Raw genomic sequence first — 115,343 nt, forward strand, 5'->3', positions numbered from 1 at the left:
TTCTCCTTGAACAGCGGGCAGTGCAAGCTGATGACATCCGATTGTTTGAACAGGGTGTCGAGATCCACATACTCGGCGCCCAGCTCCAGCGCTGCTGGATTCGGGTAGGGATCATTGACCAGCAGACGCATGCCGAAGCCGTTGAGGATGCGCAGGGCGGCGATACCTATCTTGCCTGTGCCTATGATGCCCGCGGTGCGGCCATGCATGTTGAAACCGACCAGGCCCTCCAGCGAGAAGTTGGCGTCACGGGTACGCTGATAGGCCTTATGGATACGGCGGTTGAGCGCCATCATCATGCCGACGGCGTGTTCGGCGGTGGCCTCCGGCGAGTAGGCAGGGACTCGTAGCACCTTGATGCCTAGCTCCTTGGCAGCCTGCAGATCCACGTTGTTGTAACCGGCGCAGCGCATGGCGAGTAGCTTGGTACCATTGTTGGCCAAGTCGGTCAGTACGGCGCGACTGATATCGTCGTTAACGAAGGCGCAGACCACTGGATAACCATGAGCCAGACGGCTGGTCTTGCTGTCCAGGCGGACGTCAAAGTAGTCGATCTGGTAGCCATACTGGGCATTGGCCAGGTCGAAGTGATCGCTGTCGTAGCCCTTGGCGCTGAACATGGCAATTTTCATCTTATCCCTCCCGGTTGATATCACATAAGAGTTCCCTGATGGTGTCAGGTCAAGGGTGCTGATGGAGCGTACCTGCAAAGCGCTCACCGGCGTTGGCGTGACGACAAGAGGAACTGTCGTGCTGTCAGACAGCAATAAGGTGTCACTTGGCTAACCACTCTAAACCCGGATAGCGTCGTTGCAAATCCCTATTGACTCTAGGGGTCAAGAAAGCGCCTATCCAGCATGGAATCATTTGCGCCTCGACGCTCGCAGGGTATGCTCGCTGCATCCAACATGCTTGCGGCTTTGCCCGCACCAGAGCGGCATCGCATCCGCCCCTATCAGGAGAGAAACCATGACTCAGCGCGTCTACTGTATTGCCCAATTCGAGCCCAAGCCGGGCAAGCTGGAAGAGTTATTTCGCGTCTTGCAGGCACTGGAGCCGGAGACCCTGCGCGAGGAGGGCTGCATCCAGTATCGCATCACCCGTCATATCCCCAGTCCGTTTGCCGAGGGCACCAGCTTCCCGCTGGTGTTCAACGAGATCTGGGCCGATATGGCGGTGTTTGAAGCCCATTGCCAGAAACCCTATATCCAGCGCTTCTTCGACGAGCAGTGCATCAGCACCGATGGCCTGGTCGCCCAATGGAATGTCTGTGTCTACAGCGACGAGCTGCCAGCCTAAGCACGAGCGGCCCGCATAAACGCCAGGCAGACTCAGCGCCGAGCAGACGAAAAAAAACCCGCCAGCGGCGGGTTTTTTTAGGCCAGCAGCAGCGCTTAGCGCGGCAGCGTGCTGGAGCCCATCAGGAACTGGTCCACTTCGCGGGCGCACTGACGGCCTTCGCGAATGGCCCAGACCACCAGGGATTGACCGCGACGGATGTCACCGGCGGCGAATACCTTAGGCTTGGAAGTGGCATAGCAGCCCACGCCATCGGTGGTGGCCTTGGCATTGCCACGGGCATCTTTCTCTATGCCGAAGCTATCCAGCACCTTGGTCAGCGGCTGGGTAAAGCCCATGGCCAGGAATACCAGATCGGCCTTCAGTTCGAACTCGGAGCCGGCGATTTCCACCAGCTTGCCATCCACGAACTCGACCTTGACCAGCTTGAGGGCGGTCAGCTTGCCGTTTTCACCGATGAACTCCTTGGTGGAGACGGCGAACTCGCGGACACAGCCTTCGTCGTGGGAGGAAGAGGTACGCAGCTTGAGCGGCCAGTAGGGCCAGGTCAGCGCCTTGTTCTCTTGCTCCGGCGGTTGTGGCATCACTTCCAGCTGGGTGATGGAGGCCGCGCCATGACGGTTGGAGGTCCCGACGCAATCCGAGCCGGTATCACCACCACCAATCACCACCACATGCTTGCCCGCGGCGCTGATCGGGTTCTTGGTGTCGCCCGCCACTTCCTTGTTCTGGGGAATGAGGAATTCCAGAGCAAAGTGAATGCCGGAGTTCTCACGACCCGGAACCGGCAGATCCCGCGGCGTCTCGGAGCCACCGGAGAGGATCACCGCATCGAACTGGGCATCCAGCTCGGCCGGAGTCACCAGGGTGACGGCATCGTTGACCACGCCCTTGGGCAGATCTTTATCGCTGCAGACCAGGGTCTTGGTCTTGATGGTGACGCCTTCGGCAACCAGCTGGGCCACACGACGGTCGATGACCGACTTGTCGAGCTTGAAGTCCGGGATACCATAACGCAGCAGACCACCGACCCGATCGTTCTTCTCGAACAGGGTGACATCATGGCCGACACGCGCCAGCTGCTGAGCGGCCGCCAGACCCGCAGGACCGGCACCCACCACTGCCACCTTCTTGCCGGTTTTCACGGCAGCCGGTTGCGGCAGAACCCAGCCATTTTCCCAGGCGCGGTCAATGATGGCGCGTTCGATAGACTTGATGCCCACCGGCGCGGCATTGATGCCCAGGGTACAGGCCGCTTCACACGGGGCCGGACAGATCCGGCCTGTGAATTCGGGGAAGTTGTTGGTGGAGTGCAGCACCTTGATCGCCTGCTGCCAGTTGCCACGGTAGACCAGATCATTCCAGTCCGGAATGATGTTGTTCACCGGGCAGCCGTTGTTACAGAACGGGATACCACAATCCATGCAGCGGGCGCCCTGCTGCTTGGCTTCTTCTACGGTCAGGGTTGGCACGAACTCGCCATAATGTTTGACGCGCTCAGCAACCGGGGCGTAGGTCTCTTTGACTCGCTCGAATTCGAGAAAACCGGTTGGCTTACCCATTACGCAATCTCCTTCTGCTGTTGCTTGGCCGCTGCCAATTCCTTCAGGGCGCGGCGGTATTCATTCGGATAGACCTTGACGAACTTGCCACGGTAGCTGTCCCAATCGGCCAGGATGGACTTGGCACGCGGGCTACCGGTGAGCTCGGCATGCTGGGCGATGAGGCCCTTGAGCAGCAGCTCGTCGGCCTGTTCCTGATGCAGCGGTTCATCCTTGGCTTGCTCGGCAGCCGGCAACACCTTCTCCAGTGCGACTTGTGCCAGATTGCAGCGCTCGACGAAGGTTTCATCTTCATCCAGCACGTAGGCGATACCGCCGGACATGCCCGCCGCAAAGTTGCGGCCGGTTTGTCCCAGCACCACCACAGTGCCACCGGTCATGTATTCACAACCGTGATCACCGACCCCTTCAACCACAGCCGTACCACCGGAGTTACGGACGCAGAAGCGTTCACCCGCAACCCCATTGAGGAAGGCTTCACCGTCGGTGGCACCGTACATGACGGTGTTACCGCAGATGATGTTGCGGGATGGCTCCGGCGTGAAGGCATCACCCGGACGAATGATGACCCGACCACCAGACAGACCCTTGGCCACGTAGTCGTTGCCCTCGCCCACCAGCTCCAGGGTGATACCCTTGGCCAGGAAGGCGGCAAAGCTCTGACCGGCGGTGCCGTTCAGGCGCACCTGGATGGTGCCAACTGGCAGACCTTCGTTGCCGTAACGCTTGGCGACTTCACCGGAGAGCATGGAGCCGACGGTGCGGTTGATGTTCTTGATGGGCAGTTCAATCTTGACCGCTTCACCCTTTTCCAGCGCCGGTTGAGCCAAGGCCACCAGTTGCTGATCCAGGGCTTTTTCCAGCGCATGGTCCTGGGTTTCGGTATGCAGACGCGCTACCGAAGCCGGAACGTCCGGTTGGAAGAAGATCTTGGAGAAGTCCAGACCCTGAGCCTTCCAGTGTTCGATGCCTGCACGCTTGTCCAGCAGGTCGGAGCGACCGATCAGATCGTCAAACTTGCGGATGCCCATTTCGGCCATCAGCTGACGCACTTCTTCAGCGACGAAGAAGAAATAGTTGACCACATGCTCCGGCTGGCCGGTGAAGCGCTTGCGCAGCTCCGGATCCTGAGTCGCCACGCCCACCGGGCAGGTGTTCAGGTGGCACTTACGCATCATGATGCAGCCTTCAACCACCAGCGGCGCCGTGGCAAAGCCGAATTCGTCAGCACCCAACAGAGCCCCGATGACCACGTCACGGCCGGTCTTCATCTGACCATCGACCTGGACGCGGATACGGCTACGCAGTTGGTTCAGTACCAGCGTCTGCTGGGTTTCCGCCAAGCCCAGCTCCCAGGAGGAACCGGCATGCTTGATGGAGGACTGCGGCGAAGCACCGGTACCACCGTCGTGACCGGCGATCACCACGTGATCGGCCTTGGCCTTGGAGACACCGGCCGCCACTGTACCCACACCCACTTCCGACACCAGCTTCACGGAGATGGAGGCGGCAGAGTTGACGTTCTTCAGATCGTGGATCAGCTGGGCCAAGTCCTCGATGGAGTAGATGTCATGGTGCGGCGGCGGGGAGATGAGGCCCACACCCGGCACGGAGTGACGCAGGAAACCGATATATTCGGAAACCTTGTGGCCCGGCAGCTGACCACCTTCACCCGGCTTGGCGCCTTGCGCCATCTTGATCTGGATCTGGTCGGCATTGACCAGGTATTCGGCGGTGACACCGAAACGGCCGGACGCGACCTGCTTGATGGCAGAGCGCAGGCTGTCACCGGCTTGCAGTTGCAGATCCCGCTCGATGCGCGAGGCACCGATGATCTCGGACAACAGGGTCGGCTGGCTGACCGGAATGAAGCGATTGGCATCTTCGCCGCCTTCACCGGTGTTGGACTTACCGCCAATCCGGTTCATGGCCACCGCCAGGGTGGTGTGCGCTTCGGTGGAGATGGAGCCCAGCGACATGGCGCCAGTGGCGAAACGCTTGACGATCTCCTTGGCGGATTCAACTTCGTCCAGCGGAACAGGCTCCGCCGCCTTCTTGATCTCGAACAGGCCACGCAAGGTCAGGTGACGCTTGCTCTGGTCGTTGATGATCTGGGCGTATTCCTTGTAGTTGTCAAACTTGCCGCTACGGGTAGCGTGCTGCAGCTTGGCAATGGCATCCGGCGTCCACATGTGGTCTTCACCACGGATACGGAACGCATAGTCACCGCCGGCATCCAGCATCTCAGCCAGCACAGGATCCGCGGAGAAAGCGGCATCATGCAGACGGATGGCTTCTTCGGCGACTTCAAACAGGCCAATCCCTTCCACGTTGGACGGGGTGCCGGTGAAGTACTTCTCGACGAAGGCCTTCTGCAGACCGACTGCTTCGAAGATCTGCGCGCCTGTGTAGGACATGTAGGTGGAGATACCCATCTTGGACATCACCTTGCACAGGCCCTTGCCCACCGCCTTGGTGAAGTTCTTCACATACTTCTCGGCCTTCTCGGTATCGCCTTGCGCCATTTGACGCAGGGTTTCGACCGCCAGCCACGGGTGAACGGCTTCGGCACCGTAACCACCCAGCAGCGCGAAGTGGTGCACTTCACGGGCCGAGCCGGTTTCCACCACCAGACCTGTGCTGGTGCGCAGACCGCGCTTGACCAGACGCTGGTGCACGGCAGAGGTCGCCAGCAGAGCCGGGATCGCCAGTTGATCCTTGGCCACCTTGCGGTCGGAGAGGATCAGGATGTTGGAGCCATGCTTGACCGCATCTTCGGCTTCAGCAGCCAGCGAGGCCAGACGGGCTTCGATACCTTCTTTGCCCCAGGCCAGCGGATAGGTGATATCCAGCTCGTGGGAGCGGAACTTGTTACCGGTGAACTGCTCGATATCGCGGATCTTCTCCATCTGCTTGGCAGAGAGTACCGGCTGGGTCACTTCCAGACGGATCGGCGGATTGATATCGGCATTGTTCAGCAGGTTCGGCTTGGGCCCGATGAAGGAAACCAGGGACATGACCAACTCTTCGCGGATCGGGTCGATCGGCGGGTTGGTGACCTGGGCGAACAACTGACGGAAGTAGCTGTACAGCGGCTTCTCTTTCTTCGACAGCACGGTCAGCGCCGAATCGTTACCCATGGAGCCAATGGCTTCTTCGCCATTTTCCGCCATCGGCGTCATCAGCAGCTTGATATCTTCCTGGGTGTAGCCAAAGGCTTGTTGCAGTTCGAGCACTTCGGCGCCATGTTCGGCCGGAGCCACGTCACCGGCGATGTCATCCAGCTTGATACGGATCTTGTCGATCCACTCGGCATACGGCTTGGCATGGGCCAGGGAGTTTTTCAGCTCCTGGTCATCGATGATGCGGCCCTGTTCCATGTCGATGAGGAACATCTTGCCGGGCTGCAGACGCCACTTCTGGGCGATGCGGGAATCTTCGATGGGCAGGACACCGGATTCGGAGGCCATGACCACCAGATCATCCTTGGTGACCAGGTAACGGGCCGGACGCAGACCATTCCGGTCCAGAGTCGCGCCGATCTGGCGACCATCGGTGAACGCCACGGCGGCAGGGCCGTCCCAGGGTTCCATCATGGCAGCGTGATATTCATAGAAGGCACGGCGCTTGTTATCCATGGTGGTGTGCTTTTCCCAGGCTTCCGGGATCATCATCATCACCGCATGGGCCAGGGAGTAACCGCCCATCACCAGCAGCTCCAGCGCGTTATCGAAGGAGGCGGAGTCGGACTGACCCGGATAGATCAGCGGCCAGACCTTGTTCAGATCTTGTCCCAGCACCGGCGAGGTAATGGCACCTTCACGGGCTCGCATCCAGTTGACGTTGCCACGCACCGTGTTGATTTCCCCGTTGTGGGCAATCAGACGGAATGGATGGGCCAGATCCCAGGTCGGGAAGGTATTGGTGGAGAAACGCTGGTGCACCAGCGCCAGGGCCGACACGCAGCGGGCATCCGCCAGGTCGTTGTAATACAGGCCCACCTGATCGGCCAGCAGCAGCCCCTTGTAGTTGACGGTACGCGCCGAGAAAGAAGGCACGTAAAACTCGCCACAGTGCTTGAGCTTGAGGGCACGGATGGCATGGGAACAACGTTTGCGGATGATATACAGCTTACGTTCCAGCGCATCGGTGACCAGGATGTCACTGCCGCGACCAACAAAGATTTGGCGGATCACCGGCTCTTTGGCCTTGACCACGGGGGACATGGGGCACTCGGCGTTGACCGGTACATCCCGCCAGCCCAGTACGATCTGGCCTTCGGCACGGACAGCACGCTCGATCTCTTCTTCGCACGCCATGCGCGAAGCCGCTTCCTGGGGCAGGAAGATCATGCCGACGCCATACTCGCCGTCCGCCGGCAGAGTCACACCTTGCTTGGCCATTTCGGCGCGATACAGCTGATCCGGGATCTGGATCAGAATACCGGCACCATCGCCCTGCAGCGGGTCAGCACCTACTGCACCCCGGTGATCCAGATTTTTCAGGATCAACAATCCTTGTTCAACGATACTGTGGCTCTTCTGCCCTTTCATGTGGGCTACAAAGCCAACACCACAGGCGTCGTGTTCGTTCGCAGGGTCGTAAAGGCCCTGGCGCTGGGGTACCGCCGATTCCATCACGCTTGAATCCTCTCAATCTATCTCGGGTCCATCCGCAGAGAAAAAAAGCTGGCATCTACCAGCTTGGCTGTCACTCTGAGGGCTTGTAACGGGCGAATATACTGTGATTCCCGCCCCAATTCAAGGCAACCCGCTGGCGGTCAGATCAGGGCTTTTCGAGAAAAAAACCATTACAAGACAATATGTTATCGAACTTATTCCAGAATAGTGCGTCCTGCATCAATTTCGCTCAATTTCAGCCGCCGACGTATCCTCGCCTTTATGCAGCAGCAATAGCAAAAGCACAGCGCCATTGTGGTAGTTTTACATGGTAAAAGTTTAACGAATGGTTAAATTTCAGAGTTTTATTTCGTTTAAGTGCCAATTTACAGAGTCTGAATAGATGAGCCAATTGAGAGTAGATCGCATTTAAAAACTATCTTGCAGCCATTTGGCGCTAAACATGGATTATTTTTAAAGCATTCAGCGCCATTGCTGCGGTTTTACCGTCGCTTTGCCGGGTCCACCCGCCGGGTAAAAAAAAATCCAATTTGTGACTCGGCTATAGATTTAAGGCTCTGCCTGTGTCCCGATCTGCGGCCCTGAGCCGGAAGTAGCAGACTCCTGCCGTGTGGCGATTGCGTTCCCCGACTCTAGCCAAAACACGGACTCACCTTGCGATCTCGAGCTGCGGGAACCCGGGGGCTGGTGATATCATGGCGCCACTATTCCTCTACAGACCCAGAAGCGAGTACCCCATGAAAATAGGCATCATAGGTGCGATGGACCAAGAAGTTGCCCTGCTGCGCGCCCAGATGAGCAACGTCGAAGAGCTGACCCTGGCCGGTTGCGAATTCTACAGCGGCCTGCTGGCTGGCCAGCAGGTCGTGCTGACCCGCTCCGGGATCGGCAAGGTAGCCGCAGCGGTTGCCACCACCTTGTTGCTGGACCGCTTTGCCCCGGATTGCGTCATCAATACCGGCTCGGCCGGTGGTTTTGATCCCGAGCTGCATATCGGCGATGTGGTCATCTCCAGCGAAGTGCGCCACCACGATGTGGATGTCACCGGCTTTGGCTATGAAATCGGCCAGGTACCCCGCCTGCCTGCCGCCTTTGTCGCCGATGAACGCTTGAAGGCGCTGGCGCGCGACGCCGTAGCCGAGCTGCAAGAGGGGATCCGGAGTAAAGAGGGGCTGATTTGTACCGGTGACCAGTTTATGTGTGACCCGGAGCGTATCGCCAAGGCACGCGCCGACTTCCCGACCATGGCTGCCGTGGAAATGGAAGGGGCCGCCATCGCCCAGGTCTGCCATCAATTTGGCGTGCCCTTCGTGGTCACCCGCTCCCTCTCCGATATCGCCGGTAAAGAATCCCCTGATTCCTTCGAAGCCTATCTGGAAGTCGCAGCCCGTCACTCCTCGGTGATGGTCGTCGCCATGTTGAAACGGATGTAACGGGTGGAAACCTCGCTGCTGTGGACCCTGCTGGAGCAACCGGCCATCTTGCTGGCCCTGGCCTTGCTGTTGGAGTGGATATTGCCGTTGCCCTCCCAGGCTCAGCCCTCGGCCCTGGTGCCCTTACTGGAGCGGTTGAGCCAGAAGGTCAACCGGCGCGGTACGCCCCTGACCCAGCAGTGGATAGCGGGCTTGTTGACCCCCTTGACGGTGTTGATCCCCGCCCTGCTGGGACAGTGGGCCTTGCGCAACCTGTCACTCTCCGAGGCGCTGTTCGATCTGCTGCTGCTGGTGTGGTTGCTGGAGTGGCGGCCGCTGAAGAACGAGTCCCAGGCGCTGCACCATTTGCTGCGGGCCAACAAGATCAGCATGGCCCGCTTGCAGCTGGCGCGCTGGACCCGCCGCGATACCAGTCGTCTGAGTCTGATGGGCCTGTGCAAGGCCGCCAGCGAGATGACTGTGCTGCGCTGGCTCGGTCAATGGTTCGGAGTAGCGTTCTGGTTTTTGCTGGCCGGCATCGAGGGCGCCCTCACCTTCCGCCTGCTGCAACTGATGGCCCAGGCCTTCAGTCCGAAACTCCCCCGTAACCTGCAGTTCGGCGAGTTTTGCTGCCGCCTCTATAGCCTGATGTTACTGCTGCCGGGCTGGTTCGCCACCCTGTTACTGGGGGCCTTTCCCGGCGGTGGTCCAGCCCTGCTGGCCGCCTTCCGCCAGGCCCGGGGTTGGTACAGCTCCGGTAGTGGCGCCTTGCTGGCCGCTATCGCCGCCGGTTTAGGCATCAGTTTGGGCGGCCCGCGCTTCTATCTGGAGCAGAAGATCCGCTATGTGCGGCTGGGGGGTTCCCGCGAGCCGGACTTGCAGGCGCTGCAGCAGGTGCACAGTCGGCTCACGATGCTGAGCGCCTTGCTGTTAATCCTGCTGGTCGGTTTTGAAGGGATCGCATTCTATGCGCAGTATCTGCGTTAAGGCTCTTTGGCTCCTGCTGGCCTGGTTCGCTGTGGGCGCGCAGGCCGCAGCCCCCCAGCGGCTGGTCAGCCTGACGCCCCATATTACCGAGTTACTGTTTTCTATCGGTGCCGGACCCCAGGTCATCGCCACCGATGATGCCAGTGACTGGCCCGTTGCGGTCAAACAACTGCCCCATGTTGCCAATTACCAGAGTATCAATCTGGAGCGCCTGCTGGCTCTGCAGCCGGATCTGGTGCTGGTCTGGAGCGGTTACCAGCAGTTGATGGTGCATCAGCTTCAAGCGCTGGGGATTCCGGTGCTGGTGGTCGACTCCCGCCGACTGCAGGATTTGCCTCGGGATCTGCGGCTGCTCGGTAAGGCCACCGGTCATAGTGCTCAGGCCGAAGCCCTGGCATTGCAGGTGGAGGCTGACTTTCAACGGCTCAGGCAGCAATACCAGCAACGAAAACCGGTACGACTGCTGTATCAACTCTGGTCGCCGCCACTGACCACGGTCGCCGAAGGCAGCTGGATCCAGGATGCCATCGCCTGGTGCGGCGGTGACAATCCGTTTGCCAGCAGCCCGGCGCCCTATCCGCAAATCAGTGAGGAAGCCGTGCTGTTGCAGCAACCGGAGCTCATCATCAGCGCCCAGGATGCCCAGAGTCTGCAACGCTGGCAGCAATGGCCGGAACTGCCTGCAGTCGCCCACCAGCAGTTGAAACTCAGCCAGCCGGATCGCCTGCAGCGCCTGACGCTGCGGACGGTGGCAGGCATCGAGGAGCTGTGCCAGCTCATCGATCAGGCGCGCTAATCCCTCTGCGCTGAGTGCCGGTTAAATCTGGCAACACAGCAGGTCAGACCTCTGTCAGATTCGTCTATCCTCAGATCTGGGTTCGTTCATCTGGCAGGGATATCCATGAAGCTTCAATCCATCCAACTCAAGATTGCGCTGCTGGCGGGCGGGTGCCTGCTGTGCGCCATGATCCTGTTGTCGGCGCTGTCGTTTTTTTCGGCCCAACGCAGTCAGGAGATGGTGCTCCAGCAAACCGGTCAGGAAGCGAAGGATATAGCCGAGCAACTGCTGCTGGCTCGCACCGAAGCCGAGGCCGCGGCGGTGCAGAATTACCTGAATGAGGCCTTTGTCCGTACCCAAATCCTGGCCCAGGATATTTACTTTCTGCAAAATTATGCTCGGGAAAACCAGCAAGATGCGGCCGCCTTGCGCCGCACAGTGCTGATGAAGGGTAAAGATGCACTCAACATGAGTGGTGAGACCCTGGGGATTTTCGTGGTCATGGAGCCCGATGCGCTGGATGGCAATGACGCGACCTTCAAAGGCAGTGACCTGACACAAACCGGCAGCAATGCGAACGGCCGCCAGGCGTTCTATTGGTCACGGAATGAGGCCGGCAAGCCCAGGGTCGAAGCGATCGAGGAAGACGAACTCGCAGATACCACCCTCGATGCTTACGGCGTAGAGGCCAATGCCTGGGCAACCTGTGCGCTACGCAGTCAGCAGCTCTGCCTGATGGACCCCTACACGGATCAGGTCAACGGCCAACCGGTGGCGATGACCTCCATTGTCTTGCCGCTACAACCTGAGGGTCGTCTACAAGGGATCCTGGGTATGGATTTAGCCCTGGCGCCCTTGCAAACCATTGTCACCCGGATGGATCAGCAGCTCTACGCCGGTCAAGGCAGCGTACAGCTCATCAGTCAGCATGGGGCCATCGCCGCCCAGAGTGACCGACAATCCCCCCTGAACCAGGATCCGCGGGCGCAACAGCGCCAACTTGACACCTGGTTGGCACAGGGCAAGACCGGGCATCGCTGGCAAGGCGATACGCTGGAAATGGTGGTGCCGATCCCATTGGCACAGAGTGATCAGCGCTGGAATCTGCTCGTTCGCATGCCGGCAGCTGCAGTCTTCGCCTCAACCACACAACTGCAGGCCCAACTGGAACAGCAATTCGCCCGGCACCTGCAAGAACAACTGCTGTGGGGGCTGTCATTTACCCTGCTGGCCCTGCTGCTCATCACCCTTGCCGCCCACCGGATTGCCAGTCCAATCCGCATCGTCGCCGAACGCCTCAAGGAGATTGCTCACGGTGAAGGCGATCTGACCCAGCGCATCCATCTGTCCCAGCGGGATGAAGTCGGTTTACTGGCCCATCGTTTCAACGCGTTTCTCGAACGTCTGCGGAGCACCATCAGCGAAGTGGTGGAAACGGCCGCCGGAACCCGTCATGGCGTGATTGAAGCCTCGGATCTGGCCTTGCAAACCCGCTCGATCCTGCAGGCTCAATCGTTGGAAATCGATCAGGTCGCCACCGCCTGCACCCAGATGCATGCCACGGCCGCAGAAATTGCCGAAAGTGCCCAGCAGGCTCTGGCGGCCACGCAAGTCGCCGAGCAGGCGGCGCGGGAGGGTCAGCTCGTGGTGGGCCGCACCGATGGCGCCATGCAGCAGTTGATGGCCGACATGAGCCAGACCAAGCCCAAGGTGGAAAATCTGTCGCGCAACAGTACCAACATCAATCAGATCCTCGCGGTCATCACCACGATTGCCGAACAAACCAATCTGCTCGCCCTCAATGCCGCCATCGAAGCCGCCAGAGCCGGAGAGCAGGGACGAGGCTTTGCCGTGGTGGCCGATGAGGTTCGAGGTCTGGCCCACCGCACCCAGGAGTCAATTGGCGAGATCCAATCGGTGATTGAACAACTGCAACAGGGAACCCAGGAGGTCGTCGCCGCGATCCTCAATGGTCATGAGCAGGCCTATCAGACTCAACAGCAGGCACTCGCTTCGGTGGCGGTACTGGAACAAATCAGCCAGGCCATCAACACCATCCACCAGATGAACGAACAGATATCCCATGCGGTGCGCGAACAGAGTCAAGCCAGCGATGAGATCAGCCACAACATCTGCAATATCCGCGGCGTCAGCCACAGCATAATCCAGGGAGCCGACAGCTCGGCTCATCTCTCCGAGCAGCTCAGCACCCTGGCCGAGCGTCAACATGCGCTGGTGGGGCAGTTCAAGATTTGAGCGCAGACGCGGGAACCAGCACCCGCATCCCAGCCATAACTCACATGCAGCCAGCAGGGGCGCTCCTCTGCTGGCTCAACCCGTTCCATCACCATGGCGTGGACGGCCAACTACAGATGGTGCGAGCGACCGAAGCGCCCCCCAGGAAATTTCGTCGCCCCTCTAGCCGCTTGGCGCCCTGCTCCGTACAATCTCGCCACTTTATTTCCGCTGGATGTGCTTGCCCATGGATACCACCCTGATTGACCAGCTGGTTTACTATTTTGATCTCTTCGGCACCGCCGTATTTGCCTTCTCCGGGGTGCTGGTTGCCGGTCGTCTGCGGATGGATGCCATTGGCGTCATAGTGCTGGCAGCCGTCACGGCGGTAGGAGGCGGCACCATCCGCGATCTGCTGATTGGAGCTCGCCCCATCTTCTGGATCCAGGACACCACCTATCTGTGGGTCATTCTGGCGACCGCCGCGTTGGGTATGTGGCTGGCGCGCGTCCCGCGGCGTCTGCCCTGGTATGCATTACCGGTTGCCGATGCCTTCGGGCTGGCGCTGTTTGTGGTCATTGGCGCCAAAAAAGCGCTGCTGTTCGGCACCTCGGGCATGGTCGCCGTCGTGATGGGAGTCATCACCGGAGTGGCCGGGGGGCTGATCCGTGATGTGCTGGCGCGGGAAATCCCCATGGTGCTGCAAAAAGAGATCTACGCCACCGCCTGTATCTTCGGCGGAGTGCTCTATACCGTCTCGCTCTCCCTGGAGCTGGCCCACATTCCCGCCATGCTGATCAGCATGCTGGGCGCGCTGGCCGTTCGAATCACCGCCATCTTCCGCCATCTCTCCTTGCCCTCATTCGTCCTGCGTGACTGATTGACCGGGTCTGCGGTTTTCTCCGAGCCCGGACCCGGCCTATACTGGCTTCCCCTCGTCATGGAGAAGCCACTGTGTCCCGTTTTGTCCTCATCACCGGTTGTTCCAGCGGTATCGGTTATCACGCCGCTCATCGTCTACAGCAAGAAGGCTTTCACGTCATCGCTTCGGCCCGCAATCCCGAAGATGTGGCCCGTCTGCAGGCCGAAGGGCTCACCGCCATCCAGCTGGATTTGACGGATACCGCCTCCATCCAGACGGCCGTTGCGCAAACCCTGGAACTCTGTCACGGCCGCCTCTATGGACTGTTCAATAATGGCGCGTATGGCCAACCCGGGGCGCTGGAAGATCTACCGACCGATGCACTGCGTGCCCAGTTCGAGAGTAATTTTTTTGGCTGGCACGAACTGACCCGCTTGCTATTGCCAAGCATGCTGGCCGCCAACGAGGGGCGCATCATCCAGAACAGTTCGGTACTCGGCCTGGTGGCGATGAAATATCGCGGTGCCTATAACGCCAGCAAGTTTGCCCTCGAAGGCTATACCGATACCTTGCGCCTGGAATTGCGCGGTACCGGGGTGCAGATCAGTCTCATCGAGCCCGGGCCCATCGCCAGCCAATTCCGCGCCAATGCCCTGGCGGCGCTGCGTCAGCACATCGATCTGGAACACAGCCGCCATACCCCCGTTTACCAGCAGACCCTCAGTCGCCTGGAAAAAGTGGTGCCCGGCAATCGCTTCACCCTGCCGCCGGAGGCCTGCATGCCACCGCTACTCCATGCGCTCAACGCCCGCCGCGCCCGTCCGCGCTATCAGGTGACGACACCGAGTAAATGGATGAATCTGCTGCGCGGCTGGCTGCCGACCCGAGTGCTGGATGCCCTGGTCGCCAAATCGGCCTGATGTGTCGTATCAAGGAGGGAGCGTCTGGCGCGTGCCACGAACGCTACGGGCCCCGCGGGGCCCGTATATCGGCAATACGCCGCATTCAACCGTAGTGCTGGCCATTGTCGTAATAAGCGGTACGAGCCAGAGGGAGCACAACTACAGCCACATCCTGCGCATCGCCCAACTGGGCCTTGACCGCCCGGGTGATGAGTTGGGCGGCCTGATCCTGCACCTCCCGCCCGCGGTCGAACCACATCAGCTCGACGAAGGGATAGCCCGGCACCGTCTGGCCGGCGATAATAAACTCGCTGGCGACCAGCTCCAGAGTAAAGTGCGCCACCGGGGCACCGGTCAGAGTGGAGAGATCTTGCACCAGTTGGCCACTCAAGCGCGCCAGAGGCTCACGCGCGATGCCACGAAAACGTAAGTGAGGCATAATATTTCCCATGTTGGATAACCCATCTCGACCACCCGTCCAATGGACCAGCAGTCACATCAAGCTCCCCATCATAAGGCGCTCACGCAGATGAAAAAAGGCAACTCCATCAAAAGCTGGCAAGCGGGTCTCTGTTCCCTGTTGCTGCTACCGGCCATGGTCCTGGCCGAGCCCGGTTTCTGGCACGCCAGCAAAGAGGGCCGCAACCTGTGGATCCTGGGATCCATCCATGTCGGACAAGATAGCTTCTACCCCTTGCCCAAACCGATTGAAGATGCCTGGCAACAAGCCGATGTGCTGATCGTCGAGGCCGACCTGCGCGCCATCAGCGAACAGGATCAGCAGCAGATCGTCCAGCTCAGCCAACTGCCGGCCGGTGACAAGCTGGCGAACCACCTGAGTCCGACCCTGTATCAGCAGGTGGTGAAACAGGCCCAGGTCTATGGTCTACCGGAAGCCGGTATTCAGCAGCTGCGCCCCTGGGTCACCGCTATTACCTTGATGCAACAGGCTCTGGCCAGTGCCGGCTATCAACCGGAGCTTGGCGTGGATGAACACTTCTCCAGCCAGGCCGCCCGTATGGGGGTCCCCATTCGCGGTTTGGAACGGGTGCCGGAACAGTTTGGCTATCTCGCGGGCATGAACGAGCTGGAAGATGATTTCCTGCAGGCAACCATCGAGCAAATCGGCACCATGAATACCGAGATCCCCAAGCTTATCCAGGCCTGGCAGGATGGCGATGGGGCCGCACTGCAGAAGATGCTGAGTGAAGAGCAAGGCAGCCCGCAATTGCAGGAGCTGATGGAGCGCCGTCTGCTCAAAGAGCGCAACCATAACTGGATCCCGAAACTGACGGTGATGCCGGAGAAAAACCAGTTCCTGGTCGTGGGCGCCCTGCATCTGTATGGCCCGGATGGCGTATTGAACCTGCTGCGCCAGCAGGGCTATCAGCTACAGGTGGTCACCGACGCCACCGAGTAATAGTCACCGAATGAACCACACACTGTCCGGATCTCGCGAGCCTCAGCCGATGAGGCTCCGGGTAACAGACCAAGGTGTTACCCGGGTCCGGCTCTCTGCTTCCGGAGTCTCTATGTCCATGAGCCGCCTTCTTAGCCCCCAGCATTCCCTGGAGCCAGAGCCGCCGACCGGCGAGGAGCTGGCTCTGTTTCAGGCCGAAATGGCCGGTATTCAACCCCTGCATCAGGATCGGATCCTTGCGCCACGCCAGGACGAGCAGACCCTCGCCCACGCCGCCAGACGCGCGGCCGCCGAACAGGAGCTGACCGAAGACCCGGAGTTCTGGTCATTGGAAGCCGTCGAACTGCTGGATCCCAAGGACTGGATCAGTTTCAAGCGCGATGGGGTGCAGCAGGGTGTATTTCGTAAACTGCGGTTGGGGGAATATGAACTGCAGGCCAGCCTGGATCTGCACGGACACACGTTGAAACAGGCGCGCCAGGCACTGCAGGAGTTTTTACAGGAGTGCCAGCGTTGCGAGATCCGCTGTGTGCTCATCCGCCACGGCACCGGCGAACAATCAACGCCCAAGGCCCTGCTCAAGAGCTATGTCAGTCACTGGCTGCAGCAATGGCCCGACCTCCTGGCCTGCCACAGCGCCCAGAAGATGCATGGCGGGTGCGGCTCCCTCTATGTTTTGCTGCGCAAAAGCCAACGCCAGAAACTGGAAACCCGCGAACGCATTCACCGGCACCAGCCCTGAGCACCTCATACGGACACAACAGGCATGACTCGGCCCGGGGTCACCAGGACGACAACGCCGGGCAGATGACGCGGATAGCTGAAACAGGCATACTTTTTACAACCACATAACAACAGGCATCTGGCGATGCGCGACACGCACCAGCCAGCGTGATGGGCCCAGGAACACATAAGTTCTCGGTCACACCCCCTCAATCACACAAGCCCGGTCACACCAGCTTAGCTACGGAATACCACAAGGAATCGCCATGAGTTACGCCCACCTGGAACAACGCTTCACCCAACTCCATCACTTCGCCCATCTGGGGGCCATCTGTGGTTGGGATCGTGCCACCATGATGCCCGATGGCGGCAATCCGGCTCGCGCCGCCGCTCTGGCCGAACTCTCGGTGCTGATGCATCAACGCCTGACCGGTCCCGAGATGGCCGACTGGTTTGCTGCCGCCGCCGAAGAGTCGCTAAGCGCCAGCCAGCAGATCAGCCTTGGCGAGATGCGTCGCCAGTGGCAACAGGCGACCGTGCTGCCCGAGGCGCTGGTGCAGGCCAAATCCCTGGCCGGTTCCCGCTGTGAGCACGCCTGGCGTGAGCAGCGTAAACAGAATGACTGGAGCGGATTCCTCGGCAACTTCCGCGAGGTCGTGGCTCTGTCCCGGGAAGAGGCGCAGATCCGTGCCGCCGCCAGCGGCCTGCGCCCCTATGACAGCCTGCTCGACTTGTACGAGCCGGGCATGAACAGCGCCCGTCTCGACACCCTGTTCGGCGATCTCAAGAGCTGGTTGCCCAACCTCATCCAGCAGGTGACCGAGCGCCAGCAGCACGAAACCCTGATCCAGCCCCAAGGCCCCTTCCCGACCGCCAAACAGGCCGAACTAGGCAAGCAGGTGATGCAGTTGCTGGGTTTTGACTTCAATCGCGGACGTCAGGATGTCAGCGTCCATCCCTTCTGCGGCGGCGTGCCCAGCGATGTGCGCATCACCACCCGCTATGATGAGGCCGATTTTACCCAGAGCCTGATGGGTATCATCCACGAAACCGGCCATGCCCGTTATGAGCAGGGGTTACCGCTGGATCGATTGGCGCTGCCGGTCGGACAAGCGCGCTCCATGGGTATCCATGAGAGCCAGAGCCTGTTCTTCGAGATGCAGATGGCGCGCCATCCCGCCTTTATGGCCCGACTCTCGCCGCTGGTCAGCCAGACCTTTGGCACGCAAGCCGCCTTTAGCAGCGACAATCTGGCCAAGCTCTACACCCGGGTCGAGCCCGGTTATATCCGGGTCGATGCCGACGAAGTCACCTATCCGACCCACGTCATGCTGCGCTATGAAGTAGAGCAGAAGCTGATTGAAGGAGCTCTCGAGGCAGAGGATATCCCCGAGCTGTGGGATCTGCGCATGACCGAATATCTGGGACTCAGCACCCGGAATAACTACCGCAATGGCTGCATGCAGGATATCCACTGGACCGATGGCAGCTTCGGCTACTTCCCCAGTTACACACTCGGTGCCATGTATGCCGCGCAGTTTGCCGCCGCGCTACAGCGGGAGCTGGGGGACTTTACCACCCTGCTCGGCAGCGCCGAGGGGCTGGCCCAGGTCTTTGGCTGGCTGCAACGCCACATCTGGCATCCGGCCAGCAGTCTGGGCACCAATGCCCTGGTCCAGGCCGCGACCGGTGAAGCCTTGAATGCCGTCCATTTCCGCCGTCATCTGGAGCAACGGTATCTGGGCTAATCCCGGAGCGAATCGCTGAGATCCAGATAACGGAAGCTTGGATAAAAGAATCTCGGATATGATTACGGGCCACTGCGGTGGCCCCAACTTTTGGCTGGAGAATCAGATGCAGCGTTACACCCGGATCCCCACGCCCTGCGGCCCCTTGCTGCTGGTGATCAACGAGCAGGGATTATGCCATGTGGATTTTTGCCACAGCCCGCACCCCGTGGAGGTTAAGGAAAACTGGCAACTCGATGAGGCGGCGCTGGCCCCCTATGCCGAGCAATTTAACGCTTACTTCGCGGGGCGGTTACAGACATTCGAGTTACCGCTGGCGGCCCGGGGCACCGAGTTCCAGCAGCAGGTGTGGCAGGCGCTGACCCGGATCCCCTATGGCCAGACCCGTAGTTATGCCGATATCGCGGAAACCATTGGCAATCCCAAGGCGGTGCGTGCAGTCGGAGCGGCCAACGGACGCAATCCACTGGCGATTATCGTGCCCTGTCATCGGGTGATCGGTCGGGATGGCAGCCTCACCGGCTATGCCGGTGGGCTGGCTATCAAACAGTTTTTACTGAATCTGGAGCAAGCTGGCTAGCTGGCTCTATGCTCGATCAATTCCCGCAGCGCCTGGGGCAAGAGTGCGCGCAAGCGTCGAGTTAGAGCCTGCTCATGACGCTGCCAGAGAATGCCCAGATAGATGATGGCAAAACCGGCCAGGGTCATCACGAACGGGAACAGCAGGCTATCTTCGAACACGTCATAGGCCAGATGGCCGATATAGGCGCAGATGCCGAAAGCCGCAAAGACCGCAAAGGCGCGGCGCGCCAGAATAGCGCCCAGCAGCAGTAATCCCAGGTTGATGCACAGGTAGATAAACTTGTTCCACTCGCTGTCGGAGCTCATGCTGGAGAGCCCGCCCCAGAAGGCCATCAGACCGAACAGATAGAGCCAGAAGGCGTAATCCCGGGTATGACGGGTGCGGATATCCACCCAGAAGCCCAGCAGCATGATCAGCAGACCGCTATACACCGAGAGCCATTTGCGCAGCAGCCAGTCATAATCCTCCTGGCCGAACAGGAAGGGGGTCAAATCCATGCTCATGTACCAGAGGGTGACGGCAATCGGCATCACTAAGAACGGCAAACGGTAACGCCACAGCAAGACGGCCCCCGCCGCCAGTGTGGCCAGCTCCATTATGATCCAGCGCCAGTCGATGTAGCGGTGATAGTCGCGATACTCCATCTCGCCGCTCCACTGCCCACACAGTTGTTGTACGCCGTATACCAGCAAGGGCGTCAGCGCCAACACGAAGGTGGCACAGATCCCGGCCGGGATCGGCAACTGGCGTTGCAGCAGATTCTCGGTGACCGCAAGGCCGGCGACGGCATAGATGAGGCAGATGACCACCAGGCCGCCGCCGCCAAACTGCTCCCAACCCAGGGTCATAAACAGCGTCATGGCACCGATGGCCAGCAAGCCGCCGAAGTAATAGAGCAGATGGCTGGCGCGAAATCCCGGCCGATCGGCATTGGCGTGCTGCAAAAACGTCCACAGCGGTTCGATTTGTTCGGCCTGCAGCAACCCCTGTTGCTCGGCCTGATGGAGCATGTGGCGATCCAGATGCATGGCAGACTCCCGTAATGTCGTGGCGATCAGGCTACTGGCTTTCAACCACACTCCCTAGCGGCATGGCACGACTTTCCGGCGGTGGATCACAGTCCCGGCGCTGCAGTCATGCCGCTAGATAGCCACCATCGCGATGGCTTAACGCTTACCGGTCTTCAGGCTACCCAGCACATGCATCTCGCAGCGCTTGCAATCAAACCGCAGCCGGAAGGTATCTGGCCCTATGGTCAGCTGCAGCGAGTCCGGTTTAAATCCAGGTCCCTGCTCTTTCGGGCACTGGTTGAAGCTGTAACGCAGGCAGTGCTTGGTGATCATCAAGGAGACTTCATCCTCCTCCTGATTGCACTCGTAGGCAGGAGCCACCTGCTCGACACCGTGAGCGGCAAAGAAGGCTTCAGCCGCCGCATTATAGACATTGCCCAGATAGCTGAGTGCCGTGGTGCCCACCAGGGGCACCGGCAGTTGGATCTGCGCTCTGGCCGGTCGTTGGTAGCCCACCAGACGGGCGGCTTCCAGTGTCGCAATCCCCTCACGGCGCAACTGGTTGAGCATGCCGACCGGAATAAACCAGGGCTCGCTCACCTCCAGCGCCACCTGCGTGGCATAAAAATCGGTGGTGCCCAGTTTGGCCAACTGCTCGCGCAGTGTGGTGACGGCGCGCTCGGGATCCTTGGGCGGCTGTTTTTCCAGCACCAGCTCGGCCCGGGCCGTAACACCCGCTTCATCCACCAGTTGCAGGGCCACACCGCTTGGAGTGTCGAGCAAGGTCAGCGCCACACCAATCCGCCGCTCGGCCGAGGGCTTGGCCAGCAGGGTGGCAAACGCCTGATCATGATTGCGAAACAGCGCCATTCCCAGCTTGAGTCCGGCCACTGGCTCGGCCAGATAGAGGCGGTTGCCCTCAGCCCGATTGACGCGCACCCCGGTCAGGGTTCGATTCGGCGCATAAAAGGTCAAACCATCACCGTTGTGGAACTCGACGCCGGCCGGTACCTGCCCCAGGCTCAGCCAGTGACTGCCGGGCTTGCCCTGACTACCGGAATCTTGCAGCACACCCACCGGCTCACCGGCATATTTGGGGCTCAGGAACGAGGTGATCTCCGGCTGGCGGCCATGGAGGAAGTAATCGGTACTGCCGCGGTTGAAGCTCTTTTGCGGATCCGGGGTAAAGCTGAAGGTGGAGCGCCCGACCGAGGCACGCACCAGCTCCGGACGCTCCAGCAAGATGCTATCCAGCTCGCGGCGATACCAGGCGGTGATGTTCTTGACGTAGTCGAGTCCTTTCAGGCGCCCTTCAATCTTCAGCGAGCGCACTCCGGCGTCGATCAACTCCCGCAGATTGTGGGTCTGGTTCATATCCTTGAGGGAGAGCAGATGACTGCTCTGGGCCAGTACCTCACCGTCCTTCTGCTTTTCCAGCGTGCAGGGCAGCCGGCAGATCTGGGCGCACTCCCCCCGATTGGCGCTGCGTCCGGTCATGGCATGGCTGATATAGCACTGGCCGCTGTAACTGACGCACAGGGCACCATGGATGAAGAACTCCAGCACCACATCACTGCTGGCCGAGATCTCGCGGATCTGCTCCAGCGACAACTCGCGGGCCAGCACCACCTGGGAGAAACCCACCTGCTCGAGAAACCGCACCTTCTGCGGCGTACGGTTATCGGTCTGGGTACTGGCATGCAGCGCGATTGGTGGCAGATCCAGCTGCAGCAACCCCATATCCTGCACGATCAGGGCATCGGCTCCAGCGGTATAGAGCTGATGGGTCAAGCGTTCGGCGTCGGCCAGCTCCTCATCTTTCAAGATGGTATTGAAGGCGACATAGACCCGGGCGCCGAAGCGATGGGCAAACCGGCACAGCTGCTCGATATCCGCCACGCTATTGCCTGCCGCCGCTCGGGCACCAAAGGTCGGGCCGCCGATATAGAGGGCATCGGCACCGTGACGAATGGCTTCCATGCCAAATTCCAGATTTTTGGCCGGAGCCAGCAGCTCCAACGGATGGCGATTGGGGGTCATAAGCAAACCTGCAAAGCGTGAGGAGTTAAAAACGGCGCCGAGTATAGCAGCGCCGGAAGACGGCTCTTTTGATCCGGCCCCTCATCCGGCTCAAGTCACCAGATGGGCGGGGCCTGTGGTCACATCAGGGGTTCTGCTTGGCGCGCATGATATTGATGATCTCCACATCGGTATCCAGCATTCCCTGCCGCGATAAACGGCCGAGATTGGCGATGGTCTCATCCACAGTGCTGGCGACTATGCCTTCACTCTGAGTCACCCCCAGATTGTTCACGGCCATTAAAGAGGCCTTGATGGCCGCCGAGGTGGAGGTCGAGACCTTCATCGAACAGGCACTACCTGCGCCATCGCAGATGATGCCCGAGACATCACCAATCATGTTGTTGATGCAGTAGCCAATCTGCCGCTCGTCACCACCCAGCAACCAGGTGATCGCCGCCCCAGCCCCCATGGCTGCAGTACTGGCGGCACACAGCGCCGACAACTTGTTCTGATAGGTCTTGATGTAGATGGCCACCAGATGGCTCATCGCCAACGCCCGGGTCAAGGCCTCCTCGGAGCTGCCCAGGAAACGGGCTGCCGCCACCACCGGCATGGTCGCGGCTATGCCCTGATTACCGGAGCCGGAGTTGGACATGGCTGGCAACATGGCGCCATCCATCCGTGCATCGGAAGCCGCCGAGGTCAAACGCATGGCCAGCGTCATCAGATCGTCCGACAACAGTCGACGCTCCACCTGCTCGGTCAGGATCTTGCCGATCTGCAAGCCATAACCACGTAGCCCCTCATCGCTGAGCGCCTGATTCATCACAGCCGCATCGCGAATAAACGCAATCTCGGCCAGCGGCACCTGCAAGGCAAATTCGACGATGGTCTGTAGGGTCATCGCCGGCTTCCCGACGGTTTTGATCGACACCGCCGGAGCGCTCGTTTGCCGCTGCAGCTCCTGGCCATCCAGCTCCAGCAGGGTGATCCGGGTATGATCGGTACAGATCACCACCCGAGCCTCATGCCCGCCGCCCTGCGCCACCACTTCGGCGTACAGCACCTCGGGAACCTCTTTGACATCCACCCGTACCTGCGGCAGCAACTGCTTGGCGATGTCCAGCTGCTGAGGCGTCAGCTGCTTGAGCACTTCCAGGCCCGCATTCGGATCGCCGCCGATAGCGCCTACGGCGGCGGCAATCGCCAATCCGGTCATGCCAGTACCGGGCACACCGACCCCCATACCGTTTTTGAACAGATTGCCACTGACCCAGACCTGCAGCTGTGCGGGCGCGCAGCCCAGCAACTGCCGGCAATTGGCCGCGGCCAACGCCACCGACATAGGTTCGGTACACCCCAGAGCAGGCACGACATCACGACGTAGAATATGGATAAATTCAGCCCAAGCGCTGGGCAGTTTTGCTTCGGAGCCAGTAGAAGGGGATGGCATCATGATGGGCACTTCTCTTGAGAGTCGGCGGTCTGTGCCGCCTTATGATTACGAATATGCAGATAGACGGTATGGCGGGAAATGGCCAACCGCTCGGCGACACGATGGGCCGCCTCCTTGATTTCAAACAGCCCCCGATCATACAGGGTGGTAATGATGGCCTTGTTGCGCGCCGACGCCGGCAAGCGGGTGTCGCTGTCCACCTTGGCCATCACCTGCGCCACCAGATCGTCCACCGAGTTGGCAAAACTCTCGTTTTCCAGCGCCACAGGCACTGCATCGAGCGAGTTGGCGGCTCCGGGCAGCGACAAGGCGGCCAGCAGGGATGAGAGCGGCGCATCCAGACTGAAATTGACACACAACATGCCAATTGGTTGTTGCTGCCGGTTGCGAATGGTCATGGAGGCGGACTTGAGCAGTTGTCCCTGACGGTTGCGGGAAAAATAGCTACGCCAACTCACCTGCTCTTGCGGACTCTGCTCTTGCGGACCCTGCTCTTGCGGATGAGCCGTCGTCTGTTGCAGTTGCGCCAGGGCAAAGTCAGTGGCGGGCGCTCCGGCCTCACGACCGGTAATGTGGCCGTTGGCAATCTTGATCACCGAGGCATCCAACTGATCAAAGGCGTGCAATACCACCTCGCAGCCTGTGCCAAGCAGGGACGCCAAGCCATCCACCAAAGGGACGAAATTGGCGATCAGATGGCGATCCTCATCGGTAAACGCAGCCGGTAATGGCAACACTCTCACACTCCTCACACTTTGCGGGTAACCGAGGTGCAGAGTGTACCCATAGACTCAACTTATGTTGAGTCGAAATTCGTAAAACCACACTAAAAATAGTGAAAACTCACCATTCATACTCAAATGAAGTTGAGATATGACCATGTATGGCATTCGAGGGGCGGGATGTTAAAAATTGATGCGGTATGACCCGAAACCAATAGACAGGAATATCAGCGGCCTAGTGGCGGCTTAACCGGCGCGGCGGTCATCGAAATAGCGGACTTTGAGTTCCGGAATGGTGCAGGAGTCGTGAATGGTATCCAGCATGGCAGCCGGTTCAGCCTGCATGGCTTCATGGCGTAGTTGTTCGCCCTGCACATAAAGGCGGTGCTTCTCCTGCGCCAGCGGCGAGAGGTTGTTCCATACCTCGGCATCAAACTGGAATTGCTTCAGGGTCAGGGGCTCAGGCTCCAGGCACTCCAGCAGACGCACCGAGGCCATTCCGCCTTGCGTCAGCTGGGCTGCCATGGCCAGTGCCCGATCCGCACTGCGAACATGAGCCTCGACCGGTTTGGCCTGGGGCAATTCGAAACGACGGCGCCAATCGATACTTGTGCTATCGACCGGGATGGCATCCGCGACCCAGGGTTGATCTTCCACATCGGGCGACAGCATGGCCAACAGCAGCGAGAACTCGGAACGACGCCCCTGGCTTATCGCCTGGTTCAGCGTCTGTCCGAGCTGCAGCTCGTCGACTAAATAATGTTCGCGCAAGGCATGTGGGGTCATGGAGTTAAGTGTGAAAAATAGGCATCTAGTTGTTTATCGGCCAGTTTTGGTCTTGCTTTAACAAAAAGATTTAAATTCGGGGCTTCACTTCCAAAGAGAATCTGATACTATGCGCCCGCACTTGTGGAGGGGTTCCCGAGCGGCCAAAGGGATCAGACTGTAAATCTGACGGCTCTGCCTTCGAAGGTTCGAATCCTTCTCCCTCCACCATCAAGTGCACGAAATTAAGAGGTTCTCCCGTGGAGGGGTTCCCGAGCGGCCAAAGGGATCAGACTGTAAATCTGACGGCTCTGCCTTCGAAGGTTCGAATCCTTCTCCCTCCACCATTCCTCTTGAGTTCATCCAGCGTTACCAAGGTTATCCCGTGGAGGGGTTCCCGAGCGGCCAAAGGGATCAGACTGTAAATCTGACGGCTCTGCCTTCGAAGGTTCGAATCCTTCTCCCTCCACCATTCTTGCTCAGTTCACATAAGCGTTATCAAGGTTATCCCCTGGAGGGGTTCCCGAGCGGCCAAAGGGATCAGACTGTAAATCTGACGGCTCTGCCTTCGAAGGTTCGAATCCTTCTCCCTCCACCATCTTCTTACTCACTACACCGTGAAAAGCCGGCCTTCTTCTCGTCCGTATTGCAACAATTTCCGTTATAGTATGCCCACCGCCCTCCGGGCCAGCCAATGAACTTGTCGCGATGACAGATCTGCTCGTACAAGACACAACGACCACCAGCATCTCCTCACTCTTCCGGGACAAAAAAATTCTCCTGGTGGATGATCAGCGCTCGTTTCAGGTGCTGATGAAGGCGATGCTGATCAATATTGGATTCAATAAGGTCACCATTCTCGGTTCCGCCGAAGAGGCTCGTCGCCGTTGCCAGAAAGAAGAGTTCGACATCTATCTGCTCGATTACAACCTGGGCATGGGAGAGAACGGTCGCCAACTGCTGGAATATCTGCGCGAACAACATCTGCTGCCACCGGAATCCATCGTCTTCATCATCAGCGGCGACAACAGCCGCGCCATGGTACTCAGTGCCCTGGAGAGTGAACCCGATGGCTATATGATGAAGCCCTTCTCCCAAGAGCAATTGCGACAGCGCCTGCAACGCGCCTTGCAACGCAAGCAGGAGCTCAAGGGCATCTTTATCGCCCTGGAGAAGGAAGACTTTGCCGCCGTCATCGCCCAGTGCCAAACGGTCATCGACAGCGGTTCAAAATATGCGACCTTCTGTCGCTGCCTGATGGCCGAAATGCACGTCCGTCTCGACGATCCCATGGCCGCTCGGGCTGTCCTGCGCGAAGGATTGGCCAGCAGCGAATCCAGCTGGTTGCGGCTGGGTCTGGGTAAGGTCTGCCATTTACTCGGCCAATACGAGGATGCGATCGCACACCTGCACACCGCCTTACGGCTACGCCCGCTAATGGTGGATGCCTACCGCTGGCTATCGGCCGCCCAGTTAGCCAGTAATAACCCGCAGGATGCGCTGGATACCCTCAGTCGAGCCACCGAAATATCCCCACAGTCCGGCATGCTGCACCGGCAATTGGCGGAGATGGCGCTGGCACAAGGCGACTACCTGCGCGCTCGGGATTCCACCGCCACCATGCTGGACCTGAATCGCTACGACCATGGCAAGAATGCCCAGCTCCTGGGCAGCCATATTCATTGTCTGATCCTCTACGCCATGAACAGTGGCGACCCCTACCACATCGGCAATCTGCAAAAACAGGTGGGTAATGCTCTCTCGCGTTGTCGGCAAACTCTGATCGAGAGCGACTTTGACTTCGCCACCTTCGAGCAGATCTGCCAGGCTCGGGTTCAAGTCGCCCGCGGCGAGGTGGTGCGTGGCAAGAAGATGCTCTACAAGGCAATCCAGCCGTACCAGAGTGAACCCGCCACTATGGCCGCCCCGCTACTCAGCAATATGGTGCTGGGGTTAGCCCAACTGGGCGAATATGAGTACGCCGAACAACTACAACCCCTGCTGCGACAGCAGGAGAATGTCGAGCCACTGTTATTAACCTGTGTCCGTACCACCTTCGACGATAAAGCCCAGCAAGATCGGCAACAAAAATATCGGGAGCTCAACGAACAAGGGATCAAAGCCTATACCCAAGGCCGCATTGAAGAGGCTCTGGGCTGCTTCCGCGAAGCCTTACGACGGGCCCCCGCCAATACCAATGCCGCCATCAACAAGGCGCAAGCCTTGCTGCAATTAACCAAGAGTCATGGTAAACCCCAGACCGAGCTGCTGAACGAGTGCAAGGCTACTCTGGCCCTGCTCGACGGGGTCCAGCTCAATCCAACCCAGTTGGAGCGTCTGCGCAAACTACAAGAAGATCTGCAGGCACAAAAGAGTCGCCCGTGATCCGCAAGCCGAACCAAGAAGAGAGATCGCATGAAAATAGTATCGTTCAACATCAATGGCTTACGCGCCAGACTGCCGCAACTACAGGCGCTGATTGATGCTCATCAACCCGATATTATCGGCCTGCAGGAGATCAAGGTGCATGATGACACCTTCCCGCGGGCCGATGTGGAGGCCATGGGCTATCACGTCTATTTTCATGGCCAAAAAGCACATTATGGCGTGGCGTTGCTCTGCAAGCAGGAGCCGGAATCGGTGAGCCGGGGTTTTCCTGGTGATGATGGGGAAGCTCAGCGTCGTCTGATCAGTGCGCGTTTTTTACTGGCGGATGGCCGCCGCCTTACCGTCATGAATGGCTACTTCCCCCAGGGCGAAAGTCGCGACCATCCGACCAAGTTCCCGGCTAAAGAAAAATTCTATGCCGACCTGCAGAGTCTGCTGCTCGAGCAACATCAGCCGGATGAGGAGCTGGTGGTGATGGGTGACCTGAATATCTCTCCTGAGGATTGCGACATCGGGATCGGCGAAGCCAATCGCAAGCGCTGGCTGCGTGATGGTAAGTGCTCATTTTTACCCGAAGAGCGCGAATGGCTCGCTCGCCTGAAAGGTTGGGGACTCATCGATACCTTCCGCCATCTGTTTCCCGAGACCCAGGATCGCTACAGCTGGTTTGATTATCGCAGCAAGGGATTTGACGAAAATCGGGGCTTGCGGATCGATTTGATTCTAGCGACGGCTCCGCTGCTGGCTCGACTCGATGAGGCCGGGATCGATTACCCACTGCGCGGTGTCGAAAAGCCCTCCGACCACGCCCCGATTTGGGCATCGTTCCGCGAATGACCAGTCGTTGCAATCCTGGCGGAGCCAGCAATAACAAAGGGGCGAGCTCGCCCCTTTGTCTTGTCTACGACTCTGTGGCCCAAGCCACAGTATCATCGCATCGGTAACGAGAAGTTCAGACTCAGCTGCTCTTTGGCTCGGCGCACATGCTCCCGATAACGGGCCAGCTCGGCGACCGGGACGCTATCTAGCAAGCTTTCGTAACGGTAGCTGACACGCAGCAACTGCTTGTCCAGTGGCTCCACCTGTAAGCCAAAGCGGAATACCGCATTGTCTTGTGTCGACTGGTAGGGCGCTATTTGCATGGGTTTGGGCAAGTGGATCAGGAACTCTTGCTTCAAACGGATGGGGGCTGACAGCATCAACGGCTGGGTGCGGTTGCTATCCACATCCTTCAGGTAGCTATCCAGCAAATCGGCATAGATATCCAATCCCTGCTCGGCCACAAACTGCTGACCGCCGGGTGTCAGATAGGTTTCCCGCATCACCAATTGGTTCAGTTGTCGATCATCGCTGACCTGAGCGGCGCCAACTGTCACCAGATCGCCATAGATACGCGCGTAATAGTCCTCAAAGCGGCGACCAATCGCCTGCGGCGTACTGTTCAGCCACTGGCTACGCTGCTGCTCGGCTTGCTCCCCTTGATACTGGCTTTCAATCTGCAACCGGTTCTGATCTTTTTGCACCCAGATCTCATGGCGGACCGAGACCTCGGCAGGACGGTAATCACCATCCATCGGTGTCAGGCTGGTGACTCCAGCGGCAACCAGGAGCGCGTAGCGATAATAGGGCACGGCCACAGTATCCAGACGATCACCCTGATTCAGGAGGGTGCCATCCAGCCATAACCGCTGGCCATCCAGTAATAGGGTCACGATGACGTGATCGAACAGGTAGGGTGATGGCTGCTGGTTGGGAAGGCCAGCGCCTTGATCGAGGCTCACCAACGCCGCCGAGGGTTTGAAGCCCATCGCCTTGAGCAACGCCATCAACAGCACCGTCTTGTCTTTACAGTCGCCATAACGGCGATACAGGGTATCGGCGGCATGGCGGGGTCGGTGTGAGCCAATCCCATCTTCCATTCCCAGATAGCGAATTTCCTGCTGCACGAAGTGCAGGGCCGCCATGACTTTGCCCGCCGCATCCTGATGTGCGGCCAACTGATCGGCCAGCAACTGTACGGAAGGATCCACCGCTGCCGCATCATCGTAAAGGGGCATGGCCCATTGGGCGACATCGGCCCAACTAGCAAACTCGCTGACACTCAGGGTCCGATTCGGGGTGTACCAGGCTGGTGTATCCGACTGCAACTCCACGGCCGGAACGTTCTCTTGTTGCCATAAAATTTCACGCCGGCCGGAGGATTCGCTCACTTTGACCTGAACGTCACTCTCTTTGGGAGCCTGGAAAAACAAGGCGCGGCTCGGCGCCACCAGCAAGCGTAAACTATTCCGTGCAATCGGAATATCCCAATCCATGGCCAGCATTTCGCTATAACGCCCCGCCATCACCGGGTTATTGCCCTGCACCGTGTAACTGTATTCCAGAACATCCCCAACCCGGATATCCGGTAGGATCAGGTAAGCCGTTCGCGTCCCGGAGTAAAGAAAACGTTCCAGGTTGGCCTCGCGTTGAAACACGCGTAGTTCATTCGGCTCGAGACGATCCAGCGCCTTGCCGGCACGCCAGACTTGGGCCTTGTGGATGGTCAGGGTTTCGTAGCTCGGATCAAAGTCAAAAGCCAGTTGTGACGCCTTCTCCAGTCCTTCGGTGCTGGTGATCTGGATGACAAATCGACTGAATCGTTGCACCTGAGATGAATCTACATAATTTTGTCGATCCACCAGCAGGTAACGTTGGCCAGAAACCGCCGCTTGTGGCGGCGAGGTCGGGGGAGCAACAGCTTGCAACCAGGAGGGTTCAGCGGCGAAAACGACCTGCTCGGCCGCCTGGAGCGGCAAGCTCCCACACAGCAGCAGTAAAGTGAACAACACAGCGCGCAACGACAGGCTCCTTAAGAACCCCAGAAATGAAAAACGGTGACATAGTAACATGTCACCGTATCGTCAGCAGCAGAACCTAGACACTTCGCGGCCTTAAATGTACGTGCCAACGCTGTTCCAGCCGCCGGAAGACCCAGACGATGCACAGACTCAGCAACATGTACAGCACACCCGCGGTCAGAAAGGCTTCAAACGGGCTGTAATAGCGAGCATTGATGATCCGCGCAGCACCGGTCAGATCGACTATGGTAATAATCCCCGCGACCGCGGAACCATGCAACATAAAGATGACCTCATTACTGTAGGCCGGTAGCGCCCGACGCAACGCACTCGGCAACAGTATACAGCTCATGATCTGCCATGGCGTCATGCCAAAAGCTTGAGCCGCTTCAATTTCGCCCTTGGGAATGGTCCGGATCGCGCCACGCACAATTTCTGCAGTGTAAGCAGCCGTATTCAAGGTGAAAGAGAGCAAAGCGCAGAACCAGGCTTCCTGAAACCACTCCCAGGCCCAGGAGTTGCGCAAGCCATCCCACTGACCAGCCCCGTAGTAGATGATGAAGAGTTGCACCAACATCGGGGTGCCGCGGAAAAAATAGATATAAGCCCAAGCTGGTAACCGTAATAACGGGTTCACACTGTTGCGACAAATCCCCAGAGGGATGGCAATCGACAACCCCAAGAGCAATGACACTGCCACCAGCCAGACGGTATTGCCAAGCCCCTGCAGATAGGTGGGCCATTCTTGCAGAATAATGGAAAAATCAAACATGGCTTACCTCGTCTGAATCGAATAATGACGTTCGGCCCACTTCAGCAGGGTGGTCGAAAACGCGGTAAACACGAGGAAGATCAAGGCAACCGCCATGTAAAAGGTAAAGGGCAGTTGAGTAGTCCCAGCGGCTAATCCGGCCTTACGTACCATGTCATCGAGTCCGATGACGGAGACTAGCGCCGTGGTTTTGAGCAAGACCAACCAGTTGTTGCCAAATCCGGGTAAGGCATGGCGCACCATCTGCGGAAACAGCACGCGGCGAAACACCTGCCACGGCGTCATCCCATAGGCAGCAGCGGCCTCCAGTTGCCCCCGATCCACAGCCAAAATAGCCCCCCGAAAGGTCTCGGTCATGTAGGCACCAAAGATGAAACCAATGGTCAGCACACCGGCAATAAACGGACTGATATCAACATATTCCGGTACATAGGCAGTCCATTCGTGTTGGGCATTCCCTTGCAGAACCCACTCATTCAGATGTTCATTGATCTGGGTACAAAGAAAATTGACGAATACCTGACCGCCGAAAAACAGCAGCATCATCAGGATCAAATCCGGAATACCACGTACGACCGTGGTATAGAGGGTCGCAAGGCGCTTGGCCATCCGGTAGCGGGATAATTTCGACACAGCGCCTATCATGCCGAGCACTATGGCCAGCACGACCGACAGCAAGGAGACCTGCAATGTCATCCAGGCTCCCTCCAACAAGGAAGCCTCATAACCCTTTAAATCAAACATTGTCACTTCCATTGACGACGGGCCCGCAGGCCCGTCTACGACTCGGGTGATTATTCGCCGAAGGCATCAAAATCAAAGTACTTGTCGTTGATGGCCTTGTACTTGCCATTGGCACGCAGATCCTTGATGGCCTGATTAAACAGAGCCTTCAGATCCGCATCTCCTTTACGCAGGGCGACGCCGGCACCAATACCGAACCAGCGCGGGTCGGTCAGACCTGGGCCAACCAGCTCATAATCTTTGCCATCTTCCTTCTTGATCAACCCATCCAGCAAGGAGGCGTAGTCAGCCAGCACATAGTCGATACGACCCGACTTCAGATCCAGATACGCTTCTTCAGCGGTACCGTAACGCTTGATGTCCGAGCCCGGGAAGTTATCGGTAATATAGGAGTCCATGGAGGTGGCACGTTGAACCCCAACTTTCTTGCCCTTCATGAACTCGGCCGTCAACTCCAGTTTGGTGCCCTTCTTGGTGGCAAAACGAGCCGGCACATGCTGATATTTGTCAGAAAAATCAACGCGCTTGAGACGTTCTGGGGTGATATCCATCGTCGAGATGATGGCATCGAATTTACGCGCCAGCAGACTCGGGATCATGCCATCCCAATCTTGTTTGACGATGGTACACTTGACCTTCATTTCGACACACAGAGCATTGGCCATATCGACGTCAAAGCCGGTCATATCACCATTGGCTTCAGTCCGGGAAAACGGAGGATAAGCGCCCTCGATACCAATGCGCACCTCTTTCCACTCCTTGGCTTGAACACCTGCGGCCATAACCAGCGCCATAGCGGCCGTAACCCATACCTTCTTCATATCTAACTCCTTGACCTGATTAATAGATGGACGAAATAAATTGTTTGAAACGTTCTGATGTCGGGTTGGAGAAGACCAACTTCGGGTCCCCCTCCTCTTCCACCACTCCTTGATGCAAGAACATGACCCGATTTGAAACATCCCGGGCAAATGACATCTCGTGGGTGACGACCAGCATGGTCCGTCCCTCTTCAGCCAGGGTGCGCATGACCTGCAAAACCTCACCCACCAGCTCCGGATCCAGGGCTGATGTGGGCTCGTCAAACAACATCACTTCCGGATCGACGGCCAGCGCACGAGCTATGGCCGCCCGTTGTTGCTGACCACCAGATAAATGTCCTGGGTAGTAATCGCGGCGTTCATACAAGCCAACCCGATGCAATAACATCTCGGCTTTCTCGATGGCTTCGGCACGGGGAACCTTAAGAACCTGGATCGGCACTTCGATGACATTTTGCAATACGGTCAAATGAGACCAGAGATTAAAGCTTTGGAAGACCATCGCCAGCCGGGAGCGGATCCTCTCGACCTGCTGCCGACTCTCCGGATGACGCTCACCCAGCTTATTGGCTTTCATGCGAATCAACTCGCCATGCACCAGCACATCACCGGAAGACGGTGTTTCTAATAGATTGATACAACGTAAGAATGTTGATTTACCGGAGCCGGAAGAACCTATGATAGAGATAACGTCCCCTTTGTGGGCCGTTAGATTGATGCCTTTTAAAACCTCATGGGATCCGAAATATTTGTGCAGATTTCGGACCTCAAGCGTGGCTACGTCACTCATGCGTCAACAACCTTGTTTCTTGATGTGCCTTCCAGGCATCGGTTTATCAGAATGATAAAACCGCGCTCACTCGGCAGGGAAATACCAGAGTGATCACAAATTACAAGATGAACGGCAGATTGAGAAGCAGAAAGCCGAATTAAAATTCAAAAAAAACGCAATATCTGCATTAATAGCGCGCTAGTGATGCATAGGGGTGCAAACGATCAACTTTGGCGCCCCACCGAGATCCCTAATGGGATCTGCTGCAATCGACTTAAAGCGCAGGCAAAAATTTTACTGGCTTGCAATAAATCATCTAAAGCCACATGTTCGTTAGCCTGTGGTGCCGCCTCTGGATATTCGGATAAAAAGGCGCCAAACGGTACACAATTTGGCAGTGAGCGCGCATAACTGACCGCGCTAGAAACGGTTGGCATTCGTTGCTCCCCCGTCACCTCCTGATAGGCCTGACTCAACTGGATGACCGCAGGCGATGTAGCTGGGAGATACAGGGGCGGAACGTGGCCCAATTCCTGATAACGCCATCCTAATCGTGATACAGCTTGCCGCAATGTCTGTTGAAACAGCTCGAAATCAACATGCACCGGCACCCGAAGATCCAGATCGATGCGGCTCCCTTGCCTATCGATCTGCAGTTGCGCCAGATTTAGCGTCAACTTGCCACTGCACTCATCCTGAACATCTCCGAGCAAAGCCCGAACATGAGGATCCTCTCCCACGACCAGGCTACAAAATCCCAGTGCCTGGTGTTGATAACCAATGGCTTGCAAGCCACGACACAGACGGACAATCGCGTTCAGCCCTTGATGATCACAGCAAGCCGCCGATGCGGTTTGCCCCAGAACCACGGTCGAACCAGCCTCTTCCAACCAGAGATAGCCCAAAGCATCGAGTTTTTTCTGTAACAACTTTTGTTTCTTACCGGAATAACGGGCCCGATCCGGAACACAGTCCAGCGCGCCACCACATGCCAGCGTCAAATCAGTCGAGGCCGGACCATGCAGCGATACTTGTAGTAGACGTTTTTCCGCATACACCACAGGAAAGCGGGAAGTAGGAGAAAATGAGAAGCTGGGAACTGCTTCACAAGCCAAGTAACGCTCCATACAGCGCCATTGCTGATGCGCGTCGGTACCGATAATCAACCTAATGGTATGCCGAAGCGGTTGCGCGGATTCCTGCAGCGCTTTGAGGGCAAATAATGCCGCAATGAAGGGGCCTTTACTCTGCTGCGTGCCACAGCCGTACAGCAAACCATTGCGGACATTCAGCTGAAAAGGCGCACTGAACCAATGCGCACTGTCATCCGGTTTTTGAACATCCAGATGACATAGAATACCCACCACTTCAGAGCCAGAGCCCAGCTCGATATGAGCATAAAAACCAGCCGGATCCTTGTAGGTTCTGAATCCGAATTGCCGGGCCAAACCCAGAGCCTCGTCCAGGCAGTCGATAATGGACTGACCAAATGGGGCCTCGGATTTCGATTCCTGATCCATAGTTACCAACAATGAGTGACTGGGATGGGAAACCAAGCGAGCCAACGCCGCCACCATAGCCTCAGACTGTGCATTCACCCAATGGCTACATGCCCCATTGATTGAAAAGTCATGATGTAATCCATGATTGGACCAGGTCCGCACACTCTGCTGCTCGTTGACAACCATAACAACTCCTCTCATTGGTCTAACCAATCTTCATCCAATTTCATTTCCAAACATAGACCATAAACAAAAGCATAATCCTTCGATTTTGAGCGCCTGTCGCTTATGACAGGACGGCCCTTGAAAACGATATCCGCCGTCATGTAAACCTAGCCTGAACACCAGAATCCAATTTCAACTTGCCCGAACAAAACCAAACTCAGATCACAGTCTGCAGCCTTAATGCTTCAGGGTTGCTCCCTGGGCGACAAACAGGCAACATTCCCGATTCAAATCATTTCGGAATCGCTCATGTTCTTCGATATTCTGCTCATCATGTTGCCTCTGGTCCTCGGGTACACCATACGCCTTGCATCCCAAACGCTCCTGAAACGCCTGCAGTGGCTGACCAGTCAGATGGTTTATCTGATCCTGGCCTTGATGGGGATCGGACTTGCGTTTATCGACAACCTGGATCAACACATACTGCAGTTGGTACAAACCGTAGCCCTCTTCGCTGGCTGCATCTGCGGCTGCAATTTATTAGCACTCTGGTGGCAGGATCGTGGCCGCCCGCCATTACAGGAAGAAGACGGTTTGGTGGCACAGTCCAAGTGGCAGATGATGGCGGAATCGCTACGCATGGCCTTGGTCGTCCTCCTCGGCTTTGGTATCGGTTGGCTTCTGGAGCCCAACAGTATCCCGGTGCATACCTGGAGTAACTGGGCTCTGATGCTGCTGCTGTTTTTTATCGGTATCCAGATGCGTAATTCGGGGATGACGTTGCGGCAAATATTGCTCAATGCCTGGGCCTTGAAGATTGCGACTACTCTGGTTATCAGCAGTTGGATCGGCGGCTTGGTTGCCGGAGTCGTAATGGGATATCCCTGGTATCAGAGTCTGGCGCTGTCATCAGCATTTGGCTGGTATTCATTGTCTGGCATTCTGGTGGGTGGCGAGTTGGGTCCGATCCTTGGCAGTGCCGCATTTCTCAATGACTTGACTCGCGAATTACTGGCTATCGTGCTCATTCCGTTGCTGATGCGCCGCCATCCTTCCGCCGCTATCGGCCTAGGTGGCGCAACCGCACTGGACTTCACCCTGCCCATCATTCAAAAATCCGGAGGGCTGATGATGGTTCCGATTGCCGTGGTATCCGGATTTATCCTCAGTCTGCTGGGCCCCCTACTGATGTTGAGTTTCCTGGCGCTGCATTAATCGGTGTCGCGCTCAGACTGAACAAACAGCTTATTTTGCATCCCAATAAGAAGGGCCACATTCGTGGCCCTTCTTGCGTGTCATAGCTGTCTGCGCAAACTCATGCCTTGGCGAGCAGAATATTCAACATCCGGCGCAGTGGCTCGGCTGCGCCCCACAGCAGTTGATCCCCGACGGAGAACGCCGACAGGAAATCGTTGCCCATGTTCATCTTGCGCAGGCGTCCTACGGGCACATTCAGGGTTCCGGTCACCTTGGCTGGAGTCAGCTCTTTGACGGTCACCGCCCGATCATTTTCAATGACCCGAACCCAGTCGTTGTGACTGGCCAGAAGTTGATGGATCTCATCCAGCGGCACATCCTTCTTCAGTTTGATGGTGAAGGATTGGCTATGGCAACGCAGGGCGCCGATACGAACACAGTTACCATCTACGGCAATCGGGCTGCCATCACGACCGAGGATCTTGTTGGTTTCAGCCATCCCCTTCCACTCTTCCTTGCTCTGACCATTCGGCAGTGCCACATCAATCCAGGGGATCAGGCTACCGGCCAGCGGAGCACCAAACTGGGACGTTGGGAATGACTCATCTCGCATGGCCGCAGTCACCTTGCGCTCGATATCCAGAATTGCAGAGGCAGGATCTGCCAGCTCAGCGGCGACCACATCACGAAGCGAACCCATTTGAGACAGCAACTCACGCATGTGACGAGCGCCTGCCCCTGATGCCGCCTGATAGGTGGAGGAGGAAACCCATTCGACCAGATCCTGAGCAAACAGGCCACCGAGCCCCATCAGCATCAGACTGACGGTACAGTTACCACCCACATAAGTCTTGATGCCACGATCCAGAGCGTTATCAATCACCTGTCCATTGACCGGGTCCAGAATGATGACCGCATCCGATTCCATGCGCAGGGCCGACGCCGCATCGATCCAGTAACCTTGCCATCCGGTCGCCATCAGCTTCGGATAGACCTCTTTGGTGTAATCGCCACCTTGACAGGTAATGATGATATCCAGCGCCGCCAGCGCATCGATGTCATAAGCATTTTGCAGCTGACCCGCATCTTTACCAAAGTTTGGAGCCGCTTGGCCCGCTTGTGAGGTGGTAAAGAATACCGGCTGGATCTTGGCGAAGTCATTCTCTTCCACCATACGGCTCATCAACACTGAGCCCACCATGCCGCGCCAACCGATCAAACCTACTTTTTTCATCATTAATCCTGCCCTGGAGACAATATAAAAATCTGACTCACCACATTACGGATTGGCAGCAACTCTGCAAGTCGTTTTCCGCAACATCACATGCCAATCATTGCAATAGTTGCATCAAATTGCTTGATCTAGGTGGAATCAAGCCAGAGCTTGCTGGCATGCCATTCACTCAGCCAGTACACTAGCCGCTCTGTTACTGATTAACAGAACGATAACAATGTCAGCCCTATGGAATCCTGTCCCATGCAAACCTTTATTCCCGGTAAAGATGCGGCTCTTGAAGCCTCTATCGAACGCTTCCAGCACAAGCTAGTCGAACTTGGCTTCGATATCGAAGAAGCCTCCTGGCTCAACCCCGTGCCTCATGTCTGGTCGGTGCATATTCGGGACAAGGACTGCCCACTCTGTTTCACCAATGGCAAGGGGGCCAGCAAGAAAGCCGCTTTGGCGTCGGCTCTGGGCGAATACTTCGAGCGCCTGTCGACCAACTACTTCTTTGCCGATTTCTATCTGGGTGAGGAGATTGCGAACGGCGAATTTGTTCATTATCCCAACGAGCAATGGTTCCCCATCCCCGAGGATGGCGAGTTACCGGATGGTCTGCTCGATGACTACACGCTGGAGTTTTACGATCCGGAAGGCGAGCTCTCGGCCGACATGCTGATCGATCTGCAATCGGGCAATGAGGAGCGCGGCATCTGCGCCCTACCGTTCGTGCGCCAGGATAACCAGCAGACCGTGTATATCCCGATGAACATCATTGCCAACCTTTATGTATCTAACGGTATGAGTGCGGGTAATACCGCGACCGAAGCCCGTACACAAGCGTTGTCAGAAGTGTTTGAGCGCTATGTGAAAAACAAGGTGATTGCCGAAGCCATCAGCCTGCCGACCATTCCAGCGGACGTTATCGCTCGCTTCCCTGGGATCAAGGCAGCTATCGATGCCCTGGAAGCCGAAGGTTTCCCGATCCTGTGCTACGACGCCTCTTTGGGGGGCAAGTTCCCGGTCATCTGCGTGGTGTTGTTCAATCCGAACAATGGCACCTGCTTCGCTTCATTCGGGGCCCACCCTCGCTTTGAGGTAGCGCTGGAGCGAACCGTCACCGAACTGCTGCAAGGCCGCAGCCTCAAGGATCTGGATGTCTTCGCCCCACCCTCGTTCAATAATGATGAAGTCGGTGATCACCATAACCTGGAAACTCATTTCATCGACTCATCCGGTCTCATCAGCTGGGATCTGTTCCAGAGCCGCGAAGACTACCCATTTGCTGACTGGAACTTTGCTGGCAGCACAGAGCAGGAATTCAATCATCTGATCGGTATCTTCCATGAACTCGAACAGCCCGTGTACATCGCAGACTACGAGCATCTGGGCGTATATGCCTGCCGTATTCTGGTACCCGGCATGTCCGATATTTACCCGGCAGAAGATCTGGTGATTGCCAATAACAACATGGGCGCCGGGTTACGCGAGGCGGTTCTTGCACTGCCAGAGAGTCAGGGCACAACCGAAGAGTACATGGCTTTCTACGACATGCTGGACGAAGAAGGCTTCGATGATCGCACTCGGGTACGCGAATTGATTGGCCTGGCCGTCGAGAAGAGTAGTGGCTGGCATACCCTGCGGGTAGGTGAGCTCAAATGCCTGCTGGCATTGGCGGCAGGTGAGCTGACGACAGCCTTGGAATGGACCGACTGGACGCTGGAGTTCAACGCCACCATTTTCACTGCCGAACGAGCCAACTTCTTCCGTTGCCTGAAGGCCAGCCTGGAGCTTCACCTCTCGCCAGAGCGGGATCCGCAGCCCTATGTGAACGCCTTCGAGCGCATGTTCGGTGTGGCAACAGTCGAGGTCGTTTGGGCTCATATCCGCGGCGAAGCCCGTTTCTTCGGCTTGCAAGCGGGCGATTTGAGTCTGACCCAATACCCACTGCATCAAAAGCTGCTGGCCGCTTACGAAAAATTGCAAGCTGCTAAACGGCAGTTCGCTTTCAAATAAAAGGACCGGCCTGCCAATTCCAGTTGGCAGGCCGATTTTACATTGCTCGCTACTCCTCTGCTCCGGTCTTTTGGCATTGGTTCATTTCATATTCATCTTTCTAGGCTTATGATGAACTATTAGTCACGCACCGTACTCAAATAGTAAGGCCGCAGATATTGGCCCCTAGCTGTTACTTTGCAACAAATCAGCCACAAATGCGCCGCTTCAAGCCGTCAAAAGCGTGATTAAGATGTAGTAAAATTACAGAACCAACCGGCCAAAATTGATCCAAGGCAAATTTGAACCTCGTTTTTGTTGCTATCATTACGACAGTAAAATGACAACTCGGGTGCCATCACGTGAAAGCTGAATCTCCATTTGATTGTCTAAAGCCAGAAGCCATCGCGGCCGTTGCTGAAGATATCACCTACGGCAAGGCCACCAAGCCTGCCGCCAAAACCTTTATGCTGGCCATCACCGCTGGCGCCTTTATCGCCATCGCCTTCGTTTTTTACATCACCGTCATCGCCACCGGCGGTAGCAAGCTGGCAGGCGGTATTTGCTTCGCCCTCGGCTTGATCCTGTGCGTTATTCTCGGCGGTGAACTGTTTACTTCCACCACACTCACTCTGGTCGCTCGAGCCTCTAATCGAATTACCTGGGCGCAGATGCTGAAAAACTGGGGTATTGTCTACTTTGGCAACCTGGTCGGTGGCCTCGTCATGGTCACCCTCGTCATGCTCGCCAGCCAGTATATGAATACCAATGGCCAGTGGGGGCTGACCGCATTGAATGTGGCTCAGCACAAGATCCATCACACCTTCGTCGAAGCGGTAGCGCTGGGGATCCTGTGTAACCTGATGGTCTGTCTCGCCGCCTGGATGGCCTTTGGTGGTCGCACCATGACTGATAAGGCGCTGATCATGATTCTGCCAGTGGCCATGTTTGTCGCCTCTGGTTTCGAGCACAGCATCGCGAACATGTTCATGATCCCGGTCGGCATCGCCATCCAGACTTTTGCGGGCCCGGAATTTTGGCAAGCCATCGGTGCAGACCCAGCAAAATATGCGGATCTGACCGTTGGCCACTTTATTATCAACAACCTGATCCCTGTCACCATCGGTAACATCATCGGCGGCGGCGGTATGATTGGTTTGACCTACTGGTTTATTTTCCGTCGCCACCACTAATCAAGTGGCAATGGAAGCTTGGATCATCAATACCGAAGAGGTAATGAAACATGGCAGAGCTTAACGAAAAGTGTCTGAAGGCATGGGAAGGCTTCGTACCCGGAGCTTGGCAAACTGAAGTCAATACCCGCGACTTCATCCAGAAGAACTATGCCCCGTACGAAGGCGATGAAAGCTTCCTCGCTGGCGCTACCCAGGCGACCACCACTCTGTGGGATAAGGTCATGGAAGGCATCAAGGAAGAGAACCGCACTCATGCTCCGGTTGACTTCGACACTGACCTTGCCTCCACCATCACTGCTCACGATGCCGGTTACATCGACCAAGGTCTGGAAAAGATCGTTGGTCTGCAGACTGATAAGCCACTGAAGCGCGCCATTGTTCCATTTGGCGGCATCAAGATGGTCGAAAGCTCCTGCCAGGTTTACGGTCGCACTCTGGATCCGCAGCTGAAGAAAACCTTCACCGAATACCGCAAGACCCATAACCAGGGCGTATTCGATGTCTACACCAAAGACATCCTGAACTGCCGTAAGTCTGGCGTTATCACCGGTCTGCCGGATGCCTATGGCCGTGGTCGCATCATCGGTGACTATCGCCGTGTTGCACTATACGGCGTTGACTTCCTGATGGCTGACAAGCTGTCCCAGTTCAAATCCCTGCAAGCCAAACTGGAAGCCGGTGAAGATCTGGAAGCCACTATTCGCCTGCGTGAAGAGATCTGCGAGCAACACCGCGCTCTGGGTCAACTCAAGGAAATGGCGGCCAAGTATGGTTGCGACATTTCTGGCCCGGCCACCACTGCTCAAGAAGCAGTTCAGTGGACCTATTTCGGTTACTTGGGTGCCGTGAAGTCACAAAACGGCGCGGCCATGTCCTTCGGTCGTACCGCTACCTTCATCGATACCTATATCGAACGTGACCTGAAAAAGGGTCTGATCACCGAGCAAGAAGCCCAAGAGCTGATTGACCATCTGGTAATGAAGCTGCGTATGGTCCGTTTCCTGCGGACTCCGGAATACGACACCCTCTTCTCTGGCGATCCGATTTGGGCAACCGAATCCATCGGCGGTATGGGTGTTGATGGCCGGACTCTGGTCACCAAGAGCTCGTTCCGTTACCTGAACACCCTGTACACCATGGGGCCGTCTCCTGAGCCAAACATGACCATTCTGTGGTCTGAACAACTGCCAATCGGCTTCAAGAAGTTCTGTGCCAAGGTATCTATCGACACCTCTTCCGTACAGTACGAAAACGACGACCTGATGCGTACCGACTTCAACAACGATGACTACGCCATCGCTTGTTGCGTCTCGCCAATGATCATCGGCAAGATGATGCAGTTCTTCGGCGCCCGTGCCAACCTGGCCAAGACCATGTTGTATGCTATCAACGGTGGTGTCGATGAGAAGCTCAAGATCCAGATCGGTCCGAAGACCGAGCCGGTCAAGGGCGAGTATCTGGACTACAACGATGTCATGGACCGTCTGGACCATTTCATGGACTGGCTGGCGACTCAATATGTCACCGCCCTGAACATCATCCACTACATGCACGACAAGTACAGCTACGAAGCAATTCAGCTGGCTCTGCATGACCGCGATGTGATCCGTACCATGGCCTGTGGTATCGCCGGTCTGTCCGTGACCGCTGACTCCCTGTCTGCTATCAAGTATGCCAAGGTCAAGCCAATCCGTGATGAAGACGGTCTGGCCATCGACTTCGAAATCGAAGGCGAATACCCGCAGTTTGGTAACAACGACGAGCGAGTTGACTCCATCGCCTGTGAGCTGGTTGAAAGCTTCATGAAGAAGATCCAGACCCACAAGACCTACCGCAACGCCATCCCGACCCAGTCGGTTCTGACCATCACCTCTAACGTGGTATATGGTAAGAAGACCGGTAACACTCCGGATGGTCGTCGTGCCGGTGCTCCGTTTGGTCCTGGTGCCAACCCGATGCACGGCCGTGACCAGAAGGGGGCGGTTGCCTCTCTGACCTCAGTTGCCAAGCTGCCGTTTGCCTATGCAAAAGACGGTATCTCTTACACCTTCTCCATCGTGCCGAACGCACTGGGTAAGCAAGAGGAAGCTCAGCGTCTGAACCTGGTTGGTCTGATGGACGGTTACTTCCACCACGAAGCCAATGTCGAAGGCGGTCAGCACCTGAACGTCAACGTCATGAACCGTGAAATGCTGCTCGACGCCATGGAAAACCCGGAGAAATACCCGCAGTTGACCATTCGTGTCTCTGGTTATGCCGTGCGCTTCAACTCCTTGACCAAGGAACAACAGCAGGACGTCATCACCCGGACCTTCACTCAATCCATGTAATAACGGATTGCGTGATTGATTTACAAAACCCCTGGCTTGCCGGGGGTTTTTTATTGGTCGTCGGCTAGAATCAGGATAGGCTGCACTCCTAAATGCAGTGAGTTCAAAGTCCCAATCGCTTAAAATAGTAAAGTAAATCAATCTACCGGAGCCTCTCTATGCCAAACTCGGCGCCACTCAAAGGCCGGATCCACTCTGTTGAAACCTGCGGAACCGTCGACGGACCGGGTATCCGCTTCATCGTCTTCATGCAGGGATGTCTGATGCGCTGTCTCTACTGTCACAACCGTGATACCTGGGACACCACCGAGGGACGCGAGGTAACCGTCGATGAGTTGATGAAAGACCTGCTGACCTACCGCCATTTTATCAATGCATCCGGCGGCGGGATCACAGCCTCCGGCGGCGAAGCCACGTTGCAGAAAGAGTTCGTCACCGAATTATTTACCGCCTGCAAGGCGCAAGGCATTCACACCTGTCTGGACACCAATGGTTTTGTCCGTCATTACGATGCGGCTCTGGATGCCCTGCTCGATGTTTCTGACCTGGTGATGCTGGATATCAAACATATGAACGATGATATCCATATCCCGTTAACCCATGTCAGCAACAAGTACTGCCTGGATTTTGCCCGTTACCTGGCCAAGAAAGGTAAGAAAATCTGGATCCGCTATGTAGTGGTCCCCAGCTGGAGCGATGATGTGGCCGGGGCCGAGGCGCTGGGTCAGTTCATCCATGATGAACTGGGCGGTTGTGTCGAAAAGGTCGAATTGCTGCCCTATCACGAGCTGGGCAAACACAAGTGGGAAGCCATGGGCGAAAAATACATGCTCGATGGCATACACCCGCCCAAGAAAGAGACCATGGATACCATCCGCGACATCATCGGCAAATATCACCCGAACGTGATCTACTAGGCGATGACCGGAAAGCACAAACCAAAAAGCCACCGCGAGGTGGCTTTTTGTTGTCAGCATATTCATCAGGAATAAATGACCGCTCGATCCAGTTTCTTGAATGCCTGATTCAAGGTTTCAGCCAGTTCCAGATAGCGGGGGTGCGGCGCATACCGGGCCTGCCCCATCTTTTCATTGATATCCGTGTACCAGCGGGAGAGCGAGGGCGGCAACTTGGTTTCCGCTCGTTGGCCCAGCCAGTAATAACCCTGCAGCGGCAAGCTCACCATAAACAATAGACTGCTGATCACCACGGGCCACAAGTTGGGCTGTCCGAAATGAAACTGCAGCACCAAGCTCATCACCGCCAGAGCTGGCAACCATTTCATGCCAAATTCCACCGCGGCAATAATACGATTTTCCGGGAACATGGCTGCCAAAGACTTCTCTTTAGGCCAGAGTCGCAGGTAAAGATGTCCCATTTGTATCTTTTTTTGAAATAAAGTCATATCTACTACCTCTAGCCAAATAACCACAAATTGAAAATGGTTACATGCTTATTACAAGAATTTTTTGTTATTTTTATGCTTCCCCTGTATTCTTCCGGCGCTTGATTTTTAACCCGGCTTTTTCGCCTTGTCGAGCCTCACAGACTACATTCTGAGGCTGAGCAGACGTTCCACGCCGGACGCGCTGACAGCACCTTTAATGTAAGCATACGTTAACTCTGCTGGAAAACTACCCATTCCAGACAGTAAACCCCTTAAAAAGATAGATAGGATTTACTACGAATGAGCAGCAAGCTGGTTCTTGTACTTAACTGTGGCAGTTCATCCCTGAAGTTCGCCGTGATCGATGCCACCAGCGGTGACGAAAAACTGTCCGGTCTGGCCGAATGCCTGCACCTGGATGATGCCCGGATCAAATGGAAACTCGATGGTCAGAAAGATGCAGCTGACCTCGGTGCCGGCGCTGCACACGAAGAAGCCTTGAGCTTCATCGTAAACCAGATCCTGGCCAAACACCCTGAACTCAACGACAACCTGTTTGCCATTGGCCATCGCGTCGTGCACGGTGGTGAAAAATTCACCTCCTCCGTGGTGATCACTGATGAAGTGGTTCAAGGTATCGAGGAGTGTGTCGCTCTGGCTCCGTTACACAACCCGGCTCACTTGGTTGGCATCAAGGCCGCTCAGCACGCATTCCCGGCCCTGCCGAACGTTGCCGTGTTTGATACCGCCTTCCATCAAACTATGCCGGAACATGCATTCCTGTATGCCCTGCCTTACAAGATGTATACCGAACAGGGTATCCGTCGTTATGGCATGCACGGCACCAGCCACTACTACATCAGCCTGCAAGCCGCTGAAGCATTGGGCAAGCCGGTTCACGAACTCAACATCATCAACTGCCACCTGGGCAATGGCGGCTCCGTCTGCGCCATCAAAAATGGTCAGTCCGTCGATACCTCCATGGGGATGACACCGCTGGAAGGTCTGGTGATGGGCACCCGTTGTGGTGATATCGATCCCGCCATCATTTTCCACCTGCATGACACTCTGGGCATGAGCATGGGCGATATCAACAACATGCTGACCAAGGAGTCCGGTCTGCTGGGTCTGACCGAAGTGACCAGCGATTGCCGTTTCGCCGAAGATAACTACGATACCGACATCGCTGCCAAGCGTGCCATGGATCTCTACTGCTATCGCCTGGCTAAGACCATCGGTAGCTACATCGCCGCCCTGGATGGTCGCCTGGATGCAGTGGTCTTCACCGGTGGTATCGGTGAAAACTCGGCACCGATCCGCGAGATGACCCTGAATCGTCTGGCCCTGTTGGGCTTCAAGGTGAATAGCGAAGCCAACCTGAAAGCTCGTTTTGGTAAGCAAGGTGTCATCACCGAAGCCGGTAGCACCATCGCCATGGTGATTCCAACCAACGAAGAGTGGGTAATTGCCCATGATGCGCTGGAATTGGTGGCAGGCTGATTCAGACTAGGTAAAATAGCGAGGCTGCCGAAGGCAGCCTTTTTTAATTGGCCAACTTGTTCATCAACTAGGGGATACACCAGTGGCACGCACTATCATGCTTATCCCGATTGGCTCCGGTGTAGGCGTTACCTCCGTGAGTCTCGGTATGGTCCGAGCGATGGAAAGACACGGTGTCAACGTCAGTTTCTTCAAACCGGTCGCTCAACCGAAACCCGCTCATTCAGGTCCGGAAGCTTCTACCGCCGTCATCCGCGCAGGCTCCAACATCACCCCTCCCGAACCACTCTCCCTTCATTACGCAGAAAACATGATCTCCACTGGCAATACCGCTGTATTGCTCGAAGAGATAGTGGCGCTGTATGAAAATCACGTCAAAGAGAGTGGCGCCGAAGTGGTGGTGGTTGAGGGTCTGGTTCCCGTCGACAAGCAACCGTTCGCCAACAAGCTGAACTATGACATCGCCAGCGCTCTGGATGCCGACATGGTTTTTGTTACCCACCCTGGTAACGATTCCAGTCAGAAGCTCAAAGAGCGGATCGAACTCACCAGCTCCAACTTTGGTGGCGTGCAGAACAAGCGGATCGTCGGCTGCATCATCAATAAGGTTGGCGCTCCGGTCGATGAGCATGGCGTCACCCGCCCTGATCTGACCGAGATGTTCGAAGCCCACCACAGCAGCGCCGAAATGGCCAATAACCTGGAGGTGTTGCAGTTCTTCGGCAAGAGCCCGTTGCGCATCCTGGGTTGTATCCCGTGGAATACCCAGCTGATTGCACCTCGCGCCAAGGATCTGGCCAAGCATCTGAGCGCCAAGATCCTGAACGAAGGCGAACTCAGCAAGCGTCGTCTGCATCAGGTTACCTTCTGCGCCCGCTCCATCCACAACATGGTCGAGCACTTCCGTCCGGGCAGCTTGCTGGTGACGTCCGGTGATCGTTCTGATGTGATCGTCTCTGCCTGTCTGGCGGCGATGAACGGCGTCAAACTCGGTGCCCTGTTGCTGACCGGTAACTATCATCCAGAGCCCCAGGTGATGGCCCTGTGTCAGCAAGCCATGCAAACCGGCCTGCCGATCATGATGATCGATACCAATACCTGGCAGACCGCCGTCAGCCTGCAAAACTTCAACCTGGAAATTCCGGCCGACGATATCGAACGCATCGAAATGGTCCAGGACTATGTCGCCGGCCATATCGACAAACACTGGCTAGAGTCGCTGACCGCGACCTCCAGCCGCTCACGTCGTCTGAGCCCTCCGGCATTCCGTTATCAGCTCACCGAGCTGGCCCGTCACGCCAACAAGCGCATCGTGCTGCCGGAAGGCGACGAGCCGCGCACCGTCAAGGCAGCTGCCATCTGTGCCGAACGCGGAATTGCCCGTCCCGTGTTGTTGGGTAACCCGGATGAAATCCGTCGCGTCGCCGAACAGCAAGGTGTGGTGCTCAACGATCGGGTCGAGATCATCGATCCGGTCGTGGCCCGCGAACGCTATGTGCCACGTCTGGTCGAGCTGCGCAAGGCCAAGGGCATCACCGAAGTGGTTGCTCGTGAACAACTCGAAGACAACGTGGTACTGGGTACCATGATGCTCGAACGCAACGAAGTCGACGGTCTGGTCTCCGGTGCGGTACACACCACCGCCAACACCATTCGTCCGCCGCTGCAAATCATCAAGACAGCTCCAGGTTCTTCCTTGGTGTCGTCGGTGTTCTTCATGCTGCTGCCGGATCAGGTGCTGGTCTATGGTGACTGTGCCATCAACCCGGATCCGAACGCCGAACAGCTGGCCGAAATCGCCATCCAGTCTGCAGATTCTGCAACTGCGTTCGGCATCGAGCCGCGCGTGGCCATGATCTCCTACTCTACCGGCACCTCGGGTACTGGTGCGGATGTGGATAAGGTGCGCGAAGCGACCCGTATCGCCAAGGAAAAGCGTCCGGATCTGATCATCGATGGTCCGTTGCAATATGACGCCGCCATCATGGCCGATGTGGCTCTGTCCAAGGCACCGAACTCCCCGGTTGCGGGTCAAGCCACAGTATTCATCTTCCCGGATTTGAATACCGGCAACACCACCTACAAGGCAGTGCAACGCTCGGCGGATCTGGTCTCCATCGGCCCCATGCTGCAAGGCATGCGCAAGCCGGTCAACGATCTGTCCCGCGGCGCCCTGGTGGATGACATCGTCTACACCATTGCTCTGACCGCCATCCAGTCCGAACAAGCCGGTGTGGTAGTCGACGCCTGAGTCGAATGCTGAGCCGGTCCCGGAGCCGGTTGATGACAAGGAGCGCCAGGGCGCTCCTTTTTTCATGGCCTGTTTTTATGGCCTGCTGCCACGCGCGACGGAGATCCCAAGGGGGTGCCGTAAAAGCAGGCGCATTTTCCCAACCAATGCCACAACTACGCTGCCCCCTGCCACAGCTGCGCTGTAGCCATCTATCTGCAGCAATTCCAGTACTAATCTACACACTTACCCACAGTAAATGTGGATAACATCACAGGATGGTCATCAACCTGGACGATCGAATACCGACACGCGGGCGAGATTAACCCGCTGGACGACTAAACTCATTCGGTGTAAAGCACTGTTATCCCATAGCCTCATCCCGCTCGGAGTTCATCATGCGCATACTGATCACCGGAGCCACCGGTTTTATTGGCCAGCACCTGTTAGCTGCCCTGGGTAAGAGTCATGCCATCACACTCCTCAGCCGTGATACCGTGCGGGCTCAACGGCTATTGCATTCGTCGGCTTATCACTACCTAACGCTGAATGAGCTGGATTCGCTGGATGGCTTCGATGCCATCATCAATCTGGCCGGAGAGCCGATTGCCAACAAACGCTGGAGCTCCGCCCAAAAACAGCGGATCTGCGAGAGTCGCTGGCACCTCACCGAGGCACTGCTGGAGCGGTTGCGGCACTGCTGCAACCCGCCACGGATCTGGCTCAATGCCTCGGCCATAGGCTTTTACGGTCGCCAGGAGAATCAGCCGTTAACCGAGGATGACACCTGCGTCCATCCTGAATTTAGCCATGAGGTGTGTCGACGCTGGGAGGAGTTGGCACTCGAGGCGGGCGACTATGGCTGCCGGGTCTGTATTGTCCGGATAGGTGTGGTGCTGGGTGCCGAAGGTGGCGCCCTGGCCAAGATGTTACCGGCGTATCGCCTCGGCTTGGGAGGGCCACTGGGCGATGGTCAGCAGTATCTGTCGTGGATTGCCCTGACGGATCTGGTAGCCGTGTTTTTGTTTTTGCTCGAACACGAGCAGTGCCACGGCATTTACAATGCCACTTCTCCGCATGCCGTGCCGCAACAGGAGTTCTCCCGCCTGCTCGCACAGGCACTGCACAGACCCCACTGGCTGCGGACACCAGCCTGGGTGCTGCGGCTGCTGCTCGGCGAAATGGCCGGCCTGCTGCTCTATGGACAGAACGTTGTGCCGCAACGCTTGCTGGAAGCGGGTTTCCAATTCCAATATCCGAAGCTCAGCTCGGCACTGAAACATGCCCTGAGAGCAAACCACAACCATTTTTCGGTACCGGAAGTCTGAGGTCACCCGGCTGATGCCGGGCATCCCCACCACGAGACGGAGCGTGACGAGTTACCCCCCCTGCCGCAATCGGCTGGCAAGCACCGACCCCAGCAAGCGACGCATCGGCCCCTGGGCCGCCAGCATCACCAGAGCGGCACCCAGCAAGGGCAGTCCCCACCACAACAGATAGTGCGGCTGCCAAGCCAGCTCGCTCCACAACTGCTGCAGGGTCAGCATCACCAGTTCAGTTCCTAGCGCTGCCGAGACCCCTGCCAACAAACCGGTGGCCAGCAGCTCCCAGCGCAGGGTCCGTTGCAGCAGGCGTTGACCCGCGCCTAGGGTGCGCATCAGCACCAGCTCCTGCCAACGGCGGGAAATTCCAGCTTGGACCTGGGTAAAGAGCACCAGCACCGCGGCCAACGCCACCAGTGAAAACATCAGTCCCAACGCGCGGCTGATCTGCTCCAGCACCCCTTGCAGGCGCTGCATGATGCTATCGGTATCAATCAGGGTCAGAGCCGGATAACGGCGCACCAGCTCCACCTCCAGTTGTTGGTCGCCCGCCGGAACCCGCAGACTAGCCAGCCAGCTGGCGGGATAATCCTGCAGCAGATCCGGCGAGAAGATCATGAAAAAGTTGGGCTGCATCTCCTCCCAGTTCACCTTGCGCAACGAACTGACTCGGGCCGATATCTCCCGCCCCTCAATGTTAAATTGCAGCATGTCACCCAACTGGATACCCAGTCGTTCCGCCACGCCCTGCTCCACCGATACCTGACCTCGCTCCCCGATACGCCACCAGGTTCCGGCCACCAGCTCATTGTGGGCTGGCGCCTGTTGCAACCAGGTCATGCTCAACTCCCGGTTCACTCCGGCTCGACCCGCATCCCCTTCCTCCTGGGCGACCGGCTCCCCGGCAATACCGGTCAGACGTCCGCGGATCACCGGGTAGAGGTCGGAATGGGCAATGCCCTGCCGCTGCAACCACTCCTCAACGCCAGGTTTATCGGCCTGGGCAATATTCAGTACAAAGCGGTTGGGCAGATCCGCGCCCAGGCGACTATCAAAGCCACTCAAAATGGCACTGCGGCTGGCCCACAACACGCCAATCAACAGCAGCGCCAGCGCGATTGCCGCCAACTGGGTCAAACTCTGCCAGCGCTCACGGCGCAGATGGGCCAGCGCCAGTGCCAGCCCAGTACCACGTCGGGCACGAGGCAGAACCAGCAAGAGCCCATATGCCAAACCGCCCTGGATCAGCAGCAAGGCCACCATCCCCAGCAGCAGCCCCAGACTCAGGCGTGCATCCGAGGTGAAGAGCCAGCCCAGCAACAGGGTACCGGAGAAGATCAGAGGCAGCGCCAACCATCCGGGCACCTGCCCCTGCACATCCTGGCGCAGCACCCGTTGCGGCGGGGTGGCTAACAACCGCCAGAAAGGGACAAAAGATAACAGCAAGGTGATGAACAGGCTGACCAGTAACCCTAAGGCAAATGGCACCCAGGAGGGAGGTGGCATTTCCGGCGGCAGCAAAGAGCCCAGCAGTTGCAGAAAGCCCAAGTGCAGCAGATACCCCAAGCCTCCGCCCAGCATAAAGGCCACTCCGGTCAGTAACCCCAGTAACGACAGCATCCACACCCAGAGCTGACGCCGACTGGCGCCGAGGGTCTTCAGCAGTGCCATGTTATCCGCCTGACGCCGGGTGAAGTGGTTCATGGCAATCTGCATCGCCAGCGCCCCCAGCAGCAGACCGATCAGCGAGGCCAGACGGAAGAAGCGTTCGCTGCGTTGCAGCGGGCCACCACTGAGCTGGGTATCGGTTCCCGGCTGCAGCAGACGCTGTTCCACTTGCAGCGCAGGCTTGAGCCGCGCCACCGCCTCGGCAATTACCGCCTGCTCCCCCTTGAACAGATAGCGGTACTGGATACGGCTCCCCGGCAGGATCACCTGGGCCGGGGCCACATCTTGAATATGCATCAGCGCGCGCGGCGCCAGCAGGAAGGGCGAGAAATTCTCGTCCGGCTCCTGATGCAGCTCCCCGGCCACCCGCAACTGGATATTGCCCAATTCCACCATCGCTCCCGGCTTGGCCTGCAACAGCGCCATCAGTCGGGCGGATAACCAGATCTCCCCCGGTTTGACCTTGCCCTGAGGATGCAACTGCAGATTTCCATAGAAGGGATAACCGTCACCCACCGCCTTGATGCTCGCCAGCTGCATACTGTCGCCGACAAACAACATGGAGGAAAAACTCACCGTCTGACTCATCACCAGACCGGCGGGCAAGCCCTTGAGTTGGGTATCGGGTACGACACGGCTGCTCTGCAGGACCAGATCCGCCGCCAAAAACTCCCGACTGCCCAACCCCAGGGCCTGCTGCAACCGGTCGGCCACCAAACTGACACACAGCACGCACGCCACCGCCAGCGCCAGCGCCAGCACAAAGCCACGCAGGATACCGTGTCGGCCCTCTTGCCAGACCAGCCGTCGCGCCAAAGGCCAGAGCCCGGCAGCCGGTCGCGGAATATAATTCATCCCGGAACTGCCGCTCATGCCAAGACTCCAGTACGAATGTCGGAGGTCTCATGGACCTGTAGCTTGCCACTATCCAGATGCAAGCGACGGGTGCAGCGCGATGCGAGCTGTTCATCATGGGTGACAATCACCAGGCTAGTGCCATGGTCACGGTTGAGACGAAACAGCAGATCGGCAATCTTGTCACCGGTATGCCGATCCAGATTACCGGTCGGCTCATCGGCCAGCAGCAGCGAGGGCTGACCAATGAAAGCACGGGCAATCGCCACCCGCTGTTGCTCGCCACCCGATAACTGCGCCGGATGATGATGGATGCGATCCGCCAGACCCACTTCGCGGAGCAAGAGCTCCGCCTTGGCTCTGGCATCGGGCAGGCCGCGGATCTCGGCGGGTAACATCACATTTTCCAACGCACTCAATCCGGGTAACAACAAGAAAGATTGGAAGATGAAACCAATGTGTTCGGCTCGCAACTGGGCTCGCCCCTCTTCATCCAACTGCCCCAAAGCCACACCGGCAACCTCGATCTCGCCCTCGCTCGCCAGATCCAGCCCCGCAAGCAAGCCAAGCAAGGTCGATTTACCGGAGCCGGAAGCACCGACCAGCGCCACTGTCTCTCCCGGCTTGACTTCCAGATTTATCCCCTCAAGTATGGTCAGCGTCTCAGCCCCTAATGTGACCCTTTGGGTCACCTCGCGTACCACTATCATCGAAGGTTCTGCCATGCTCCGGATCCTCTGTTCATTGTTCGCCTTGTTGGCCTGCTCAGGCCATGCTACCACCCTGCTCGTCTATGGCGACAGCCTGAGTGCGGGTTATCAGTTACCCACCGAAAAAAGCTGGCCCGCCCTGCTCGGCCAGGACTGGAAAAACCAGGGACTGGATCTGCAGATCGTCAACGCCAGCGTCAGCGGCGAAACCACCCAAGGGGGGCTGGCCCGACTGGATCAGGCCTTGCGCACTCACACCCCCGACTGGGTACTGCTGGAGCTGGGCGCCAACGACGGTCTACGGGGGTTGCCGCCCCGCCTGACTCGGCAAAATCTGGAGCAGATGCTGCAACGAATCCAGCAACTGGGAGCTCGCGCCCTGCTGATCCAGATCCGTATTCCCCCCAACTATGGGGCCCGCTACATCCGTCAATTTGAAACCATCTATCCAGAGCTGGCCCAGCAGTACCAGATCCCGCTGCTCCCCTTCTTTATGGAAACCATCATTACCGATCCCGCACTGTTGCTGGCAGATGGCCTGCATCCGAATGCCCGTGGCCAGGAAAAAATTCGCGATCAGCTGGCACCGATCCTGACCCCGTTGCTGACAGCCCCCTAGATCCCGATCTCCGCACCCTGGCGAGTGTAAAATCAGGTAAAGTCCGGCGATTTTTTGTGCCGGCGCTTGTCCAAGCAAGACCATTTCGTATCATGGGCCGCCCTTGACCCATGACGGAAGAGTGGTCTATTTCCTGCCTATCGCCTGTGGAGAGCAATGATGATTCGGGTTTTACTGGTCGATGATGATGAAGAATTATGTGCCCTGCAGCATGACTACCTGAGTGGAGAGGGTTTTGCTGTCACCGTGTGCCACGATGGCCGCAGCGGCTTGCAGGCCGCTCGCTCCGGCGAGTTCGATATATTGCTGCTGGATCAGATGTTACCTCAGCTCAACGGTGCCGACCTGCTGCGTCAGCTGCGCCAGCACAGCAGCTTGCCAGTGTTGATGCTCACCGCCCGGGGCGATGATGTAGATCGGATCCTGGGGTTGGAAACCGGGGCCGATGATTATGTGGCCAAACCCTGTACCCCGCGGGAATTAGTGGCCCGGATCCGCGCCATATTGCGCCGCAGTGCGCCGGAAAAGGTCGACGCCGCAGATGGTGAATATCAGCTGGGTAAGCTCCAGCTCTCCTCACGGCGACGTCAGGCCTTCTGGCAGGATCAACTGCTCGACTTGACCAGCACCGAATTCAATCTGCTGGCCTCCCTGTGCCAACATGTCGGCATGGTGCTGAGCAAGAATAAACTCTCCGAACAGATCCTGGGTCGGCAACTGACCCGGTATGACCGCAGCCTGGACGTGCATATCAGCAACCTGCGACAAAAACTGGGTCTGCTGCAAGATGGCCGTAGCCCCATCCAGACGGTGCGAGGTGTCGGTTACCAGTTGCTGGATGATCGCTGATGAACCTGTTCTGGAAGATCTGGCTCGGTTTCTGGCTCTCCCTGCTGCTGATGGCGCTGGGTGCCGTGACCATGGTACGGCTATATGACGAAGCACGATTGCAGAATCCGGATCAGGTAGCAGATAACAAGCGAATCGGGTTCATCATCGATGGGACAGTGCGGGCTCTGCAGGAGGGCGGCATTCCGCAGCTGAAAAAAATAATCAGCATACTCCAGATACCAAATGAGAGTCGTGAACCACCCGCGGCCTCCGCAGAGCGCGCACCTTGCTCCCCGCCCGCGCATGGGGATGCCGCACCACCCCGCCCCGACGGTGGAGGCCAACCGTTACTGCCACCCGAGCCTGACGCACCGAACAAACCTCGACACCCGGTGCCACTGGTGGTCAACGCCCAGGGTCAGGATCTATTGGGACGCACAGTGCCACTACAGGCCTGGCATCAGGCACTCGCCATGACTCATCAGTCATCATCAGCACCGGATTTTCGCGGCCCGGTACGCCAGGTGCGACTCCCCGACGGCCAGCAAGTCATTGTGTTCATGCTCAATCGCATGCTGCCGCCGGAAGACAACTTGCTATTCGGTATTTTTGAAACCCCTTTACTACTACCACTCAGTGCGCTGCTGGCGAGTCTGATTTTTAGCGGCTTGCTGGCCCGTTATCTGGTGCGTCCGATCCGCATCCTGCGCGATGGCTTGCGGCAGATCGCCTCCGGCCAGTTCGATGTGACCATGCGACGCCAGATGGGCAATCGTCGGGATGAGTTGGGGGAACTGGGACAGGATGCCGACAAGATGGCCCAGCAACTCAAACAACTGCTCAGCACCCAGCGCCGCCTGTTGCACGACATCTCCCACGATCTGCGCTCACCGCTGGCCCGGTTGCAAGTTGCCATCGGCCTGGTGCGCCAGAGCCCGGAACGTCTGCCGGAGATGCTGGAGCGACTGGAGCACGAAACCATGCGGCTGGATGGCATGATCGGTGAGGTGCTGACGCTGGCACGCCTGGAATCGGGGGTCCCGCAGTCCCAGGATGATTACCTGGATCTGGTCGCCCTGCTGCAAAGCCTGGTCGAGGATGCCCGCTTCGAGAACGATAGCCACCTCATTACCCTGCATATCGCCACAGCCGAGGAGTGCGTCTTGGCTTGTCGGGGAGAGCTATTGTGGCGCGCCTTTGACAACCTGCTACGCAATGCCTTACAGCACACGCCTGCCGGAGCCATGGTGATGGTTGGTCTCGATGAAGAGGCCGATTGGTACCGTATCACGGTGCAGGATACCGGCCCCGGGATCCCGCCGGAGTTGATGGCGGAGGTATTCGAGCCTTTCCACCATGCCGGGGATACTCGCGGCCATGGCCTGGGGCTGGCCATCGCCAAGCGAGCCATCGAAGCCCATCGCGGTACCATTGAGGCGGAGAATGTTGCCGAGGGGGGCTTGCGGCTGACCGTACGCTTACCTCGTCAGCCCCGTACAGAAACATAACGATGACTAATGCCGGATATAGCCCAACCGGTACTCCAGACTGATCTTCGAACTTCAGAGCCGGATCCCGGATAACAAAAAGCCCGTCACGAAGACGGGCTTTTTGTTGATTTGGTGGAGCTACGCGGGATCGAACCGCGGACCTCTTGCATGCCATGCAAGCGCTCTCCCAGCTGAGCTATAACCCCAAATCAGAGGTTTCAACCGTCGATGACAGCTGACTGGAAAGTGGTGGAGCTACGCGGGATCGAACCGCGGACCTCTTGCATGCCATGCAAGCGCTCTCCCAGCTGAGCTATAACCCCACAAAGGTTTTCTGTCGAACGACACCATCAAGATGTCACTCGCCGGGAATATGTAGTGGTGGAGCTACGCGGGATCGAACCGCGGACCTCTTGCATGCCATGCAAGCGCTCTCCCAGCTGAGCTATAACCCCACTACAGGGCGCAGATTAACGTGCTGCACACGCATCTCGATTCAACTATTTGACGCTTCGGGAAATTTGGTGGAGCTACGCGGGATCGAACCGCGGACCTCTTGCATGCCATGCAAGCGCTCTCCCAGCTGAGCTATAACCCCACAACTACCCGTCTATCGAATCGCGATGACGCATCCGGCCTGGCTGGTTTCCGGACGGTTTTTCAAGTGTCTCCACTCGACAAGCGAGGCGCATATTAGGCAGCGGACCGAAATGTGTCAACAAAAAAATGAGCCTGGGCGCACAGGCGGCGAACAACTGCACAACTCGGTCGCCATCAGGGGAAAGCAACATCGGAGGAGGATGACACGAGCCGATAAAAAACCCCGGACTCAGGCCGGGGTTTGTCATCAACAGGCTGAAAAATCAGCTTATTCAGCTTGGCTGGCTAACTGGACAATCACCCGATCCAGACGTGCCAGCACCCGCTCGCGACCCACCAATTGCATCACGGCATCGATGGACGGCGATTGTCCCAGACCGGTGACGGCAACGCGCAGCGGCATCCCGACCTTGCCCATGCCCAGACCCAACTCATCGGCGGTGCTCTGGATCACATGATGCAACGGCTCGACTTCCCACTCGGTCAAGGCGGCCAGCTTGTCACGGATCACCATCAGGGGCTCGCGGGCTGCTGCCTTGAGATGCTTCTTGGCAGCCGCTTCATCAATGGCTTCGTACTCCTCGAAGAAGTAGCGGCTCTGCCCCGCCAGTTCAACCAGGGTATGGCAGCGTTCGGCCAGCAGGGTCACGACGGCGCTCAGGGCTGGCCCCTGGCTATAGTCGATCTTCTGATCCGCCATATGCCATTCCAGATGTTTGGCGACATACACAGGATCCAGGGTGCGGATGTAATGGTTGTTCAGCCACTTGAGTTTGTCGGTATTGAAGGCAGAAGCCGACTTGCTGATGGCATCCAGACTGAAGAGTTCAATCATCTCGGCCAGGGTGAAGATCTCCTGATCACCATGGGACCAGCCCAGGCGCACCAGATAGTTGAGCAGCGCCTCGGGCAGATAACCATCATCGCGGTACTGCATCACGCTCACGGCGCCATGACGTTTGGAGAGCTTGGTGCCGTCATCGCCCAGAATCATCGACACATGGGCAAACTCTGGAACCGGAGCACCCAATGCCTTGTAGATGTTGATCTGGCGCGGCGTGTTATTGACATGATCTTCACCCCGCACCACATGGGTGATTTCCATGTCCCAGTCGTCGATGACCACGCAGAAGTTGTAGGTCGGTGCGCCATCGGTCCGACGAATGATCAGATCATCCAGCTCGCTGTTGGCAAACTCGATATGACCGCGGACATGGTCATCAAAACTCACCACACCCTCTTGCGGGTTGCGGAAGCGGATCACGCACGGTTCATCATCGGCATGGTGGTCATGGCTGTCACGGCAACGGCCGTCATAACGCGGCTTCTCGCCGGCAGCCATCTGGCCTTCACGCAGGGTATCCAGACGCTCGCGAGAGCAGTAGCACTTGTAGGCGCGACCATCGGCCAGCATCTCGTCGATGACGGCGTTATAGCGGTCAAAACGCTTGGTCTGGTAGTAAGGACCCTCTTCCCAGTTCAGCCCCAACCAGTTCATGCCTTCGATGATGGCATCGATCGCTTCCTGAGTAGAACGCTCCAGATCCGTATCTTCGATACGCAGGACAAATTCACCCTGCTGATGACGGGCAAACAGCCAGGAGTAGAGAGCGGTACGGGCGCCGCCCACATGCAGGAAGCCGGTCGGGCTGGGGGCAAAACGGGTTTTGACTTTCATGCTTGATGCCTTGTCTGTGATGATGCCCGCAATCAGGGGCCAAACGAAATGACCGCCATTCTAGCATCGTGATCCAGACGATGGAAACGGCGACGCCTCAACGCGGAGTTGATGGCCATACAGAGCGAACCAGGAGGTGTAACAGAGAGAAAACTTGGAGCGGGCAGCGGGAATCGAACCCGCGTCATCAGCTTGGAAGGCTGAGGTAATAGCCATTATACGATGCCCGCATAGCATCAACTTGGAGCGGGTGATGGGAATCGAACCCACGCTATTAGCTTGGGAAGCTAAAGTTCTACCATTGAACTACACCCGCTTGGTGTGGGCACTACTATATGCGTTTTTTTATCTGAATCAACGCTCAAAGCGGTCGAAGCATCACATTCCGGTGCGTTTGCACAAGCTTTGAACAATGGCCGGTGATTTCAACGCCGATCCGGGAGGTTAGAAAATCCGGCCGCGGATCTGGGCGCCGCCCAAAGTCGTCCGGCAGCCCTTGCGGAGCTGATGGTCGGCCAACCGCAGGAACAAAATAGACCCCGATCCCCCTCCCGCAGATTCTGGCCCTATTGCACTCCCCAAATAGGCTCTTCACCAATTAAACGCCCAACCGGACGATGAACATTTGCCAAGCCTGGAACGTAAAGATAGATTTGCCCTGAATTTTATCTCGGTAGCTGATTCTTGATATGGACAAACTCCGGCAACGCACTCTTCTGACCTGGTTACGTCAGCAACGCCGTCTGGCCAAACCCTGGCTCAGTATCACGGTTCTTCTCGGTGGTTTTTCGGCGGGCCTGCTGATTGGCCAGGCCTGGCTGCTGGCCTCCCTACTGCATGGTTTTATTCTCGACGGCATGCCCAAGCGCGAGCAGGGCATGGCCTTTGTGCTGCTGCTGGGTATCGTGCTGTTACGGTCCCTGCTGGCCATGGCCCGGGAGCAGAGCGCCTTCACCGGAGCGACCCGGGTGCGACGCCAGATCCGTCGCCAACTGCAAGAGGAGATGGCGCGCCGTGGTCCCGCCTATCTGCAACGCCAACCGGCCGGCAGTTGGGCCAGTCTGCTGCAGGAGCAGGTCGAAAACCTGCATGACTTCTATGCCCGCTATCTGCCCCAGACCCAGCTGAGCGGCTTGCAGCCGTTTCTCATCCTGCTGGCGGTGTTCCCCGTCAACTGGACCGCCGGGCTGATCCTGCTCGGCACAGCACCCCTCATCCCGCTGTTTATGATCCTCACCGGCATCGGCGCCGCCGATGCCAATCGCCGCAACTTCGAGGCGCTGCGCCGCCTGTCCGGCCATTTTCTCGATCGCCTGCGCGGCATGGCGACCTTGCGTCTCTATCGTCGCGCCGACGCCGAGCGCGACAGCATAGCCCGCGCCTCGGAAGACTTTCGCGAACGCACCATGGAAGTGTTGCGGATGGCGTTTTTGAGCTCCGCCGTGCTGGAGTTTTTCGCCTCGGTCTCGATTGCCATCTTGGCGGTCTACTTCGGTTTCAGTTATCTGGAGCATCTGAGCTTCGGGGACTACGGCACCAAGGTCACGCTGTTCGTCGGTCTGTTCGTGCTGCTGTTGGCTCCCGATTTCTATATGCCGCTGCGCGAGCTCGGGGCTCACTATCATGCCAAGGCGCAGGCCCTGGGGGCCGCCGATGCCATCGAGCAATTCCTGAATGAGTCGGTCACCGCCATCCACTCCGGTAGCGGCCAGTTGGCTGCCGATGGGCCCCTGACCCTGGTAGCCGAAAATCTGATGGTGTTGAGCCCGGAAGGACAACGCCTGGTCGGTCCCCTCTCCTTTACCCTGCAGGCGGGCCAGCGCACCGTACTGGTCGGCAAGACCGGCTCGGGGAAAAGCTCTCTGCTCCACGCCTTGCTGGGTTTTCTGCCCTATGAGGGCAGCCTGCGCATCAATGGCCAGGAGCTACAACAACTGGATTTGGGCCTGTGGCGTCGCGAGATCGCCTGGCTCGGGCAAAATCCCAAGCTGATCCACGGCACCCTGGCCGACAATCTGCGCATGGGCCGCGCAGTGGACGACGCCCAACTGCAGCAGGCGGTGGCACAAGCCGGAGCCAGCGATATTCTTGCCAGCAAGGGGTGGGATTATGGCATCGGGGATGGCTCGGCCGGATTATCGGTCGGTCAGGCGCAGCGGCTGGCGTTAGCCCGGGCGCTGGTCTGCCCGTCACGGCTGTTGCTGCTGGATGAGCCCACCGCCAGTCTGGATCGGCAGAACGAACAGCGCATCCTGGACGCCCTGGCTCCGCTGCAGCAAGGGCGCACCACGCTGATGGTCACCCATAGAGCCGATCAACTGGCCAATGCCGACCAGATCCTGCTGCTGGAACAGGGCCAACTGCGAGCCAGCGGCACCGCCGCCGAGCTGAATCAACCGGATAGCCCGCTGCAACGCTTGTTGGGCCACCAGAACACACCGGCAACAGTCGGCCCATCCACCACCGAAGCCGGAGTTGCCGATGCGTGATCTGCTACCCTTTCTGCGCCTGTACCGCCGCCACTGGCTACTGCTGAGCTGTGGCCTGGCGCTGACGCTGTTTACCCTGCTGGCCGGGATTGGTCTGCTCTCCCTCTCCGGCTGGTTCCTCTCCGCCGCTGCGGTGGCGGGCCTGAGCCTGGTCGGCCGTCAGAATTTCAACTATCTGTTCCCCGCCGGAGCCGTACGGTTTCTGTCCATAGTCCGTACCGCCAGCCGCTGGGGCGATCGGGTGGTAACCCACGACGCCACCTTCCGCCTGCTGACCCGGTTGCGCATCCTGTTCTGGGAAAAATTGGCCCCGTTGCCCGCCGCCCGTCTGCAAGGGTTCCGCCAGGGGGATCTGCTCAACCGTCTGGTGGCCGATATCGACGCCATGGATCATGTCTATCTGCGTCTGGTCACCCCCTTGATCACCGCCTTGCTGACCCTGCTGGCGATCTTTGTCTTCCTGCAGCGCTTCGATCTGCAACTGGCGCAAACGCTGACCCTGAGCCTGCTGCTGATTGGACTGCTGCTGCCCGCCCTGCTCTATCGTCTCGGCCGCACGCCGGGCCGCCAGCTAGCCCAGAGCCGCGCCAGCTTGCGGATCCGCTACCTGGACTATGTGGAAAATCAGGCCGAGTGGTTACTGTTCGGTGCCGAAGCCGAACAACGGCAGCAACTGGAGTTGGCAGAAAGCCGGATGATTGCCGCCCAACGCCGGATGAACCTGCTCAGCGGCCTCTCCACTGCCCTGCTGACTCTAAGCGCCGGGGTGCTGCTGCTGGTGATCTTGTGGCTCAGTGCCGATGGGGTTGGCGATCGTCACGCCGATCCGCTGATCGCCCTGATGGTATTTATTACCCTGGCCGCCTTTGAAGCGATCAATCCCCTGGTGGCCGCGTTTCAGCATCTGGCCAGCACGCTCGCCTCGGCTCGCCGCCTCAACGAGGTACTTCAGGAGGCCGCCCCCCTGCGGTATGGGTCGGCCACTCTCGAGTCGAGCGAACGTGCGCTGACGCTGGATCTGCAACACGTCCACTTTGGCTATCCAGGTCAGCCCGAGGTGTTATCTGACCTCAGCCTGCAGCTGGTCGCGGGGGAGAAGCTGGCCATCGTCGGCCCGACCGGCTGCGGTAAATCGACCCTGCTGGGCCTTATCACCCGGGAGTGGAGCGCCAGCGCAGGCCAGCTGACACTCAACGGTCGGCCGCTGGCCGAGCTGGATGAGAGCAGTCTGCGCACCAGCATGGCCGTGGTCAGCCAGCGCGTGCATATCTTCTCCGCCACCCTGGCCGACAATTTGCGCCTGGCCGCCCCTTCCGCCAGCGATGAGGAGTTGGTGGCCATCCTGCAGGCGGTCGGACTGGACGCCCTGCTGCTCGGGGATACCCCGCGCAAGGCCTTGCAGCTCTGGTTGGGCGACGGTGGCCGCCCGCTCTCCGGTGGCGAGCAACGGCGTCTGGGCCTGGCCCGCGCCCTGCTGCATCGCGGCCCCTTGCTGCTGCTGGATGAACCCACCGAAGGGCTGGATCCAGCCACCGAGCAGGCTATTCTGGCGCTGATCTTCGAACATGCCCGCGACAAGAGCCTGTTGATGATCACCCACCGCCTGACCGGACTGCAGCAGATGGATCGGGTACTGCGCCTGGAGCAAGGCCAGCTGCAGCCTGTCACGGTGTAAACCATCCCCATCCTGAGGATCCGATAAGGCGCTCCTATCTCCATAGAGCCAACCGTTGGCGGCCCAGATGCCGCCAACGAGCGCCGTGAGTGTGGTGAGGGCGGCCGCAACCGCCTATAATGGCTCCCTCTCAAGCATGTCGACTGGACTCGTGATGAAATTCTCTGCCTTGCTGCTCACCCTGGTACTGGCTGGTTGCAGCACCTACAGCTTCCACACCAATCTGGATAAAGAAAACTTCACCGAATATTTCAAACCCGGCACCGTGACCCTGGTGGAGAAGGAGCAGCTGGATAGTTTGCAATACCAGATCCTGGGTACAGTGGAAGGCAACTCCTGCCAGGAAGATAACACCCAGCCAGTTCCGGTGATCGGCGATGCCCGCACCGATGCCCGGGTGCGTACCGCCGATCTGGGGGGCAATGGGTTGCTGATCTCCAAGTGCATCGAGCTGGGGCAAACGCCGGGCTGTCAGGCCAGCATCACCTGCTACGGCCAGGCGCTGAAAATCGCCGAGCCCAAGTAAGCATGTCCAACACCCTTACCCTGCAGCCGGTCGGCATACTCAGCTCTCCTTATCGAGAGAAATTTGCCGTGCCCCGGCAGCCAGGGCTGGTCAAGAGCGCCCGGGCGCGTCTGGAATTGCTGCCGCCCTGCAACGATCCGCAGACCCTGCGCGGCATCGAGCAATTCAGCCATCTGTGGCTGATCTTCCAGTTTCATGAATGCGCCGAACAGGGCTGGCATCCGACCGTACGACCACCACGTCTGGGTGGCAACGAGCGGGTTGGCGTGTTCGCCAGCCGCAGCCCGTTTCGTCCCAACGGGCTGGGACTCTCGGTGGTCGAGTTGCGCGGCGTCCAGCAGCAAGGCTCCCGTCTGTGGCTGGAGCTCGGCGGCGTCGATCTGGTCGATGGCACCCCCATCCTCGACATCAAGCCCTATGTGCCCTACGCCGACAGCCTGCCCCTGGCCAATGGTGGCTTTGCGCCCGAAGCTCCGACGCTCATGTCCGTGGAGTTCGAGCCCCAGGCCGAAACCAGCCTACACCAGCAGCAGGGGCGTTACCCCGAGCTGCGCAGCTTTATTGCCGAAGTGCTGGCCCAGGATCCACGCCCAGCCTACCGTCACCAGACCGATGATGAGCGGGAGTATGGCGTGCATCTGTATGAGTTCAATGTGCGCTGGCGCGTGGTTGGCGGCATCAATCGGGTCGTAGCGCTGGATCCGGTCTGATAGCTGCTGCACACTGGTGCCCTCCGCCACCCGGACGGCACACAGGGAGTTCACCATGCGCAGCCATCGCCAAACCCCAAATATTCAGACCGCCAGCCACCCGCTTAGCAAGCTGGCATCACTGTTGACGCTGCTGATTTTGTGCGGCTGCACGCCACCCGCCCAGCCGGAACCGCCCAAGGATGCCGCCAAAGAATCCAACCTGCTGCAAAGCCAGACCGAGGCGCTGGAGAAAGCCAAGCAGGTGGAGCAACTGCTGCAAAACGCGGCGAGTGCCCAGCAAGCGGCGATTGATGAACAGATGCGCTAAGCCGCAGTTCTATCGCCACACCCCATAAAAAAATCCCCCCGCAGCAGCGAGCAGCGGGGGGATGATCTGTGCACAAGCAATAGTGCTATGGGTTATTGGCGTGACAACTCGAAGTCGACGATCGCCCCGCCTTTATACATGTCCTTGGCTTGATCGGCTTCCTGGCAGCCCACCTCGTCTGCACCATCGTAACCGCAGATGAAGCTATCCCAGTTCGGAGAGCCAGTAACATTCATCCCAAAACCGGTACCAGCCTCCGGCACGGTCGGATCCAGCTTGATGTAGCCGTGCCCCCCCTTGTCAGCGTTCTCGATGCGGAGCCAGACCACCAGATCATAAGGCAGGCAATTGGCTGGCGTACCCGGAGCCGCCTCCCAGGAGTAGGCGCCGTTCACCGTCGGCTCGCCCATGAAGTTGTCCACTTTGTATCGCACGGTGAACGAGCTGATCTCGCAGCTGCCGACACGAATATTGGTCTTGGTTTGTTCACCCTCACAATCGCAATACTGATTGGCCTGCACTGCCATCGCCAGCAACACAGCGACCATGCCGCTCATCCATTTCACATGTTTCATCCGTTCTCCTCGCTGACTCTCGTGTCTTATGCAACGTTCAGATTGATTAGGCCGCCATATCCGATATAACGGCCCGCGTTTTTTAACCTGCCGGCTAAAAAACGGCGGCTATCTTAGCCAGTTTCACTCACCGTGGCTTGTGACAATAAGCTTGAATAAATCGAACTATCCAAACCAATTGGCATAAGAAATGAGAAAAGGCCTCTTTAGAGGCCTTTTATATGCTGAATCAAGACGTTATTTTGCCTTAGGGAAAAGCATCCAGTGCTTCCTCTTCATCATCCGTGGCCAGATCAGGCTCCATAGGTTGGCCTTCATCCTCTGATGACTCCGAAATGCTCGTCTGATCCGTTGGCGGCGTCGAGGCCACCCCGAACACCGGGGTATCGCCACCTGCCAAGGTCACAGTCCCATACAGAATGCTGTAGCCATGGGGCAGCAACCAGTAGCGCACTATTCCCTCATCCTGCTCGAACGCCCCCAGATAGATCAAATCTTCCGCCTGCAAGGCTGAAGGATCATCATCCGACTCGCCCAGCTTCAGGTGCAGATACTCAAGCAATTGCTCCTCGGTGGCGCTGGAAAGTCCGGTTTTGCCGCGCCAGTCATCCGCTGGACGCGGTGTCTCGTCCGCCTCCTCACTGTCGATATGCTCGAGCACCGCCGGGGCTACCTTCATATCCATCAGCCGATGTTGCTGCTGATAGTCCGCCAGTAGACGAATGCTCAGCGTCAGCAGCAACAGCAAACCAGCCCACATGATCCACGCTTTCATCTTATCCTCTGCTCCCTGCCACCGTTACCAAGTCACCAACTCCGGGATCTCCGGATGACCGCGCTGGGTTAAAAATTCCAGCAAACGTCGGGGAGAGCCATTCAGCAGTCGCTCTTGAGGAAAACCGGTCTTCTCAATCAACTGCTGGGCATAGGAGAAATCACCCAGGCTGTAGGCGACATGGGAATCCGAGCCCAGCACCAGAGTCGCCCCCAGATCCCGCGCCACTTCAACCAGGGTCTGACAATTGGCCTCGCTGCCGCGACGGGAGTGACAAAACGACGAGTTATTGATTTCCAGCGCCACCTGATGGCTGACCGCCGCCGCGACTACCGCTGGAATATCAATCGGATAAGCCGGGTTGCCGGGATGGGTAATGATATCGACGGCGCCACTGCGAATGGCATTGATCATCGCCCGGGTATGGGTCTCCTGATCGCTCGGCGCAAACACCGGCTCATGAAAACCGGCCAGGATAATATCCAGCCCCTCGCGCATGCGCTCCGAGCAGTCGATCTCGCCAAAGACGTTCTTGATGTTGGCCTCGATACCACGCAGGATGCCGACGCCATCGACGATGCGCGGCAACACCCGCAAGTTGATGAAGTGCCAGAAATGCGGCGCATCGGCCATCTCGGGACCATGATCCGTGGTGGCAAACAGCCGGATGCCCTTGCGCTTGGCCTCGGCCACATAATCATGGATGGTGCTATAGGCATGGGTACTGGCTACGGTGTGGCTATGAATATCAACTGGATAGTTCATGACGTCTCAAACTCCCCTTCGCTCTGACCTTGGTACAGGCCGCAGCATACCATAAAGCACCGTCGACCGATTGAACTCAGCACCACCTCCTCTTGTAGCCGCTCAAAGATCCACCCGCTGTTTACTGCAACCAGCCATCCAGGCGGCTCCATTGCGCGGCCTGGGCCTTGAGACGCTTGAACTCGATCTCCCGCCACTCCCGCCGCAACAACCGGCTAAACAGGGGAGTATCCGGCTCAATCAGGGTAAACAGCGAGAGCGCGGTGACCGCAGGTAGCGGATGTCCCTGTCGGTGTTCATCGATCAGCAACAACCCCAGAGCCCCCGCCACAAAATGCCCGCCACCCAGCACAGAAATACGCCCTTGCTGGCGCAACTGCAGCACCTGTGGCGAGGTATTGATGGAACTCAACCAGATATCCTGCCCCGGAACTCGGCCTGCCTCGACGAGGGCGCGCAATGCCCCGAAAGCCATATGGTCGTTGGCCGTCCAGATGTGGGTCACCGCAGGGTAACGCCGGAGCAGCACCTGCATCTGGCCGTAGGCCGTCAACTCATCCCACTGCCCATACACCTGTTGTAACAAACGCGCGGACTTCAGTTGCAGCAGAGCCTCCTTAGCCCCGGCATCCCGCGCTGTCGAAGCTGGAGTCGCCTTGTCACCGGACATCATGATCACCTGGGGCGCGCTTGCGGTCCCCTGCCCCAGCAACTGGCTCATGGTTCGCTTGCCAATCCAGTGATTATCCGGCACGACCGCAGGCAGCAGATACTTGGCCCAATGCGGGTCCAACGCCAACTCGCTGCGCTGCTGCGGGGTGATATCGTTCAAGATAAACAGCACGGGAATAGGGTAGGAGCGCAGCAGTTGCAGTAGCTTGGGCCCCACCAGTCGCTCATTGGTCAGCACCACATAATCCGGCAAAGGCGGTCGCTTCAGGCGACCCGCGAGAAACTCGGCCATGCGAAAGTGTTCCCGCTCGGCATGGAACACTTCCAGGCGAAGATCCAGATCCTCGGCAGCGGCAGCCATCAGGCCATCCACATCACCCCAGAAACTCTCCTGAGCTTTACCCGGATTAAGAAACAGCACCGAACTCTGCTCGGCATGCGCACTCGACAAGGCCATGACCAACACCCAGCAGACGCCCACGATTCGTATGTTCACCCAACACGCAGTCATAGACTGATCTCCAATTCCCGATTGTCATTGAGCATAGTCCTTAGCTATACCCCAAAGACCTCTCTTTCATCCAGCCCCCGGCAATCCCGCCCAGCCAAGCGGAAGGCAGCCTGATGCCAGAGTGCAGGCTTTTGGTGTTGCAACGATTTTCTCCTTAAGTTCGCTCCAGCAGCCTGCTAGAATTTCGCCCCACTTAAGTTCTCTTCGCCGCACATCCGGCATAAGCCAAGGATCCGATATCCATGCGTACCAGCCAATACCTGCTCTCTACCCTGAAGGAAACCCCCTCCGATGCCGAAGTGATCAGCCACCAGCTGATGCTGCGTGCCGGTATGATCCGCAAACTGGCCTCCGGTCTCTACAACTGGTTGCCGACCGGTCTGCGGGTGCTGAAAAAGGTAGAAAACATCGTTCGCGAAGAGATGAACAATGCCGGCGCCATCGAAGTCTCCATGCCAGTGGTACAACCCGCCGAGCTGTGGGAAGAGTCGGGCCGCTGGGAGCAATATGGTCCCGAGCTGTGCCGTCTGACCGACCGCCACAACCGCCCCTTCGTGCTGGGCCCGACCCACGAAGAGGTGATCACCAATCTGGTTCGCTATGAAGTGAACAGCTACAAGCAGCTGCCGCTGAACCTGTTCCAGATCCAGACCAAATTCCGCGACGAAGTGCGCCCCCGTTTCGGCGTGATGCGTGGCCGTGAATTCCTGATGAAGGATGCCTACTCCTTCCATATCGACAAGGAAAGCCTGGTCGACACCTACGGCAAGATGCACGCCGCCTACTGCGCCGCCTTCAGCCGCATGGGTCTGGACTTCCGTCCGGTGCAGGCCGATACCGGCTCCATCGGTGGTACCGGCTCCCACGAATTCCAGGTGCTGGCCGATAGCGGTGAAGATTTGATCGCCTTCTCCACCGACTCCGACTACGCCGCCAATATCGAGATGGCCGAAGCCCTGGCTCCCGCCGGTGAGCGCCCGGCTGCCACTGCGGCGCTGGCCGTAGTCGATACCCCGAACGTGCACACCATCGACGAAGTCGCCGCCTTCTTCCAGGTGGCACCGACTGCCATCGCCAAGACCCTGCTGGTGCTGGGCGAAGAGGATGAAAAGCAGCAACAGGCGGTCATCGCCCTGGTGCTGCGCGGCGATCATGAACTCAACGACGTCAAAGCCGAGAAGCTGCCTGGCATCGCCAAGCCGCTGACCTTCGCCAATGACGAGCAAATCAAGGCCGCCGCCGGTTGTGATGCCGGCTCCATCGGGCCCAAGGGCTTTGCCGGTCGCATCATTGTCGATCGCGCTGCCGCCCATCTGGCCGACTTTATCTGCGGTGCCAACGAAACCGGCAAGCACCTGACCGGCGCCAACTGGGATCGGGATATCAGCGGTTACGAAGTCGCTGACATCCGTAATGTGGTCGAAGGCGATCCAAGCCCCTGCGGCCAGGGCACCCTGCTGCTCAAGCGCGGCATCGAAGTGGGCCATATCTTCCAGCTCGGCACCAAGTACTCCGAAGCCATGAAGGCGACTGTGCTGAACGAAGGTGGCAAGGCCACCATCATGGAGATGGGCTGCTACGGTATCGGTGTTTCCCGTGTGGTCGCCGCCGCCATCGAGCAGAACTATGACGATGCCGGTATCATCTGGCCGGATGCCATTGCGCCGTTCGAAGTGGCCATCATCCCGATGAACATGCACAAGTCCCATCGCGTGGCTGAGCTCGCCGAGCGCTTCTACACCGAGCTGAAGGCCGCCGGTGTCGATGTACTGTTCGACGATCGCAAGGAGCGTCCGGGCGTGATGTTTGCCGATATGGAACTGATCGGCATCCCCTACGCCATCGTCATCGGCGAACGCGGTATCGACAATGGCGTGGTGGAATATAAGCAACGCCGCGGCGGCGAGAAGAGCGAAGTCGCGATCGATGACGTTGTTTCTATCATCAAGGCTAAATTAAATCGCTAATCACGGTTTATTAAGATAAATAAAAAAGGATCCTGCGGGATCCTTTTTTATTATATGGAATTGGATGATTAACATAACATGATATACATGCATATGGTTTTACATTTATAGGCCTACTCTCAAGTCAGAATAGTAGTATTTACATGTTACTGTTTCCACTGGAATGCCCAGATCTCGGCATTTTATAGAGAAAACATAATGGAAACGATCTAGCATCCTGCATGTTTGTGGGTTTAAGTATGCAATCACCTTATTCTTATTTGAATGAAAGGCTATTCTATTGTGGAGGCTGCCACTTGATAAACCATCAAGAACAAGAAGGCATTTAATTACTTCACACCACATTGAATAAACTCTGTGATTCATTTGATTGAATTCAAAAACCAAATCAGCCGGAATCGAATTTATATCTTTATCTTCAATATGACTTAGTATATCGACTAAAAAATCACGCACACTACGATCTTCGAATTGCCTTTCTAATGCGGCATCTATTGCGAATATATACTCTTTTATTTGTTCTTCTTGGTGTTGTATCAATGAATGCTGATGTTGTTGATTCTGTATAAAAATCTGAGTGGAAATCATAGCAAGCGTGATAAATGATAGAATCGGGGTGTATATTCCACCTATATAGCTACCTAAATCAGACCACTCACTAGGATTACCCCATAAGCCGAAGCCAAATTTATACCCATATGCAACAATTGGAGTTAGCAAACTGATGAACAGTACCCATAAAATAAACTTGTATTTCCAGCTCACAGAACACCTCAAAACAAATAATCAATACTGAGTCCGCGACTCACCAATGACATTAAACCATCGCGATAAACAACCAGAACTTATTTGAACGTTAAACCAATAAAACCAAACACATTCCCAGCTCACATTAATTATGGCGACCTGCAACAGGCCATATATTTAAATAACAAATGATGTCGCTTAGATAACCACTCTAAACCTTGCACATCCTGCTGCAAATCCCTACCGATCACGAAATAACGAAATAACGAAATAACGAAATAATATACGCCAATAATAAATTGTCGTGCCAGAAAGCTGGCATGGTGGAATAACCCAGACCGTTGGCGGCAGGGATGCCGCCGTCGAGCCTACAGGGATGTATTTACGGCGGGTCTGGGTTGGTCCGCCATGTCAGCAACCAAGCCAATAGTGCAATCTGCGCCGAGTTCGCATATTCCATCACGGACATCACGAACATCGCCAAGGTTTGAATTTGCGAAACGATTTAAAGACCGCCGAATAACAATAAGGGAGCCTCAGCTCCCTTATTGAATTCATCATGCTTGCGAAGTAGCGATTACTCGCAGCGCACCAGGACCCGGCCGGTAATTTGGCCCTGGGTAATAGCATCGGCGGCGGCAATCACGCCGTGCAGATCCACCTCGTGACAGGCTTGGCTGTAGAAGCTGGCGGGCAGCAACTCACCCAGCCGCTGCCAGGCCTCGGCACGACGGGTCAGCGGGCACTGGACCGAATCCACCCCCTGCAAGCGGATATTGCGCAGGATAAACGGCATCACGCTGGAGGGCAGATCGGCACCACCGGCCAGCCCGCAGGCGGCAACCGCGCCATTGTATTTGACTTGGGAGATCACCTTGGCCAGCAGCTGACTGCCCACGGTGTCGATGGCACCGGCCCATAACTGCTTGTCCAGCGCCTTGGCAGGGCCTGCGAACTCATCGCGCGCGATCACCCGGCTCGCCCCCAGCGCCGCCAGATAGTCATGGTTGTCGGCACGCCCGGTCACGGCTACCACCGGATAATCCAGCTGCGCCAGCAGAGCGACCGCCACCGAGCCGACGCCACCACTGGCCCCGGTGACCAGCACCTCGCCCTGCTCCGGGCTGACGCCCGCCTCTTCCAGCGCCATCACGCAGAGCATGGCGGTCAGGCCGGCGGTGCCAATTTGCATCGCCTGACGCTCGCTCAAGGTTTCCGGCAAAAGCAGCAACCAGTCCGCCTGCAGACGAGCCCGGGTTGCCATGCCGCCCCAGTGATTCTCGCCAACCCCCCAGCCGGTGGAGAGCACCCGATCCCCGGGCGCGAAGCGTTCATCGGCAGATTCCAGTACCTCCCCCACCAGATCGATGCCCGGAATCATGGGCCAGCGCCGGACGATTGGCCCCTTGCCGGTGATCGCCAGACCATCCTTGTAGTTCAGCGAGCTGTAGTGCACCGCCAGCAACACCTCGCCAGCGGGCAAGCTGGCCTCAGCCACATCCTGAACCCGAGCCTGGGTCTTTCCATCTTCCTGCTCTAACAGTAATGCCTTGAACATATCTCACCCGCTGCTAAAAAAATGACGTCAGGGCTCATTCTGCCACACTCCGGGCCCTGTCGCGTCATCTCCAGCGCCAGAGCCTTGACACTTATCGACGAGACGGAAAATCAGCGGAAAGAGGAAACCATTTTTTGGCGCGTGGCAGAGTGACTCCGGCATGTGGATGTAAATTTAAAACCTTATATTTCAATGCAATAAAACATATCGTTGGTAATTTCCCATCATGCCGAGAAAATAGGCATAGGAGTTGCTATTTAATCTGCAACAACGTTTTATGCAGTAGGTGGCCTCGATGGAAAGCCTTCAATTAATCAGTAATTTTGGTCGCAATGGTGAGCTGAAGCTGAACCATTACCCGACGCATCCCTCGATTGCCAATCGGGAGAAGCTGGAGTTGCTGGAAAGCCTTATGTCGCAGGAAAAACTTGCCGATCTGCTGCAAACTTTTGCCGCCTGGGTTGCCAACCAGTTGCCGGTTTGCCGCATGGCCTACCACTTCATGACCCGGCGCGTAAAACTGCTGGACAGCCTGAAGCGTGGCCACAAGCAGAGTTTCACCCTGCAGGATTCCCAGATGCAGTATCTGGGGCAGATGGATTACGAGTTGCAGGAGAACCTGGATCCCCAGCAACAGCGTAAGCTGCAACAACTGCACCAGCTGTTGGCTCAGCCGTTACGTCTGTTTCTGCGCATGGAGCAGATGGATTTGCAAAGTCGGCTCGATCACCTCACCGGTGTCGGTAACCGCGCCTTCTTTGATGAGTCACTGCCGCGTGCCATCCAGCAGAATCAGCGCAATCCGGACGGTCTGACGCTGGTGTTGCTGGATCTGGATCGGTTCAAGCAGGTCAATGACACCCACGGCCATCCGGTCGGGGATAAGGTACTCAAAGAGTTCGCCGATATTTTGACGCGCAGTGTCCGCGGTACCGATCTGGTGTTCCGGTTGGGCGGCGATGAGTTCGCCCTGCTGTTGCAACCGGCGGATGAAGAGGCCGCCACCCGGGTCGAGGCGCGCATCAACTATCATCTGCGCAACAATAAGGAGTTGCAGCCATTAGCCGTTGGTTGCAGTCTGGGCTTTGCCCGCTGGCACAAGGGCATGGATGCGACCGCACTCTACACCCAGGCCGACCAGCAACTCTATCGCCACAAAAATAGCCGGGCCTGAACAGGCCCGTCTGTTATTCCGCCCCCCAGCTTATGGCTAAACCCGCGCCACCATCGGCGACCACGAAATCCTGACTGACAAAGATCCCCAGCGCCGCCGCGACTTGCTCACCATAGAACAACAGCGGGATCTGGCTACGCTGCCAGGGAGCTATCTCATACTCCTGCCACAGTTTTTTCAGCGAGCGCGAGCCCGAGCGACCGGCGGGATGGGCGCGCACACTGCCTCCCACCGCAAAGCGCAGTGACAGTGGTTCGTCCGCCGTGGGCAGTCGCAGATCCGCCCCTTCCGTCACGGGCGTCAGCCGCAGCAGCTGCTCCCCCACCTGCCAGACGCCGGGATAATCCAGCACCAGTGTCGCTCCCGAGACCGGGGCCGCATCGGCCACGCGGTACAGGGCGCCCTGATAGCGTCGGATCACGCCACAGTCGGTCTTGAGCTGGGGATTGGCATCCTGACGCGCCATGGCCACTTCCGACCAGATCCGCAGCACCGCATCCCGATCCGGCACAGCGCCACTGTGCCGGCGTAGCCAGTAGCGCAGCAGGTTATGCCGCCGCGACGGCGACAGGCACGCTAACTCCGCCAGTAACAGGCTGCCGTCTGGCTGTTGGCAAGTAGCCAGATCGGCGGCCGCTACCTCGTTCGCCAGAGCCTCTTGCTCGCCGCACAGTTCGGCACTGCGGCTGGCCGTACGGCCAAAGCTCGGCCAGCGTTCCTGCAATAGCGGCAGGATCTGCGCTCGCAGAAAGTTGCGATCGAAGCGCTCATCCTGATTGCTGTCATCCTCAATCCACTCCAACTGCTGCTGCCGGGCCCACGCCAGCAACTGCGCCCGGCTGCAATCGAGCAGCGGTCGCACCAGCTCGCCGGTGGCAAAGGGTTGCCGGACCGGCATGGCCGATAGACCGCGCACCCCGGCACCGCGCTTGAGGGCCAGCAGCATAGTTTCCAGCTGATCGTCCTGATGATGGGCGGTGAGCAGGGTGCCCCCATGCGGCAGATGACGAGCCAGCGCCTGATAGCGCACCTCACGGGCACTGGCTTCCAGACTCTCCCGCGGGCCGCGGGACACAGTCACCCGCTCCACGACACAGGGCACATCCAACTCGCGGCAGATGCGCAGACAATGCTCCGCCCAGGCATCGGCGTGTGGATTCAAGCCATGATGGACATGCACCGCCTGCAGGCTGTAGCCCGGGCTCAGACGCACAAACTGCGCCAGCCAGACCAGCAGCACATGGGAGTCCATGCCGCCACTGTAGCCGATGACCAGTGGCCCCGGTGAGAGCTGTGCCCCCAGCCACGCGAGATGGGACTCCTGTAGTCGATCGATATGCTTCATGATTCCGGCTTCCTCATCGTGGGTTTCGGGGCTTCGTGGCGGGCAGTGCATCCATCTGCGGTTATTGGCTGAGCTCGAGAACCGGGCTGTGCGGGGCATGATAGCAGAGACGCGGGCTCATCCCATCTTGCTCGTATGCCTTGTCTTGTCCGAGTGCGCGGGTTCGTGAACCACCACGGCAGAGGCAATCTGTGACTGTTCTCGCCTTCCCTGCGCCCGAACCCCAGCTCTGGCCGCAAAGCCGCTATGATGGCAGCGGTTTGATTGTATTGATGAATAGACAAGGAGTGTCCATGCACTGTATCCATTGCGGTAGCGCTCATACCGATACCGCGCAATATTGTCCCCAGTGTGGCCAGCCGTTAGCCAACGCCACGCTCAACCCCGCCGAGGTGACGCGGCAGAATTTCGAGGCCATGGTCGGGCCGAAGAACCAGCATTATTACCTGCCACGTTTCGAAGCCTTTGAAGCCAACGGCAAGACCAGCCTCGGTTGGCACTGGCCCGCCTTCTTCATCACCTTTTATTGGCTGCTATACCGCAAGATGTGGCTGGCCGCCCTGCTCTATTTCATCCTGCCCTATGTGGTGACCACCGCCTTAGGTATTGTCGGTGCTGTGGTGGGCGAGCAGGGCCAGATGCTGGTGCTGGGCGGCTATGGGGTGTATTGCCTGGCCATCCTTATCTTGCCACCGATGCTGGCCAATGGTCTCTATTACCGTCATTGCCAAAGCAAGATCCGCAAGGCCGAAGCCCAGTATCCGGAGCGGCAACGCCTGCTCGGTTATCTTCAGGCCAAGGGGGGCACCAGCCATGTGATCCTGTTTGTAGTGCTGATATTCGGTCTGATCGCCGTTATCGGCATTCTGGCTGCCATTGCACTTCCGGCTTACCAACAATACACACAAAAAGCCAAGCTCATGCAGGTCTATCACTCCGGCCAGAGCGTCACTCAGGAGCTGAGCCTCTATTACGCCGAGCATCAGGCTCTACCTGACAATCTGAGTCAGCTGACGCTGCCCCAACTAGCGCCCCAGATCGCAGCCCTGCAACTGGATCCGGAACATGGCGTCCTGGATGTGCAGCTGGCCGCCCCGGCATCCGGTCAATCGTTGCAATTTGTCGCCAGCGCCGAGAGTAATGGCGCCCTGAGTTGGCGTTGCCAGAGCCAGACCGTTCCAGTCCGCTCTTTGCCCCCGGCCTGCCGCTAGAAGACTCGAGTGTTCCAAGCCGCAGAGACAACAAAGGCACCCGAGGGTGCCTTTGCTTTTACCGCAGAATGGATCAGCAATAGCCGAACGACATCAGACGGTTATAGCGCTCTTCCAGCAACTGCTCGGTGGAGAGACGACGCAGGTCTGCCAAGTCCGCCAGCAGACGCTTGCGCAGCAAGGCTGCCATACCGTCGTGATCCCGATGGGCGCCGCCCAGGGGCTCCGGTACTATGTTGTTGATCAGCTTCAGCTGCTTCAACCGTTGCGCCGTGATACCCATGGCTTCGGCCGCGGTGGAGGCCTTGTCGGCACTCTTCCACAGGATCGAGGCACAACCTTCCGGTGAAATCACCGAGTAGGTGGAGTATTGCAGCATGTTGACCCGATCGCCGACGCCGATGGCCAGCGCACCACCCGAGCCACCCTCACCAATCACGGTACAGACCACCGGCACCTTGAGGCTGGACATCACCTTGAGGTTGCGGGCAATGGCTTCCGATTGCCCACGCTCTTCGGCACCGATACCGGGATACGCACCCGGGGTGTCGATAAAAGTGATGATCGGCATCTTGAAGCGCTCGGCCATCTGCATCAGACGCAGTGCCTTGCGATACCCTTCTGGGCGCGGCATGCCGAAGTTACGGCGGATCTTCTCCTGGGTGTCGCGCCCCTTCTGTTGACCAATGACCATCACCGGCTCACCTTCGAAGCGGGCAACGCCACCTATGATTGCCTTGTCGTCAGCAAAAGCGCGATCGCCGGCCAGCTCTTCAAACTCGGTAAACAGACGGCTGATATAGTCCTTGGTGTAGGGACGGCCAGGATGACGGGCAATTTGGGAAATCTGCCAGGCGCCCAGCTCGGAAAACAGCTTGCGCGTCAGCTCTTCGTTTTTCTTCTCCAGCCGGGAAATCTCCTCGGAGAGATCCACGTTGTTACCCACCCCACTGCTGACATGTTTAAGCTCATCAATCTGAGCCAACAGCTCGGCAATCGGTTGTTCAAAATCCAGAAAATTCAAATTCATAGTGATATCCGAAATCGCTACTCAAAAATCAGGTCGACATTCTGCTTGCCCAACAGCACATGCAGGTCGTCCAGTAGTTGATCGGTGGGCGTAACTCGCCACTCGGTGCCCAGTTGCAAGGCGGCCTGTACGCCAGGTTTGCGGTAGCATACCTGAACCGGACAGATACCGGCACGATGAGGTTGCATAATTTCAGCAAAACGCTGGAAAAAGCGCTCATCGATTTGTTTTTGTTCCAGGTTCAGACGCAGTCCGCGCGCATAACGCGCCCGGGCGTCGGAAATATCCATCAACTCACGGGCCGACATCTTAAGCCCACCGGAGAAGTCGTCAAAGCTGACCTGTCCACTAACGACCAGGATCTTGTCTTGGACAAGCAAGGCTTCATATCGTTCCAATGCTTCGCTGAACAATGTGATATCCAGCCGACCGGAGCGATCATCCAGGGTCAGGATCCCCATGCGATTGCCTCGTTTGGTCACCAGAACACGGGCGGCGATGACCAGACCGGCCACAGTCGTGATCTTGTCCCGCTCGGTGGCATGCACCTCGCTCAGGCGGCCGGAGACATAATGTTTGAGCTCGGGCAGATACTGGTTGATAGGGTGCCCCGTCAGGTAGAGCCCCAGCGTCTCGCGCTCCCCCTCCAGCCAGATCTTGTCCGGCCACTCCGGCACCACGGCAAAGCAGGGGCTGGGTAAGACGGCATCCTCATCGTTGGCAAAGATATCGCCGAACAGATCATTCTGCCCACGCGCCAGATCCTTGGCCTTCTGCTCCGCGGCCTTCATCGCCTCTTCCAAACTGGCCATCAGCGCCGCGCGATGAGGGCCAAGCCGATCCAGAGCCCCGGAGTAGATCAGCTTCTCCATCACCCGCTTGTTCAGGCGCTTGATATCCACCCGGTTGCAAAAATCGAAGAGATCCCGGAACGGGCCGCCTTGATTGCGGGCCTCGATGATGGCCTCGATGGGCCCCTCGCCCACACCCTTGACCGCACCGATGCCATAGACAATATGGCCCTGCTGATTGACGGTAAACCGATACTGGCCGCTGTTGACGTCCGGCGGAATGATGGTCAGCTTCATGCGCTGGCACTCATCCACCAGGGTCACGATCTTGTCGGTATTATCCATATCCGCGGTCATCACCGCAGCCATGAACTCCGCCGGGAAGTGGGTCTTCAGCCACAAGGTCTGGTACGAGACCAGGGCATAGGCAGCGGAGTGGGATTTGTTGAAGCCGTAACCGGCGAATTTCTCCACCAGATCGAAGATCTTCATCGCCAGTTCGCCATCGACACCATTGGCGACCGAGCCGGATTCGAAGCCTGCGCGCTGCTTGGCCATCTCTTCGGGCTTTTTCTTACCCATGGCGCGACGCAGCATATCTGCGCCCCCTAGCGTGTAACCAGCCAGGGTCTGGGCGATCTGCATGACCTGTTCCTGATACAGGATGATGCCGTAGGTCGGCTCCAGGATCGGCTTCAGGGATTCATGCTGCCACTGAACATCGGGATAGGAGATGGCTTCCCGACCATGTTTCCGGTCAATGAAGTTATCCACCATCCCGGATTGCAGTGGCCCGGGTCGGAACAGGGCCACCAGTGCGATCATGTCTTCAAAGCAGTCGGGTTTGAGGCGCTTGATCAGATCCTTCATGCCCCGGGATTCCAGCTGGAACACGGCAGTCGTCTCGTAGGCCAGCAGGGTGCGGAATGAGGCTTTATCTTCCAGCGAGATCGCTTCGATACGAACCGGCTCTTTGCCCTCCTGCAACAGACGAGGATTGATCATATCCAGCGCCCACTGAATGATGGTCAGCGTCCGCAATCCCAGAAAGTCGAACTTGACCAGACCGGCGTATTCCACGTCGTTCTTGTCAAATTGCGTGACCGGGTTGTTCCCTTCGCTGTCGCAATACAGAGGCGCGAAATCGGTGATCCGGGTTGGCGCTATGACCACGCCACCGGCATGTTTACCGGCATTGCGGGTCACCCCTTCGAGCTTGCGCGCCATATCGATGAGCGCCTTGACCTCTTCATCCTGCTCATACAATTCAGGCAGCTTCGGCTCTGCTTCGAACGCCTTGGCCAGCGTCATCCCGGGATCCGGTGGCACCAGTTTGGAAATACGGTCGCAGAAACCGTAGGAATGGCCCAGCACCCGACCCACATCACGGATGGCCGCCTTGGCCGCCATGGTGCCGAAGGTGATGATCTGGGAAACCGCCTCCCGGCCATACATATCAGCCACATGCTCGATGACTTCGTCCCGTCGATCCATACAAAAATCGACGTCGAAGTCCGGCATCGAGACCCGTTCCGGATTCAAAAAACGTTCGAACAGCAGGTCAAATTCCAGCGGATCCAGATCGGTGATCTTCAGGGCATAAGCCACCAGCGAACCGGCCCCCGATCCCCGCCCGGGACCAACCGGAATATTATGGTCCTTCGACCACTGGATAAACTCCATCACGATGAGGAAGTAGCCGGGAAACCCCATCTGGTTGATCACCTTGAGCTCGACATCCAGCCGCTCATCATATTCCGGCCGTTTCTGTGCCCGGACTTGCGGATCCGGGAACAGAAACTCCAACCGCGCCTCCAGACCCTCCTTGGAACGCAGAACCAGGTAGTCCTCGGTGGTCATGTCGCCCGTCGGAAACTTGGGCAGGAAGTATTCGCCCAGGCGCACTGTGACGTTACAACGCTTGGCGATCTCCACGCTGTTGGCCAAGGCTTCCGGCAGATCAGCAAACAGCTCCGCCATCTGCTCCTGACTTTTCAAATATTGCTGAGGGCTGAATCGCTTGGGGCGACGGCTGTCATCCAGGGTATAACCATCATGGATGGCGACCCGGATCTCGTGAGCATCAAAATCTTCTTCGTTGAGGAACACCACCTCATTGGTGGCCACCACCGGCAAATCGGCTTCCAGTGCCAGCGGAACCACCATGCGGATATAGGTCTCTTCGTCGGGGCGTCCGGTGCGGATCAGTTCCAGATAAAAACGGTCGGCGAAATGCTGGCGATAAAAGTCGGTGCAACGCGCCACCATGGCCTCATTGCCCTTGAGCAGGAACTTGCCGATATCGCCATCGCGCCCTCCCGACAGCAGGATCACACCCTGGTTATGCTCCACCAGCCACTGCTTGTCGACCACAGGGAGATCCTGGACATGGCCGCGCAGGTAGGCTTTGGAGATGAGCTGCACCAGATTCTGCTGCCCCTCATTGTTCATCGCCAAACCGGTCAGGCGGAATAGTTCGTCACCCAGCTCGTCACTTTGCACCCAGAGATCGACCCCGACGACCGGCTTCATCCCCTTGCTATGGGCATCGCCATAGAAGCGCACCAGACCGCACTGGTTCATCTGATCAGTGATGGCCATGGCGGGCATGCCATATTCAGCCGCTCGAGCCACCAATGGCTTGATCTTCTGCAAGCCGTCGACCATGGAGAAGTCGGAATGAACACGCAAATGTATGAAACGGGGTTCGGCCATCTTCGTCTATCCCTTCATGAAGCGAGCAGCGGAAATGATCATTCCAGACCCAGAGCCAGGCGCACCGGACGGAAACTGCGTCTGTGATAGGCCGTGGCCCCGAACTGCTGTAAACGGGCCAGATGTTCGGCGGTGGGATAGCCCTTGTGCTGGGCAAACCCGTAATTCGGGAATTGCCGATCCAGCTCGGCCATCTCCCGATCCCGGGTGACTTTAGCCAGGATCGATGCCGCGCTGATTTCGGCGACCTTGCTATCCCCTTTGACGATCGCCTGTGCCGGAACACCGAAATCCGGAGTCCGGTTGCCATCCACCAGCACATAACCGGGCTGGATCAATAACCCGGCAACGGCGCGCTGCATGGCCAGCATGGTGGCCCAGAGGATGTTCAGGCTATCAATTTCCGCTGGAGAACAGCGCCCGATAGCGAACGCCAGGGCCTTGTCGATGATCTCGTCATACAGCGCCAGACGCTTCTTTTCGGAGAGCTTCTTGGAGTCATTCAGGCCAGTGATCGGTCGGGCCGGATCCAGGATCACGGCCGCGGTGACTACATCCCCGACCAGGGGGCCACGACCAACCTCATCCACGCCAGCGACCCGCACCAGGCTAGGGTCGCAGGGATAGAGAAAATCACTCATGGCATATCCAGTAATTGCAGCACAGCTTCGGCGGCTTGTTGGTCCGCATCGCAGCGGATCAGTTGGTGCAGGCGAGTGAACTCCGCCAGCAAGGGCGAGTTGTCTTGAGCCAGCAAGCGATTGAGTTCATGGCTTATGGCTTCCGGCGTGCACTCGTCCTGGATCAGCTCGGGGACCAGCTTTTGCCCCGCCAGCAGATTGGGCAGAGCGAAGGTGCGAATGCTGACCAGCCGTTCCGCCAACCAGAAGGTCAAGGCATTGACCTTGTAACCCACGACCATGGGGCGTTTCACCAGCATGGCTTCCAGGGTTGCTGTTCCGGATGCCAGGATAATCGCATCACCCGCAGCCATCACATCCCGGCCCTGACCATCGAACAGATGAATCGGCAACTCGGGAGCCGTCGCCGCCAGAATGGCTTCAAACTGAGCCCGGCGTCGAGGATTGACCAGGGGGACTGCAAACTCCAGCTCAGGATGGGTGCGGCGCAATAGCTGGCAGGCTTGCAAGAAGATGGGAGCTAACAGCTCAACCTCCCCTTGACGACTGCCCGGCAAGACCGCCAGATAGGATTTATCAGCATCCAGTCCCAAGCGCTCACAGGCCGCAGATTTGTCGCTGACCAACGGGATCGCATCGGCCATGGTGTGTCCGACAAAGCGGCAGGGCGCCTGATGCTGATCATAAAAGGCTTTTTCGAACGGCAAGAAGGCCAATACCAGATCGGTGGCCGCCTTGATTTTATGAATGCGCGATTGACGCCAGGCCCAGACCGAAGGGCTGACATAATGGACCGTCTTGATGCCGCGACGTTTGAGTTTGAGTTCAACCCCGATATTGAAATCCGGAGCATCGACGCCGATAAACAGATCTGGCGGGTTATCCAGCAAGGTTCGGATCAGCTGTCGACGCACTTGCAGCAGTCGCGGCAACCGCCCGAGCACTTCGACCAATCCCATCACTGCCAGCTCTTCCATCTCGAACAGAGTCTGGATCCCCAGAGCCTGCATACGCGGCCCGGCGATACCGATAAACTCGGCATCCGGGTGCCGCACTCGCAACTCGCGCATCAGACCTGCAGCAAGAATATCGCCGGAGACTTCTCCGGCGACAATGGCGATACGCAGTGGACGGTTCGAGATCGTCATGAGCGCTTAGCGAACAATGCCGCGTTCGTTCTGTTTGAGGAAATCAACAAACAGAGCCACCGCAGGCTCCTCCGCCGCCATGGCTTCCAGCTCTGGCAACGCCGCTTCGACGGTGAGTCCTTGACGATAGAGCAGTTTATAGGCCCGTTTGACCATGGTGATCGCTTCGGGCGAGTAACCGCGGCGCTTCAGACCTTCGCTGTTCACACCGAATGGCTTGGCATAATGCCCTGCGGCCATGACATAAGGAGGCACATCCTTGTTCAAGGCCGCCATACCGGCCACAAACGCGTGAGAACCGACGCGACCGAACTGGTGAATAGCCGCCAGACCACCAAAGATGACCCAATCACCGATGTGCACATGGCCCGCCAGGGTGGCATTGTTCGCGAAAATGCAATCATCACCGATGACACAGTCATGGGCGACATGGACATTGACCATGAACAGGTTACGACTACCCACCTTGGTTAGGCACTGATCCTGTACCGTACCGCGGTGGAAGGTGCAGTGCTCGCGGATCACGTTGTGATCGCCAATCTCCAGGGCCGTGCGTTCACCCTTGTATTTCTTGTCCTGGCAATCTTCACCGATGGAGCAAAACTGGAAAATCTTGTTGCCTTGACCAATTTTGGTCGGTCCCTTGATCACGACATGAGAGCCAATCCAGCTCCCGTCGCCGATCTCAACCTCGGCACCGATCACAGTCCATGGGCCTATCTCCACATTGGCGCCGATTACGGCGTCGGCATGGATAATCGCGGTTTCATGAATAACAGCACTTGGATGGATCACAGCATCAGCTCTCGCGTTTGGCACACATCAGTTCAGCGGTACAGACCACTTCACCATCCACAGTCGCCACGCCGGTAAATTTGGCGATGCCACGACGTTCTTTCAGGAATTCCACATCCAGCACCAGCTGATCTCCCGGCACGACGGGACGCTTGAAGCGGGCATTGTCGATGGATGCAAAATAATACAATTCATTCGGCTTGGGCTTACCCACCATACGAAAGGCCAGAATACCGGTTGCCTGCGCCATCGCCTCAAGAATCAAAACACCGGGGAATACCGGTTTTTGCGGGAAATGGCCCTGGAAAAACGGCTCATTAAAGGACACATTCTTGATACCTCTCAGTACCTTGCGCTCCTCGCTGATCTCGTAGTTGACCACCCGGTCCACCAATAAGAAGGGGTAACGATGGGGCAGCAGCTCCAGAATGTCCTGGATGTCGAGTTGGTTAAGTTGGTTGCTCAAACCTGTATCCTTATCGCTTATTGTTCTTGGTCTTCGATCCGTTTTTCCAGCTGGTTGAGGCGCTTGTGCATCTCATCAATGTGCAGGACGCGTGCCGCCATCTTGCGCCATTCCTTATTGGACTGCGCTGGAACGCCCGAGGAGTAAATCCCCGGCTCGGAGATCGATCGCATCACCATTGCCATGCCGGTGATGGTGGCCTGATCGCATACTTGAATATGGCCGTTGATCACAGCCGCGCCGCCAATGATACAGTATTTGCCGATTTTGGCGCTACCCGCGATCACTGTACCGCCGGCAATCGCTGTGCCGTAGCCAACTTCCACATTATGAGCAATCTGGCACTGGTTATCGATGATGACATTATCCGCAATGATGGTGTCATCGATGGCGCCTCGATCGATGGTGGTTGATGCACCGATCTCGACCCGATTTCCCAAGATCACTTTGCCAACCTGCGGGATCTTGATCCATTCGCCGCGCTCGTTGGCATAGCCAAAACCATCCGCGCCAATCACGGTTCCGGATTGGATGAGACAGGCATCGCCAATCTCCACATTGTGGTAGATAGTCACATTGGCCCACAGGCGGCTACCTTTGCCTAACCGGCTGTTTTTACCCACAAAACAACCCGGGCCAATGGCCACATCATCACCCAGCACAACACCAGACTCAATGACGGCATGGGGACCAATCGCGACGTTTTGTCCCAGTTGAACATCCGCAGCAATAACGGCGGTCGGGTGAATATCCACAGCAGGTTGCGGGGTGGAATCCAGCAGCTGAGCCACTCGCGCAAAACCAACGTACGGGTCTTTTACCACCAGAGCATTGGTCTGACATACCGATAGATCAGCAGCTTTCACCAACACAGCACTGGCGGCTGTTTGGGCCAGAAAGCTTTGATATTTGCTATCGGAAAGAAAACTGATCTCGCCAGAACCGGCTGTTTCCAAGTTGGCAACACGGGATACCTCGATTGAGGCATCCCCATGCAGCTCGGCGCCAAGCAGAGTGGCCAGTTGTCCGAGAGTCACACTCATTGCTTACTTGCTCTTGCTAACTTGTTGGATGACTTGAGCCGAAATATCCAGCTTCTCGGCACCAAAAACCACAGATTGACCATTCAACACCAGATCATAGCCTTGTGCCTTGGCGATGCTGTCGATGGCGTCCTGAACCTTGTTCAGCACCTTCTTCTGCTCTTCATTGAAACGGCGACGCTGATCTTCCTGCAACGCTTGTCCCTTCAAATTGAAGTCGGCTTGCAGTTCAGCCAGCCGACGCTGCAGTTTGGTGCGCTCATCGGCAGCCATGAAGGCTTCGTCTTTTTTCAATTTAGCAGCCAGGTTTTGGCCTTCCGTTTCCAGACGCTGCATCTCACTGATACGAGAAGAAAATTCGGATTTCAGCTTGGCTTCAACAGCCTTGCCCTGCGGGATTTCCTGCATGATGCGCGGCACATTGATGACTGCAATTTTGGTCTCAGCTGCAACTTCAGCCGAGAAACCTGCGGCCATCAAACCCAGAGCCAGACTAGCGACTTGTAATACTTTACCCACTTCCTACTCCTTGTTTTATCTCACCTTTAGAAGGTGCGACCGATATTGAAGTTGAATACTTCGGTTTTGTCACCCGGCTGTTCTTTGATCGGACGGGCAAACGAGAATGCTAATGGCCCTAAAGGTGATAGCCATTGCAGGGCAATCCCCATAGAGGAACGGTATAGCGATGGATCAGAATAATCGTAGAACTTCTCACAGGATGAACTGCAAGTACCATAATCTGAGGGATCAAAGGTGGTATCCCAAACCGTACCGATATCGAAGAACACCGAGGTACGCAGTTGATTGCGATAGGACTCGCTGGCAAACGGTGTCGGAACGATAAATTCGAAGCTGGCCACGCTCATGGCATTACCGCCCACCGACTGGTCGGTAGCCGTAATACTATTGTTCCCCTGATCGTTATACAGATAGAGTGCTTTGGGACCTACGCTATTGCTCTTGAAACCACGCAACCAGTCATTACCGCCTGCATAGTAATTTTCAAAGAACGGCAGCACCTGATCGAAACCACCAACCTGACCATATCCAGCGCCATAGGCGAGTTTCACCCGACCTAACAGTACCCAGCTATGCTCTTTATCCAGTGGGTAGTAGTGGGAGTCATCGAAGCTGACCTTGTAGAACTGCAGATCCGAACCCGGGATAGTGACTTTACCGGTAAGCTGTTGCTTATCGCCCTGAGTCGGGAACATCCCCTTGTTCAGATCGTTGCGGATCCAGCTACTGGAAAGATCAAAGTTGTTGAATACTACCCGGCCTTCGCTATCCCGGTTCTCGGCATAAATCTCCCAGAATTTACGAATTTGCGCGTAAGCCTGAAGTTGAGACAACTTGTTATGCTCGAAGCCGAGACCGTATTCAAGGCGATTAATTTCGTTCACCGGATAGCCCGCAGTCACCCGAGTACCTATGGTCTGGTTGTTATAATCCACCAGATTGGCATCGCCGGCCTCAAACTCGGTGTAATACACGCGGCCACCAAGGCTGATACCGTCTAGCGTAAAATAAGGATCGGTATAGCTGACATCAAACGTCTTGCTGTAGTCGTTCATATTGAAGGTAAATGCACCCTTCCGACCCGAGCCCATGAAGTTGTCCTGAGTCAGGCCGAACTGGAAACTCACCCCGGAGGTGGTGCCATAACCAATACCACCAGTCACTGAACCTGCGGGTTGTTCCTTAACCGTGACATCCAGATCAACCTTATCCTCACTGCCTGGCAAGCGGCGTGGCTGCACCTCAACGGTCTCGAAGAATCCGAGGCGGTTCAGACGCGCTTTGGAGCTTTCAACCTGTTCATTCGACAGCCAGGTCCCTTCCATCTGCCGCATCTCACGACGCACCACCTCATCCTTGGTCGCCTGGTTACCTTGCACCGTAATATTCCGTACATAGATGCGCGGCCCCGGGGTCACATTAATATTCAGAGAAACTTCTTTTTTCTCATCATCAATCTGGGGAAACGTGGTGACTTGCGGATAGGCATAGCCAAATTTACCCAAGAACTTGGATAAACTCTCTTCGGTATGAGTGACGTTGGCGGCGGAATAGAGCTCACCCGCTGTAATGGGGATCAGCTTCTGCATTTCACTGCCCCTGCCGATCAAGTCACCTTTCAGGCTGACTTGAGAAACCTTGTACTGCTCACCCTCATTGATATTGATGGTGATATAAATGCCTTTCTTGTCAGGCGTCATGCCAACCTGAGTCGACTCAACCTTGAAACGCACATAACCGCGGTCCATGTAATAGGAGCTCAGAGCCTCCAAATCACCGCCTAACTTTTGCTTTTGATACTTCTGATCGGCGATGAAGTTCCACCAAGGAACCTCATCGCGCAAGGACATCTGCGCCAGCAATAGATCTTCGGCAAAGACCTTGTTACCGACAATATTGATCTGCTGGATCTTGGCCGAGACACCTTCCACAAAATTGAGCTTCAAATCGACACGATTTCGTGGCAACGGGGTCACGATCGCTTGAACTTTGGCGGAATATTTCCCCACGCCGTAGTAAAAATCTTCCAGATTTTTTTCCAGCGAGCGCAATACAGTGCGATCCAGGGGCTCGCCGACGCGAACACCAGAAGACTCGATAGACTGCTTGAGTTGCTCTTCTTTGATGTCTTTGTTACCCACGAATTCGATATTACTGATGGTCGGTCGTTCTTTGACTTCAACCACCAGAACATCGCCTTCGCGCATCAGCTGGATATCCTCAAAGTTCCCTGAGGCATACAGCTTCTTGATGGCATTGGCCGAGGTTTGCGCATCTAGCGTGTCACCCACTCGTACCGGTAAATTGAGTAACGCAGCCCCCAAGGTAACCCGCTGCAACCCTTCAACACGTATATCTTTAACGACAAAGGAACTCGAAGTTAACTCGGCCCCTTGAGCCATCAAACTGATGCCCAACAGGCAAGAGGCGACCAGCGCTTTTCTTACAGCCATGTTATTCTCGTATGTCCTAGTTGCCACGCCCTCACAGGCGCACAAAATCATTAAACAGCGCAATCCCCATCAAACAAACCAAAACGGCTGCGCCAAACTTGAATGCATATTCCTGCACCTTTTCCGGTACAGGTCTGCCGGTTATTGCCTCAAAGACAAAGAACAGCAAATGCCCTCCATCCAGCACCGGCAGAGGGAATAAATTGATAATACCTAAATTGACGCTCACCAGCGCCAAAAAACCGAGGAAGTATACCAGACCAAAACTGGCAGTGCTGCCTGCGCCCTTCGCAATTGAGATCGGACCGCTCAGATTATCCAGCGAAACCACACCGGTAATCAGCTTACCCAGCATATCCACGGTCAATGACATGACTGCCCCCGTTTTCTGCACCCCCGCCCACAGCGCATCAACAGGGCCGTAGTGCAGTTCAATACGGTATTTGTCATCCAGCGGCAGCATCTTGGGAGCCAAGCCAACATAGCCTTGCACCTTCCCTTGCTGTTCACGCGCTGCAGGAATCAACGGCAGCTCAAGCTCGGAGCCAGCACGGAGCACTCGTAGCGTTATGGATTTGTCCGGAGATGCCTGAACCAAGGTGACAAATTGCTGCCACTCGGTCAATGGCTGGCCATTGGCTGCCAGTAAACGATCCCCCACCTGCAAACCAGCTCGCTCGGCACTCCCACCGGCCACCAGTTGACCAACTTCAAGGGTTACCTGCGGACCTAAAGGCTCAATCCCCAACGCCGTAAAGGGAGCCTGTTCCTCTGTGCCATCCAGCGCCCAGCCCTGTAATGACAGTTGCTTCTGTAGCCGGATCCCACGGTCATCCTGCACCGTCAGCGGCACTTCATCATCACCCAGATGCCCGACCAGAGCGTAGGCTACAGCTTCCCAATCAGGCGTCGTCTGCTCGCCAATCTGCAGGATCTCCATTCCCGCTTGCAAACCGGCAGTTGCCGCTGCGGTTTGTGGCCTGACCTCGCCAATCACCGGCTTGACGGTCGGTACGCCGACCATAAACATGAGCCAGAACGCGAAGAGCGCGAACACAAAGTTAGCCGCCGGGCCCGCCGCCACGATCGCAAAACGCTGCCACACGGTTTTGTTATTAAAGGCTTGGGACTTGAGCTCTGCTGGCACTGGCTCCACCCGCTCATCCAGCATCTTCACATATCCACCGAGCGGGATCAGGGATAGGGAAAACTCGGTTCCCGACTTGTCTTTGCGGCTAAACAATACCTTGCCAAATCCGAGAGAAAAACGCTCAACCCGAACACCGCAGCGCCGAGCAACCCAGAAATGGCCCCACTCATGCACAGCAATCAAGATGGCTAACGCAAGAATGAAGGAAAAAAAATTCCAGAGAATGGCCGTCATGATGTCTCCTTGAGTAACCGTAATGCCAGGCGCCGAGCCTCGGAGTCCAATTCAAGAATCGTGGTCAAATCCGGCGTCGCACGGATAGATAGCGATTCGACCACCTGGGCACAGATTCGATAGATGTCCATGAACCCGATTTGGGCATCCAGAAATGCCCCTACAGCCAATTCATTTGCGGCATTCAGCGCCGTCGTCGCCGCTTGGCCAGACCAACAAGCATCCATCGCCAACTGCAGGCAAGGATATCGTTCATAGTCCGGTCGGATAAAGCTCAACTCGCCTTGAGAAAAGAAATCGAGAGCCTCGACTCCGGAGCTGACTCGTTGTGGATATGCCAAGGCATGGGCGATGGGCGTACGCATATCGGGTCGTCCCATCTGCGCCAGTACAGAGCCATCCTTGTATTGGACCATAGAATGAATCACGGACTGGGGATGGATGATGACCTGGATTTGTTCCGGTGCCGCGTTGAATAACCATTTGGCCTCAATGAACTCCAACCCCTTGTTCATCATGGTGGCGGAATCTACCGAGATCTTGCGCCCCATAGACCAGTTCGGATGCGCAATGGCTTGTTCCGGCGTGACCGAGGCGAGACTCGCCAACGCCGTATAGCGAAAGGGGCCACCAGAACCGGTGAGCAAGATGCGCTCCACGCCCGCTGCAGCGAGGTCACAGTAGCCCATGGCATTCTGGACATGTTCCGGCAAGCATTGGAAGATGGCATTGTGTTCACTATCCACGGGCAGTATGGTTGCCCTCGAGGCTTGAGCTGCCTGCATAAACAAGGCACCGGACATCACCAGCGCCTCTTTGTTGGCCAGTAGCACCCGCTTACCCGCTTCAATCGCCGCCAGCGCAGAGAGCAGACCGGCGGAGCCAACAATAGCGGCCATGACGGTATCGACCACGCCAAGCCGAGCCACCTCTTGCAAGGCAACCGCACCGCTGAGCACTTCTACATCCTGGGCACCGGCCTCGGCCAGAGCCAGACGCAGGGCAACCGCTGCATCCTCTTGTACCAGCACGGCATACTGAGGTCGAAACTCAAGGCAATCGGCCAACATTCGAGCGACATCGGCATTAGCCGCCAGAGCCACCACATTAAAACGTTCCGGATGACGACGCACCACATCCAGAGTGCTACGACCAATAGAACCGGTCGAGCCCAACACAGTCAGCTGATGCATGGCAAAGCCCTAGTTGAGTAACAAATAGCTGACGACAAAAATCGGCAAAGCGGCCGTCAAGCTGTCGATGCGATCCAGAACACCGCCGTGTCCTGGCAGCAGGGAACCGGAATCCTTGATGCCTGCCTCACGCTTGAACAAGCTCTCGGAGAGATCCCCCAACACGGAGGCGACCACGGCCAACATCGCGCAAAGCACTATGACCACCGTTTCTCGAACAGCCAAAGAGCGGCTATAGGCAACGACTCCCGCCACCAGAGCCGACAGCAGTAATCCCCCGAGCAGACCTTCGACTGTCTTCTTCGGACTGACTGCGGGTAGCATCTTACGCTGACCAAAGGCCCGGCCAACAAAATAGGCTCCCGAATCAGCACACCAGACCAGGAGCATCACAAAAAACAATGTCCAACCACCCAGCATAGGGTCGGTCAGATAATCATGGCTACGCAGTAACAGGAGCGCCCAGAAAAACGGCAACAGAGTCAAAACGCCGAATAGCGCCTTCAGGGTGGCGCTTTCACGCCACAGCTGGGTACCGCGAGGATATCGCAACACCATCACCAGCGCAGCCAGCCACCAGAGCGCACCGGCATATAAAATCGCCATCACCAGCGGATGCGGAGCCGCCACGGGTAACAAGGAAGGAGGACTTAACCATAGGGTAAGAGTGAGCAAGGCGCCCATGGGAAGCAACAAACGGTGGGGATGAGTCGGGCAGACAAAGCGGCCCCACTCCCGGCTGGCGAGCAAAAAAATCAGAATAGCTCCCAGACTAAAGGCATCTAGCGACAAAAAAAACATCCAGCCAATCGCCAGAGGGATCAGGACAAGCGCAGTGATAATTCTTTGTTTCAACAACGAGATCCTCTAACTTCAGCCGGGTTGGTCCAACAACGCCCTGATCTGTTCACCCGTACAGCCAAAACGGCGTTCACGGCTGGCAAATGAGGCTATGGCCTCACTAAATACCACTGCATCAAAATCCGGCCATAGCACCGGCGTAAAATAAAGCTCGGCATAGGCCGCCTGCCAGAGCACGAAATTGCTAATGCGATGATCCCCTCCGGTGCGGATCAACAGATCGACATCGGGTAGGTCATGGGTACTCAAGTGCCGGGCCAAGGCGTCTTCATCGATCTGCTCCGGCGCCAAATGGCCAGCCTGTACTTCTGTCGCTAAAGCAGCAGCGGCCTGGGTAATATCCCAACGCCCGCCATAATTGGCCGCCACATTCAGGACTAGCCCCGTATTGTTGGCGGTAAGCGCTTCGGCGGCGGCAACTTTGTCTTGCAATCGCGAACTGAAACGCGAGCGTTCCCCGGTGATCCGCAAGCGGATATTGCTCTTGTGCAGTTTCTTGACTTCCCCACCAAGCACATGGATGAAGAGCTCCATCAACGCGGAGACTTCCGACTCGGGACGACGCCAGTTTTCACTGGAAAAAGCAAAGAGTGTCAGGGCTGACAAACCAAGACGGGAGGCAACAGAGACTGCATCACGAACCGCATTGACTCCTGCCTTATGACCGAAGACGCGCATCTTGCCACGCTGCTGGGCCCAGCGCCCATTACCATCCATGATGATGGCAACGTGCCGGGGGAGCCCCTGATTGGCCATCTCACCGAGAGAGGCAGGTAACGACATGCTTCATCTCCTGTACATAGAAAAACGCCGTGCAGAGACCTACACGGCGTCGGTACTATACCTGATGTGACAATCAGATTTCCATCAGCTCTTTTTCCTTGGCCGCCAGCAGGTCATCGACCTGTTTGACGAAGCCATCGGTCAGCTTCTGGATATCTTCCTGAGCACGACGATCGTCATCCTCGGAGATGTCCTTGTCTTTCAGCAACGCCTTCAGATCCGCATTGCAATCCCGGCGTACGTTCCGGACAGCGACTCGCGCCTGTTCGGCCTCAGCACGAACCAGCTTGATTAAATCTTTACGGCGCTCTTCAGTCAGTGGCGGCAGCGGTACGCGAATGGTTGTACCAGCCGAGGATGGATTCAACCCCAGATCCGAAGTCATGATGGCTTTTTCAACAGCCTGGATCATGGAGCGATCGAATACGGTGACCGCCAACGTGCGTGAATCTTCGGCCACCACGTTTGCGACCTGACGCAGCGGAGTGGAAGAGCCGTAATAGTCCACAGTAATGCCATCCAGCAATGCTGGTTGTGCACGTCCAGTGCGGATCTTGGACATCTGACTCTTCAGCGATTCAACGCTTTTGGTCATCCGATCTTTTGCGTCTTGCTTAATATCATTGATCACTGTCGTTATCCTTCTTCTATGTCGTCTGACTTTACTGATGATTGTAACCAGTAAATGCGCTCGGCAAAGCCAGTGTTATTTGTTTTTGTGATGGATCAGAGTACCTTCCTGCTCACCCATGATCACGCGACGCAGGGCGCCAGGCTTATTCATGTTGAAGACTCGGATCGGTAAATTGTGATCCCGGGCCAGAGTAAAAGCCGCCAGATCCATAACTTTCAGCTCTTTATCCAGCACATCATTGTAATCGAGCTCGGTATACAGCTCGGCATCGGGATTCTTGACCGGATCATCAGAATAGACCCCATCGACCTTGGTTGCCTTCAAGACAGCATCGGCTTCGATCTCGATACCACGCAGACAGGCTGCAGAATCGGTGGTAAAGAACGGATTACCCGTGCCCGCAGCGAAAATCACCACCTTACCCGCGCGCAGCTGGCTGATCCCTTCGGCCCAGCTGTAGGAATCACAGATCCCTTGCAGACTGATGGCAGACATCAGGCGCGCATTCACATAGGCACGATGCAGCGCATCCCGCATGGCCAGACCATTCATCACGGTCGCCAGCATACCCATGTGATCACCCACCACCCGGTTCATGCCTGCCTTGGCAAGACCGGCCCCACGGAACAGGTTACCGCCACCGATGACCAGACCGACTTGTACCCCGAGCTCTACCAGCTCCTTGATCTCCTGAGCCATGCGTTCCAACACCGCAGGATCAATGCCGAAGCCTTCATCACCTTGCAGGGCTTCACCACTCAGTTTCAACAGAATTCGTCTGTAAGCAGCTTTAGGATTGGTACTCATCTTTTCTTCCTGGTCATAGAAAGACCGCGACATAGGTCGCGGTCTGAATTGGCTTGCTAACTTTATCGCAGATTAGCCTTTCATGGCAGCGATTTGAGCCTGAACTTCGGCGGCGAAGTCAGTCTCTTGCTTCTCGATACCTTCGCCGACTTCAAAGCGAACGAATTCCAGCACATCAGCGCCTTCTTTCTTCAGCAGGTCAGCAACCAGAATGGAAGGATCCTTGACGAACGGTTGACCGGTCAGAGAGATTTCACCGGTGAACTTCTTCATGCGGCCTTCAACCATCTTCTCGGCGATATCTTTCGGCTTGCCAGAGTTGATGGCGATGTCGATTTGAATTTCGCGCTCTTTAGCAACCACTTCAGCAGAAACATCTTCCGGCTTGACGAATTGCGGGCTGTTAGCAGCAACGTGCATGGCCAGATCTTTAGCCAGATCAGTAGTACCGCCAACCAGCTTGGTGATAACACCAATACGACCACCGTGGATATAGGTACCCAGGTTGTCACCCTCAACCACGATCACGCGGCGCAGGTTCATGTTTTCGCCCAGCTTGGCGATCAGGTTGTTCAAAGAGACTTCAACGCTATCACCATTTTCCATGGTGGCGGCCTTCAGTGCTTCGAGATCAGTGATCTTGTTAGCAACGGCCAGCGCCAGAACCTGCTCACCGAAAGCACGGAAGCTGACGTCCTTGCCCACAAAGTCGGTTTCACAGTTCAGTTCGATCATAACAGCGGTGTTGCCTTCGGCACGGGCCAGGATCACGCCTTCGGCAGCGATACGACCAGCCTTCTTGGCAGCCTTGGCTTGACCAGACTTACGCATGTTCTCGATCGCCAGCTCGATGTCGCCATCCGCTTCGGTCAGTGCTTTCTTGCAGTCCATCATGCCCGCGCCGGTACGCTCGCGCAGTTCTTTAACCAGAGCGGCGGAAATGTTTGCCATGTCCTATATCCTCGGTCTGAGTGATTTGTATAAAAATGCAGGGGTCACGAGGACCCCTGCTAACCAATTACAACGGGTTAATAAGGGGGAACAGCGAACTGTCCGGGCCTTTATTAGTTGGCTTCTACGAAACCGTCTTGCTCGGCTTGAACTGCAATGTCCAGCTCGCGGGAGGCGTTCACAACACCAGCAGCGGCAGACAGGTACAGGCTCACGGCACGGATCGCATCGTCGTTACCCGGGATGATGTAATCAACGCCGTCCGGGTTGGAGTTGGTATCAACGATAGACACAACCGGAATACCCAGGTTGTTGGCTTCCTTGATAGCGATGTGCTCGTGCTCAGCATCAACAACGAACAGAACGTCCGGCAGGCCGCCCATATCCTTGATACCGCCCAGGCTCTTTTCCAGCTTTTCCATTTCGCGAGTACGCATCAGCGCCTCTTTCTTGGTCAGCTTTTCGAAGGTACCGTCTTGAGCTTGGAGTTCCAGATCTTTCAGACGCTTGATGGACTGACGAACGGTCTTCCAGTTGGTCAGCATACCGCCCAACCAGCGATGGTTCACATAGAACTGATCGCAGCTAGCAGCGGCTTCTTTCACGGCTTCAGCGGCAGCACGCTTGGTACCGACGAACAGGATCTTGCCCTTCTTGGCAGCAACACTGCTGATGAAGTTCAGCGCATCATCAAACATAGGAACAGTCTTTTCCAAGTTGATGATGTGCACACCGTTACGAGCACCAAAGATGAAAGGCTTCATCTTCGGGTTCCAGAAACGGGTTTGGTGACCGAAGTGAACGCCGGCTTGCAGCATGTCGCGCATTGAAACTTTTGCCATTTTAAACCTCTGTATGGGGTTAGGCCTCCACACATCCCGCGACTCCGACCCAAAGGGCACCCCGGAGAGCGTGTCGATGTGTGTGTGGTTTAAGGATTTAAGTGTGTTGAGCATGACAGACATGACTCGGCGCGCTTTATACCATATTCGCCCCACAAACACCACCGCCGAACCACGCCATCACAGGGCCCCGACCAGGGCCAGCCGGGTAGGGGGAAATTTGTTGATCCGGATCAGCAAACTGGAACTCCGGGTAGCAAATCGTTACAATTTCGCATCATCAAAAATGCCGCGTACAGGATGCCCGCCCCGAGGGTGAGCGGCCAAAAATCTGAATCGAGAGATGCCATGTCAGTCGTACTGAAAACCCCGGATGAAATTGAAAAAATGCGTGTTGCAGGCCGTCTGGCGGCTGAAGTACTGGAAATGATCGCCCCTCATGTCAAGGCCGGTATTTCCACCGAGGAATTGAACCAGATCTGCCATGACTATATCGTCAATGTGCAACAGGCCATCCCGGCACCGCTGAATTACCACGGCTTTCCAAAATCCATCTGCACCTCGATCAACGAAGTGGTCTGTCACGGAATTCCGAATCATAAAAAACTTCGGGATGGCGACATCATCAACCTAGATATAACCGTCATCAAAGATGGCTATCATGGTGATACCTCGCAGATGTTTATCATCGGCAACGCCACGCCACGGAATCGCCAACTCTGCGACATTGCCCAGCAAACCCTGTACGCCGCCATTCGCACCGTTCGCCCTGGCTCCTGCCTGAGCGAAATTGGCGCTGTCATCCAACCCATGGCGGAAAAAGCCGGCTTTTCTGTGGTTCGCGACTACTGTGGTCATGGGCTGGGCAAAGCCTTTCACGAAGAGCCGCAGGTGCTGCATTACCGCAATAGCCACAAGCTGACGCTTAAACCTGGCATGTGTTTCACCATAGAGCCGATGATCAACGCTGGTACCTACCGCTGCAAGGTTGATCGCAAGGATGGCTGGACCGTGACCACCGGCGATCGTCAACCCTCAGCACAGTACGAACATACCTTGCTGGTCACCGAAGAGGGCTGTGAAGTGTTGACCTTACGCAGCGATGAAACGCTGGAGCGTTACATCAAGGGCTGAGCCAGCTTCGCCACGCCGCCAGGGAGGCCGCATGCAACACTATCAACCGATCCCCGATTTCCTGCCGGCGGCGCCATTGGAAATGGCCAACGGCCGGGAGAGCCTGGGACAATTTCAAGGCTGGCTGCGCGACCAGTTTTTGGCCGGCAGCCCGGTCGGGGAACTGGTGGCGGCTCGCTCCCATTTCATCGATCAGCTGCTGAGTCTGTGTTGGGAGCAGTTCGGTCTGGCCGAACAACCGCAACTAGCATTGGTTGCGGTCGGTGGTTATGGCCGCGGGGAGCTGCATCCCAGTTCCGACATCGACATTCTGGTTCTCAGCCCTTCTCCCCTGTCCGCCGCGATCGGGGAGCGCATTGGTCAGTATCTGACCCTGCTTTGGGATTTGAAGCTGGAGGTCGGTCATGCGGTCCGTACCGTCAGTGACTGCGTGGCGCAGGGAAAACTGGATATCACCATCGCCACCAACCTGTTGGAGTCCCGGTTGATTACCGGCTCTCTGGATACCTTTGCTGCTCTGAATCAAGCCATTCAACCCGATCATTTCTGGCCCAGTGACGCCTTCTTTCGTGCCAAACGGGATGAACAGACTGCCCGCCATCTGCAATATCAAGACACCGTCTATACGCTAGAGCCTGACTTGAAGAGCAACCCGGGTGGGTTACGGGATATCCAGACTCTCGCCTGGGTGGCTCGACGCCAGTTCGGTGCCACCAGTCTCTATGAAATGACCAGCTACGGTTTTCTCAGCCGTTCCGAATACCTGGAGTTGCTGGACTGCCAGAACTTTCTCTGGCGCTTGCGGTTCGCCCTGCACATTGCCATCGACAAGAATGACAACCGCATGTTGTTTGATCGCCAACGCGCCGTCGCGGAACTGCTGGGCTATCCCGGACAAGGCAATGCGCCCATCGAGCAGATGATGAAACGCTTTTACCAGACGGTACGTCGGGTAGCCGAACTCAACGAGATGCTGCTGCAACTATTTGATGAGGCGATCCTGGGCAATGGTGCCACCGAGGTTCGCCTGCTGAACGAGCAGTTCCTGCTACGAGGGACTCTCATCGATACCCGGGATCCCGAGCTCTTTCGCCGCGAACCGCTAGCCATGCTGTCGCTGTTCTACCAGATTGCCGAACACCCCGAGATCACAGGTATCTATTCGGCGGGCCTGCGGCAACTGCGCGAAGCCCGTCGCAGTCTGATCTTCTCGCTGCAAGAGTTGCCCGAATGTCGCCAGCAGTTTATCCAGCTGTTGCGACATCCCCAGGGCATGGGACTCGCCATTACACTGATGCATGAGCACGGGATCCTTGCTGCCTATCTGCCACAGTGGGGGCAGATTGTCGGCCAAATGCAGTTTGATATGTTCCATGCCTATACGGTCGACGAGCACACGCATCGATTGCTGAAGAATATCCATCGCTTCATCCTGCCCAACAACGAACGTGAGCAACCGCTGTTTCGTGAGGTTTACTCCCGGCTACCAAAACCTGAGTTGCTACTACTCGGCGCCTTGTTCCACGACATTGCCAAAGGCCGGGGCGGCGATCACTCGGAATTGGGGGCCAGTGAAGCACTCTACTTCTGCCAACTACACGGACTCGATCGCTACGAAAGTCGCCTGGTAGCCTGGCTGGTTCGTCAGCACCTGCTTTTTTCTGTCACGGCCCAGCGACGTGACATCTATGACCCGGATGTGGTGAATGACTTTGCGGAAAAAGTCCGTGATGAACAACACCTGGACTATCTCTACTGCCTGACGGTCGCCGATATCTGTGCCACCAATGACAATCTGTGGAATGACTGGAAAGGTACCCTGCTGCGCGAACTCTATTTCGCCACCCAGAAAGCCTTACGGCTCGGTCTGGAAAATCCGCCTGATCTGAAATTGCGGATCCGGGAAAACCAGCGCAAGGCGCTGGAGCTATTACGCCCCAGTGGTATTGCCGAAGATGCCATTCTGACTTTGTGGCAAAACTTCAAGGCCGATTACTTCATGCGGCATAGCCCGGAGCAAATTGCCTGGCATAGCCAGCATATTCTGCCCCATGACAAGAGTGAGCCCCTGGTATTGTTTGGCCAGCATGCGGCGCGTGGTGGCAGCGAGCTATTCCTTTATTGTCGGGATATGCCCAACCTGTTCGCCACGGTAGCCTCGATACTCGGTCACAAGGGATTGAATATTCACGACGCCCAGATCATGAGCTCCAAAGATGGCTATGTGATGGACACCTTTGTCGTGCTGGAGCCCAATGGTGATGCCGTGGATCCGGAGCGGATCCCGTCGTTGCGCAAAGGGCTGACTAATGCCCTGAATAATCCGGCAATGCCGTTACCCAAGCCAAAACCGCTGTCACGCCGCCACCGCCAGTTTACTGTCCCCACTCGGGTCAACTTCCTGCCGAATAAAGGCGATCGAAAACACACCTTGATCGAGCTGACCGCGCTCGACCGCCCGGGCGTTCTTGCCCGGATCGGCGCCGTGTTCCAGAATTGCGAATTAGTAGTCCATGCCGCCAAAATCACCACCATAGGCGAGCGAGTCGAAGACTTTTTCTCCCTCACCCGCCGTGATGGTCAGTTACTGACCGATGCCGACGAGGATCGAGTGCGAGAAAAATTGGTCGCCGAGTTAAACCCCGACGACGATATGTGATAAAAAGGATGCCATTTTTTGAAGGGAGACAATCATGACTGAGTTACAACGCCTGATCGAAGAAGCTTTCGAGCGCCGTGAAAGCATCACCCCCGCGACCGTCGATGCCTTGACACGCCAAGCTATTCTGCAAACTGTAGACATGCTGGACTCCGGTAAAGCACGCGTCGCCGAGAAAATTGCCGGTGAGTGGGTGGTTCATCAGTGGCTGAAAAAGGCGGTGCTGCTCTATTTCCGCATCAATGACAATGCCATGCTGGCCGCACCGGGTACCAACTTCTATGACAAGGTGCCGTTGAAGTTTGAAGACTATACACCGGAACGCTTCAAGGAAGAGGCCATTCGCGTGGTACCGAATGCCATCGTGCGCAAGGGGGCTTACATCGCCCGTAACGCCGTGCTGATGCCTTCTTACGTCAACATCGGCGGTTATGTTGGTGAAGGCACCATGGTTGATACCTGGGTGACCGTCGGTTCCTGTGCCCAGATCGGTGCCAATGTTCACCTCTCCGGCGGTGTCGGGATCGGTGGTGTTCTGGAGCCACTGCAAGCCAACCCGACCATCATCGAAGATAACTGCTTCATCGGTGCCCGCTCCGAAGTCGTGGAAGGTGTCATCGTTGAAGAAGGCTCCGTGATCTCCATGGGCGTATTCATCGGCCAATCCACCCGCATCTACGATCGTGAAACCGGCGAGATCCACTATGGTCGCGTACCGGCAGGTTCAGTTGTGGTATCAGGCTCCCTGCCCTCCAAGTGCGGCACCTACAGTCTGTACTGCGCCGTTATCGTCAAGAAGGTGGATGCCAAGACCCGCGCCAAGGTCGGCATCAATGCCCTGCTGCGTAGCATCGACTAACTGTCCGCAGACACAGTTGATACCAAGGGGACCATTCGGTCCCCTTTTTATTACCTGCCGCTGAGACCTCCGAGATCTTGGACAGGAGAGATGAAGAAGCACGTTGCTACAGGATCTAGCTCATCTCTCCCCTATTTTCTAACCATCACATTGAGCTAAAAGCGGCCCAATAAAAAAGGGAAGCCGAAGCTTCCCTTTTTGCGATGGAACTGAATGCTTAGTGAGATTGCATCCACATATCCATGTCAGTCTTCAGATTGTCAGACTTGGTACCGAAGATAGCTTGGATACCAGAGCCTGCAACGACGACACCAGCGGCGCCCAGTTGCTTGAGCTTGGCTTGGTCAACCTTGGCCACATCCTTAACACCGACACGCAGACGAGTGATACAAGCGTCCAGAGAAGCAATGTTAGCCTTGCCACCGAAAGCCAGAACCAGCTGCTCGGCCATGTAGTGCTCAGCCATTTCAGAAACAGATTCCTCGGCAACTTCGTCTTCACGACCCGGAGTCTTCAGATCCAGAGCAGAGATAGCTACACGGAAGATGGTGTAGTAAATCGCAGCGTAGACCAGACCCAGGATTGGGAACATCCAGCCCTTGGTGGATTGAGCGAACAGAACAACGAAGTCAATCAAACCGTGGGAGAAAGTAGTACCGTGCTTCATACCCAGCAGGATGGTAACTACGAATGCAGAGCCAGCCAGCAGAGCGTGAATTGCGTACAGAACCGGAGCCACGAACAGGAAAGCAAATTCGATTGGCTCGGTGATACCGGTCAGGAAGGAGGTCAGGGCTGCGGAGACCATGATACCACCAACCTTGGCACGGTTTTCTGGCTTGGCAGCATGCCACATAGCGATGGCAGCAGCAGGCAGACCGTACATTTTGAACATGTAACCACCAGCCAGGTTACCGGCAGTTGGGTCACCCGCGATGTAGCGAGCGATTTCACCGTGGATCACTTGACCAGCAGCATTGGTGTACTCACCTGCTTCAAAGAAGAAAGGTACGTTCCAGATGTGGTGCAGACCGAAGGGGATCAGTGAACGTTCAACAACACCGTAGATACCGAATGCCAGAGCCGGGTTCTGATAGGCAGCCCAATGGGAGAAGGACTGGATCAGAGCACCAACTGGCGGCCATACGAAGGCCATGACCACACCGACAACGATGGCGACGATACCAGTAGACAACGGAACAAAACGCTTACCGGCAAAGAAGCCCAGGTATTCAGGCAACTGGATGCGATAGAAGCGATTGAACATGAAGGCGGCGATACCACCGGCGACGATACCACCGAGAACACCGACGTTGGAAACCTTGTCCGCCATGGAAGCATAATCAGCAGCAGCCGGATCCAGGCCAGCGATGATCGGAGCAACTACGCCGATGGTTTTGGTCAGAATTACGTAACCAACGGTAGCGGCCAGACCGGCAACACCGTCGTTGTTGGTGAAGCCCAGAGCAACACCGATTGCGAAGATCAGAGCCATGTTACCGAATACGGCACCACCGGCTTGTTCCATGATTTGTGAAACGATGGCCGGCAGCCAGCTGAATTTGGCGGCACCGACACCCAGCAGAATACCTGCAACGGGCAGTACGGATACCGGCAGCATCAGTGATTTACCGACTTTCTGCAGGTTTGCGAACAGATTTGACATAGTGTGAGCTCCTGAGGAGTTTGCGTCCTTAAGTGATTATTGTGAATACACCGGACAAGCTATTAAAACCTGTCATCATGGTTATTGCCTTACGAATGTATTCAACAAGAGGAATATAGCGCGAAGATGAAAAGGGCAAACGCAGGAGATGCAAAAAACGAAAGGGCGATCACAAAGAATTTTGTTTAAAACCAAATGGTTATATTTGAATGGATTTTCGACATTTAATTGTAATCTTGGAGTATTTCAATGTCTGTTTCAGAAGGATTTAAATTGTCTACCTAATAATTCTCAACGTAATAAAACGCAATCCAATTGTAACCCTGTGTAACATTAATATTTTTGTGACTAAACTCAATATCTATTTTTATATCGTTTCTTTGGGTAAAAATAAACCCCGCAAGCGGGGTTTATTTGAATCTTTGTATGGTTTATTTCTGTGAGTTCTTGATTGCATTCACTAACGTCTGCTTGGCACTACCAGAGCCAGCCCGTTCAGCCTCACCACTCAGCGCCATGGCCTTTTCAATATCACCTGAGCTGACCGCCTTCTGAATTAACTGGTTATACATGGCTTCGGTTTCTGCCAGCATAGTTCCGGTTGCCACCGTCGTCGTGGCAACGGGAGCAGCCGTCAATACCGCGGCCTGGTTCGCAGCGGGGGCTGTTGCGACCACAGCCGCAGTGGCTGCTGCCGGTGCTATCACCAATTTGTTCGGAGCGACTTCAGCCTTAGGAACTGTTGCCTGAATCGTATCTTGGTAGGCCGGTTTGTAGAGATTTTCCAATCCCGATTTACCGGAAAGATCTTCTACGGACATCTTGACCAGACCCCAAGGTGAATGAGGAATGACAGGATCTTTGATGCCTGGATCTACAACCGACAACGATTTAGCCATCAACTTGGCCTCGCTGGTAATAGTCGTAGTTTCGTTCAGCTTACTTTCCGAGGTGTAAAGCACGAGATAACTTTCGTTGTTCGGGTTACCAATATAGGTCCGGTCGATCGTAAATTCACCTTCGAGGCGATTACCATCCAGCAGTTTGGCCGGTTCATATTTGAATACATCACTACCCAAAACACGAGTCACTCTGAACTGACTATCCAGCATCATTACTTTGGGTAAAAACAGGGACTGATCGATTTGTGCTGCAAGTGTAATTTTTAGATCACCGCTATTTTGCGGTAACTGGAAAGCTAAAAAGTGACTCTTGCCATCATCAAATGTAAATACGGGAGTTGAACCATCAATGACTAATAATTGCTCAAAATCGGCGGGGATAGGTGTGAAGGTAAAAGATGCAATGTTTTGGCAGCAATTTTGTGCTTGATGCAACTGATCAACAGCCGCATCACGATTATTCAATACCGCTTTGTATTCCCCTGTGGGAACAATCAAATCATCGACCGAGGAGCACGCTGACGTCATAGCAGCAACTAGTAATGCAATAGTTAATCGAGTCGCTTTCATCAAAACACCCTGAGCAATTGAAAAAAAAAATGCCCCCGTTAGACGGGGGCAGTCTTAACTTACGCGCTTTAGCTTACCACCAAGCTTCAGCTTGTACACCGAAGTTGTAGGTGTTGTCGTCCTTGCCACTGTTAAACGGAGTGCCTTGGTCGCCAACAGTCAAGTAGGAAGCAAACACACGGATTTCAGGACGAGCCCAGAAGCCCTTGCCAGCTGCGAAAGCTTGAGCGACAGTATACTTCTCACCGTCGTTAGATGTGCTAGCACCACCAACTGAGTTTTTATCCTTACCATAGCCGACTTCAAAGATAGTCTTCATGGTGTCATTCCACTTGTAGACTGGGCGAACAACAACAGAATAGGTTTCCCACTTATCAGACCAGCTACCCATGTCGTTAGCTACGCCATAAACCAATTGATGGCTCAGATCCCAGCTGTCGCCCAGAGAGATCACACCGTGGTTGATGAAACGGAAGCCATCAGCACCATCTTGGGCTTCAGCACCGTACCAGCTGCCATCGCCCTGGAAGGCAAAGTTCTTGGAGTAACCTTCAGTACCGTATTGCAGTACAGTCTTGTTGAAGCCGCCCAGAATACCTTGGGTCAGTTCAGCAGTCAGCATGACGCCATCTTTCAGATTTGAATTTTGAGCGTCTTGTGCATCGGTCGGGTTAACCATCGCATAGTCAGCACCCACTTCCAGAGTGGCATCAGACCAGAGCGGGATACCGGCATAACGAGCATCCAGAGTGTTGACGTTCAGGGCACCAGTGACACCAGTACCTTCACTAGCCGCACGATCATTACGCACCCAAGCGAAAGACAGCTGACCAGGACCAGCTTGAATGGCTTCTACACCGGCGCCAGCACCGGAGATGTTCCAGTAGTAGAAGTCAGAGATATGCACGTCATGACGTTGGTAGAAACGCTTACCAGCCCAAGTCACTTCGCTGCCACCGAACAGACCCTTGGCCTGAACGTTGAATTGACGCAGAGCAAAATCAGCACCGTCACCAGCACGGCCAGCACTGGTACCATCGCCGTTGGTGGCTTCCCAGTCGTTTGAACCATTGGAGGCCATAGCGAACATGGAGTCTACATAGAAGGTCTTGCCGCCCTTGTTGTAAACTTCTTGGCCCAGTTGGATTTCAGAGTAGGTGTCGTCTTCATTGCCCAGACGGCCGACCTTGTTCTTTGCATAGGTCTGCATGTCGCCATCAGCGGAGACACCAACGCCAGAACGGAAGTAACCGTGGAAATCAACGGCGGAGGCGGAGGCAGAGCCCAGAGCCATAATTACTGCTGCAGAAATTGGAAGCCACTTTGCTGTCATAATATTTTCCTTTATCCCTTGGGGGTAAATGGTCATAAATTGGTGGAAACTTGTCGTAAACCGAAACGGGCTAACGACTGTCCGGGGCCATTATAGGGATCCCATTTCACCCGTGGAATTGAGCCTCGTCACAAAATGGCAACTCACCCCCCAATAACCATAAAAACTATAAAAAAATAAAAAAGCAGAATGGATAACCACCAGAACGCTAAAAACAGCAAGCATGAAGAATATAAAACCAAAAAAAACCAAATTCGCACTTCACCGACAAAATCATCAAACTCGTCTGATCAGACAATCTTGATCAAGATCACCTGCAATTTGGAACTTTCTTTTTAACAAACTGTCCAGTTGAAAACGCTTGCAGAACACAAATCAACCACAGGCGACCAGCCCGAATAAAACTCACCAGCCAAATTGCTCAAACAATTGTATCCATTGCTGATCCAGAGCCACCTCTAGGCATAGCGAAAAACCATGCACCGGATGTCGAACCGTTAGACGGCTGTTGCACAGCATCAGTCGCTGGCAATCGAACTGCTCACGGAAAAAACGGTTATGCCGACCATCACCATGAGTGGTATCGCCCACAATCGGATGCGAGATATGAGCCAGATGGCGACGAAGCTGATGCTTACGCCCGGTATGAGGCAACAAGCGCACCAAACTGTAACGACTGGATGGATGGCGGGGGGATACTGCATGGGGAAGTTCAATCGTCTGTAAGCGCTGTAGCCAGGTTTGCGCGGACTGCGCTGGTTTATCCGGATCCGCAAACACATCCGCGATCTTGTCGAGCTCTTCTTTGAGCGGGTAGTCAATGTACAACTGCTCCGGAGCCCAACCCCGCACCAGTGCCAGATACTCTTTTTGCACCCGATGCAGGGCAAAATCCTCACTCAGACGACGAGCCGTTACCGGATCCAGTGCAAACAACAGGACCCCCGAAGTCGGTCTATCCAGCCTATGCACCGGATAGACGTGTTTACCGATCAGATCTCGGGTCATCTGCATGGCAAATCGGGTTTCATGTTTATCCAACCAACTGCGATGCACCAGTAGCCCCGCAGGCTTATCAATCGCCACCAGGTATTGATCCTGATACAACACACGCAAACTCATGGCTGACGATCTACAGGTTGGCCTGTCAAGGCTTCATCGAGTGCGGCCAGTGTATCCAGCAGTGAACCGTGATGGGCAAGCTCCTGCTTATAGACTTCTGTCGCCATGGCATAAAGCGCACTTTGGGTTGGCAATGCCATCTGTAGCAGCATCATCTGCCGCAAGCGGGCAATCAGCACAAACTGCAACCATTGATGAAAATCCAGAGTATCCATGCAAAAAGGCAGAGTGCTGGCCATAGCCTCCGCAGTGGGAGGGGCCATCTGCCACAGTGAGCGCTGCTTTAATTCCAGCTCCAGTTGTTCAAGAATATGGGTGACACGCACGAGTTGACTCATCTTCAATTCTCCAAAAATCGCCGCGCACTATAGCATTAGCGGCAGCGGTTCCCTATATTGCGCAGCAGATGTCATCCCTGTTCAGCCACCATCGAGGAAAACGCCATGAGTGAATATTGGTTTTTGTGCGGTTTACTCGTTATCGCCATCGAATTCTGGCAACGACGCCGACAGGCGGAGCTGGCAGAACGACTGGTCAATCAGTACTGCGGTCGTGAACAGTGGCAGTTCATATCCATCGCCCGCCACGAGGCAGAGATCCTGCCGCTGTTGCTGCGAATGTTGTTGCACAAACCCTCGTGTTTTACGTTTGAATACAGCGAAGCCGGGGAAGACAAATCTCAGGGCGAGTTATTTCTAACCGGTTTGCGCCATCCGTTGTTTCGGGTGCATAGTCACCGGGAACATGCCGACAACGTCATCCCCTTCCCGACCGTTCATCATTGAGACTCGACTTGTTCGGAGAACGCTAAATGTCGATAGAAACCGTCATGCAGATAGCACGACAACTGCACGCAGAAGGAAAACAACCATCCGTCGCCTTGATCAAGGCCCGCCTGCCAGCCCCTTGCCCGATGCCGGATGTGATTACTGGGATCCAGCGCTGGCGCCAGCAGGCAACAAGCAATGCCGGTGAAGAGCAACCCATTGCTGCAGCCAGACCTCTCAATCCGGAGCAATCGGTAGATCCGCTACAGGTTGAAATCCAGCAGCTACGGGATGAGGTTTCGCAACTCCGGGAAGAGGTAGTGATGCTACGCCGTAGTATTCGGATCATGACAGAACGATTCGAGTAACTTGGGACATATACATATAGAGCAGCAAAAAGCCCTCATGACTGAGGGCATTACTAATTCCGTAATGGCTCCAGTCGCGCCAAAAAGGTTGCCAGGTTGGGCGCTAGTCGCTGGCGTTGCTCACGACCAAGCCGTTCATAACAAACCTCGCCACTCGCATTATCAAGGCTGATCACATGGGAATCCGAACGCGTGGTAGCTAAAAAGAATGTGGGCTGCAAGCGCAGGCGCCGCTGCATCAGCGCATGACCGATCAGATTTTCCTGTAAGCGCTCAAAATCAGAAGCATTCCACGCTAACACGGGCTCAACGCGCAAACCTTTAAATGAAAAAGCCAAGGCTCCCGCATACCAATGGCAAAAATAACTTACTAGATCCGCATGCAGAGCCATTTCCAGACCCGATTCGACATTCGCCATGCTTCCCGCTTCCGGCCTCGCGACGGGTTGCCAGCTAATCTGCTGATCCCAAACATCACCCACTTCGCAGGGTGAGCGCCATTCGGCATCAAAGCTACGCCTAGGTAGGCCTCCAGACTGTCGTTGGTAGCGCATCCAGCGCACAAACAATTCAGACATTGCTGAAACAACTTGATTCGACATCGCTTTTTCCCACAATGAGGCAAAGCCGTATTTTAACTCGAGGCCGAGCGCCATGACACACAAAGCTCGCTACCATGACAGCCCTGCTTTGCAAGGGTTGTCGCTAGGCAAAAGCCAGGATTATATGGCGCACTATGCGCCAGACTTGTTGCAACCCGTTCCCCGCAGTCTGAATCGGGAAGACCTGCAACTGGGTGCCGCACTGCCGTTTACCGGTGTCGATCTTTGGACCCTGTATGAGCTCTCATGGTTGAATACCAAAGGTAAGCCGCAAGTAGCCATTGGCGAGGTAGCGGTACCTGCCACCAGTAGCAACCTGATCGAGTCCAAGTCGTTCAAACTGTATCTCAACAGCTTCAATCAGACGCAGTTTGCCAATATCGACACAGTGCGCGCCACCCTGCAGCGGGATCTATCCGCCTGTGCTGGCGGCCCAGTCCAAGTCAGCCTCTATTCACTCTCCGATGCCCCCCATGAGATCGCGAGGCTTCCCGGGACCTGCATCGATGATCTGGATATCGCTATCGATAGCTACCAATTTGATCCCGAGCTGTTGCTCCATGCAACATCCGATGTCGAGGTTGACGAGGTATTGCACTCCCATTTACTGAAATCAAATTGTCTGGTCACCAGTCAACCGGATTGGGGTAGCCTGGTGGTACACTACCGAGGCAAGCAAATCCATCATGAGGCTCTGCTGCGTTATCTGGTCTCATTCCGCCAACACAATGAATTTCACGAACAATGCGTAGAGCGTATTTTCGTCGATTTGATGCACTATTGTCAGCCCGAACAATTGACCGTCTATGCGCGCTACACGCGCCGGGGGGGATTAGATATCAATCCATTCCGGAGTAACTGGCAGCCTGTGCCTGCCAATCTTCGTTTGATCCGGCAGTAAGGCGGCTCATGAATGCAATCGCTGTAATCAGGATGGTGCCCGCGTGTTATCGCTGACTCTACTTCTTTCTAGTTTTGCACTGCCCTCGCTGCCTTTGGAGACCACGCTGATGCCTGGTCCCCTGGTCGAGGCTCAGCAGCAGGAAAGCTCACATCCTGAACATTGCATTCAGCTCTCGCAGCAGTTTTTACAACGCGAACTCGTGGACAAGGTGCTGCCGGCGCTGACACAGAATCCCAGCGCTTACCGGGAGACAACCGAACGTTACCGCACCCGCCAGCAAAGCGTGGAAGCAACGTTGATCTACGCTCACTGTTTGACCCGGCAATCCCAGGATGTCTTGGCGCAACAGATGTTTACTCAAGCGGCGCGAGAGGCGCATCAGTTCAACCTGCCCACCCTTGAAGCCATCGCCTATTTCCAGCTCGGGCGTCAGGCCCTGCTGGCGAACAGCGACTATAAAACCGCACAGTCCCAACTGCAGAAACTACAACACCAGCTGCGCACCACCACCGTGAGCAACGCACTATTGCCGTTATATGCCCAATTGTTACAAACCAGCCTGAATGTTGAATTACACCGCTTCGAGATCGCGCAAAAAGAGTTGGCCAACTTGCGTGATCTACTCACGACCAACACCTTACCGGCCGCACTCGATATCGCGATCCTCACCCTCTCCGGTGACTATCATGACGCACGCCAACAAAACGAGATGGCTTTAGCCAGCTACGCCGATGCATTACGCATCGCCATCAGTCAGAATGAAACCTTGCTCCAGGCTCAGCTCGCAGAAAAAATGAGCCTAATCTTTGAACAAAATGGCAATCTGTCCCAAGCGCTGCATTTTAGCGAGATGGCTTGCGATCAGTGGCAGCGGATCGGCAATGGCGACTGGTTGGCCCAGGGTTTGATCCGTTTGGCGGCCCTAAACCGCGAAGCCAATGACCCCAATCTGGCACTCTCCCTGCTTTTTAACGCTCTGGATATTTATCGCAACATCAATCGCCCGCTGTCGTTGGCCCATCTCAATCATGAAATTGGCAAAACTTACCTGAAAATCGGCAATCGAGCCGCCGCCCGAACCTATCTCATCGCCGCACGCAACAGCTACAAACTCAACCGGGATCGACAAGGCGAACTAGCCACCCTGATCACCCTCAGCGCGCTGCATCTGCAACAGCATGAGCCAGAGTTAGCCATTGCCTTGCTGGAAAGCGTACCGGCGCAGTCGGATCTATCCGCTCCTGCCATTCCAGAATTGCATTACCAGCTCTCCCAGGCCTATGAACAAAAAGGGCTGTTCCGGCAAGCTCTCAGTCACTTCAAACAGTTTGCTGCCGGTAGCGAGGCGACGTCGAATCGCTACCAACATCAGGGGAATGAGCAATTTCGAGACAACTATTTACGCGTTGAACTGGAGCGTAATGTCAACAGCCTGAAACAGCAGCAGCAACAGTTAGCTCAGGAGCGCACCCGTTATCTCTGGTTGACCGCGGTAACCACATTATTGATTGGGGTCCTGTGTTACGTATTACTGCGCATGAATCGGCGACAGACCCAATCCAGCGCCAATATGCACCAGTTGAAACAACAGTTAGGACAAGCCCCCTTCAGTCATCTCCCCAATCAGTACCAGCTCCAGGAAACGCTGGAACAGCTGGATCAGCGTCCCGAAGTGGATGTCGGTGAACCGGATGATGATTTAACGCATAATGCACGACACTTCATCCATATCAGCTTGCCAGCACTGCGCCGACTCTGCGAACGCGTGGGCACCGAGCAGGCGGAACAATTGCAGCAGACGCTGACCGATCGCCTCATTGCCATGTGCACGGAGCGTGAACAGCTGTATCAACTGGCGGAGAGTCGCTTTTTACTGCTGCAACCGCACACACCGGGTAGCAGCCTGGTAGCCAGCGCAGAATTCTGGATTTCCCGCCTGACCGAGATGCTGATCGAACTGAAACTGGATAATCGCGTCGTCATGGGATTGGTGCACTTTCCATTCCTCACCCGCTGCCCGCGCGCGATAGAAAGTCACAATGTGGTTGAATTGAGTCTGATCGCCCTAGCCGCGGCGGACCAAATTGCCGAAAAGTGCCAACTAACATCATGGGTTGAGCTTTCTGCTATTGACTGTCAGCAAGCGGCATTTTTCAATGGTGTGTTCAGAGCCCGGGCTCTGGAGGCCATTGACAAAGGACTTGTCAAAGTCAACGCGCTACATGGCAAACAGCTGATCGAGTGGCAGCACATTGTCTAACGGGTGAGTCGATTCACCTCTTTGCTTTTCAGCCAGCCATGGCGTAATACCGTATGGAACTTGGACATGAATGATGTATCTGCCATCGCTGGGCAACTAAGCAAACTCAGAGAACGGCTGGACCAAAAAGAACTGGAGCTGGGTGTGCTTGCCGAACAAACGGATGCCGAACGAATCTGTGCCATACAATTCATCACGCGCCTGACCCATGCTTGTCGTGGGCATGACCGCGAGTTGGATAACAAACTGGCCAAGTTACGGCAGCGTTTTGAAGAATTAACGCCATTACACCAGCTCTCTGATGATATCCAGGTGGTCGAGAAGCTGCTGCAACAGCATGCGGTCGCCCTTGAAGAGTCCCTGCGCGTAACCCGAGAAACCATCAAGGAAGGTGGTCGTCATCTCAGTGCCATCAAAGAGATCCCGGAAAAAATTCGCAAAGAAGCCCGTGACTTCCTGCATCAGGATTCGCCCTATGCGATTGCCGATCATCAACGGCAAGTAGCACGGTTGCTGGAGCTCTATCAGCAGGCAATGCGGGCCATGTTACTGCGCCCGGGACTGCTCAAACCAACGGCAGCACTTCAAGATCCGCAAGAGATAGAAAACGCCAAGCATGATGAGCAACTGCGCAATAGGTTATGCGATGAGTTACAGCGGCTGATCACCGAGCTCGACTTTACCGGTCCAGTCGGTGAAGAGCTGGCCGAGGTACGGCGCAAGCTACTGACTGGCATTGATTTTGCGCAACTCCCGGAGCTCTGCCTCCAGTTGGTGGAGTTAATTATTGAAGGCGCGCGTCAGGAACGTCGTGAATCCCATCTATTTCTTTCCGGGTTGAATGACAGTCTTAATGCCGTGCATTTGCGCTTGCACGAGTCCCTTGATGAAGGCAGAAACCTGCATCAGCAGCATCAGCGCAATGGGGACGACATTCATGCCCGTCTGGATGAAATCAGCAATCAGCTGGATCAGCAACAGACACTCGAGCTGCTCAAGAGCAGTATTCGCAGCAATCTGAGCCAATTACAGAGTTTGCTCATGGAGCGTCAGGGACATCTGCAGCGTGAACAGCAACTGCTGGAAACGATGAGCATGATGGAGAACCGGCTCAACCAGATGAAAGAAGAGACCTCCGAGTACAAGAAGCGGATGGCCCAGCAGAAACACAAACTGCTGCTGGATAGCCTGACCCAGGTCTTTAACCGGGCCGCCTTTGATGAACGGTTCGATCTGGAATACAAGCGCTGGCTACGCTATCAGGCACCGTTATGCCTAGCCATCATCGATATCGACCATTTTAAATCCATCAATGATCGCTTCGGGCATCTGGCGGGTGATAAAGCACTGAAGGTCATCGCTCGGGCCATGAGCCGGACTCTGCGGGAGACCGATTTTATCGCCCGTTATGGTGGCGAGGAATTTGTGGTGCTACTGCCCGGCATTGATGCCACCAACATACAGATGCCGTTGGATAAACTACGAAATGTGGTCAAGGGCATCCCGTTTCGCTTCAAAGATGACAAGGTTGAAATCACGATTTCCATCGGCACCACCTTGTTCCGCAGTGGCGATTCACCGATTGAAGCCTTCGAGCGCGCAGATAAGGCTCTTTATGAAGCCAAAAACGGCGGTCGCGACCGGATTATTTATGCCGACTGAGCCATGATGTCCCTCGAGAACGGATTCCGATCTGGAGGGTACTCATCATGCCCGATCAAGATGACACAACGCAGTGACAGGTGGATAAGCCACCGCCCTGGAAACATAAACACAACAAGAAGCGGTATCAGGGGGTCTCATGATTACCTATGTCAATCCGGCCGGCAGCCTCGAGCTGCTGACCCAGCTCGAAGTCGATCAGCTTAAACTTGCAGCCGCAGGTGAAACCTACCAATTATTCCGCAATTGCTCCTTGGCCGTCCTCAATTGCGGCAGTCATACCGATAGCTCCAAAGAAATACTGGAGAAGCATAAAGCCTTTGATATCAACATCATTCGTCGGGAGCGGGGTGTCAAATTAGAGCTTTTCAATGCCCCGGAAGCGGCGTTTGTCGATGGCGAACTGATCCGTGGTATTCAGGAGCATCTGTTTTCGGTGCTGCGCGACATTCTGTATGTCAGCAACCGGATGGACGCCGATTGCACGCTGAATCTCACCCGCTCGGTGCATATCACCAACTGGATTTTCTCGATCCTGCGCAATGCCCGGGTGGTTCGTTCCGGTGATGAACCCAATCTGGTGGTCTGTTGGGGCGGTCATTCCATCAACCCAATCGAATATCGCTATACCCGCGAAGTCGGGCACCAGATGGGGTTGCGGGAGCTGAACATCTGTACCGGTTGTGGCCCTGGCGCCATGGAAGGGCCGATGAAAGGGGCCGCGGTTGGCCACGCCAAGCAGCGCCATACCAACCCGCGTTTTCTCGGTCTCACCGAACCCTCGATTATTGCCGCCGAGCCGCCGAATCCAATTGTAACCGAGCTGGTCATACTGCCGGATATTGAAAAGCGTCTGGAGGCGTTCGTGCGTCTGGGGCATGGCATCATCATCTTCCCTGGCGGGGTCGGCACGGCCGAGGAGTTGCTCTATATTCTCGGCATCAAGATGAACCCAGCTAACGCGCACCATCCAATGCCGCTGATCCTCACAGGACCGAAAGAAAGTGCCGCCTACTTCGACACCCTCGACAGTTTTATTCGTCAAACCCTGGGGGAAGCGGCTACTCGTCACTACCAGATCATAATCGATGATCCGGTGGCTGTGGCCCAGGCGATGAAACAGGCCATGCCGAAGGTTCGGGAACACCGCAAAGCTACCGGGGATGCCTACTCCTTCAACTGGTCGTTGAAGATTGAGCCGGAATTTCAACTGCCGTTCGAACCTGACCATGACACCATGGCCAGTCTGGATCTGCATTGGGATCAACCGCCTGCACAACTTGCCGCCAACTTGCGGCGGGCGTTTTCCGGGATTGTCGCCGGCAATGTCAAGGAATCAGGGATCCGCGCCATCGAGCGCCGTGGCCCCTTCCAATTGCATGGTGACAAGGAGTTGATGAAGTTGATGGACAAACTGCTCAAGAGTTTCGTCCATCAAGGACGAATGAAACTACCCGGCAGCGAATACATTCCCTGTTACGAGATAGTCCGTTAATCATCGGGCTCCTGCGGGAGCCCGTTTACTTTGATGAATCACGCCATGGCCCATCTGCTAATTTTTGATGCCCTGAACCTGATCCGCCGCTTGCACGCCGCACTGGGCAAACAGCCCCTGGATGCAACCGCCCTGTTGCTGGCCACCCAGCAACGCTTGCTGAACACAGTCCAAGGTATTCTGAATGAGGTTCGTCCAAGCCATGTGATTGCCGTATTTGACGGCGAGCAACCCAGTTGGCGACATAGCATCTATCCAGACTACAAACTGGGGCGAACCCCGATGCCCGAGGAGCTACAGCAGGGCATGGAGCAGTTACAGGCCACCTTGTGGCAGTGCGGAGTCGACTCCCTGTTGACCGCCGGGGATGAGGCTGACGATCTGATTGCCACTTTGAGCCATCAACTCACTCAACGGCAGCAGCAGGTGACATTGATCTCCACCGATAAGGGATTCTGCCAACTGTTACCCAGCGGTTTGCAGATCCGCGATTACTTCAACCGTCGCTGGTTGGATCAGGAATTTGTACTTAGCCAATACGGCATCAAAGCGGAGCAACTGGTCGACTATTGGGCCTTATCCGGGGTGAGCGGTAGTCATATCAAAGGCGTCGCCGGCATTGGTGCCAAGAGTGCAACCGCCCTGCTACAAGAGTTCGGCTCTCTGGAACAGATACTGGCCCAGCCGCCCGATGCCCATCGATTGGTCAAACGGGTGCAGGAACAAGCCGCCGCAGCGCACCTCGCGCAAACTTTGGTACGCCTGCGACTAGATATTCCACTAGGCTTTAACTTGAAGTCCATTCGTTACTCGCAGCCCGCTGACGGCTCATCCCGCTAGTCGGCCCGCTCACACTATCCCGACCAAGGAGGCTATATGAGCCAGACCGTACTGATCACCGGCGCCAACCGGGGCATAGGTCTTGCCCTGACGCACGCCTGTCTACGGCGTGATGATCAGGTCATCGCATGCTGTCGAGACCCCTATAATGCCCGGGCTCTGCATCAGCTGTCCGAGATTTACCCCAACCTGTCCATCCATCAGTTGGACGTCAGCCGCGGCGAAGATTATCTCCATCTCAAACACGCCATCGGTGACCAGGTCATAGACCTGCTGGTTGCCAATGCCGGCGTCCTGGGGCCGCAATTACAAGGCTTCGGTCAAGTGGACTATCACGCCTGGGCCGAGGTCTTTGCCATCAACAGCATGGCGCCGTTACGACTGGTCGAACACTTTTTTGATAACCTCAAAGACAGCGAGCGCCGCACCCTGGTCTGTATCAGCAGCGTCATGGGTTCCATCGAGCTGAATCAGGAGGGTGGCAGTTACCTCTATCGCTCCAGCAAAGCGGCACTGAACGCCGTCGTCAAGAGTCTGTCCATCGACTTGGCCGGAGATGGCGTCCATGTTTTGGCGGTACACCCAGGCTGGGTAAAAACCCAGATGGGGGGCGAAGGTGCTGTGGTTGAAGCCGATGAGTGCGCCGTGACCCTGTTGGAGACGCTGGATCGACTGCCCGCGGGAACCAGCGGCCAATTCTTAAGCTACGATGGCAAACCGCTGACGTGGTAACAGCCTGAAAATAGCAACGCCGTCCAGAGGACGGCGTTTTAGTATGCGAATCACGAATAGTAAAGCTAGATTACTGAAAGGCACCCGATTTGCGGCGAGCCAGCTGCTTCAAGTCGTAGACATGCACCGTCACCTCTTCCCGATCGTGATACAGCTGTTTCGCCTGCACCACAAAGTCACCCTCCAGCTCACGCAACCACTCGCGTAAGACTTCCAGATTGTGCTCCACCTCGCTGTAGCGGCGCTTCATGGGCAACTTCAGGTTGAACATCGCCTCTTCGCACAGGCCATCCCGGAACCAGGATGCGATCAGGTGGGTGACCCGCGCCGGCTTTTCCACCATGTCACACACCAGCCAGTAGGTATTCTTCCTGGATGGACGATAACGGAAACCATCATCCCGGATATGCTTGACCTGACCACTATCCATCAAGGACTCGGCCATGGGCCCATTATCTACCGCACTGACCATCATGCCGCGACGCACCAGCTGATAGGTCCAACCGCCAGGGCTAGCACCCAAATCGACCGCATTCAGACCCGAGGTCAGACGCACATCCCATTCGTCTTCCGGGACGAAGACATGGAATGCTTCTTCGAGTTTCAACGTTGAACGACTCGGAGCATCGGACGGAAACTTCAGTCGCGGGATCCCCATATGAAAAGGGGAATTATTGTTGGTGTAGGAATAACCAACCACAGCGTGGTCATTCGCCAGAAACAGGACATGCAGCACGGGGCGACGATGGGTCTCTTCCTTAGTCAACTTACCTGCAGCACGTAGCGCCTGACGCAAGGGCACACTGAATTTACGGCAGAAAGTGGTCAGCTCCTTGGCATCGTTGGTGTCGGGAGTCTCGACCCGCAGCTCACCACAAACACTGTACTCAGCGGTGGCGGCTATGATCGGCGCAATACGATCCGCCAGATCCATACCGGTCAACTCATGGGTCATCACCATCATCTGGCGAGCAAACACCAACTCGCGAAATGGCAACCGGCGGGCAAGCTTGTCGGCATCAGCCGCTTCGTAGCATTCGAAAATTGCATAACCGGAGTTATCTTTGACCCGGGAGAAACCAAAACACTCCAGCGCCACTGCTTTATCCTGGATCTCGGCAGCAATCTCTTTTTCAAAGCCCGGACGGCAATAAAACAACAAATTATTCATTCTTTCCTCCGCAGTACCAGTCGCCTGGTTCTACTCATCATGGTAACCCTGAGGTCATAAATTGTGGGGTCAGACGTGAGCCAGCAGACGATTGCGCCGTTGCAACTCTTCCTGTTCGACCAGCGCCAGCATCCAGTCTCGGAATGCGGCGATCTTACCCTGTTCAGCCTGGTTCTCCTGACACACCAGGTAATAGGCGTTCTTGCTCTCCAGCACCTGTTCAAACGGACATACCAGACGACCCGCCTCGATTTCTGGTTGAGACAGGACA

The 115,343-nt window shown here is 56.4% G+C and carries 95 protein-coding genes and 10 tRNA genes (2 of these 105 running past the window's edge); 47 read left to right on the forward strand and 58 right to left on the reverse strand.

Features of this window, described 5'->3' with window-relative positions; translation table 11 throughout:
* Window positions 1–632 carry the 5' portion of a 2-hydroxyacid dehydrogenase gene (locus ACZYUB_RS00715; RefSeq protein ID WP_463944741.1) on the reverse strand. 370 nt of this gene lie to the left of the window's left edge, so 632 of the gene's 1,002 nt are visible here — the first part of the coding sequence; the start codon lies at window positions 630–632; its stop codon lies beyond the left edge, outside the window.
* Window positions 633–969: 337 nt separating this feature from the next.
* Here ACZYUB_RS00715 and ACZYUB_RS00720 point away from each other — a divergent pair, with 337 nt between their 5' ends.
* The gene (locus ACZYUB_RS00720) at window positions 970–1,299 is read left to right on the forward strand and encodes a putative quinol monooxygenase (protein WP_463944742.1); all 330 of its coding nucleotides are present in this window, start codon (window positions 970–972) and stop codon (window positions 1,297–1,299) included.
* 95 nt (window positions 1,300–1,394) lie between these two features.
* On the opposite strand, the gene ACZYUB_RS00725 is transcribed toward ACZYUB_RS00720, so the two are convergent.
* The gene (locus ACZYUB_RS00725) at window positions 1,395–2,861 is read right to left on the reverse strand and encodes a glutamate synthase subunit beta (RefSeq protein ID WP_463944744.1); all 1,467 of its coding nucleotides are present in this window, start codon (window positions 2,859–2,861) and stop codon (window positions 1,395–1,397) included.
* Complete coding sequence (locus tag ACZYUB_RS00730) at window positions 2,861–7,498, reverse strand: glutamate synthase-related protein (RefSeq protein WP_463945057.1); 4,638 nt, start codon at window positions 7,496–7,498, stop codon at window positions 2,861–2,863. The genes ACZYUB_RS00725 and ACZYUB_RS00730 overlap by 1 nt, the downstream gene beginning before the upstream one ends.
* A gap of 740 nt (window positions 7,499–8,238) precedes the next feature.
* Here ACZYUB_RS00730 and mtnN point away from each other — a divergent pair.
* From mtnN to ACZYUB_RS00760, 6 genes are all read left to right on the forward strand, one after another.
* Window positions 8,239–8,934 (forward strand): 5'-methylthioadenosine/S-adenosylhomocysteine nucleosidase, encoded by a 696-nt coding sequence (mtnN, locus tag ACZYUB_RS00735; RefSeq protein WP_463944746.1) that lies wholly within the window; start codon window positions 8,239–8,241, stop codon window positions 8,932–8,934.
* Window positions 8,935–8,937: 3 nt separating this feature from the next.
* Window positions 8,938–9,900 (forward strand): cobalamin biosynthesis protein, encoded by a 963-nt coding sequence (locus ACZYUB_RS00740; protein WP_463944747.1) that lies wholly within the window; start codon window positions 8,938–8,940, stop codon window positions 9,898–9,900.
* Window positions 9,881–10,696, forward strand: coding sequence for a helical backbone metal receptor (locus ACZYUB_RS00745; protein ID WP_463944749.1), 816 nt, complete (start codon window positions 9,881–9,883; stop codon window positions 10,694–10,696). Before ACZYUB_RS00740 ends, ACZYUB_RS00745 begins: the two co-directional genes overlap by 20 nt.
* A gap of 105 nt (window positions 10,697–10,801) precedes the next feature.
* On the forward strand, window positions 10,802–12,934 hold the full coding sequence (locus tag ACZYUB_RS00750; protein ID WP_463944750.1) for a methyl-accepting chemotaxis protein: 2,133 nt from the start codon (window positions 10,802–10,804) through the stop codon (window positions 12,932–12,934).
* A 226-nt stretch (window positions 12,935–13,160) separates the two neighbouring features.
* Window positions 13,161–13,793: a trimeric intracellular cation channel family protein gene (locus ACZYUB_RS00755; RefSeq protein ID WP_463944752.1), complete on the forward strand. Its 633-nt coding sequence runs from the start codon at window positions 13,161–13,163 to the stop codon at window positions 13,791–13,793.
* Between the two features lie 74 nt (window positions 13,794–13,867).
* Complete coding sequence (locus tag ACZYUB_RS00760) at window positions 13,868–14,695, forward strand: SDR family oxidoreductase (protein ID WP_463944754.1); 828 nt, start codon at window positions 13,868–13,870, stop codon at window positions 14,693–14,695.
* Window positions 14,696–14,780: 85 nt separating this feature from the next.
* On the opposite strand, the gene ACZYUB_RS00765 is transcribed toward ACZYUB_RS00760, so the two are convergent.
* Window positions 14,781–15,116 carry a DUF1904 domain-containing protein gene (locus tag ACZYUB_RS00765; RefSeq protein WP_463944755.1) on the reverse strand — a complete coding sequence of 112 codons (336 nt, stop codon included), beginning with the start codon at window positions 15,114–15,116 and terminating at the stop codon, window positions 14,781–14,783.
* A 90-nt stretch (window positions 15,117–15,206) separates the two neighbouring features.
* Here ACZYUB_RS00765 and ACZYUB_RS00770 point away from each other — a divergent pair, with 90 nt between their 5' ends.
* The 4 genes from ACZYUB_RS00770 (at window position 15,207) to ACZYUB_RS00785 (ending at window position 19,148) form a co-directional block, all read left to right on the forward strand.
* Window positions 15,207–16,097 carry a TraB/GumN family protein gene (locus ACZYUB_RS00770; RefSeq protein WP_463944757.1) on the forward strand — a complete coding sequence of 297 codons (891 nt, stop codon included), beginning with the start codon at window positions 15,207–15,209 and terminating at the stop codon, window positions 16,095–16,097.
* A gap of 118 nt (window positions 16,098–16,215) precedes the next feature.
* Complete coding sequence (smrA, locus tag ACZYUB_RS00775; RefSeq protein WP_463944759.1) at window positions 16,216–16,839, forward strand: DNA endonuclease SmrA; 624 nt, start codon at window positions 16,216–16,218, stop codon at window positions 16,837–16,839.
* Window positions 16,840–17,086: 247 nt separating this feature from the next.
* Window positions 17,087–18,568 (forward strand): carboxypeptidase M32, encoded by a 1,482-nt coding sequence (locus ACZYUB_RS00780; protein ID WP_463944761.1) that lies wholly within the window; start codon window positions 17,087–17,089, stop codon window positions 18,566–18,568.
* Window positions 18,569–18,674: 106 nt separating this feature from the next.
* A complete protein-coding gene (locus ACZYUB_RS00785; protein ID WP_463944762.1) occupies window positions 18,675–19,148 on the forward strand; it encodes a methylated-DNA--[protein]-cysteine S-methyltransferase in 474 nt (157 codons plus the stop codon).
* On the opposite strand, the gene ACZYUB_RS00790 is transcribed toward ACZYUB_RS00785, so the two are convergent.
* From ACZYUB_RS00790 to ACZYUB_RS00810, 5 genes are all read right to left on the reverse strand, one after another.
* Window positions 19,145–20,224 carry a DUF2157 domain-containing protein gene (locus ACZYUB_RS00790; protein WP_463944764.1) on the reverse strand — a complete coding sequence of 360 codons (1,080 nt, stop codon included), beginning with the start codon at window positions 20,222–20,224 and terminating at the stop codon, window positions 19,145–19,147. The genes ACZYUB_RS00785 and ACZYUB_RS00790 overlap by 4 nt on opposite strands.
* Before the next feature lie 93 nt (window positions 20,225–20,317).
* A complete protein-coding gene (locus ACZYUB_RS00795; RefSeq protein ID WP_463944765.1) occupies window positions 20,318–22,201 on the reverse strand; it encodes a peptidase U32 family protein in 1,884 nt (627 codons plus the stop codon).
* Window positions 22,202–22,325: 124 nt separating this feature from the next.
* The gene (locus ACZYUB_RS00800; RefSeq protein ID WP_463945059.1) at window positions 22,326–23,636 is read right to left on the reverse strand and encodes an L-cysteine desulfidase family protein; all 1,311 of its coding nucleotides are present in this window, start codon (window positions 23,634–23,636) and stop codon (window positions 22,326–22,328) included.
* Window positions 23,636–24,376, reverse strand: coding sequence for a helix-turn-helix transcriptional regulator (locus ACZYUB_RS00805; protein ID WP_463944766.1), 741 nt, complete (start codon window positions 24,374–24,376; stop codon window positions 23,636–23,638). The genes ACZYUB_RS00800 and ACZYUB_RS00805 overlap by 1 nt, the downstream gene beginning before the upstream one ends.
* 231 nt (window positions 24,377–24,607) lie before the next feature.
* Window positions 24,608–25,147: a VC2046/SO_2500 family protein gene (locus ACZYUB_RS00810; protein WP_463944768.1), complete on the reverse strand. Its 540-nt coding sequence runs from the start codon at window positions 25,145–25,147 to the stop codon at window positions 24,608–24,610.
* 125 nt (window positions 25,148–25,272) lie between these two features.
* On the opposite strand from ACZYUB_RS00810, the gene ACZYUB_RS00815 reads away from it, so the two are divergent.
* The 6 genes from ACZYUB_RS00815 to xthA all read left to right on the forward strand — a co-directional run bounded on the left by ACZYUB_RS00815 (window position 25,273) and on the right by xthA (window position 28,351).
* A tRNA-Tyr gene (locus ACZYUB_RS00815) sits at window positions 25,273–25,357 on the forward strand.
* Between the two features lie 31 nt (window positions 25,358–25,388).
* Window positions 25,389–25,473, forward strand: a tRNA-Tyr gene (locus ACZYUB_RS00820).
* Between the two features lie 40 nt (window positions 25,474–25,513).
* Window positions 25,514–25,598, forward strand: a tRNA-Tyr gene (locus tag ACZYUB_RS00825).
* Window positions 25,599–25,639: 41 nt separating this feature from the next.
* A tRNA-Tyr gene (locus tag ACZYUB_RS00830) sits at window positions 25,640–25,724 on the forward strand.
* 110 nt (window positions 25,725–25,834) lie between these two features.
* Complete coding sequence (locus tag ACZYUB_RS00835) at window positions 25,835–27,511, forward strand: response regulator (RefSeq protein WP_463944770.1); 1,677 nt, start codon at window positions 25,835–25,837, stop codon at window positions 27,509–27,511.
* Between the two features lie 30 nt (window positions 27,512–27,541).
* On the forward strand, window positions 27,542–28,351 hold the full coding sequence (gene xthA, locus ACZYUB_RS00840; protein ID WP_463944772.1) for an exodeoxyribonuclease III: 810 nt from the start codon (window positions 27,542–27,544) through the stop codon (window positions 28,349–28,351).
* A gap of 92 nt (window positions 28,352–28,443) precedes the next feature.
* Here the strand turns inward: xthA and ACZYUB_RS00845 are convergent, their stop codons facing one another.
* The 6 genes from ACZYUB_RS00845 to ACZYUB_RS00870 all read right to left on the reverse strand — a co-directional run bounded on the left by ACZYUB_RS00845 (window position 28,444) and on the right by ACZYUB_RS00870 (window position 35,061).
* Entirely contained in the window at window positions 28,444–30,345 is a 1,902-nt protein-coding gene (locus ACZYUB_RS00845; protein WP_463945060.1) for a DUF3857 domain-containing transglutaminase family protein, read from the reverse strand.
* 85 nt (window positions 30,346–30,430) lie between these two features.
* Window positions 30,431–31,126, reverse strand: a complete 696-nt coding sequence (locus ACZYUB_RS00850; protein WP_463944773.1) for an ABC transporter permease — start codon at window positions 31,124–31,126, stop codon at window positions 30,431–30,433.
* Between the two features lie 3 nt (window positions 31,127–31,129).
* Complete coding sequence (locus tag ACZYUB_RS00855) at window positions 31,130–31,870, reverse strand: ABC transporter permease (protein WP_463944775.1); 741 nt, start codon at window positions 31,868–31,870, stop codon at window positions 31,130–31,132.
* Window positions 31,871–31,920: 50 nt separating this feature from the next.
* A complete protein-coding gene (locus tag ACZYUB_RS00860; protein WP_463944776.1) occupies window positions 31,921–32,691 on the reverse strand; it encodes an ABC transporter substrate-binding protein in 771 nt (256 codons plus the stop codon).
* Window positions 32,692–32,710: 19 nt separating this feature from the next.
* A complete protein-coding gene (locus ACZYUB_RS00865) occupies window positions 32,711–33,481 on the reverse strand; it encodes an ABC transporter ATP-binding protein (protein WP_463944777.1) in 771 nt (256 codons plus the stop codon).
* 206 nt (window positions 33,482–33,687) lie between these two features.
* A complete protein-coding gene (locus ACZYUB_RS00870) occupies window positions 33,688–35,061 on the reverse strand; it encodes a Sapep family Mn(2+)-dependent dipeptidase (RefSeq protein WP_463944779.1) in 1,374 nt (457 codons plus the stop codon).
* A gap of 378 nt (window positions 35,062–35,439) precedes the next feature.
* Between ACZYUB_RS00870 and ACZYUB_RS00875 the strand changes: the two genes are divergently transcribed.
* The gene (locus ACZYUB_RS00875) at window positions 35,440–36,345 is read left to right on the forward strand and encodes a LysO family transporter (protein WP_463944780.1); all 906 of its coding nucleotides are present in this window, start codon (window positions 35,440–35,442) and stop codon (window positions 36,343–36,345) included.
* Window positions 36,346–36,445: 100 nt separating this feature from the next.
* Here the strand turns inward: ACZYUB_RS00875 and asd are convergent, their stop codons facing one another.
* The gene (gene asd, locus ACZYUB_RS00880; RefSeq protein WP_463944782.1) at window positions 36,446–37,561 is read right to left on the reverse strand and encodes an aspartate-semialdehyde dehydrogenase; all 1,116 of its coding nucleotides are present in this window, start codon (window positions 37,559–37,561) and stop codon (window positions 36,446–36,448) included.
* A gap of 243 nt (window positions 37,562–37,804) precedes the next feature.
* On the opposite strand from asd, the gene ycaO reads away from it, so the two are divergent.
* From ycaO to pflA, 4 genes are all read left to right on the forward strand, one after another.
* Window positions 37,805–39,562 (forward strand): 30S ribosomal protein S12 methylthiotransferase accessory factor YcaO, encoded by a 1,758-nt coding sequence (gene ycaO / locus ACZYUB_RS00885; RefSeq protein WP_463944784.1) that lies wholly within the window; start codon window positions 37,805–37,807, stop codon window positions 39,560–39,562.
* A gap of 341 nt (window positions 39,563–39,903) precedes the next feature.
* Entirely contained in the window at window positions 39,904–40,734 is an 831-nt protein-coding gene (gene focA, locus ACZYUB_RS00890) for a formate transporter FocA (protein WP_463944786.1), read from the forward strand.
* Between the two features lie 50 nt (window positions 40,735–40,784).
* The gene (gene pflB / locus ACZYUB_RS00895; RefSeq protein WP_463944788.1) at window positions 40,785–43,067 is read left to right on the forward strand and encodes a formate C-acetyltransferase; all 2,283 of its coding nucleotides are present in this window, start codon (window positions 40,785–40,787) and stop codon (window positions 43,065–43,067) included.
* Window positions 43,068–43,225: 158 nt separating this feature from the next.
* Entirely contained in the window at window positions 43,226–43,984 is a 759-nt protein-coding gene (pflA, locus tag ACZYUB_RS00900; protein WP_463944789.1) for a pyruvate formate lyase 1-activating protein, read from the forward strand.
* Window positions 43,985–44,049: 65 nt separating this feature from the next.
* On the opposite strand, the gene yfbV is transcribed toward pflA, so the two are convergent.
* A complete protein-coding gene (gene yfbV / locus ACZYUB_RS00905) occupies window positions 44,050–44,472 on the reverse strand; it encodes a terminus macrodomain insulation protein YfbV (protein WP_463944790.1) in 423 nt (140 codons plus the stop codon).
* A 282-nt stretch (window positions 44,473–44,754) separates the two neighbouring features.
* Here yfbV and ACZYUB_RS00910 point away from each other — a divergent pair, with 282 nt between their 5' ends.
* The 3 genes from ACZYUB_RS00910 to ACZYUB_RS00920 all read left to right on the forward strand — a co-directional run bounded on the left by ACZYUB_RS00910 (window position 44,755) and on the right by ACZYUB_RS00920 (window position 49,512).
* Entirely contained in the window at window positions 44,755–45,954 is a 1,200-nt protein-coding gene (locus tag ACZYUB_RS00910) for an acetate kinase (protein ID WP_463944792.1), read from the forward strand.
* Window positions 45,955–46,051: 97 nt separating this feature from the next.
* Complete coding sequence (pta, locus tag ACZYUB_RS00915; RefSeq protein WP_463945062.1) at window positions 46,052–48,205, forward strand: phosphate acetyltransferase; 2,154 nt, start codon at window positions 46,052–46,054, stop codon at window positions 48,203–48,205.
* A gap of 377 nt (window positions 48,206–48,582) precedes the next feature.
* Window positions 48,583–49,512: a TIGR01777 family oxidoreductase gene (locus ACZYUB_RS00920; protein WP_463944794.1), complete on the forward strand. Its 930-nt coding sequence runs from the start codon at window positions 48,583–48,585 to the stop codon at window positions 49,510–49,512.
* A 51-nt stretch (window positions 49,513–49,563) separates the two neighbouring features.
* Here ACZYUB_RS00920 and ACZYUB_RS00925 read toward each other — a convergent pair whose 3' ends face one another.
* The gene (locus ACZYUB_RS00925; RefSeq protein ID WP_463944796.1) at window positions 49,564–52,047 is read right to left on the reverse strand and encodes an ABC transporter permease; all 2,484 of its coding nucleotides are present in this window, start codon (window positions 52,045–52,047) and stop codon (window positions 49,564–49,566) included.
* A complete protein-coding gene (locus tag ACZYUB_RS00930) occupies window positions 52,044–52,754 on the reverse strand; it encodes an ABC transporter ATP-binding protein (RefSeq protein ID WP_463944798.1) in 711 nt (236 codons plus the stop codon). The genes ACZYUB_RS00925 and ACZYUB_RS00930 overlap by 4 nt, the downstream gene beginning before the upstream one ends.
* Here ACZYUB_RS00930 and ACZYUB_RS00935 point away from each other — a divergent pair.
* From ACZYUB_RS00935 to ACZYUB_RS00945, 3 genes are all read left to right on the forward strand, one after another.
* Complete coding sequence (locus ACZYUB_RS00935) at window positions 52,753–53,358, forward strand: arylesterase (protein ID WP_463944800.1); 606 nt, start codon at window positions 52,753–52,755, stop codon at window positions 53,356–53,358. The two genes, ACZYUB_RS00930 and ACZYUB_RS00935, sit on opposite strands and share 2 nt — an antisense overlap.
* A gap of 159 nt (window positions 53,359–53,517) precedes the next feature.
* Window positions 53,518–54,207 carry a response regulator gene (locus tag ACZYUB_RS00940; protein ID WP_463945064.1) on the forward strand — a complete coding sequence of 230 codons (690 nt, stop codon included), beginning with the start codon at window positions 53,518–53,520 and terminating at the stop codon, window positions 54,205–54,207.
* The gene (locus tag ACZYUB_RS00945; protein ID WP_463944801.1) at window positions 54,207–55,697 is read left to right on the forward strand and encodes a HAMP domain-containing sensor histidine kinase; all 1,491 of its coding nucleotides are present in this window, start codon (window positions 54,207–54,209) and stop codon (window positions 55,695–55,697) included. Before ACZYUB_RS00940 ends, ACZYUB_RS00945 begins: the two co-directional genes overlap by 1 nt.
* 112 nt (window positions 55,698–55,809) lie before the next feature.
* Here the strand turns inward: ACZYUB_RS00945 and ACZYUB_RS00950 are convergent.
* From ACZYUB_RS00950 to ACZYUB_RS00980, 7 genes are all read right to left on the reverse strand, one after another.
* Window positions 55,810–55,885, reverse strand: a tRNA-Ala gene (locus ACZYUB_RS00950).
* 41 nt (window positions 55,886–55,926) lie between these two features.
* Window positions 55,927–56,002 (reverse strand) — tRNA-Ala (locus ACZYUB_RS00955).
* A 56-nt stretch (window positions 56,003–56,058) separates the two neighbouring features.
* Window positions 56,059–56,134 (reverse strand) — tRNA-Ala (locus ACZYUB_RS00960).
* 67 nt (window positions 56,135–56,201) lie between these two features.
* Window positions 56,202–56,277: transfer RNA gene (locus ACZYUB_RS00965), tRNA-Ala, on the reverse strand.
* A gap of 270 nt (window positions 56,278–56,547) precedes the next feature.
* Complete coding sequence (gene gltX, locus ACZYUB_RS00970; RefSeq protein WP_463944802.1) at window positions 56,548–57,957, reverse strand: glutamate--tRNA ligase; 1,410 nt, start codon at window positions 57,955–57,957, stop codon at window positions 56,548–56,550.
* 155 nt (window positions 57,958–58,112) lie between these two features.
* Window positions 58,113–58,187: transfer RNA gene (locus tag ACZYUB_RS00975), tRNA-Gly, on the reverse strand.
* Window positions 58,188–58,199: 12 nt separating this feature from the next.
* A tRNA-Gly gene (locus tag ACZYUB_RS00980) sits at window positions 58,200–58,273 on the reverse strand.
* A gap of 373 nt (window positions 58,274–58,646) precedes the next feature.
* Between ACZYUB_RS00980 and cydD the strand changes: the two genes are divergently transcribed.
* The 5 genes from cydD to ACZYUB_RS01005 all read left to right on the forward strand — a co-directional run bounded on the left by cydD (window position 58,647) and on the right by ACZYUB_RS01005 (window position 63,667).
* A complete protein-coding gene (gene cydD, locus ACZYUB_RS00985; RefSeq protein ID WP_463944803.1) occupies window positions 58,647–60,446 on the forward strand; it encodes a heme ABC transporter permease/ATP-binding protein CydD in 1,800 nt (599 codons plus the stop codon).
* Complete coding sequence (cydC, locus tag ACZYUB_RS00990; protein ID WP_463944805.1) at window positions 60,439–62,121, forward strand: heme ABC transporter ATP-binding protein/permease CydC; 1,683 nt, start codon at window positions 60,439–60,441, stop codon at window positions 62,119–62,121. The genes cydD and cydC overlap by 8 nt, the downstream gene beginning before the upstream one ends.
* A 154-nt stretch (window positions 62,122–62,275) precedes the next feature.
* Window positions 62,276–62,647: an Rcs stress response system protein RcsF gene (gene rcsF / locus ACZYUB_RS00995; RefSeq protein ID WP_463944806.1), complete on the forward strand. Its 372-nt coding sequence runs from the start codon at window positions 62,276–62,278 to the stop codon at window positions 62,645–62,647.
* 2 nt (window positions 62,648–62,649) lie between these two features.
* Complete coding sequence (gene tsaA / locus ACZYUB_RS01000; RefSeq protein WP_463944808.1) at window positions 62,650–63,357, forward strand: tRNA (N6-threonylcarbamoyladenosine(37)-N6)-methyltransferase TrmO; 708 nt, start codon at window positions 62,650–62,652, stop codon at window positions 63,355–63,357.
* Between the two features lie 55 nt (window positions 63,358–63,412).
* Entirely contained in the window at window positions 63,413–63,667 is a 255-nt protein-coding gene (locus ACZYUB_RS01005) for a hypothetical protein (RefSeq protein WP_463944810.1), read from the forward strand.
* 92 nt (window positions 63,668–63,759) lie between these two features.
* Here ACZYUB_RS01005 and ACZYUB_RS01010 read toward each other — a convergent pair whose 3' ends face one another.
* The 4 genes from ACZYUB_RS01010 to ACZYUB_RS01025 all read right to left on the reverse strand — a co-directional run bounded on the left by ACZYUB_RS01010 (window position 63,760) and on the right by ACZYUB_RS01025 (window position 66,911).
* Window positions 63,760–64,242 carry a hypothetical protein gene (locus tag ACZYUB_RS01010; protein WP_463944812.1) on the reverse strand — a complete coding sequence of 161 codons (483 nt, stop codon included), beginning with the start codon at window positions 64,240–64,242 and terminating at the stop codon, window positions 63,760–63,762.
* Window positions 64,243–64,489: 247 nt separating this feature from the next.
* The gene (locus ACZYUB_RS01015; protein ID WP_463944813.1) at window positions 64,490–65,017 is read right to left on the reverse strand and encodes a hypothetical protein; all 528 of its coding nucleotides are present in this window, start codon (window positions 65,015–65,017) and stop codon (window positions 64,490–64,492) included.
* Between the two features lie 24 nt (window positions 65,018–65,041).
* Window positions 65,042–65,782 carry a PHP domain-containing protein gene (locus ACZYUB_RS01020; RefSeq protein WP_463944814.1) on the reverse strand — a complete coding sequence of 247 codons (741 nt, stop codon included), beginning with the start codon at window positions 65,780–65,782 and terminating at the stop codon, window positions 65,042–65,044.
* Window positions 65,783–65,903: 121 nt separating this feature from the next.
* Window positions 65,904–66,911 carry an ABC transporter substrate-binding protein gene (locus tag ACZYUB_RS01025; RefSeq protein ID WP_463944816.1) on the reverse strand — a complete coding sequence of 336 codons (1,008 nt, stop codon included), beginning with the start codon at window positions 66,909–66,911 and terminating at the stop codon, window positions 65,904–65,906.
* Between the two features lie 296 nt (window positions 66,912–67,207).
* On the opposite strand from ACZYUB_RS01025, the gene ACZYUB_RS01030 reads away from it, so the two are divergent.
* Window positions 67,208–68,932 (forward strand): proline--tRNA ligase, encoded by a 1,725-nt coding sequence (locus ACZYUB_RS01030; RefSeq protein ID WP_463944818.1) that lies wholly within the window; start codon window positions 67,208–67,210, stop codon window positions 68,930–68,932.
* Between the two features lie 105 nt (window positions 68,933–69,037).
* On the opposite strand, the gene ACZYUB_RS01035 is transcribed toward ACZYUB_RS01030, so the two are convergent.
* Window positions 69,038–69,697: a hypothetical protein gene (locus ACZYUB_RS01035; RefSeq protein ID WP_463944820.1), complete on the reverse strand. Its 660-nt coding sequence runs from the start codon at window positions 69,695–69,697 to the stop codon at window positions 69,038–69,040.
* Window positions 69,698–70,256: 559 nt separating this feature from the next.
* Window positions 70,257–71,237 carry an acrylyl-CoA reductase (NADPH) gene (acuI, locus tag ACZYUB_RS01040; RefSeq protein ID WP_460882843.1) on the reverse strand — a complete coding sequence of 327 codons (981 nt, stop codon included), beginning with the start codon at window positions 71,235–71,237 and terminating at the stop codon, window positions 70,257–70,259.
* A gap of 295 nt (window positions 71,238–71,532) precedes the next feature.
* On the opposite strand from acuI, the gene ACZYUB_RS01045 reads away from it, so the two are divergent.
* Window positions 71,533–72,411 (forward strand): GGDEF domain-containing protein, encoded by an 879-nt coding sequence (locus ACZYUB_RS01045; RefSeq protein WP_460882842.1) that lies wholly within the window; start codon window positions 71,533–71,535, stop codon window positions 72,409–72,411.
* A gap of 13 nt (window positions 72,412–72,424) precedes the next feature.
* Here the strand turns inward: ACZYUB_RS01045 and tilS are convergent, their stop codons facing one another.
* A complete protein-coding gene (gene tilS / locus ACZYUB_RS01050) occupies window positions 72,425–73,756 on the reverse strand; it encodes a tRNA lysidine(34) synthetase TilS (protein ID WP_463944822.1) in 1,332 nt (443 codons plus the stop codon).
* A gap of 293 nt (window positions 73,757–74,049) precedes the next feature.
* On the opposite strand from tilS, the gene ACZYUB_RS01055 reads away from it, so the two are divergent.
* Window positions 74,050–74,967, forward strand: a complete 918-nt coding sequence (locus ACZYUB_RS01055; RefSeq protein ID WP_463944824.1) for a DUF2628 domain-containing protein — start codon at window positions 74,050–74,052, stop codon at window positions 74,965–74,967.
* A gap of 73 nt (window positions 74,968–75,040) precedes the next feature.
* Here the strand turns inward: ACZYUB_RS01055 and accA are convergent, their stop codons facing one another.
* From accA to rpsB, 17 genes are all read right to left on the reverse strand, one after another.
* Window positions 75,041–75,997 (reverse strand): acetyl-CoA carboxylase carboxyl transferase subunit alpha, encoded by a 957-nt coding sequence (accA, locus tag ACZYUB_RS01060; protein ID WP_460882839.1) that lies wholly within the window; start codon window positions 75,995–75,997, stop codon window positions 75,041–75,043.
* Between the two features lie 17 nt (window positions 75,998–76,014).
* Complete coding sequence (dnaE, locus tag ACZYUB_RS01065; RefSeq protein WP_463944826.1) at window positions 76,015–79,503, reverse strand: DNA polymerase III subunit alpha; 3,489 nt, start codon at window positions 79,501–79,503, stop codon at window positions 76,015–76,017.
* A gap of 38 nt (window positions 79,504–79,541) precedes the next feature.
* Window positions 79,542–80,144: a ribonuclease HII gene (gene rnhB / locus ACZYUB_RS01070; RefSeq protein WP_463944827.1), complete on the reverse strand. Its 603-nt coding sequence runs from the start codon at window positions 80,142–80,144 to the stop codon at window positions 79,542–79,544.
* Window positions 80,141–81,292, reverse strand: coding sequence for a lipid-A-disaccharide synthase (lpxB, locus tag ACZYUB_RS01075; RefSeq protein ID WP_463944828.1), 1,152 nt, complete (start codon window positions 81,290–81,292; stop codon window positions 80,141–80,143). Before lpxB ends, rnhB begins: the two co-directional genes overlap by 4 nt.
* 6 nt (window positions 81,293–81,298) lie before the next feature.
* A complete protein-coding gene (gene lpxA / locus ACZYUB_RS01080) occupies window positions 81,299–82,087 on the reverse strand; it encodes an acyl-ACP--UDP-N-acetylglucosamine O-acyltransferase (RefSeq protein WP_463944829.1) in 789 nt (262 codons plus the stop codon).
* Window positions 82,088–82,091: 4 nt separating this feature from the next.
* Window positions 82,092–82,553, reverse strand: a complete 462-nt coding sequence (gene fabZ / locus ACZYUB_RS01085) for a 3-hydroxyacyl-ACP dehydratase FabZ (RefSeq protein WP_460882834.1) — start codon at window positions 82,551–82,553, stop codon at window positions 82,092–82,094.
* Window positions 82,554–82,570: 17 nt separating this feature from the next.
* Complete coding sequence (lpxD, locus tag ACZYUB_RS01090; protein ID WP_463944832.1) at window positions 82,571–83,596, reverse strand: UDP-3-O-(3-hydroxymyristoyl)glucosamine N-acyltransferase; 1,026 nt, start codon at window positions 83,594–83,596, stop codon at window positions 82,571–82,573.
* A 3-nt stretch (window positions 83,597–83,599) separates the two neighbouring features.
* Complete coding sequence (locus ACZYUB_RS01095) at window positions 83,600–84,115, reverse strand: OmpH/Skp family outer membrane protein (protein WP_463944834.1); 516 nt, start codon at window positions 84,113–84,115, stop codon at window positions 83,600–83,602.
* A gap of 26 nt (window positions 84,116–84,141) precedes the next feature.
* Window positions 84,142–86,571: an outer membrane protein assembly factor BamA gene (gene bamA, locus ACZYUB_RS01100; protein WP_463944835.1), complete on the reverse strand. Its 2,430-nt coding sequence runs from the start codon at window positions 86,569–86,571 to the stop codon at window positions 84,142–84,144.
* A 31-nt stretch (window positions 86,572–86,602) separates the two neighbouring features.
* On the reverse strand, window positions 86,603–87,955 hold the full coding sequence (gene rseP / locus ACZYUB_RS01105) for a sigma E protease regulator RseP (protein WP_463944837.1): 1,353 nt from the start codon (window positions 87,953–87,955) through the stop codon (window positions 86,603–86,605).
* The gene (gene ispC / locus ACZYUB_RS01110; protein WP_463944839.1) at window positions 87,952–89,148 is read right to left on the reverse strand and encodes a 1-deoxy-D-xylulose-5-phosphate reductoisomerase; all 1,197 of its coding nucleotides are present in this window, start codon (window positions 89,146–89,148) and stop codon (window positions 87,952–87,954) included. Before ispC ends, rseP begins: the two co-directional genes overlap by 4 nt.
* Window positions 89,149–89,157: 9 nt before the next feature.
* A complete protein-coding gene (locus ACZYUB_RS01115; RefSeq protein WP_463944841.1) occupies window positions 89,158–90,006 on the reverse strand; it encodes a phosphatidate cytidylyltransferase in 849 nt (282 codons plus the stop codon).
* 15 nt (window positions 90,007–90,021) lie between these two features.
* Window positions 90,022–90,792 carry a polyprenyl diphosphate synthase gene (gene uppS, locus ACZYUB_RS01120; RefSeq protein WP_463944842.1) on the reverse strand — a complete coding sequence of 257 codons (771 nt, stop codon included), beginning with the start codon at window positions 90,790–90,792 and terminating at the stop codon, window positions 90,022–90,024.
* Window positions 90,793–90,865: 73 nt separating this feature from the next.
* On the reverse strand, window positions 90,866–91,423 hold the full coding sequence (gene frr, locus ACZYUB_RS01125; RefSeq protein WP_463944844.1) for a ribosome recycling factor: 558 nt from the start codon (window positions 91,421–91,423) through the stop codon (window positions 90,866–90,868).
* Window positions 91,424–91,498: 75 nt separating this feature from the next.
* The gene (gene pyrH, locus ACZYUB_RS01130; protein ID WP_463944846.1) at window positions 91,499–92,233 is read right to left on the reverse strand and encodes a UMP kinase; all 735 of its coding nucleotides are present in this window, start codon (window positions 92,231–92,233) and stop codon (window positions 91,499–91,501) included.
* 72 nt (window positions 92,234–92,305) lie between these two features.
* On the reverse strand, window positions 92,306–93,184 hold the full coding sequence (gene tsf, locus ACZYUB_RS01135; RefSeq protein ID WP_463944847.1) for a translation elongation factor Ts: 879 nt from the start codon (window positions 93,182–93,184) through the stop codon (window positions 92,306–92,308).
* A 113-nt stretch (window positions 93,185–93,297) separates the two neighbouring features.
* A complete protein-coding gene (rpsB, locus tag ACZYUB_RS01140; RefSeq protein WP_463944849.1) occupies window positions 93,298–94,026 on the reverse strand; it encodes a 30S ribosomal protein S2 in 729 nt (242 codons plus the stop codon).
* 300 nt (window positions 94,027–94,326) lie between these two features.
* On the opposite strand from rpsB, the gene map reads away from it, so the two are divergent.
* The 3 genes from map to dapD are packed head-to-tail and all read left to right on the forward strand — an operon-like array spanning window position 94,327 to window position 98,678.
* Window positions 94,327–95,160: a type I methionyl aminopeptidase gene (gene map, locus ACZYUB_RS01145; protein ID WP_463944851.1), complete on the forward strand. Its 834-nt coding sequence runs from the start codon at window positions 94,327–94,329 to the stop codon at window positions 95,158–95,160.
* A gap of 31 nt (window positions 95,161–95,191) precedes the next feature.
* Window positions 95,192–97,819, forward strand: a complete 2,628-nt coding sequence (gene glnD, locus ACZYUB_RS01150; RefSeq protein WP_463944853.1) for a bifunctional uridylyltransferase/uridylyl-removing protein GlnD — start codon at window positions 95,192–95,194, stop codon at window positions 97,817–97,819.
* A gap of 34 nt (window positions 97,820–97,853) precedes the next feature.
* Entirely contained in the window at window positions 97,854–98,678 is an 825-nt protein-coding gene (dapD, locus tag ACZYUB_RS01155) for a 2,3,4,5-tetrahydropyridine-2,6-dicarboxylate N-succinyltransferase (RefSeq protein ID WP_460882821.1), read from the forward strand.
* Between the two features lie 217 nt (window positions 98,679–98,895).
* Here the strand turns inward: dapD and ptsG are convergent, their stop codons facing one another.
* From ptsG to ACZYUB_RS01180, 5 genes are all read right to left on the reverse strand, one after another.
* On the reverse strand, window positions 98,896–100,344 hold the full coding sequence (ptsG, locus tag ACZYUB_RS01160) for a PTS glucose transporter subunit IIBC (protein ID WP_463944855.1): 1,449 nt from the start codon (window positions 100,342–100,344) through the stop codon (window positions 98,896–98,898).
* A gap of 431 nt (window positions 100,345–100,775) precedes the next feature.
* The gene (locus ACZYUB_RS01165; RefSeq protein WP_463944857.1) at window positions 100,776–101,816 is read right to left on the reverse strand and encodes a MalM family protein; all 1,041 of its coding nucleotides are present in this window, start codon (window positions 101,814–101,816) and stop codon (window positions 100,776–100,778) included.
* 73 nt (window positions 101,817–101,889) lie between these two features.
* Complete coding sequence (locus ACZYUB_RS01170) at window positions 101,890–103,149, reverse strand: maltoporin (RefSeq protein ID WP_463944858.1); 1,260 nt, start codon at window positions 103,147–103,149, stop codon at window positions 101,890–101,892.
* Window positions 103,150–103,554: 405 nt separating this feature from the next.
* Window positions 103,555–104,271 carry a tRNA pseudouridine(65) synthase TruC gene (gene truC / locus ACZYUB_RS01175; RefSeq protein ID WP_463944860.1) on the reverse strand — a complete coding sequence of 239 codons (717 nt, stop codon included), beginning with the start codon at window positions 104,269–104,271 and terminating at the stop codon, window positions 103,555–103,557.
* Window positions 104,268–104,609 (reverse strand): YqcC family protein, encoded by a 342-nt coding sequence (locus ACZYUB_RS01180; protein ID WP_460882816.1) that lies wholly within the window; start codon window positions 104,607–104,609, stop codon window positions 104,268–104,270. Before ACZYUB_RS01180 ends, truC begins: the two co-directional genes overlap by 4 nt.
* Before the next feature lie 105 nt (window positions 104,610–104,714).
* On the opposite strand from ACZYUB_RS01180, the gene ACZYUB_RS01185 reads away from it, so the two are divergent.
* Window positions 104,715–105,056, forward strand: coding sequence for a DUF3301 domain-containing protein (locus tag ACZYUB_RS01185; protein WP_463944862.1), 342 nt, complete (start codon window positions 104,715–104,717; stop codon window positions 105,054–105,056).
* A gap of 26 nt (window positions 105,057–105,082) precedes the next feature.
* Window positions 105,083–105,406 (forward strand): hypothetical protein, encoded by a 324-nt coding sequence (locus ACZYUB_RS01190; protein ID WP_460882814.1) that lies wholly within the window; start codon window positions 105,083–105,085, stop codon window positions 105,404–105,406.
* A 53-nt stretch (window positions 105,407–105,459) separates the two neighbouring features.
* Here the strand turns inward: ACZYUB_RS01190 and syd are convergent, their stop codons facing one another.
* Entirely contained in the window at window positions 105,460–106,062 is a 603-nt protein-coding gene (syd, locus tag ACZYUB_RS01195; protein ID WP_463944864.1) for a SecY-interacting protein, read from the reverse strand.
* Between syd and queF the strand changes: the two genes are divergently transcribed.
* The 6 genes from queF (at window position 106,061) to ACZYUB_RS01225 (ending at window position 113,901) form a co-directional block, all read left to right on the forward strand.
* Window positions 106,061–106,909: an NADPH-dependent 7-cyano-7-deazaguanine reductase QueF gene (gene queF, locus ACZYUB_RS01200; RefSeq protein ID WP_463944866.1), complete on the forward strand. Its 849-nt coding sequence runs from the start codon at window positions 106,061–106,063 to the stop codon at window positions 106,907–106,909. The genes syd and queF overlap by 2 nt on opposite strands.
* A gap of 109 nt (window positions 106,910–107,018) precedes the next feature.
* Complete coding sequence (locus tag ACZYUB_RS01205; RefSeq protein ID WP_460882811.1) at window positions 107,019–109,172, forward strand: hypothetical protein; 2,154 nt, start codon at window positions 107,019–107,021, stop codon at window positions 109,170–109,172.
* A gap of 66 nt (window positions 109,173–109,238) precedes the next feature.
* Window positions 109,239–110,834, forward strand: a complete 1,596-nt coding sequence (locus ACZYUB_RS01210) for a GGDEF domain-containing protein (RefSeq protein ID WP_463944868.1) — start codon at window positions 109,239–109,241, stop codon at window positions 110,832–110,834.
* A 139-nt stretch (window positions 110,835–110,973) separates the two neighbouring features.
* Window positions 110,974–112,329, forward strand: coding sequence for a nucleotide 5'-monophosphate nucleosidase PpnN (gene ppnN, locus ACZYUB_RS01215; protein ID WP_463944869.1), 1,356 nt, complete (start codon window positions 110,974–110,976; stop codon window positions 112,327–112,329).
* Between the two features lie 45 nt (window positions 112,330–112,374).
* Window positions 112,375–113,169 carry a flap endonuclease Xni gene (xni, locus tag ACZYUB_RS01220; protein WP_463944871.1) on the forward strand — a complete coding sequence of 265 codons (795 nt, stop codon included), beginning with the start codon at window positions 112,375–112,377 and terminating at the stop codon, window positions 113,167–113,169.
* Window positions 113,170–113,205: 36 nt separating this feature from the next.
* Window positions 113,206–113,901, forward strand: a complete 696-nt coding sequence (locus ACZYUB_RS01225; RefSeq protein WP_463944872.1) for an SDR family oxidoreductase — start codon at window positions 113,206–113,208, stop codon at window positions 113,899–113,901.
* A gap of 70 nt (window positions 113,902–113,971) precedes the next feature.
* On the opposite strand, the gene rlmM is transcribed toward ACZYUB_RS01225, so the two are convergent.
* Window positions 113,972–115,072, reverse strand: a complete 1,101-nt coding sequence (gene rlmM, locus ACZYUB_RS01230; RefSeq protein WP_463944873.1) for a 23S rRNA (cytidine(2498)-2'-O)-methyltransferase RlmM — start codon at window positions 115,070–115,072, stop codon at window positions 113,972–113,974.
* A 69-nt stretch (window positions 115,073–115,141) separates the two neighbouring features.
* Window positions 115,142–115,343, reverse strand: partial view of a transcriptional regulator GcvA gene (locus ACZYUB_RS01235; RefSeq protein ID WP_463944874.1) — the 3' portion only. It continues 722 nt past the right edge of the window; only the last 202 of its 924 coding nucleotides appear in the window; the start codon falls outside the window, past its right edge; its stop codon occupies window positions 115,142–115,144.

Source organism: Pseudaeromonas sp. HNCC25DJ182 (assembly GCF_055413365.1).

Excerpts from the sequence above, each read along its gene's own strand:
- ACZYUB_RS00920 (WP_463944794.1), top strand. The coding sequence starts at position 48,583 with ATGCGCATACTGATCACCGGAGCCACCGGTTTTATTGGCCAGCACCTG.
- pflB (WP_463944788.1), top strand. The coding sequence starts at position 40,785 with ATGGCAGAGCTTAACGAAAAGTGTCTGAAGGCATGGGAAGGCTTCGTA.
- ACZYUB_RS01025 (WP_463944816.1), bottom strand. The coding sequence starts at position 66,911 with ATGGCCTTGTCGAGTGCGCATGCCGAGCAGAGTTCGGTGCTGTTTCTT.
- ACZYUB_RS01210 (WP_463944868.1), top strand. The coding sequence starts at position 109,239 with ATGAATGATGTATCTGCCATCGCTGGGCAACTAAGCAAACTCAGAGAA.
- gltX (WP_463944802.1), bottom strand. The coding sequence starts at position 57,957 with ATGAAAGTCAAAACCCGTTTTGCCCCCAGCCCGACCGGCTTCCTGCAT.
- yfbV (WP_463944790.1), bottom strand. The coding sequence starts at position 44,472 with ATGACTTTATTTCAAAAAAAGATACAAATGGGACATCTTTACCTGCGA.
- ACZYUB_RS00860 (WP_463944776.1), bottom strand. The coding sequence starts at position 32,691 with ATGAAGAAGGTATGGGTTACGGCCGCTATGGCGCTGGTTATGGCCGCA.
- ACZYUB_RS00750 (WP_463944750.1), top strand. The coding sequence starts at position 10,802 with ATGAAGCTTCAATCCATCCAACTCAAGATTGCGCTGCTGGCGGGCGGG.
- cydD (WP_463944803.1), top strand. The coding sequence starts at position 58,647 with ATGGACAAACTCCGGCAACGCACTCTTCTGACCTGGTTACGTCAGCAA.
- truC (WP_463944860.1), bottom strand. The coding sequence starts at position 104,271 with ATGAGTTTGCGTGTGTTGTATCAGGATCAATACCTGGTGGCGATTGAT.
- cydC (WP_463944805.1), top strand. The coding sequence starts at position 60,439 with ATGCGTGATCTGCTACCCTTTCTGCGCCTGTACCGCCGCCACTGGCTA.
- ACZYUB_RS00910 (WP_463944792.1), top strand. The coding sequence starts at position 44,755 with ATGAGCAGCAAGCTGGTTCTTGTACTTAACTGTGGCAGTTCATCCCTG.
- ACZYUB_RS01165 (WP_463944857.1), bottom strand. The coding sequence starts at position 101,816 with ATGAAAGCGACTCGATTAACTATTGCATTACTAGTTGCTGCTATGACG.
- ACZYUB_RS00725 (WP_463944744.1), bottom strand. The coding sequence starts at position 2,861 with ATGGGTAAGCCAACCGGTTTTCTCGAATTCGAGCGAGTCAAAGAGACC.
- glnD (WP_463944853.1), top strand. The coding sequence starts at position 95,192 with ATGCAACACTATCAACCGATCCCCGATTTCCTGCCGGCGGCGCCATTG.
- rseP (WP_463944837.1), bottom strand. The coding sequence starts at position 87,955 with ATGACGGCCATTCTCTGGAATTTTTTTTCCTTCATTCTTGCGTTAGCC.
- ACZYUB_RS00930 (WP_463944798.1), bottom strand. The coding sequence starts at position 52,754 with ATGGCAGAACCTTCGATGATAGTGGTACGCGAGGTGACCCAAAGGGTC.
- map (WP_463944851.1), top strand. The coding sequence starts at position 94,327 with ATGCCCGCCCCGAGGGTGAGCGGCCAAAAATCTGAATCGAGAGATGCC.
- ptsG (WP_463944855.1), bottom strand. The coding sequence starts at position 100,344 with ATGTCAAATCTGTTCGCAAACCTGCAGAAAGTCGGTAAATCACTGATG.
- ACZYUB_RS01170 (WP_463944858.1), bottom strand. The coding sequence starts at position 103,149 with ATGACAGCAAAGTGGCTTCCAATTTCTGCAGCAGTAATTATGGCTCTG.
- rnhB (WP_463944827.1), bottom strand. The coding sequence starts at position 80,144 with ATGAGTGATTTTCTCTATCCCTGCGACCCTAGCCTGGTGCGGGTCGCT.
- ACZYUB_RS00785 (WP_463944762.1), top strand. The coding sequence starts at position 18,675 with ATGCAGCGTTACACCCGGATCCCCACGCCCTGCGGCCCCTTGCTGCTG.
- ispC (WP_463944839.1), bottom strand. The coding sequence starts at position 89,148 with ATGCATCAGCTGACTGTGTTGGGCTCGACCGGTTCTATTGGTCGTAGC.
- pflA (WP_463944789.1), top strand. The coding sequence starts at position 43,226 with ATGCCAAACTCGGCGCCACTCAAAGGCCGGATCCACTCTGTTGAAACC.
- ACZYUB_RS00855 (WP_463944775.1), bottom strand. The coding sequence starts at position 31,870 with ATGTTTGATTTAAAGGGTTATGAGGCTTCCTTGTTGGAGGGAGCCTGG.
- tilS (WP_463944822.1), bottom strand. The coding sequence starts at position 73,756 with ATGAAGCATATCGATCGACTACAGGAGTCCCATCTCGCGTGGCTGGGG.
- ACZYUB_RS00770 (WP_463944757.1), top strand. The coding sequence starts at position 15,207 with ATGAAAAAAGGCAACTCCATCAAAAGCTGGCAAGCGGGTCTCTGTTCC.
- ACZYUB_RS01020 (WP_463944814.1), bottom strand. The coding sequence starts at position 65,782 with ATGAACTATCCAGTTGATATTCATAGCCACACCGTAGCCAGTACCCAT.
- ACZYUB_RS01190 (WP_460882814.1), top strand. The coding sequence starts at position 105,083 with ATGTCGATAGAAACCGTCATGCAGATAGCACGACAACTGCACGCAGAA.
- syd (WP_463944864.1), bottom strand. The coding sequence starts at position 106,062 with ATGGCGCTCGGCCTCGAGTTAAAATACGGCTTTGCCTCATTGTGGGAA.
- xni (WP_463944871.1), top strand. The coding sequence starts at position 112,375 with ATGGCCCATCTGCTAATTTTTGATGCCCTGAACCTGATCCGCCGCTTG.
- ACZYUB_RS00780 (WP_463944761.1), top strand. The coding sequence starts at position 17,087 with ATGAGTTACGCCCACCTGGAACAACGCTTCACCCAACTCCATCACTTC.
- accA (WP_460882839.1), bottom strand. The coding sequence starts at position 75,997 with ATGAATTTGAATTTTCTGGATTTTGAACAACCGATTGCCGAGCTGTTG.
- ACZYUB_RS00800 (WP_463945059.1), bottom strand. The coding sequence starts at position 23,636 with ATGCCATCCCCTTCTACTGGCTCCGAAGCAAAACTGCCCAGCGCTTGG.
- lpxD (WP_463944832.1), bottom strand. The coding sequence starts at position 83,596 with ATGAGTGTGACTCTCGGACAACTGGCCACTCTGCTTGGCGCCGAGCTG.
- ACZYUB_RS00940 (WP_463945064.1), top strand. The coding sequence starts at position 53,518 with ATGATTCGGGTTTTACTGGTCGATGATGATGAAGAATTATGTGCCCTG.
- xthA (WP_463944772.1), top strand. The coding sequence starts at position 27,542 with ATGAAAATAGTATCGTTCAACATCAATGGCTTACGCGCCAGACTGCCG.
- ACZYUB_RS00865 (WP_463944777.1), bottom strand. The coding sequence starts at position 33,481 with ATGAGTGACGTAGCCACGCTTGAGGTCCGAAATCTGCACAAATATTTC.
- tsaA (WP_463944808.1), top strand. The coding sequence starts at position 62,650 with ATGTCCAACACCCTTACCCTGCAGCCGGTCGGCATACTCAGCTCTCCT.
- rpsB (WP_463944849.1), bottom strand. The coding sequence starts at position 94,026 with ATGGCAAAAGTTTCAATGCGCGACATGCTGCAAGCCGGCGTTCACTTC.
- ACZYUB_RS00720 (WP_463944742.1), top strand. The coding sequence starts at position 970 with ATGACTCAGCGCGTCTACTGTATTGCCCAATTCGAGCCCAAGCCGGGC.
- ACZYUB_RS01010 (WP_463944812.1), bottom strand. The coding sequence starts at position 64,242 with ATGAAACATGTGAAATGGATGAGCGGCATGGTCGCTGTGTTGCTGGCG.
- ACZYUB_RS01005 (WP_463944810.1), top strand. The coding sequence starts at position 63,413 with ATGCGCAGCCATCGCCAAACCCCAAATATTCAGACCGCCAGCCACCCG.
- asd (WP_463944782.1), bottom strand. The coding sequence starts at position 37,561 with ATGAAAAAAGTAGGTTTGATCGGTTGGCGCGGCATGGTGGGCTCAGTG.
- ACZYUB_RS00755 (WP_463944752.1), top strand. The coding sequence starts at position 13,161 with ATGGATACCACCCTGATTGACCAGCTGGTTTACTATTTTGATCTCTTC.
- ACZYUB_RS01030 (WP_463944818.1), top strand. The coding sequence starts at position 67,208 with ATGCGTACCAGCCAATACCTGCTCTCTACCCTGAAGGAAACCCCCTCC.
- uppS (WP_463944842.1), bottom strand. The coding sequence starts at position 90,792 with ATGTCGTTACCTGCCTCTCTCGGTGAGATGGCCAATCAGGGGCTCCCC.
- smrA (WP_463944759.1), top strand. The coding sequence starts at position 16,216 with ATGAGCCGCCTTCTTAGCCCCCAGCATTCCCTGGAGCCAGAGCCGCCG.
- rcsF (WP_463944806.1), top strand. The coding sequence starts at position 62,276 with ATGAAATTCTCTGCCTTGCTGCTCACCCTGGTACTGGCTGGTTGCAGC.
- ACZYUB_RS00875 (WP_463944780.1), top strand. The coding sequence starts at position 35,440 with ATGTTCTTCGATATTCTGCTCATCATGTTGCCTCTGGTCCTCGGGTAC.
- ACZYUB_RS01205 (WP_460882811.1), top strand. The coding sequence starts at position 107,019 with ATGCCTGGTCCCCTGGTCGAGGCTCAGCAGCAGGAAAGCTCACATCCT.
- ACZYUB_RS01225 (WP_463944872.1), top strand. The coding sequence starts at position 113,206 with ATGAGCCAGACCGTACTGATCACCGGCGCCAACCGGGGCATAGGTCTT.
- ACZYUB_RS00810 (WP_463944768.1), bottom strand. The coding sequence starts at position 25,147 with ATGACCCCACATGCCTTGCGCGAACATTATTTAGTCGACGAGCTGCAG.
- rlmM (WP_463944873.1), bottom strand. The coding sequence starts at position 115,072 with ATGAATAATTTGTTGTTTTATTGCCGTCCGGGCTTTGAAAAAGAGATT.
- ACZYUB_RS00945 (WP_463944801.1), top strand. The coding sequence starts at position 54,207 with ATGAACCTGTTCTGGAAGATCTGGCTCGGTTTCTGGCTCTCCCTGCTG.
- queF (WP_463944866.1), top strand. The coding sequence starts at position 106,061 with ATGACACACAAAGCTCGCTACCATGACAGCCCTGCTTTGCAAGGGTTG.
- lpxB (WP_463944828.1), bottom strand. The coding sequence starts at position 81,292 with ATGACGATCTCGAACCGTCCACTGCGTATCGCCATTGTCGCCGGAGAA.
- acuI (WP_460882843.1), bottom strand. The coding sequence starts at position 71,237 with ATGTTCAAGGCATTACTGTTAGAGCAGGAAGATGGAAAGACCCAGGCT.
- ACZYUB_RS00765 (WP_463944755.1), bottom strand. The coding sequence starts at position 15,116 with ATGCCTCACTTACGTTTTCGTGGCATCGCGCGTGAGCCTCTGGCGCGC.
- mtnN (WP_463944746.1), top strand. The coding sequence starts at position 8,239 with ATGAAAATAGGCATCATAGGTGCGATGGACCAAGAAGTTGCCCTGCTG.
- ACZYUB_RS00795 (WP_463944765.1), bottom strand. The coding sequence starts at position 22,201 with ATGACCCCCAATCGCCATCCGTTGGAGCTGCTGGCTCCGGCCAAAAAT.
- bamA (WP_463944835.1), bottom strand. The coding sequence starts at position 86,571 with ATGGCTGTAAGAAAAGCGCTGGTCGCCTCTTGCCTGTTGGGCATCAGT.
- ACZYUB_RS00925 (WP_463944796.1), bottom strand. The coding sequence starts at position 52,047 with ATGAGCGGCAGTTCCGGGATGAATTATATTCCGCGACCGGCTGCCGGG.
- ACZYUB_RS00835 (WP_463944770.1), top strand. The coding sequence starts at position 25,835 with ATGACAGATCTGCTCGTACAAGACACAACGACCACCAGCATCTCCTCA.
- pta (WP_463945062.1), top strand. The coding sequence starts at position 46,052 with ATGCTTATCCCGATTGGCTCCGGTGTAGGCGTTACCTCCGTGAGTCTC.
- dapD (WP_460882821.1), top strand. The coding sequence starts at position 97,854 with ATGACTGAGTTACAACGCCTGATCGAAGAAGCTTTCGAGCGCCGTGAA.
- ACZYUB_RS01015 (WP_463944813.1), bottom strand. The coding sequence starts at position 65,017 with ATGAAAGCGTGGATCATGTGGGCTGGTTTGCTGTTGCTGCTGACGCTG.
- dnaE (WP_463944826.1), bottom strand. The coding sequence starts at position 79,503 with ATGGCCGAACCCCGTTTCATACATTTGCGTGTTCATTCCGACTTCTCC.
- ACZYUB_RS00935 (WP_463944800.1), top strand. The coding sequence starts at position 52,753 with ATGCTCCGGATCCTCTGTTCATTGTTCGCCTTGTTGGCCTGCTCAGGC.
- ACZYUB_RS01045 (WP_460882842.1), top strand. The coding sequence starts at position 71,533 with ATGGAAAGCCTTCAATTAATCAGTAATTTTGGTCGCAATGGTGAGCTG.
- ACZYUB_RS00730 (WP_463945057.1), bottom strand. The coding sequence starts at position 7,498 with ATGGAATCGGCGGTACCCCAGCGCCAGGGCCTTTACGACCCTGCGAAC.
- ACZYUB_RS01180 (WP_460882816.1), bottom strand. The coding sequence starts at position 104,609 with ATGAGTCAACTCGTGCGTGTCACCCATATTCTTGAACAACTGGAGCTG.
- pyrH (WP_463944846.1), bottom strand. The coding sequence starts at position 92,233 with ATGAGTACCAATCCTAAAGCTGCTTACAGACGAATTCTGTTGAAACTG.
- tsf (WP_463944847.1), bottom strand. The coding sequence starts at position 93,184 with ATGGCAAACATTTCCGCCGCTCTGGTTAAAGAACTGCGCGAGCGTACC.
- ycaO (WP_463944784.1), top strand. The coding sequence starts at position 37,805 with ATGCAAACCTTTATTCCCGGTAAAGATGCGGCTCTTGAAGCCTCTATC.
- ACZYUB_RS00850 (WP_463944773.1), bottom strand. The coding sequence starts at position 31,126 with ATGTTTGATTTTTCCATTATTCTGCAAGAATGGCCCACCTATCTGCAG.
- ppnN (WP_463944869.1), top strand. The coding sequence starts at position 110,974 with ATGATTACCTATGTCAATCCGGCCGGCAGCCTCGAGCTGCTGACCCAG.
- ACZYUB_RS00745 (WP_463944749.1), top strand. The coding sequence starts at position 9,881 with ATGCGCAGTATCTGCGTTAAGGCTCTTTGGCTCCTGCTGGCCTGGTTC.
- ACZYUB_RS01055 (WP_463944824.1), top strand. The coding sequence starts at position 74,050 with ATGCACTGTATCCATTGCGGTAGCGCTCATACCGATACCGCGCAATAT.
- ACZYUB_RS01185 (WP_463944862.1), top strand. The coding sequence starts at position 104,715 with ATGAGTGAATATTGGTTTTTGTGCGGTTTACTCGTTATCGCCATCGAA.